Annotated in this window: 124 protein-coding genes, 1 tRNA gene and 2 riboswitches (2 of these 127 cut by a window edge); of the genes, 106 read left to right on the forward strand and 19 right to left on the reverse strand. The window is 38.2% G+C overall.

Going from position 1 to position 115,343, the window contains the following annotated elements; all coding sequences use genetic code 11:
- The 24 genes from BW727_RS00250 to BW727_RS00360 all read left to right on the forward strand — a co-directional run.
- On the forward strand, positions 1–183 hold the 3' portion of the coding sequence (locus BW727_RS00250; RefSeq protein WP_062471425.1) for a branched-chain amino acid ABC transporter permease. The gene continues 696 nt to the left of window position 1, outside the view; only the last 183 of its 879 coding nucleotides appear in the window; its start codon lies off the left edge, out of view; it ends in the stop codon at positions 181–183.
- A 9-nt stretch (positions 184–192) separates the two neighbouring features.
- Positions 193–1,161, forward strand: coding sequence for a branched-chain amino acid ABC transporter permease (locus BW727_RS00255; RefSeq protein WP_062471466.1), 969 nt, complete (start codon positions 193–195; stop codon positions 1,159–1,161).
- Complete coding sequence (locus BW727_RS00260; protein WP_062471428.1) at positions 1,158–1,931, forward strand: ABC transporter ATP-binding protein; 774 nt, start codon at positions 1,158–1,160, stop codon at positions 1,929–1,931. Before BW727_RS00255 ends, BW727_RS00260 begins: the two co-directional genes overlap by 4 nt.
- Positions 1,932–1,933: 2 nt before the next feature.
- Positions 1,934–2,638, forward strand: a complete 705-nt coding sequence (locus BW727_RS00265) for an ABC transporter ATP-binding protein (protein WP_062471431.1) — start codon at positions 1,934–1,936, stop codon at positions 2,636–2,638.
- A gap of 3 nt (positions 2,639–2,641) precedes the next feature.
- A complete protein-coding gene (locus tag BW727_RS00270; protein ID WP_062471434.1) occupies positions 2,642–3,301 on the forward strand; it encodes a CBS and ACT domain-containing protein in 660 nt (219 codons plus the stop codon).
- 123 nt (positions 3,302–3,424) lie between these two features.
- Positions 3,425–3,961, forward strand: a complete 537-nt coding sequence (locus tag BW727_RS00275) for a hypothetical protein (protein WP_062471437.1) — start codon at positions 3,425–3,427, stop codon at positions 3,959–3,961.
- 33 nt (positions 3,962–3,994) lie between these two features.
- Entirely contained in the window at positions 3,995–4,801 is an 807-nt protein-coding gene (locus tag BW727_RS00280) for a M15 family metallopeptidase (RefSeq protein WP_062471440.1), read from the forward strand.
- Between the two features lie 18 nt (positions 4,802–4,819).
- On the forward strand, positions 4,820–5,458 hold the full coding sequence (locus tag BW727_RS00285; RefSeq protein ID WP_062471443.1) for a glycoside hydrolase family 73 protein: 639 nt from the start codon (positions 4,820–4,822) through the stop codon (positions 5,456–5,458).
- Positions 5,459–5,496: 38 nt separating this feature from the next.
- Positions 5,497–6,513 carry an ATP-grasp domain-containing protein gene (locus BW727_RS00290; protein WP_062471446.1) on the forward strand — a complete coding sequence of 339 codons (1,017 nt, stop codon included), beginning with the start codon at positions 5,497–5,499 and terminating at the stop codon, positions 6,511–6,513.
- Positions 6,514–6,799: 286 nt separating this feature from the next.
- Positions 6,800–9,067 carry a DNA helicase PcrA gene (pcrA, locus tag BW727_RS00295; RefSeq protein WP_062471449.1) on the forward strand — a complete coding sequence of 756 codons (2,268 nt, stop codon included), beginning with the start codon at positions 6,800–6,802 and terminating at the stop codon, positions 9,065–9,067.
- A gap of 15 nt (positions 9,068–9,082) precedes the next feature.
- A complete protein-coding gene (gene ligA / locus BW727_RS00300; protein ID WP_062471452.1) occupies positions 9,083–11,119 on the forward strand; it encodes an NAD-dependent DNA ligase LigA in 2,037 nt (678 codons plus the stop codon).
- A complete protein-coding gene (locus tag BW727_RS00305; RefSeq protein WP_062471455.1) occupies positions 11,106–12,248 on the forward strand; it encodes a CamS family sex pheromone protein in 1,143 nt (380 codons plus the stop codon). The genes ligA and BW727_RS00305 overlap by 14 nt, the downstream gene beginning before the upstream one ends.
- Positions 12,249–12,314: 66 nt before the next feature.
- Positions 12,315–12,623, forward strand: coding sequence for an Asp-tRNA(Asn)/Glu-tRNA(Gln) amidotransferase subunit GatC (gene gatC, locus BW727_RS00310; protein ID WP_062471458.1), 309 nt, complete (start codon positions 12,315–12,317; stop codon positions 12,621–12,623).
- Positions 12,620–14,074 carry an Asp-tRNA(Asn)/Glu-tRNA(Gln) amidotransferase subunit GatA gene (gene gatA / locus BW727_RS00315; protein WP_062471461.1) on the forward strand — a complete coding sequence of 485 codons (1,455 nt, stop codon included), beginning with the start codon at positions 12,620–12,622 and terminating at the stop codon, positions 14,072–14,074. The genes gatC and gatA overlap by 4 nt, the downstream gene beginning before the upstream one ends.
- Positions 14,075–14,086: 12 nt before the next feature.
- Positions 14,087–15,517: an Asp-tRNA(Asn)/Glu-tRNA(Gln) amidotransferase subunit GatB gene (gatB, locus tag BW727_RS00320; protein ID WP_062471463.1), complete on the forward strand. Its 1,431-nt coding sequence runs from the start codon at positions 14,087–14,089 to the stop codon at positions 15,515–15,517.
- 198 nt (positions 15,518–15,715) lie between these two features.
- The gene (locus BW727_RS00325; protein ID WP_062532880.1) at positions 15,716–17,041 is read left to right on the forward strand and encodes an IS3 family transposase; all 1,326 of its coding nucleotides are present in this window, start codon (positions 15,716–15,718) and stop codon (positions 17,039–17,041) included.
- 137 nt (positions 17,042–17,178) lie between these two features.
- A complete protein-coding gene (locus BW727_RS00330) occupies positions 17,179–18,159 on the forward strand; it encodes a diacylglycerol kinase family lipid kinase (protein WP_062470678.1) in 981 nt (326 codons plus the stop codon).
- A gap of 165 nt (positions 18,160–18,324) precedes the next feature.
- Positions 18,325–18,837, forward strand: coding sequence for a CarD family transcriptional regulator (locus BW727_RS00335; RefSeq protein WP_062470675.1), 513 nt, complete (start codon positions 18,325–18,327; stop codon positions 18,835–18,837).
- 102 nt (positions 18,838–18,939) lie between these two features.
- A complete protein-coding gene (locus BW727_RS10510; RefSeq protein ID WP_062470672.1) occupies positions 18,940–19,365 on the forward strand; it encodes a TFIIB-type zinc ribbon-containing protein in 426 nt (141 codons plus the stop codon).
- Positions 19,362–19,826, forward strand: coding sequence for a ribonuclease domain-containing protein (locus BW727_RS00340; RefSeq protein ID WP_227807194.1), 465 nt, complete (start codon positions 19,362–19,364; stop codon positions 19,824–19,826). Before BW727_RS10510 ends, BW727_RS00340 begins: the two co-directional genes overlap by 4 nt.
- A gap of 2 nt (positions 19,827–19,828) precedes the next feature.
- The gene (locus BW727_RS00345; protein ID WP_062470666.1) at positions 19,829–20,116 is read left to right on the forward strand and encodes a barstar family protein; all 288 of its coding nucleotides are present in this window, start codon (positions 19,829–19,831) and stop codon (positions 20,114–20,116) included.
- A gap of 169 nt (positions 20,117–20,285) precedes the next feature.
- Positions 20,286–21,977: an arginine--tRNA ligase gene (argS, locus tag BW727_RS00350; protein WP_062470664.1), complete on the forward strand. Its 1,692-nt coding sequence runs from the start codon at positions 20,286–20,288 to the stop codon at positions 21,975–21,977.
- Positions 21,978–22,052: 75 nt separating this feature from the next.
- Positions 22,053–23,102 carry a D-alanyl-D-alanine carboxypeptidase family protein gene (locus tag BW727_RS00355; protein WP_062470661.1) on the forward strand — a complete coding sequence of 350 codons (1,050 nt, stop codon included), beginning with the start codon at positions 22,053–22,055 and terminating at the stop codon, positions 23,100–23,102.
- Entirely contained in the window at positions 23,086–23,316 is a 231-nt protein-coding gene (locus BW727_RS00360; RefSeq protein ID WP_062470658.1) for a helix-turn-helix domain-containing protein, read from the forward strand. The genes BW727_RS00355 and BW727_RS00360 overlap by 17 nt, the downstream gene beginning before the upstream one ends.
- 8 nt (positions 23,317–23,324) lie before the next feature.
- On the opposite strand, the gene BW727_RS00365 is transcribed toward BW727_RS00360, so the two are convergent.
- Positions 23,325–23,918 carry a CAP domain-containing protein gene (locus BW727_RS00365; RefSeq protein ID WP_062470655.1) on the reverse strand — a complete coding sequence of 198 codons (594 nt, stop codon included), beginning with the start codon at positions 23,916–23,918 and terminating at the stop codon, positions 23,325–23,327.
- A 104-nt stretch (positions 23,919–24,022) separates the two neighbouring features.
- On the opposite strand from BW727_RS00365, the gene BW727_RS00370 reads away from it, so the two are divergent.
- The 8 genes from BW727_RS00370 to BW727_RS00405 all read left to right on the forward strand — a co-directional run bounded on the left by BW727_RS00370 (position 24,023) and on the right by BW727_RS00405 (position 31,892).
- On the forward strand, positions 24,023–24,505 hold the full coding sequence (locus BW727_RS00370; RefSeq protein WP_062470653.1) for a GyrI-like domain-containing protein: 483 nt from the start codon (positions 24,023–24,025) through the stop codon (positions 24,503–24,505).
- On the forward strand, positions 24,489–25,850 hold the full coding sequence (locus BW727_RS00375) for an MATE family efflux transporter (RefSeq protein WP_062470649.1): 1,362 nt from the start codon (positions 24,489–24,491) through the stop codon (positions 25,848–25,850). Before BW727_RS00370 ends, BW727_RS00375 begins: the two co-directional genes overlap by 17 nt.
- Before the next feature lie 109 nt (positions 25,851–25,959).
- Positions 25,960–26,634, forward strand: a complete 675-nt coding sequence (locus BW727_RS00380; protein WP_062470647.1) for a hypothetical protein — start codon at positions 25,960–25,962, stop codon at positions 26,632–26,634.
- A gap of 45 nt (positions 26,635–26,679) precedes the next feature.
- A riboswitch (Lysine riboswitch) is annotated at positions 26,680–26,826 on the forward strand.
- Positions 26,827–26,911: 85 nt separating this feature from the next.
- Complete coding sequence (locus BW727_RS00385; RefSeq protein WP_062470644.1) at positions 26,912–28,300, forward strand: YfcC family protein; 1,389 nt, start codon at positions 26,912–26,914, stop codon at positions 28,298–28,300.
- Positions 28,301–28,422: 122 nt separating this feature from the next.
- Positions 28,423–28,635, forward strand: coding sequence for a YdbC family protein (locus BW727_RS00390; RefSeq protein WP_062470641.1), 213 nt, complete (start codon positions 28,423–28,425; stop codon positions 28,633–28,635).
- A gap of 19 nt (positions 28,636–28,654) precedes the next feature.
- Complete coding sequence (locus BW727_RS00395) at positions 28,655–29,029, forward strand: zinc-ribbon domain-containing protein (protein ID WP_062470638.1); 375 nt, start codon at positions 28,655–28,657, stop codon at positions 29,027–29,029.
- Between the two features lie 21 nt (positions 29,030–29,050).
- Positions 29,051–29,806, forward strand: coding sequence for a DUF975 family protein (locus BW727_RS00400; RefSeq protein ID WP_062470634.1), 756 nt, complete (start codon positions 29,051–29,053; stop codon positions 29,804–29,806).
- A gap of 112 nt (positions 29,807–29,918) precedes the next feature.
- The gene (locus tag BW727_RS00405; RefSeq protein ID WP_062470631.1) at positions 29,919–31,892 is read left to right on the forward strand and encodes an HIRAN domain-containing protein; all 1,974 of its coding nucleotides are present in this window, start codon (positions 29,919–29,921) and stop codon (positions 31,890–31,892) included.
- 51 nt (positions 31,893–31,943) lie between these two features.
- On the opposite strand, the gene BW727_RS00410 is transcribed toward BW727_RS00405, so the two are convergent.
- The 3 genes from BW727_RS00410 to BW727_RS00420 all read right to left on the reverse strand — a co-directional run bounded on the left by BW727_RS00410 (position 31,944) and on the right by BW727_RS00420 (position 37,270).
- Positions 31,944–32,789, reverse strand: coding sequence for a DegV family protein (locus BW727_RS00410; protein ID WP_062470628.1), 846 nt, complete (start codon positions 32,787–32,789; stop codon positions 31,944–31,946).
- Between the two features lie 24 nt (positions 32,790–32,813).
- Positions 32,814–34,586 carry an excinuclease ABC subunit UvrC gene (gene uvrC / locus BW727_RS00415; protein ID WP_062470625.1) on the reverse strand — a complete coding sequence of 591 codons (1,773 nt, stop codon included), beginning with the start codon at positions 34,584–34,586 and terminating at the stop codon, positions 32,814–32,816.
- A gap of 110 nt (positions 34,587–34,696) precedes the next feature.
- Positions 34,697–37,270: a vitamin B12-dependent ribonucleotide reductase gene (locus BW727_RS00420; protein ID WP_062470624.1), complete on the reverse strand. Its 2,574-nt coding sequence runs from the start codon at positions 37,268–37,270 to the stop codon at positions 34,697–34,699.
- Positions 37,271–37,484: 214 nt separating this feature from the next.
- On the opposite strand from BW727_RS00420, the gene BW727_RS00425 reads away from it, so the two are divergent.
- From BW727_RS00425 to BW727_RS00435, 3 genes are all read left to right on the forward strand, one after another.
- Complete coding sequence (locus BW727_RS00425) at positions 37,485–38,468, forward strand: diacylglycerol kinase (protein WP_062470621.1); 984 nt, start codon at positions 37,485–37,487, stop codon at positions 38,466–38,468.
- 196 nt (positions 38,469–38,664) lie between these two features.
- The gene (gene rlmD, locus BW727_RS00430) at positions 38,665–40,053 is read left to right on the forward strand and encodes a 23S rRNA (uracil(1939)-C(5))-methyltransferase RlmD (RefSeq protein WP_062470618.1); all 1,389 of its coding nucleotides are present in this window, start codon (positions 38,665–38,667) and stop codon (positions 40,051–40,053) included.
- Between the two features lie 155 nt (positions 40,054–40,208).
- Positions 40,209–40,895 carry a site-specific DNA-methyltransferase gene (locus tag BW727_RS00435; protein WP_227807196.1) on the forward strand — a complete coding sequence of 229 codons (687 nt, stop codon included), beginning with the start codon at positions 40,209–40,211 and terminating at the stop codon, positions 40,893–40,895.
- On the opposite strand, the gene BW727_RS00440 is transcribed toward BW727_RS00435, so the two are convergent.
- Positions 40,887–41,846, reverse strand: coding sequence for an IS30 family transposase (locus tag BW727_RS00440; RefSeq protein ID WP_077795676.1), 960 nt, complete (start codon positions 41,844–41,846; stop codon positions 40,887–40,889). The two genes, BW727_RS00435 and BW727_RS00440, sit on opposite strands and share 9 nt — an antisense overlap.
- A gap of 44 nt (positions 41,847–41,890) precedes the next feature.
- On the opposite strand from BW727_RS00440, the gene BW727_RS00445 reads away from it, so the two are divergent.
- From BW727_RS00445 to BW727_RS00540, 22 genes are all read left to right on the forward strand, one after another.
- Positions 41,891–43,228, forward strand: coding sequence for a site-specific DNA-methyltransferase (locus BW727_RS00445; RefSeq protein ID WP_077795677.1), 1,338 nt, complete (start codon positions 41,891–41,893; stop codon positions 43,226–43,228).
- A complete protein-coding gene (locus tag BW727_RS00450; protein ID WP_062467867.1) occupies positions 43,209–45,929 on the forward strand; it encodes a DEAD/DEAH box helicase family protein in 2,721 nt (906 codons plus the stop codon). The genes BW727_RS00445 and BW727_RS00450 overlap by 20 nt, the downstream gene beginning before the upstream one ends.
- Before the next feature lie 145 nt (positions 45,930–46,074).
- Entirely contained in the window at positions 46,075–46,446 is a 372-nt protein-coding gene (locus tag BW727_RS00455) for a helix-turn-helix domain-containing protein (RefSeq protein WP_062467868.1), read from the forward strand.
- A 3-nt stretch (positions 46,447–46,449) separates the two neighbouring features.
- Positions 46,450–47,226: an ImmA/IrrE family metallo-endopeptidase gene (locus BW727_RS00460; RefSeq protein WP_062467869.1), complete on the forward strand. Its 777-nt coding sequence runs from the start codon at positions 46,450–46,452 to the stop codon at positions 47,224–47,226.
- Positions 47,227–47,426: 200 nt separating this feature from the next.
- On the forward strand, positions 47,427–48,224 hold the full coding sequence (locus BW727_RS00465; protein WP_062467870.1) for a helix-turn-helix domain-containing protein: 798 nt from the start codon (positions 47,427–47,429) through the stop codon (positions 48,222–48,224).
- Positions 48,225–48,234: 10 nt separating this feature from the next.
- On the forward strand, positions 48,235–48,417 hold the full coding sequence (locus tag BW727_RS00470) for a hypothetical protein (protein ID WP_062467871.1): 183 nt from the start codon (positions 48,235–48,237) through the stop codon (positions 48,415–48,417).
- Between the two features lie 110 nt (positions 48,418–48,527).
- Positions 48,528–48,668 (forward strand): hypothetical protein, encoded by a 141-nt coding sequence (locus tag BW727_RS10565; RefSeq protein WP_156179544.1) that lies wholly within the window; start codon positions 48,528–48,530, stop codon positions 48,666–48,668.
- 142 nt (positions 48,669–48,810) lie between these two features.
- Complete coding sequence (locus BW727_RS00475; RefSeq protein ID WP_062467872.1) at positions 48,811–49,308, forward strand: sigma-70 RNA polymerase sigma factor region 4 domain-containing protein; 498 nt, start codon at positions 48,811–48,813, stop codon at positions 49,306–49,308.
- A gap of 64 nt (positions 49,309–49,372) precedes the next feature.
- Entirely contained in the window at positions 49,373–49,588 is a 216-nt protein-coding gene (locus tag BW727_RS00480) for a hypothetical protein (protein WP_062467873.1), read from the forward strand.
- The gene (locus BW727_RS00485) at positions 49,557–49,874 is read left to right on the forward strand and encodes a hypothetical protein (protein ID WP_062467874.1); all 318 of its coding nucleotides are present in this window, start codon (positions 49,557–49,559) and stop codon (positions 49,872–49,874) included. The genes BW727_RS00480 and BW727_RS00485 overlap by 32 nt, the downstream gene beginning before the upstream one ends.
- Positions 49,867–50,997 carry a DUF2800 domain-containing protein gene (locus BW727_RS00490; RefSeq protein ID WP_062467875.1) on the forward strand — a complete coding sequence of 377 codons (1,131 nt, stop codon included), beginning with the start codon at positions 49,867–49,869 and terminating at the stop codon, positions 50,995–50,997. The genes BW727_RS00485 and BW727_RS00490 overlap by 8 nt, the downstream gene beginning before the upstream one ends.
- A gap of 16 nt (positions 50,998–51,013) precedes the next feature.
- A complete protein-coding gene (locus tag BW727_RS00495; protein ID WP_077795679.1) occupies positions 51,014–51,568 on the forward strand; it encodes a DUF2815 family protein in 555 nt (184 codons plus the stop codon).
- A 10-nt stretch (positions 51,569–51,578) separates the two neighbouring features.
- A complete protein-coding gene (locus tag BW727_RS10570) occupies positions 51,579–51,731 on the forward strand; it encodes a hypothetical protein (RefSeq protein ID WP_156179545.1) in 153 nt (50 codons plus the stop codon).
- Positions 51,712–53,655: a DNA polymerase gene (locus BW727_RS00500; RefSeq protein WP_062467876.1), complete on the forward strand. Its 1,944-nt coding sequence runs from the start codon at positions 51,712–51,714 to the stop codon at positions 53,653–53,655. The genes BW727_RS10570 and BW727_RS00500 overlap by 20 nt, the downstream gene beginning before the upstream one ends.
- Positions 53,656–53,668: 13 nt before the next feature.
- The gene (locus BW727_RS00505) at positions 53,669–55,903 is read left to right on the forward strand and encodes a phage/plasmid primase, P4 family (RefSeq protein WP_062467877.1); all 2,235 of its coding nucleotides are present in this window, start codon (positions 53,669–53,671) and stop codon (positions 55,901–55,903) included.
- 151 nt (positions 55,904–56,054) lie between these two features.
- Positions 56,055–56,342 carry a VRR-NUC domain-containing protein gene (locus tag BW727_RS00510; protein WP_062467878.1) on the forward strand — a complete coding sequence of 96 codons (288 nt, stop codon included), beginning with the start codon at positions 56,055–56,057 and terminating at the stop codon, positions 56,340–56,342.
- Positions 56,332–57,681 carry a DEAD/DEAH box helicase gene (locus tag BW727_RS00515; protein ID WP_062467879.1) on the forward strand — a complete coding sequence of 450 codons (1,350 nt, stop codon included), beginning with the start codon at positions 56,332–56,334 and terminating at the stop codon, positions 57,679–57,681. The genes BW727_RS00510 and BW727_RS00515 overlap by 11 nt, the downstream gene beginning before the upstream one ends.
- Position 57,682: 1 nt before the next feature.
- Complete coding sequence (locus BW727_RS00520) at positions 57,683–58,096, forward strand: hypothetical protein (RefSeq protein WP_062467880.1); 414 nt, start codon at positions 57,683–57,685, stop codon at positions 58,094–58,096.
- A 124-nt stretch (positions 58,097–58,220) separates the two neighbouring features.
- Positions 58,221–58,595: an HNH endonuclease gene (locus BW727_RS00525; protein WP_062467881.1), complete on the forward strand. Its 375-nt coding sequence runs from the start codon at positions 58,221–58,223 to the stop codon at positions 58,593–58,595.
- A gap of 183 nt (positions 58,596–58,778) precedes the next feature.
- Positions 58,779–59,312: a P27 family phage terminase small subunit gene (locus BW727_RS00530; RefSeq protein ID WP_062467882.1), complete on the forward strand. Its 534-nt coding sequence runs from the start codon at positions 58,779–58,781 to the stop codon at positions 59,310–59,312.
- Positions 59,313–59,326: 14 nt separating this feature from the next.
- On the forward strand, positions 59,327–60,496 hold the full coding sequence (gene metK / locus BW727_RS00535) for a methionine adenosyltransferase (protein ID WP_062467883.1): 1,170 nt from the start codon (positions 59,327–59,329) through the stop codon (positions 60,494–60,496).
- Positions 60,471–61,709: a site-specific DNA-methyltransferase gene (locus BW727_RS00540; RefSeq protein ID WP_062467884.1), complete on the forward strand. Its 1,239-nt coding sequence runs from the start codon at positions 60,471–60,473 to the stop codon at positions 61,707–61,709. Before metK ends, BW727_RS00540 begins: the two co-directional genes overlap by 26 nt.
- Here the strand turns inward: BW727_RS00540 and BW727_RS00545 are convergent.
- On the reverse strand, positions 61,692–62,225 hold the full coding sequence (locus BW727_RS00545; protein WP_062467885.1) for a hypothetical protein: 534 nt from the start codon (positions 62,223–62,225) through the stop codon (positions 61,692–61,694). The two genes, BW727_RS00540 and BW727_RS00545, sit on opposite strands and share 18 nt — an antisense overlap.
- A gap of 125 nt (positions 62,226–62,350) precedes the next feature.
- Between BW727_RS00545 and BW727_RS00550 the strand changes: the two genes are divergently transcribed.
- The 20 genes from BW727_RS00550 (at position 62,351) to BW727_RS00645 (ending at position 80,770) form a co-directional block, all read left to right on the forward strand.
- Positions 62,351–62,932 (forward strand): hypothetical protein, encoded by a 582-nt coding sequence (locus BW727_RS00550; RefSeq protein ID WP_062467886.1) that lies wholly within the window; start codon positions 62,351–62,353, stop codon positions 62,930–62,932.
- Between the two features lie 47 nt (positions 62,933–62,979).
- Positions 62,980–63,192 carry a DUF4314 domain-containing protein gene (locus BW727_RS00555; RefSeq protein WP_062467887.1) on the forward strand — a complete coding sequence of 71 codons (213 nt, stop codon included), beginning with the start codon at positions 62,980–62,982 and terminating at the stop codon, positions 63,190–63,192.
- A 311-nt stretch (positions 63,193–63,503) separates the two neighbouring features.
- Complete coding sequence (locus BW727_RS00565; protein WP_062467889.1) at positions 63,504–65,102, forward strand: terminase large subunit; 1,599 nt, start codon at positions 63,504–63,506, stop codon at positions 65,100–65,102.
- A 19-nt stretch (positions 65,103–65,121) separates the two neighbouring features.
- Positions 65,122–66,390, forward strand: coding sequence for a phage portal protein (locus BW727_RS00570; RefSeq protein WP_077795865.1), 1,269 nt, complete (start codon positions 65,122–65,124; stop codon positions 66,388–66,390).
- Positions 66,356–67,027 carry a head maturation protease, ClpP-related gene (locus tag BW727_RS00575; protein ID WP_062467890.1) on the forward strand — a complete coding sequence of 224 codons (672 nt, stop codon included), beginning with the start codon at positions 66,356–66,358 and terminating at the stop codon, positions 67,025–67,027. Before BW727_RS00570 ends, BW727_RS00575 begins: the two co-directional genes overlap by 35 nt.
- A 12-nt stretch (positions 67,028–67,039) precedes the next feature.
- Positions 67,040–68,236, forward strand: coding sequence for a phage major capsid protein (locus BW727_RS00580; RefSeq protein WP_062467891.1), 1,197 nt, complete (start codon positions 67,040–67,042; stop codon positions 68,234–68,236).
- Positions 68,237–68,255: 19 nt separating this feature from the next.
- Positions 68,256–68,531, forward strand: a complete 276-nt coding sequence (locus BW727_RS00585; RefSeq protein WP_062467892.1) for a head-tail connector protein — start codon at positions 68,256–68,258, stop codon at positions 68,529–68,531.
- A complete protein-coding gene (locus BW727_RS00590) occupies positions 68,531–68,860 on the forward strand; it encodes a phage head closure protein (protein ID WP_062467893.1) in 330 nt (109 codons plus the stop codon). Before BW727_RS00585 ends, BW727_RS00590 begins: the two co-directional genes overlap by 1 nt.
- Before the next feature lie 6 nt (positions 68,861–68,866).
- A complete protein-coding gene (locus tag BW727_RS00595; RefSeq protein WP_077795680.1) occupies positions 68,867–69,292 on the forward strand; it encodes a phage holin family protein in 426 nt (141 codons plus the stop codon).
- Positions 69,293–69,300: 8 nt separating this feature from the next.
- Entirely contained in the window at positions 69,301–70,743 is a 1,443-nt protein-coding gene (locus BW727_RS00600) for a glucosaminidase domain-containing protein (protein WP_062467894.1), read from the forward strand.
- A 161-nt stretch (positions 70,744–70,904) separates the two neighbouring features.
- Entirely contained in the window at positions 70,905–71,078 is a 174-nt protein-coding gene (locus BW727_RS10645; RefSeq protein ID WP_169749220.1) for an SHOCT domain-containing protein, read from the forward strand.
- A 57-nt stretch (positions 71,079–71,135) separates the two neighbouring features.
- The gene (locus BW727_RS00605; protein WP_062467895.1) at positions 71,136–72,683 is read left to right on the forward strand and encodes a recombinase family protein; all 1,548 of its coding nucleotides are present in this window, start codon (positions 71,136–71,138) and stop codon (positions 72,681–72,683) included.
- Entirely contained in the window at positions 72,680–73,087 is a 408-nt protein-coding gene (locus BW727_RS00610) for a recombinase family protein (protein WP_062467896.1), read from the forward strand. The genes BW727_RS00605 and BW727_RS00610 overlap by 4 nt, the downstream gene beginning before the upstream one ends.
- On the forward strand, positions 73,084–73,581 hold the full coding sequence (locus BW727_RS00615) for a recombinase family protein (protein WP_062467897.1): 498 nt from the start codon (positions 73,084–73,086) through the stop codon (positions 73,579–73,581). Before BW727_RS00610 ends, BW727_RS00615 begins: the two co-directional genes overlap by 4 nt.
- A gap of 197 nt (positions 73,582–73,778) precedes the next feature.
- Complete coding sequence (locus BW727_RS00620; RefSeq protein WP_062467898.1) at positions 73,779–73,982, forward strand: helix-turn-helix domain-containing protein; 204 nt, start codon at positions 73,779–73,781, stop codon at positions 73,980–73,982.
- A gap of 34 nt (positions 73,983–74,016) precedes the next feature.
- Positions 74,017–76,392: an EcoAI/FtnUII family type I restriction enzme subunit R gene (hsdR, locus tag BW727_RS00625; RefSeq protein ID WP_062467899.1), complete on the forward strand. Its 2,376-nt coding sequence runs from the start codon at positions 74,017–74,019 to the stop codon at positions 76,390–76,392.
- A 22-nt stretch (positions 76,393–76,414) separates the two neighbouring features.
- Positions 76,415–77,884 (forward strand): class I SAM-dependent DNA methyltransferase, encoded by a 1,470-nt coding sequence (locus tag BW727_RS00630; protein WP_062467900.1) that lies wholly within the window; start codon positions 76,415–76,417, stop codon positions 77,882–77,884.
- Entirely contained in the window at positions 77,885–79,366 is a 1,482-nt protein-coding gene (locus tag BW727_RS00635) for a restriction endonuclease subunit S (RefSeq protein WP_062467901.1), read from the forward strand. It begins immediately after the preceding gene.
- 326 nt (positions 79,367–79,692) lie between these two features.
- Positions 79,693–80,004 carry a hypothetical protein gene (locus BW727_RS00640; RefSeq protein WP_062467902.1) on the forward strand — a complete coding sequence of 104 codons (312 nt, stop codon included), beginning with the start codon at positions 79,693–79,695 and terminating at the stop codon, positions 80,002–80,004.
- Positions 80,005–80,107: 103 nt separating this feature from the next.
- Entirely contained in the window at positions 80,108–80,770 is a 663-nt protein-coding gene (locus tag BW727_RS00645; protein ID WP_062467903.1) for a hypothetical protein, read from the forward strand.
- 129 nt (positions 80,771–80,899) lie between these two features.
- Here the strand turns inward: BW727_RS00645 and BW727_RS00650 are convergent, their stop codons facing one another.
- The 6 genes from BW727_RS00650 to BW727_RS00670 form a co-directional block, all read right to left on the reverse strand.
- The gene (locus tag BW727_RS00650; RefSeq protein WP_062467904.1) at positions 80,900–81,808 is read right to left on the reverse strand and encodes a phage major capsid protein; all 909 of its coding nucleotides are present in this window, start codon (positions 81,806–81,808) and stop codon (positions 80,900–80,902) included.
- 19 nt (positions 81,809–81,827) lie between these two features.
- Positions 81,828–82,064: a hypothetical protein gene (locus BW727_RS00655; RefSeq protein ID WP_062467905.1), complete on the reverse strand. Its 237-nt coding sequence runs from the start codon at positions 82,062–82,064 to the stop codon at positions 81,828–81,830.
- Positions 82,065–82,398: 334 nt separating this feature from the next.
- Positions 82,399–84,672 (reverse strand): phage/plasmid primase, P4 family, encoded by a 2,274-nt coding sequence (locus tag BW727_RS00660; RefSeq protein WP_062467906.1) that lies wholly within the window; start codon positions 84,670–84,672, stop codon positions 82,399–82,401.
- An 18-nt stretch (positions 84,673–84,690) separates the two neighbouring features.
- The gene (locus BW727_RS10575; protein ID WP_156179546.1) at positions 84,691–84,849 is read right to left on the reverse strand and encodes a hypothetical protein; all 159 of its coding nucleotides are present in this window, start codon (positions 84,847–84,849) and stop codon (positions 84,691–84,693) included.
- On the reverse strand, positions 84,827–85,057 hold the full coding sequence (locus tag BW727_RS10580; RefSeq protein WP_021150162.1) for a hypothetical protein: 231 nt from the start codon (positions 85,055–85,057) through the stop codon (positions 84,827–84,829). Before BW727_RS10580 ends, BW727_RS10575 begins: the two co-directional genes overlap by 23 nt.
- Positions 85,008–85,211: a hypothetical protein gene (locus BW727_RS00670; RefSeq protein ID WP_021150161.1), complete on the reverse strand. Its 204-nt coding sequence runs from the start codon at positions 85,209–85,211 to the stop codon at positions 85,008–85,010. Before BW727_RS00670 ends, BW727_RS10580 begins: the two co-directional genes overlap by 50 nt.
- 163 nt (positions 85,212–85,374) lie before the next feature.
- Between BW727_RS00670 and BW727_RS00675 the strand changes: the two genes are divergently transcribed.
- From BW727_RS00675 to BW727_RS00690, 4 genes are all read left to right on the forward strand, one after another.
- Positions 85,375–85,953: a helix-turn-helix domain-containing protein gene (locus BW727_RS00675; RefSeq protein WP_217994402.1), complete on the forward strand. Its 579-nt coding sequence runs from the start codon at positions 85,375–85,377 to the stop codon at positions 85,951–85,953.
- A 112-nt stretch (positions 85,954–86,065) separates the two neighbouring features.
- Positions 86,066–87,475, forward strand: a complete 1,410-nt coding sequence (locus BW727_RS00680; RefSeq protein ID WP_062467908.1) for a site-specific integrase — start codon at positions 86,066–86,068, stop codon at positions 87,473–87,475.
- Between the two features lie 74 nt (positions 87,476–87,549).
- Positions 87,550–87,891 (forward strand): hypothetical protein, encoded by a 342-nt coding sequence (locus tag BW727_RS00685; RefSeq protein WP_062467909.1) that lies wholly within the window; start codon positions 87,550–87,552, stop codon positions 87,889–87,891.
- A 297-nt stretch (positions 87,892–88,188) separates the two neighbouring features.
- Positions 88,189–89,304 (forward strand): recombinase family protein, encoded by a 1,116-nt coding sequence (locus BW727_RS00690; protein ID WP_077795867.1) that lies wholly within the window; start codon positions 88,189–88,191, stop codon positions 89,302–89,304.
- Between the two features lie 65 nt (positions 89,305–89,369).
- On the opposite strand, the gene BW727_RS00695 is transcribed toward BW727_RS00690, so the two are convergent.
- The 3 genes from BW727_RS00695 to BW727_RS10655 form a co-directional block, all read right to left on the reverse strand.
- The gene (locus BW727_RS00695; protein WP_062467911.1) at positions 89,370–89,687 is read right to left on the reverse strand and encodes a hypothetical protein; all 318 of its coding nucleotides are present in this window, start codon (positions 89,685–89,687) and stop codon (positions 89,370–89,372) included.
- A 71-nt stretch (positions 89,688–89,758) separates the two neighbouring features.
- A riboswitch (SAM riboswitch) is annotated at positions 89,759–89,857 on the reverse strand.
- A 402-nt stretch (positions 89,858–90,259) separates the two neighbouring features.
- On the reverse strand, positions 90,260–90,409 hold the full coding sequence (locus BW727_RS10650) for a hypothetical protein (protein ID WP_169749222.1): 150 nt from the start codon (positions 90,407–90,409) through the stop codon (positions 90,260–90,262).
- 182 nt (positions 90,410–90,591) lie between these two features.
- Positions 90,592–90,768 carry a hypothetical protein gene (locus BW727_RS10655; RefSeq protein WP_169749223.1) on the reverse strand — a complete coding sequence of 59 codons (177 nt, stop codon included), beginning with the start codon at positions 90,766–90,768 and terminating at the stop codon, positions 90,592–90,594.
- 182 nt (positions 90,769–90,950) lie between these two features.
- Between BW727_RS10655 and BW727_RS10585 the strand changes: the two genes are divergently transcribed.
- From BW727_RS10585 to BW727_RS10685, 4 genes are all read left to right on the forward strand, one after another.
- Positions 90,951–91,109, forward strand: coding sequence for a hypothetical protein (locus tag BW727_RS10585; RefSeq protein ID WP_156179547.1), 159 nt, complete (start codon positions 90,951–90,953; stop codon positions 91,107–91,109).
- Between the two features lie 363 nt (positions 91,110–91,472).
- Entirely contained in the window at positions 91,473–92,885 is a 1,413-nt protein-coding gene (rlmD, locus tag BW727_RS00700; protein WP_062467912.1) for a 23S rRNA (uracil(1939)-C(5))-methyltransferase RlmD, read from the forward strand.
- 105 nt (positions 92,886–92,990) lie between these two features.
- Entirely contained in the window at positions 92,991–93,206 is a 216-nt protein-coding gene (locus BW727_RS10680) for a TMEM175 family protein (protein ID WP_227807198.1), read from the forward strand.
- A 72-nt stretch (positions 93,207–93,278) separates the two neighbouring features.
- The gene (locus BW727_RS10685; protein WP_227807200.1) at positions 93,279–93,560 is read left to right on the forward strand and encodes a hypothetical protein; all 282 of its coding nucleotides are present in this window, start codon (positions 93,279–93,281) and stop codon (positions 93,558–93,560) included.
- A 56-nt stretch (positions 93,561–93,616) separates the two neighbouring features.
- Here the strand turns inward: BW727_RS10685 and BW727_RS00710 are convergent, their stop codons facing one another.
- A complete protein-coding gene (locus BW727_RS00710; RefSeq protein ID WP_062467913.1) occupies positions 93,617–94,492 on the reverse strand; it encodes a DMT family transporter in 876 nt (291 codons plus the stop codon).
- Between the two features lie 127 nt (positions 94,493–94,619).
- On the opposite strand from BW727_RS00710, the gene BW727_RS00715 reads away from it, so the two are divergent.
- From BW727_RS00715 to BW727_RS00745, 7 genes are all read left to right on the forward strand, one after another.
- Positions 94,620–94,940 carry a hypothetical protein gene (locus BW727_RS00715; protein WP_062467914.1) on the forward strand — a complete coding sequence of 107 codons (321 nt, stop codon included), beginning with the start codon at positions 94,620–94,622 and terminating at the stop codon, positions 94,938–94,940.
- A 60-nt stretch (positions 94,941–95,000) separates the two neighbouring features.
- A complete protein-coding gene (locus tag BW727_RS00720) occupies positions 95,001–96,596 on the forward strand; it encodes a sensor domain-containing diguanylate cyclase (RefSeq protein WP_062467915.1) in 1,596 nt (531 codons plus the stop codon).
- Between the two features lie 128 nt (positions 96,597–96,724).
- Positions 96,725–96,937: a YwbE family protein gene (locus tag BW727_RS00725; RefSeq protein WP_062467916.1), complete on the forward strand. Its 213-nt coding sequence runs from the start codon at positions 96,725–96,727 to the stop codon at positions 96,935–96,937.
- Positions 96,934–97,761: an exodeoxyribonuclease III gene (locus tag BW727_RS00730; RefSeq protein WP_062467917.1), complete on the forward strand. Its 828-nt coding sequence runs from the start codon at positions 96,934–96,936 to the stop codon at positions 97,759–97,761. Before BW727_RS00725 ends, BW727_RS00730 begins: the two co-directional genes overlap by 4 nt.
- 54 nt (positions 97,762–97,815) lie before the next feature.
- Complete coding sequence (locus BW727_RS00735; RefSeq protein ID WP_227807202.1) at positions 97,816–98,313, forward strand: cyclase family protein; 498 nt, start codon at positions 97,816–97,818, stop codon at positions 98,311–98,313.
- A gap of 27 nt (positions 98,314–98,340) precedes the next feature.
- Complete coding sequence (locus BW727_RS00740) at positions 98,341–98,823, forward strand: GNAT family N-acetyltransferase (protein ID WP_062467919.1); 483 nt, start codon at positions 98,341–98,343, stop codon at positions 98,821–98,823.
- A gap of 51 nt (positions 98,824–98,874) precedes the next feature.
- Positions 98,875–99,465: a uracil-DNA glycosylase family protein gene (locus tag BW727_RS00745; RefSeq protein WP_062467920.1), complete on the forward strand. Its 591-nt coding sequence runs from the start codon at positions 98,875–98,877 to the stop codon at positions 99,463–99,465.
- A 183-nt stretch (positions 99,466–99,648) separates the two neighbouring features.
- On the opposite strand, the gene BW727_RS00750 is transcribed toward BW727_RS00745, so the two are convergent.
- Positions 99,649–100,524 carry a LysR family transcriptional regulator gene (locus BW727_RS00750; protein ID WP_062467921.1) on the reverse strand — a complete coding sequence of 292 codons (876 nt, stop codon included), beginning with the start codon at positions 100,522–100,524 and terminating at the stop codon, positions 99,649–99,651.
- Positions 100,525–100,815: 291 nt separating this feature from the next.
- Between BW727_RS00750 and BW727_RS00755 the strand changes: the two genes are divergently transcribed.
- The 6 genes from BW727_RS00755 (at position 100,816) to BW727_RS00780 (ending at position 107,051) form a co-directional block, all read left to right on the forward strand.
- Positions 100,816–102,129 (forward strand): YeeE/YedE family protein, encoded by a 1,314-nt coding sequence (locus BW727_RS00755; protein ID WP_217994403.1) that lies wholly within the window; start codon positions 100,816–100,818, stop codon positions 102,127–102,129.
- Positions 102,130–102,161: 32 nt separating this feature from the next.
- The gene (locus BW727_RS00760; protein ID WP_062467922.1) at positions 102,162–103,862 is read left to right on the forward strand and encodes an FAD-dependent oxidoreductase; all 1,701 of its coding nucleotides are present in this window, start codon (positions 102,162–102,164) and stop codon (positions 103,860–103,862) included.
- 127 nt (positions 103,863–103,989) lie between these two features.
- On the forward strand, positions 103,990–104,775 hold the full coding sequence (locus BW727_RS00765; protein WP_062467923.1) for an ABC transporter permease: 786 nt from the start codon (positions 103,990–103,992) through the stop codon (positions 104,773–104,775).
- A gap of 1 nt (position 104,776) precedes the next feature.
- Positions 104,777–105,814, forward strand: a complete 1,038-nt coding sequence (locus tag BW727_RS00770) for a taurine ABC transporter substrate-binding protein (protein WP_062467924.1) — start codon at positions 104,777–104,779, stop codon at positions 105,812–105,814.
- Between the two features lie 7 nt (positions 105,815–105,821).
- Positions 105,822–106,628, forward strand: coding sequence for an ABC transporter ATP-binding protein (locus tag BW727_RS00775; RefSeq protein WP_062467925.1), 807 nt, complete (start codon positions 105,822–105,824; stop codon positions 106,626–106,628).
- A gap of 81 nt (positions 106,629–106,709) precedes the next feature.
- Positions 106,710–107,051, forward strand: coding sequence for a hypothetical protein (locus BW727_RS00780; RefSeq protein WP_062467926.1), 342 nt, complete (start codon positions 106,710–106,712; stop codon positions 107,049–107,051).
- A 181-nt stretch (positions 107,052–107,232) separates the two neighbouring features.
- Here BW727_RS00780 and BW727_RS00785 read toward each other — a convergent pair whose 3' ends face one another.
- Positions 107,233–107,976, reverse strand: a complete 744-nt coding sequence (locus BW727_RS00785; protein ID WP_062467927.1) for an alpha/beta fold hydrolase — start codon at positions 107,974–107,976, stop codon at positions 107,233–107,235.
- A gap of 232 nt (positions 107,977–108,208) precedes the next feature.
- Here BW727_RS00785 and BW727_RS00790 point away from each other — a divergent pair, with 232 nt between their 5' ends.
- Together BW727_RS00790 and BW727_RS00795 are read left to right on the forward strand one after the other, a co-directional pair.
- The gene (locus tag BW727_RS00790; RefSeq protein WP_062467928.1) at positions 108,209–108,730 is read left to right on the forward strand and encodes a DUF4256 domain-containing protein; all 522 of its coding nucleotides are present in this window, start codon (positions 108,209–108,211) and stop codon (positions 108,728–108,730) included.
- 24 nt (positions 108,731–108,754) lie between these two features.
- Positions 108,755–109,933: a cation:proton antiporter gene (locus BW727_RS00795; RefSeq protein ID WP_062467929.1), complete on the forward strand. Its 1,179-nt coding sequence runs from the start codon at positions 108,755–108,757 to the stop codon at positions 109,931–109,933.
- A 44-nt stretch (positions 109,934–109,977) separates the two neighbouring features.
- Here the strand turns inward: BW727_RS00795 and BW727_RS00800 are convergent, their stop codons facing one another.
- Complete coding sequence (locus BW727_RS00800) at positions 109,978–110,934, reverse strand: glutathione S-transferase family protein (RefSeq protein WP_062467931.1); 957 nt, start codon at positions 110,932–110,934, stop codon at positions 109,978–109,980.
- Positions 110,935–111,182: 248 nt separating this feature from the next.
- On the opposite strand from BW727_RS00800, the gene BW727_RS00805 reads away from it, so the two are divergent.
- From BW727_RS00805 to BW727_RS00830, 6 genes are all read left to right on the forward strand, one after another.
- A tRNA-Ser gene (locus BW727_RS00805) sits at positions 111,183–111,270 on the forward strand.
- Between the two features lie 142 nt (positions 111,271–111,412).
- Complete coding sequence (locus BW727_RS00810; RefSeq protein WP_062467932.1) at positions 111,413–112,396, forward strand: acyltransferase family protein; 984 nt, start codon at positions 111,413–111,415, stop codon at positions 112,394–112,396.
- Between the two features lie 123 nt (positions 112,397–112,519).
- Positions 112,520–112,969, forward strand: coding sequence for a hypothetical protein (locus BW727_RS00815; RefSeq protein WP_062467935.1), 450 nt, complete (start codon positions 112,520–112,522; stop codon positions 112,967–112,969).
- A 175-nt stretch (positions 112,970–113,144) separates the two neighbouring features.
- Positions 113,145–113,345, forward strand: coding sequence for a cold-shock protein (locus BW727_RS00820; protein WP_062467937.1), 201 nt, complete (start codon positions 113,145–113,147; stop codon positions 113,343–113,345).
- Positions 113,346–113,463: 118 nt separating this feature from the next.
- On the forward strand, positions 113,464–115,164 hold the full coding sequence (locus BW727_RS00825) for a M3 family oligoendopeptidase (protein ID WP_062467939.1): 1,701 nt from the start codon (positions 113,464–113,466) through the stop codon (positions 115,162–115,164).
- A 128-nt stretch (positions 115,165–115,292) separates the two neighbouring features.
- Positions 115,293–115,343, forward strand: partial view of an MATE family efflux transporter gene (locus BW727_RS00830; RefSeq protein WP_062467940.1) — the start only. It continues 1,329 nt past the right edge of the window; the window shows 51 of its 1,380 coding nt (coding positions 1–51); it begins with the start codon at positions 115,293–115,295; its stop codon lies off the right edge, out of view.

Raw genomic sequence — 115,343 nt, forward strand, 5'->3', positions numbered from 1 at the left:
GGTGGAATTGGGATTATCCCAGGAGCTATGATCGGAGGCTATATTATTGGTATTATCGAAACACTCGTGAGTGCCTATGGGGGTTCGATGTTCAAGGATGCGGTCGTTTATCTAATTTTAATTATTATTTTGATTGTGAAACCGTCGGGAATATTAGGGAAAAACGTTAAAGAGAAAGTGTAGGTGAAACAGATGAAACAGTTTAATAAAGCGAATTTGGGCTGGCTCATACTGATTGCCCTTGCAGGAATTTCTCTGTATGTTGGCGTTACGACGGGCTTGGTTTCTATTTTCCAACAAATTACTTTGATTACCATTTTAATTAATATCATGTTAGCAGTAGGGTTAAACTTGGTTATCGGATTTTCCGGCCAATTTTCATTGGGGCATGCTGGGTTTATGGCAATTGGAGCTTATAGTGGTGCTATTATTGGCAACAGGGTTGAAGGTCTGTTCGGGTTTTTCTTAGGAATTCTAATAGGTGCGATTCTTGCTATGCTGGTGGCTTTACTAGTTGGTATTCCAACCTTACGTTTAAAAGGGGATTACTTAGCAATCGCAACACTTGGTGTTTCGGAAATTATTCGGATTGCTATTATTAATATGCCAGATTTAACGAATGGAGCACGTGGTATTAGTGGCATTTCATTTCCATTTGATTCGAACGACTCTTTCATTATGGTTACCTTTGCTTTTTTATTGGTTACCACGATTGTAACAGTCAATTATATTAAAAGTAGCCCGGGTCGTGCCACAATTTCGATTCGCGAAGATGAGATTGCTGCTGAATCAATGGGAATTAATACAACCAGATACAAAGTTATTGCCTTTATGATAGGAGCAGCAACGGCTAGTGTAGCGGGAAGTTTATATGCTACTTTCTTTAGTGTTATTAATCCGGCTGATTTTACCTTCCAAAAATCAATCGATATTTTAATTATTGTGGTATTTGGCGGTATTGGCAGTATCACGGGAACCTTTGTAGCAGCTGTTGTCCTAGGAATTTTAAATACGGTTCTTCAATCAGCGGGACAGTTACGAATGATTTTTTATGGTCTTGCTTTAATTGGGATTATGGTCTTTCGTCCAGGTGGTTTATTGGGAACAAAAGAATTTACCATGTCCGCTTTGATGAATCGTAAGAAGGAGGCAGGAAAATGAGCCTATTAGAAGTGACTGATTTGACGAAAAACTTCGGCGGACTAGCTGCGCTTTCAAACGTTAATTTCTACCTTAATGAAAATGAACTGGTTGGCTTGATTGGTCCCAACGGTGCCGGTAAAACGACCTTTTTTAATTTAATGACGGGTGTTTATGTTCCTTCTGAAGGAGACATCCTTTTAGCTTCTGATGGGAAGCAAATAAAGCTTAATGGCAAAAAGCCATATGATATTACCGACTTAGGGTTAGCGCGTACCTTTCAAAATATTCGTCTCTTTAAAGACCTTTCTGTTATTGATAATGTGATGATTGCCTTACATAGTAAAAAAGGCGTCGGTACTTTCCATAGCATACTGCGGACACCAAAGTTTTATCAGAATGATAAAACTTTGCGTGAAGATGCAGTAGAACTACTGAAAATATTTAATCTGGAAGAGCAAACGGAAAGCTATGCACGCAATTTGGCTTATGGGGAGCAACGGCGTTTAGAAATTGTTCGGGCGCTCGCAACCCAACCGAAAATCCTTTTTTTAGATGAACCAGCAGCAGGTATGAATCCTCAAGAAACTGCCGAACTAACAGACTTAATTCGGAAAATTCAAAAACAGTTTAAAATTACTGTTGTTTTAATTGAACATGATATGTCACTGGTTATGAACGTCTGTGAACGGATCTACTGTTTAGAATATGGACGCTTAATCGCAGAAGGAACACCAGAAGAAATCAAAAATAATCCAGAAGTTATTAAAGCATATTTGGGGGGCGATTAACGATGCTGAAAGTTACCGATCTTTCTGTTAACTATGATATGATTCAAGCGGTTAAAAATATTTCCTTTGAAGTAAATGAAGGAGAAATCGTTACGCTGATTGGTGCAAATGGCGCCGGGAAATCTACCATTTTAAGAACAATATCTGGATTAGTTCGCTCAGGTTCAGGTGACATGACTTATAGAGGTAAGGATATTACTAAAGCGGCCCCTCAAAAAATTGTCGAACAAGGTCTAATCCAAGTGCCGGAAGGACGACACGTCTTTAAAGGTTTAACGGTCCAAGAAAACCTTGACTTAGGAAGTTTTACACGTAAAGATAAAGAGAATGTTAATGCTGATTTAGACCATGTGTTTGAACGCTTCCCCATTTTAGCGGAAAGAAAAAAACAAGATGCAGCAACGTTATCGGGTGGCGAACAACAGATGCTAGCAATGGGTCGCGCGCTGATGTCTAAGCCCAAACTCTTACTTTTAGATGAACCTTCAATGGGACTAGCACCTATTTTTATAAAAGAAATTTTTAGAATTATTGAAGATATTAACAAACAGGGAACAACCATTTTATTAATCGAACAAAATGCTAATGTCGCTTTACAAGTTGCTGATCGTGGCTATGTTCTGGAAACTGGGAAAATTGTGCTTACAGATACTGGAAAAAATTTACTTAAGAGCGATGCCGTTCAAAAGGCATATTTAGGAGGATAAAGCATGGATGTCAATAGTTACATGTCTACAGACTTAATTACCATCGGACCCCAAACAAAAATTCTCGATGCATTAGACTTAATGAAAAAACATCAGATTCATCGTTTACCAGTTGTAAAAGGCGATCAGTTGATTGGTTTATTAACAGACGGCGTGATTAGTCGGAATACTCCTTCGACCATGACGAGCCTAGATATGCATGAAGTGAACTATTTATTAAATAAAACCAATGCGGAAGATATTATGGTAAAAAAAGTTATCACGATTCATAAGGATGCTTTGTTAGAGGAAGCAGCTGTTTTAATGCGTCAAAATAGTATTGGAGTCTTACCTGTCGTGACCGGAGAGGGACATTTAGTAGGAATTATTACCGACAAAGACATTATTGATGCTTTTGTAGATGTTTTAGGCTTTTATAAACCAGGTGTCAGAGTTGTGGTTAATGTTTTACAAGACCGTAAAGGTGTTCTAGAAGAGTTAACAGATATTTTTTCTGAATTAGAAATAAGCATCCAACAAATTGCTGTTTATCGTAAACAAACGCCTATTCAAGTCGTTATTCAAGTTGAAAGTGATGATGTGACAAGTATTAAAAAAGAACTTGAAGCCAATGGGTTTGAAGTTGGATCGATTATGTTCAAAGAAGTAGCACCGCCTAAATAACAATAAATCCGAATGCCACTGGTATTCGGATTTACTTATTGGGTCATCTTCGTATAAAAGATTGAAGGCGCTCACGTATTAGGTGTATAATAAATCTAATCACAGATTGAGGGGGAATTTCTCATGAATCAAGCACTTATAACAATTGTATTACATGCAATTAAAGAACAGTATGTGAGTGAAAAAGCATTTTATTCAGGCCAGTTAGATATATCATCTCAAAGCTGGGATCGATGGAAAAAAGGTGAACACGGACTAAAACCCGACAATATGAGTATCGTTTCACGATTATTTACTGATTATGAGTGGATGCTCGTTCAAAAGGTTTCCCGTAATGCTGAAATATTCCCTGAGGTAGCAAATGAACCGGTTCGAGAATATCATTTCCTCAAGTATCAAGTGGCAAAAAAATGGTTAGAAACAGGCGTAGCCAAGATTAGTTGGAAGAGTAGCGAAAAGACAACTCAAGTAATAGAGCACCGTAAACCAGCAACGACCACACTTCGTTTAGTAGTCAACTATGAATTTTGGTCTTACGAAGATATTATTGATTTACGCTTACCGAGCGTGATTCGTTACCAAATCGAATCTCAAAAAGTAGATTTATTAGAATGGCTATCTGAAAACGATCCTGATACAATTCAAACCATGCAAAAATAGATAATTTTAAAAATTAGTGAGGGATAGTCCAGAATGAAAAATAGTAAAGCAATGTTAGTGATTTTAAGTTTATTATTTGTAACAGCTTGTACGAATGAAGTGGAAAATGTATCAGAAGCAACTTCATTATCCAAAGTAGAGTCTGTTGAAGAAGTAGAGTCACAGTTAAGTGAAAGAGAAAAATTAGAAGAGCAATTAATCGCTACACCAGATGCGCATTCGAGTGATTGGAACTTAATTCTTGTTAATAACGATCATATCCTAACAGAAGATTTAGATTTCGAAAAGTTTCAATCTGCTAGTGGCGAAGTAATGGATGCCAGGATTGCAGAGGATTTTTCTCGCATGATAAGTGACGGCGAAGCGCAAGGGTTATCCTTTATTCTGGAGTCGGGTTACCGTTCGTTTGGGTACCAACAAGACATTTATAACTCTGTTTATAATAAAAACTTACAAGACAGTAGTACGAGCGAAGAAGCGATTCAAAAAACAGAAGCTTATATTGCGATTCCAGGTTCAAGTGAACATATGACCGGGTTAGCTCTTGATATTACTGAGCCTAGTTTGCACCATATTGAAAACGGCTTAATCGAAGAATTCGAAGATACCACAGAAGGACAATGGCTACATAGCCATGCACCGGAGTATGGATTCGTGTTACGTTATCCACGCGATAAGGAAGACGATATCGATGTAAACTATGAATCTTGGCACTTTCGTTATGTAGGGGTTGAAAATGCAAAATATATGCAAGAGAATGACTTAGTTTTAGAAGAGTATATTGAGCAATTGCAGCATAATGAAAGCATCCGGCAAGCAATTGCCGACCTAGAGGAGTAGTCGAGATGGGAGAAATACATGGCAAGAAAGAAAAAGAGAAGAGTTTTCAAACGTCGTAAGCGTGGGAATGGCTCTCAAGTGACGAGTGTTTTATTCGCAATTACCGTTCTTTTGATGGCAAGCTATACCATTCGCGAGGGCTACTTAAACTCACTATCTGAAGACGAAGAAGTAGTGGTCTTTCAAGGTCCCAAAGAAGAATTTATTGCGTCGCTTTTACCCGTGTCGCAAAAAATGTATGAAGAATATGGTGTGCGTCCAAGTGTTGCGATTGCTCAAGCCATCTTAGAATCTGACTGGGGAAAAAGTGAGTTAGCCGCTGACTATAATAATTTATATGGAAGAAAAAGTTCTGATTCACAACATTCAATTGCTATGCAAACCAGTGAGTTTACCAACGGGAAGTGGATTACAATAGAAGATACTTTTAAGATTTATGAAAATGTTGAAGCATCCCTTGAAGATCATGCTAGTCTGATGGTAAACGGGACCGATTGGGACCCAACCCTTTATCACCCGGTTATTGCAGCCACTACTTATCAAGAAGCCGCGAAAGCTTTGGGAAAAGCAGGCTATGCAACCGATCCTACTTATCCAGAAAAATTAATTGAAATCATTGAATCATACCAACTGTATCAATTTGATACGACTAGTTAAATAAATGAAAAATGTGTAAGAGTTGAGGTGGAACCAAAGTGGCAAATTACAATTTACCAGGCCAAACATTAGGAATTATTGGTAACACGGGGATAACGAACGAACTAGCACGTGCAGCTAAAAAAAGTGGTTATAAGGTTCGGGTTTATCCAAATCAAGCAAGTTTAATGGAACTAGCAGAAAAATCTGATTTGCTATTATTTGAATCAGCTCTCGTTGATACTGATTTACTCAAAAAAATTAAAAATTATATTGAAATTCCACAATTAGCAGATGTTTTAACCGTTGCGCAAGACCGATATATTCAAAAGGCTTTTTTAGAAAATCTAAACATAAACGTCCTTCCTTATACGACAATTACCTCTATTGCAGATATCGAACAATCAATCGCAGGTATTGGATTTCCATGTATTTTAAAAACAATTCGATTAGAAGAAGTCGGTTTAGACAATGTTATTCTTTATAGCAGAGAGGATTATCCAAAAGCTCAAAAATTATTAGAGACAGGTGCTTGTATTTTAGAAAGCTGGATTACTCTTGATAAAGAATTAGCAGTATCTTTTGTAATCGGTAAAAACGGTCAGATAGAAGCATTCCCGGTTACAGAAACTTTTTATCAATCGCAACATCTACGTGGTGTTTCAGCTCCTGCTAAAATAGATAAAGAAATAGAACAAGCAGTTTTAGAAATGGGTCATTCAATTGCAAAGGCTATGGCGACAACCGGGTTATTAACGATAGAATTTTTCCTCACCGCTATTGGCAATCTGTATGTAAAACAAGTAATAGTTGGACCGCATCGATTACTAGATTACACATTAAATGCGACTAATATAAGCCAATATGATGCTTTTGTTAAAGCTGTTTGCGGATTGCCTTTACCAAAAGTTATCATCACGCAAGCAATGACTAATTATTCTTTCAAAGCAGATCAAAAAGCAGAACTTTTCTACCAGTTGAAGGTTCAACCAAATTGGTATCTCCATATGAATGATGATCACTGTTTTATCAATACAAGTGATCAAGACTGGCAAGCGCTAAACGAATTATTATAACTGATAAGCGACAAACACTCCTTACCAAACCCGGTAAGGAGTGTTTGTCATCATAAGCAGTGTAAATATGAGAAGTTATGATTAAAAAATGGTATTTTTCATCATTAAACCGAGAAATAAGGTTTCTAGTGATGGTTTTTCTTATTTATTCATCACTAGAGATAAGCTTCAGGTTTCTAGTGATGAAATACATCTTTTACCCATAGAAAAACTTTAGTGTTTCATTGAAGCTGAGGGTTTAAAATGATAGACTAGAGCATGATGCTTAAGAAGCAAAATAGAAAGGATGGCAGATGTGCAAGAACATAAATTAATTAAACATATGAATCCCAAACAAAAAGAAGCTGTTCTGGCAACAGAGGGGCCGCTCTTAATTATGGCAGGTGCCGGAAGCGGTAAAACGCGTGTATTAACACATCGCATGGCCTATTTATTAGAAGAAAAAAATGTCAACCCTTGGAATATTCTCGCCATTACTTTTACAAATAAAGCTGCTAAAGAAATGAAGAATCGTGTGACTCGACTTGTGGGGAGCCCAGGAAATGATATGTGGGTCTCAACCTTTCACTCCATGTGCGTGCGAATTTTGCGTCGCGAAGCAGAGCAGATGGGCTATTCTCGTAACTTTACAATCTGTGACCAAAGCGAAACCGAAACCTTAATGAAACGAATTGTTAAAGAAAAAAACTTAGATAGTAAAAAGTTTGAGCCTCGTATGATCTTAGGGAAAATATCTAATGCTAAAAATGAGCTCTTATCACCTCAAGATTACGCCAATTCAACAGGAAATTACTTCGATAATATTGTCGCTGAGTGTTACGACATGTACCAAAGACACTTAAAGAATGCGCAGTCAATGGATTTTGATGATCTGATTATGCAAACCGTTCGCTTATTCGAAGCGCATCCAGAAACGCTCGCTTACTATCAAAATAAATTTCATTATATCCACGTAGATGAATATCAAGATACAAACTACGCCCAGTATAAATTAGTCCAATTGTTGGCCGAGAAATTTCAGAACATCTGTGTTGTCGGTGATGCGGACCAAAGTATTTACGGCTGGCGTGGTGCTGATATGGCGAATATTATGAATTTTGAAAAAGATTACCCTAAAGCTAAAGTAGTTTTATTAGAACAAAACTATCGCTCTACACAAATGATTCTAAAAGCTGCAAATGCTGTTATTAAAAATAACAATAATCGTAAAGATAAAAGGTTGTGGACAGATAACACGGAAGGAGAACAAATCACTTACTACCGCGCCCAATCCGAGCACGACGAAGCACGTTTCATTGTTGGAACCATGCAAGAACAAGTACGCGAAAAAAACCGCAAGTACGGAAATTTTGCTATTTTGTACCGAACCAACGCCCAATCTCGTGTGATTGAGGATACCTTAATAAAATCTAATATTCGTTATAAAATGGTAGGTGGTCATAAGTTCTACGACCGTAAAGAAATTAAAGATATTATGGCTTATTTACGCTTGATTGCAAACCCAGCTGATGATCTGAGCTTTAACCGTATTATCAACGTTCCTAAAAGAGGCATTGGTGGTGTCAGTGTAGATAGACTGTATCGCTTTGCTGAAGAATATGATTATTCCTATTTGGATGCCGCAAAAAATGTGAGTTTATCTGGGTTAAAAGGAAAAGCAGCTACTGAAACAGCTAAGTTCGCTAAAATGATGACGGATTTGCAGAAGATGGCGGAATTTGTTTCTGTGACGGAAATAGTAGAAGAAATGTTGAAACAAACCGGTTATATTGAAAGCTTAAAACAAGAAAACACGCTTGAATCAGAAACGCGTATTGACAATATCAATGAATTTTTATCTGTTACGAAAGAATTTGAAAAACAAGCAGAAGAAGATGTTGATTTAACAACCTTCCTAAGTGATTTAGCACTGGTATCGGATTTGGATCAAGTCGAGGAAGAACCCGAAGCAGAAGTAACATTAATGACTTTACACGCTGCAAAAGGCTTAGAATTTCCCGTGGTTTTTATTATTGGCGTTGAAGAAGGAATCTTTCCATCCTATCGTTCCTTAATGGAAGAAGAGGAGATGGAAGAGGAACGCCGTTTGGCTTATGTTGGCATTACACGTGCTGAGGAAGAGTTATTTTTAACAAATGCCTATAGCCGTATGTTATACGGACGGACGCAAAACAACCCGCCTTCACGTTTCTTAGAAGAAATGGATCAAGACGTATTAAATTATGCTAATCAAGCAAGTCAACCATTCACAAAACCAAGTGCAGCTCCAACTACTTATCGCCAGCGTTGGAAAAAAGATCGCTATAACCATGCAGTCTCTCAAACACATCAAAGTAAAACAGATGTGGAACCCCAATCAGTTACCCAAACAGGAAATAGTGGTGCTGATAAAGTAGGCTGGAACGTCGGTGACAAAGCACGCCATAAAAAATGGGGAACAGGTGTGGTTGTTCAAATAAGTGGCGAAGGAGACGGCCTGCAGTTAGATATTGCTTTTAAAGAAATAGGCATTAAACGTTTGTTAGCTTCTTTTGCACCCATTGAAAAACAATAGGAAGGTAGCCTAAACATGACTAAATTAACATTATTAGAGTCACAAGCACGTGTTGATGCGCTTCGTGAACAATTAAATAAGCACAGTTACGCCTATTATGTTTTAGATGCGCCCACGATTTCTGACCAAGAGTATGACAAACTTTATCATGAGTTAGAAGAAATTGAACGCGTATACCCGGAATTAGTTGTTCCTGAATCACCTACCCAACGTGTGGGTGGGAAAATTTTACCTGGATTTGAAAAAGTTGAACACGACGTTCCTATGCTGAGTCTGGGAAATGCATTTAATCGAGAAGATTTGGAAGAATTTGATCAGCGCATTCGCAAACTAACAGATCAACCCATCCGTTATGTCTGTGAATTGAAAATTGACGGTCTGGCGGTTTCAATCAAATATGAAAAGGGCCGTTATGTAGCGGCGGCAACGCGAGGAGACGGCTCTGTTGGTGAGAATGTAACGCAAAATCTGCGGACGGTTAAAGCGATTCCGCTACGCTTACAAGAAGATCTTTCTTTTGAAGTTCGTGGAGAATGTTACATGCCCAAGCAATCTTTTGCTCAGTTAAATGAAGAACGCGACGAAAAAGGGCTGGATATTTTTGCTAATCCGCGAAACGCAGCCGCTGGTTCCATCCGTCAATTGGATTCAAAAGTGACAGCTAGTCGTAATTTAAATATTTTTCTTTATTCAGCAGCTAACTTAGAACAACTAAATGTTTCTTCACAATCGGAATTATTAAAGAAGCTTGCTTCTATTGGTTTAAGAACCAATCCACTCTTTCGTGTTTATGATTCCATTTCCCAAGTATGGGAATTTATTGAAGAGATGCAAACCAAAAGACAAGACTTACCTTATGAAATTGATGGTATTGTCATTAAGGTTGATGGCTTCGCTAGCCAAAAAGATATCGGTTATACCATTCGCGCGCCACGTTGGGCAATTGCATACAAATTTCCAGCTGAAATCAAAGAAACGGTTGTACGTGATATTGAATGGACAGTCGGGCGAACTGGCGTTGTCACACCGACTGCTGTCATGGATCCCGTTTCAATTGCCGGTTCAACGGTTCAACGTGCTAGTCTTCATAATGTCGACTTAGTAAAGGAAAAGGATGTCCGCATTGGCGATACTGTTTTTATTCATAAGGCAGGCGATATTATCCCAGAAATTATTTCGGTTAATTTAGAGATGAGAAAGGCTGATAGCACTGCCTATTCAATCCCTGAAACGTGTCCAGCTTGTGGAAGCCAGTTGGTGCATTTAGAAGAGGAAGTCGCCTTAAGGTGCCTCAACCCTAAATGTCCAGCTCAAATAAAGGAAGGACTCTCTCATTTTGTTTCACGGAATGCTATGAACATATCTGGTTTAGGAGTCCGAGTGGTCAGCCAAATGTTTGAGAAAGGGCTCGTTAAAGATGTAGCGGGGCTTTATAGCTTAACTGTGGATGATCTTTTGAAATTAGACAAAGTAAAAGATAAATCAGCACATAATTTTCTAGAAGCTATTGATAAGAGTCGTGATAATTCCTTAGAACGTCTCATTTTTGGTTTAGGAATTCAGCATGTCGGTGCGAAAGCAGCCAAAATGCTAGCAGAAACTTTTGAAACAATGGCAGGCGTCATGCAAGCTACCTATGAAGAAATTGTTGCGATTGAAGGTTTCGGCCAAGCAATAGCCAATAGTGTTATCCTTTATTTTTCTTTACCAGAAGTAAAAGAATTAATTGAAGAATTAGCCAAACAAGGTGTCAATATGCGTTATAAAGGTCCTAGAAAAGCCGCAGTAGCGACCACGGAATCAATTTGGCAAGGCAAAACAGTTGTTTTAACTGGTAAGCTCTACACCTATACACGTCCCGAAGCTACTGAAATGATTGAACGCTTAGGTGGAAAGGTCACTGGAAGTGTCTCCAAAAATACCGATTGGTTGATCGCAGGCGAAGCGGCCGGGAGTAAACTTAAAAAAGCCCAGTCGCTCAATATTCCGGTTTGGACCGAAGCTGAAATGGTTGCCCATCTAGAAAGAAGTGAAATAAGTGAAAATCAATAAAAAAAGCTGGTATCTTGGAATCTGTTTGTTAGCCATGAGTACGTTAATAGCGTGTACGGATATGCAAGAGGCTAACGATCAAAAAAACCAACCCCAAACAAACGTGAATGCAATTCCCGTTGAGACGACCTCCAATCAATTATCAAACGATTTCTATCGGGCGATGATTGTGGACGGTGAGTATGAAACCAGTTCAAATCGTGGTGTTAGCTTAGATCTCAACTCAGCTATCAATATGAAAGACTTTGAATCTGGACTTTTAGAAGTATCAAGGAATGTGTTTGCAACCGATAAATACTATTTTCAAGAAGGTCAGATGATTAGTGAAAATCAAGCCAGAAAATGGCTAGGAAGAAAATCAGAGGAGAATCCAGAAGGGTTAAATCCGGCTGGAAATGGCTCCGATGATCCGAGCTCACGCGTTCCCAATTATTTATCTCAAATACTAGAGCAAGATTTTATGATTCAAACCGATAAAGGGTTTGAGTTAGGTGGGATTGCAATCGGACTAGCGATGAATCAGATTGATTATTACACGACTAAAGATGAACAGAGTCGTATCTATACCTATCAGCAGGAACTTGATTTAGAAACAGTTGAAAAATATGCGCAACAATACGGAAATGAAATTGTTGCCCGTTTACGTGCAGAAAATGAGATTGAATCAATCCCCATTGTTGTTGGTATTTTCATTCAGTCTCCACAAGATAGTTTAGCAGGTGGCGTGTATACTTATGACGGACTCTCAACAAGCGGCAACAGTGTTTCAGAATGGGTCCCACGTAAAGAAAAGAAAGTCCTTTTCCCAGTCGATGAGAATTCTGAAGACGCTTCTCATTTTGCGAATTTTAAAAATGAAATACAAAGCTTTTTCCCGAATCTAAGTGGCGTTAACGGTGTGGGGCATTATCGAGACGAACAACTGCAAAATTTAAAAATAGATATTATGACGCAATTTTATGGCGAAACAGAAATTATCGCCTTTACTCAGCATGTTACCGATGCTGCTAGCCGGTATTTACCAGAAAGTACCCGGGTAGAAATTAAAATTGAATCGATTGGCGGAATCGAATCCTTTGTGGCACGAGAGAGCCAATCGCAAACATTTACCTATCACATCTTTGATTAGTTGATTTGAGAATAGTGAGAGTTGTGCTAAAATTGATAAGTGAGAAAATGGAAAGAAGGTATAGAGATGGCAGTGAGTGAAGAAGAAGTTCGCCATGTTGCAAAACTGGCTAAACTTGAATTAGAAGCAGATGAAATTACAACCTTTACAAAAAGAATGGGCGAACTCCTTGATTTAGCCGACCAATTAAGTACGGTCGATACGATAGGTATTCCCGTTACAACCCATGGTTATCCATTAAAAAATGTGATGCGACCAGATGTGCCCGAGCCAGGAACGGATCGGGAGTTATTATTCAAGAATGTGAAAGCTGAGATTAAAGATGGTATGATTCGAGTACCTGCAATCTTAGATAACGAGGTGGAAGGTGCATGAGTAAATACAACGAAACACTGAAGTCCTTACACGAAGGGTTAGCCAATAAGGAATTCTCTTCTGTTGAATTGACAAAGGAAGCTTTCAAACGTATTGATCAAACCGACTCTAAAGTTGGGGCTTTTTTAGCGCTAAACGAAGCAGAAGCAATCAAACAAGCAGAAGCAGCAGATGCGCGGGGCTACCAAGATAGCAATGTGTTAAACGGAATCCCTCTAGGAATTAAAGATAATATTATCACGGACGGGTTAACAACAACGGCAGCAAGTCGGATGTTAGAAGATTTCGTACCGATTTATGATGCAACCGTTGTTTCAAAACTAAAAGAAGCCGGTGCAGTGAATGTTGGAAAATTAAACATGGATGAATTTGCCATGGGCGGAACAACTGAGACTTCTTATTTCAAAGAAACAAAAAACCCTTGGGATTTAAATAAAGTACCGGGTGGCTCATCAGGTGGCTCAGCAGCAGCCGTTGCATCGGGACAAATTTTAGCTTCCCTTGGTACCGATACAGGTGGCTCGATTCGCCAACCGGCTGCTTTTAATGGCATCGTTGGGATGAAACCTACATACGGGAGAGTTTCTCGTTACGGACTGATTGCCTTTGCATCAAGTCTCGATCAAATCGGACCTTTTACACGGACTGTCACAGATAATGCTTTGATGCTAGAAGCAATCAGTGGACACGACAAGAGAGACTCCACTAGTGCAAAATTAGAAGTACCACAATTTAGTGCCAACCTAACCGGTCAAATAGCTGGAATGAAAGTGGCGCTTCCTAAGGAATATTTCCAAGCGGGGGTAAGTCAAGAAATTCAAACAGCTGTGCGCAAAGCTGCTCAGCAATTTGAAGAAATGGGTGCCATTGTTGAAGAGGTAAACTTACCAACGCTATCCTATGGTATTCCTGCTTATTATATTATTGCGTCGTCGGAAGCATCATCAAACCTACAACGTTTTGATGGTATTCGTTATGGGTACCGTGCTGAAGGTGTAAATAGTTTAGATGAACTATATATTCGTACCCGTTCAGAAGGCTTTGGTATGGAAGTAAAACGTCGTATCATGCTAGGAACCTTTTCTTTAAGTTCTGGTTTTTATGATGCTTATTTCAAAAAAGCCAGCCAAGTGCGGACATTGATTAAACGCGATTTTGAACGAATTTTTAATGATTATGATTTCATACTGGGACCAACTACAACAACGACCGCTTATAACTTAGGAACTAAGGTTGAAGATCCGATTCAAATGTACGTGTCTGATCTATTGACTGTAACAATTAACTTAGCAGGTGTACCAGCTATCACAGTTCCAGGTGGTTTTTCATCAGAAGGTCTCCCAATCGGTATTCAATTGATTGGAAATTATTTTGAAGAAGCAAAACTATATCAAGCAGCATTTGCCTTTGAACAAGCAAATGACTACCATACCAAACACCCAAACTTGTAGGAGGCGAAAGAGATGAATTACGAAACAGTTATCGGATTAGAAGTCCACGTAGAATTAAAAACTGAATCAAAAGTGTTCTCCCCATCTCCAGCACATTTTGGGGCAGAGCCGAATACGAATACAAATGTGATTGACTGGGGCTACCCAGGCGTTTTACCTGTCATTAATGAAGGGGCAGTTGAATTTGCAATGAAAGCAGCACTCGCTTTAAATTGCCAAATCAATCGCGAAACATATTTTGACCGTAAAAATTATTTTTATCCAGATAATCCAAAAGCTTACCAAATATCACAACTAGATAAACCGATTGGGTATGATGGATGGATTGAAATTGAAGTAGAAGGTAAAAAGAAAAAAATTCGGATTGAACGTGTCCATTTAGAAGAAGATGCGGGTAAAAATACCCATGGATCCGACGGCTATTCCTATGTCGATTTAAACCGTCAAGGAACACCTTTAATAGAAATTGTTTCTGAAGCAGATATGCGTTCACCAGAAGAAGCATATGCATATCTAGAAGCAATCCGCGAAATTGTTATGTATACAGGTGTATCAGATGTAAAGATGGAAGAAGGCTCTATGCGTTGTGATGCCAATATTTCTATCCGTCCATACGGACAAGAAGAATTTGGTACTAAAGCAGAGATAAAGAACTTGAACTCATTTAACTATGTGCGACGTGGACTCCTTCACGAAGAAAAACGTCAAGCACGTGTTTTAAATTCAGGTGGCGAAATTCAACAAGAAACCCGCCGTATTGATGAAACAACGGGCGAAACAATCTTGATGCGTGTAAAAGAAGGAGAAAGTGACTACCGCTATTTCCCTGAACCAGACTTACCAGAATTTGAAATTTCGCAAGAATGGATTGACCGGGTTCAAGCTAGTCTACCCGCTCTTCCGAAAGAACGCCGTTTAAAATATATTAAAGACTATGACTTACCAGAATACGATGCAATGGTATTAACCTTATCTAAAGAGATGTCAGATTTCTTTGAAGATACAATTGCAGCAGGAGGCGATCCGAAACAGGCTTCTAACTGGTTAATGGGTGAAGTTTCGGCTTATTTAAATAGTGAAAAACTAGAATTAGCTGATACAAAATTAACACCAGAAAACTTAGCAGGCATGATTATGCTAATTGCTGACGGTACCATTAGTTCTAAAATGGCGAAAAAAGTTTTCCGTCTCCTTGCCACTAAAGGTGGGGTAGCCAGAGAAGTAGTTGAAAAAGAAGGATTAATCCAACTTTCTGATCCAAGTCAATTGCTACCAATTATCAACAGTATTTTAGATGCAAATCAACAATCCATAGATGATTTCAAAGCAGGGAAAGACCGTGCTAAAGGATTCTTAGTCGGACAAATTATGAAACAAACCAAGGGTCAAGCTAACCCAGGTGTTGTTAATAAATTATTATCAGAAGAACTAGCTAAAAGATAATTCAAAAAGAAGCACTGACTAGGTTAAACTGGACCCTATAAAGTAGACTCTTTAAAAAAGAGACCCTTTATAGGGTCTTTTTATGTCTTGTACGAGAATTAGTCTCCCTTTCCTGATAAACTGGAGGAAAGGAACGGGAACCGCGACCGCTCCCCCAAGAGAGCCTTACAAAAAATACATTTTTAAGAGGAGGAACCCATGTCAAAACGAACATTCACGGACGAGCAGGTTACAGACCTATCCCACAACCCCTATGTTCAGAACGTCTCCCCCAAAGCCATCACCTACTCGGACGAGTTCAAGGTCCACTTCCTTGCGGAGTGGAAAAAGGGAAAGACTGCCCGACAGATTTTCATGGAGGCGAGTCTCCCAGTGGAGGTCCTAGGCGAGCGGCGAATCCACACCGCTGCCAACCGCTGGAAGAAGGCCTATCAGGAGAGCGGGATCACGGGCGTACGAGATCAGCGCAAGGGCGCATCGGGGCGCCCCCGCCTCACGGAGCTTTCGACCGAAGAGCAGCTCCGCCGGGCCAAGCAGGAGAATGTCCTCCTCAGACAGGAGAATGAGCTGTTAAAAAAAATCGACTTCGCAGAAAGGAGGGGAAATGAGTTAAGCAAGCAGGAGCGGTTCGCCCTCATCCAACAGGTGACGAGTCGCCCCGGCTCGCTCTCCGTCAGGAGAGCTTGTCTGATTCTGGAAGTATCCAATTCCGGCTACTACGCGCATTTCTCCCCCGAGAACCAATGCAAAAGGCAGGAGAAGGAAGAGGAGGACCAGAGGTGGCGCGACCGTGTTCTGGAAGCAATGGCCTATAAACGGGTGGCGAAAGGTTCCCGTGCCATTGTCATGTACTTCCTCAACACGAAGAAAACTGTAGTGAACCGCAAGAAAGTCCAGCGGATCATGCGAAAGTATGGACTCCAGTGTCCTATCCGCCGTGCGAACCCGTACCGAAAAATCGCAAAAGCCACACAAGAACATCGCACCGTTCCGAACCGGCTCCAGCGGCAGTTTGATCAGTCAGCGCCGAAGAAGGTGCTCCTGACTGATATTACCTATCTCCGGGGAAAAGACGGCTTCCTAGGCTACCTCTCTACCATCTTGGATGGCGCCACAAAGGAGGTTTTAGCCTACGCCGTCGCCGACCGAATCACCTTGGACATAGCTCTCGATACGGTGAAAGATCTAGTGGCAAAACATGGAGAGGACCTCCCTGCGCAAGCCCTCCTCCATTCCGACCAAGGGTCGCACTACACTAGCCCCATCTTCCAGAAATTGGTGCAGAAGAATGGCCTAACCCAATCTATGTCCCGCCGTGGGAACTGCTGGGACAACGCCCCACAGGAGAGCTACTTCGGCCACCTAAAGGACGAAATTCCTTACGAGGAGTGTCATTCACTGAAGGAGTTACAGTCTGTCATTATCAACTATATGGACTACTACAACCACGAGCGCGGCCAATGGAAACTGAAAAAGCTGACCCCGGTTTCCTACCGGGATCAGCTCTTGAAACAAGTAGCCTAGATTCTCTCTTTTTTAAACTGTCCTTGACTTGGGATCCAGATTAGGTCGTGCTTCTTTTTTATATTACACGCATTTCTATCTGTGTTATAATAGCTTCCGAAACCAAATGGAAGTTTTGAAAGTAGAGGCACGAATTTATGAGAGCAAGGGTTATTTATAATCCGTCATCCGGGCGGGAACAACTAAAGAAGAATATGCTAGACATTTTAGCGGTTTTAGAAGAAGCCGGCTATGAAGCCAGTGCTTTCGCAACAAAAGCTGAACCCAATTCCGCAGCAAACGAAGCTAGAAGAGCAGCGAAAAATGGCTTTGATCTGATTGTTGCAGCTGGTGGAGACGGAACTGTGAACGATGTTGTTAATGGAATTGCCAATTTAAAAAAACGTCCGACGATAGGGATTATTCCGGCCGGTACAACCAATGACTATGCCAGAGCGTTAAAAATCCCACGAACAAATTTAGTGGAAGCAGCCAAAGTGGTTGCTGAAGGACAGGTTGTCCCTATGGATATCGGTCAGTCTAATGAACAATACTTTGTTAACATTGCAGCAGGTGGTTATTTAACCGATTTGACCTATCAAGTGCCGCCTAAATTAAAGACGGCTTTTGGCTATTTAGCTTATTTGGCTAAAGGGGCAGAAAAATTGCCAGGTATCAGACCGATGCACATGAATATTAAATATGATGGCGGAGAATTTAATGGCTTAGCATCGATGTTTTTTATTGTAATGACGAATTCAACCGGCGGCTTTGAAATGCTGGATCCTAATATTAAATTAGGAGATGGTAAATTCTCACTATTTGTTCTCAAAACAGCGAATGTATTTGAAATCTTGCAAATTATCGGCGCTGTTTTAAATGGCGGCAAGCACTTGAATCATCCACAGGTTCTTTATGCTAAAACAAACTTTGTGAAAGTGAGTTCGCGGGATCAACAACCCTTGATGCTAAATTTGGACGGTGAATATGGTGGCGATGCGCCAGCTACTTTCGTGAACCATCAACAACATATTAACTTTATAGGTAATCACACGGAAGTCTATGAAGAGATAGATGCTGAAGCAAAACGAGAAGCTTTCATGCAGAGTATCGAACAATTAGGACAAGACTCTCCATAGTAAACAGGACTGAAAGCTTTGGCTTTCAGTCCTGTTTTGCTTAACGAAACAGATAGCCCTTACAAAAAAGCAATATTTTTGGTATAATATATATACAAGTGCATTTTCAAAAACAAGTACAGGTTTCTTTTGTACGCGGCACCGATTTTATAAGGGGGAATTCCATTGTATCAAGTTGAAGATTACATTATTTATGGTAATGAGGGTGTCTGTCAAATAGAAGCAATTGAGATGTTGGATTTATTAAAATCTGGCAAAGAAAAAGCTTACTATGTCCTTCAGCCCGTCTATCGCAATGGTACGGTTTATACGCCTGTTGATACTAAGGTCTTTATGCGTCATGTCATTACAGAAGAAGCTGCAAACGATTTGATTGATCAAATGCCATCAATCCGCGCAGAAGCAAGTGGTCCAACGAATGCATCTATCTTAAAAAATAAGTATACCGCAGCAATCCAAGAGAATAATGCGACTGACCTCATTCAATTAATCAAGAGCATTTACAAGAAAGCTGCCATCGCTCAAGAAAAGAACAAGAAAATGGGGCAAACTGATAAGTTTTTCTTACGAAAATCGGAGGATTTACTATATGGTGAGTTGGCAGTTGCTTTAGATATGCCTCGTAATCGCGTTAGAGATCATGTTGAACAGCGTTTGGCAGATTTAGCAAGAAAATAAAAGATTCAAAAAACCTGGATATCACATTCCAGGTTTTTTTTATCGAAAGGTCTTTAAAATTTGCTATAATAGATAAGAAAATAGAAGGTAGGAGATAAAATTATGAGTAAGCTCGTCAGTTGGGTACAAAATATTATGCGACAAGCCAATGGTTTTGATGATTTATCACGATTCTTATTGAAAACAGGTGCCATAACTGGCATTATCGGGATGTTATTTAGGGTCAATCTCTTTCTTTGGCTGGGATTTATTTTAATTCTATTCATGTATATCCGAACTTTTTCAAAAGACAGGCAAAAATACTATCAACAAAACCGTTTCTATCATAAACAACGAAATAAAATAATTAATTTTTTTAATGGACAAAAAAATCTTGTTTCAAAAAAGCAAGACCAATTTAAACAGCATAAAACGTACCGCTTTTATAAGTGTCCAAACTGTGGACAAAAGGTACGCGTTCCGAAAGGAAAGGGTAAGATCGCAATTACGTGCCCCGCATGTTCAGAAAAGTTTGTGAAGAAAAGTTGAAAAAATTTAAGAGACTTTTATTCTTACTTTTCATTTTATTTTCCGTATCTGCTTGCACGTATAGTGATATTCTAGAAGGTTCAACAAACAATCAACCAGATTTAAATACAGTCCAATATGGAAATGCGTATTCAGATAAAGAAGAAGTAGCCGATTACTTGCATCAATTTGAAGAATTGCCGCCTAATTTTCTAACGAAAAGTGAAGCACGGGCATTAGGGTGGGATAATGCAAAAGGGAACTTGTGGGAAGTAGCGGAAGGGATGTCTATTGGTGGTGATTATTTTGGGAATAGAGAAGGCTTGCTGCCAGAAGAAAGAGACCGTGATTATTTCGAAGCAGATATCAACTATCAAGGTGGTTATCGCAATAGCGAACGGATGATTTTTTCGAACGATGGCTTGATTTTCTATACAGAAGATCACTATCAGTCTTTTGAAACTTTGTATGGGGAGGAATAGTCATGGAAAAAATACTATTAGATGGCGCTGACTTTACTAGCCGTGAGATTCTCCATACCATTCTACAAGAAAAATTACACCTTCCAGACTACTATGGTCGTAATTTAGATGCTCTTTGGGACCTATTAACGACCGACTTTTCCAAAAAAATGATTGTAGTTCGTAATCCACAATCCATTAAAGACAATTTGGGTGGCTACGGAGAAACACTATTAGGTGTTTTTAGGGAGTTGGCTATTAAAAACCGAAATATTACCTTTGTTTATTCTTATCCATTTCCCTTGGAATAATTTTAACAAAGCATGGACAAAGAGGGGTATTCTTGCTATATTAATGTAGATATGGACTTAAATTTAACGAACGATTAAATCCGAAGGGGTGCCATGAAACGTTTTGAAGCAGACAACAGTAGTTGCCAAGCGCAGATGGCTCTTATAAACAAGAAAAGGGAGACAAATAATGGATTATAAAAAATTAGTTGCTGATGAATTACACAAACACGTTGCTGAGTATATGAGTCAAGAAGAAGTATTAAACTTACTGGAAAAACCTAGACACGATGAACATGGAGATGTTGCATTCCCAGCGTTTTCACTTGCTAAAGTCTTACGTAAAGCACCGCCTGTAATCGCTAAAGAGTTAGAAGGAAAGATTGATCATCCAGCAATTGAAAAGGTAGAGACAGTCGGACCTTACTTAAACTTTTTCTTAAATAAAGAACTTATTTCTGCAGAAATACTAAAAGAAGTGATGACACAAGAAGCTGATTTTGGTAGTTCTGATTTGGGACAAGGTCGAATGGTTCCGATTGATATGTCTTCACCTAATATTGCCAAACCTATTTCTATGGGACACCTGCGTTCAACCGTTATTGGGAATGCTTTAGCGAACATTGTTGAAAAAGTTGGCTATAAACCATTCAAAATCAATCACTTAGGTGACTGGGGAACGCAATTTGGTAAGTTAATTGTAGCTTACAAAAAATGGGGGAACGAGGAAGCAGTTTTAGCTGACCCTATTGCAGAATTACTTAAACTTTATGTGAAGTTCCATGAAGTTGCGGCAGAAGAAACTGAATTAGAAGACGAAGCCCGTGCTTGGTTTAGAAAACTAGAAGATGGCGATGAAGAAGCAAAAGGTTTATGGACTTGGTTCCGTTCTGAATCCTTAAAAGAATTTATGAAAATCTATGATATGTTAGATATTACCTTTGATTCCTTCCATGGTGAAGCTTTTTATAATGACAAAATGGATGAAGTTATTTCATTGTTAGAAGAAAAGAATCTTTTAAAACAAGATCGTGGCGCTTCTGTAGTAGAACTAGAAAAATATAATTTAAATCCGGCTTTAATTAAAAAGTCAGATGGTGCAACACTTTATATTACCCGTGACTTGGCAGCGGCTATTTACCGTAAACGTACGTATGATTTTGCTTTATCACTGTACGCAGTTGGAAACGAACAATCTCACCACTTCAAACAACTAAAAGGTGTTTTAAAAGAAATGGGCTATGATTGGGCCGATGACATGTACCACATTCCATTTGGTTTAATTACCCAAGGTGGTAAAAAATTATCAACACGTCAAGGTAAAGTTGTCCTATTAGAAGAGGTTCTAAACGAAGCACGCTCATTGGCGCTGGAACAAATTAACGAGAAAAACCCAACTTTAGAAGATAAAGAGGGCGTTGCCGACCAAGTAGGTATTGGCGCTGTTGTTTTCCACGATTTGAAGAATGAACGCCTTAACAACTTTGACTTTGTACTAGAAGAAGTGGTGCAATTTGAAGGTGAAACAGGTCCTTACGTTCAGTACACAAATGCACGTGCATTAAGTATCTTGCGTAAAGCAGATCAACCAATTGAACTAGATGCGCCACTAACAGTGGGCGATGACTACGCATGGGACGTCTTGAAATTGATTAATAGTTTCCCAGATGTTGTCATGAATGCTTTCAACCGATTCGAACCGTCCGTCATTGCGAAATATGCTTTACAATTATCGCAAGCTTTCAACCGTTATTATGGAACCACTAAAATACTAGTGGATAATGAAGACCGTAATGCTCGTTTGGTTTTAGTGAAAGCAACCAGTCTGATTCTGCAAGAGAGTCTTCGCTTACTAGGCGTTAAATCACCAGAAAGAATGTAAAAAAATAGATAAACAGCTAGAGGTTGGAGATAAATCCAGCCTCTTAGCTATTGGTAAAATGAAGGGAGGTTCCGGATGCGTAACCATAAAGTAAAGAAAAAAAGCAAATGGTTTTTGAGAAATACATTCTTGGTGCTAATCGTTTTGTTTGGTACTTCTTTGGTTCAAGACCAAAAAAACAGTGAATTAACCGATTCAACAGCAGTGATTGAAACAGTCTCATCTCCTAAAACAGTAGAAGCACTAACTTTAAAACCAAACGTGATAGAAGAAAATAAAGAGTTAGAAAAATTAATTCCAGATACCATCAAAAGTCCCAACGTTATCTTGTTTGACTATGAGACGCAAGAAATTATAGCCGAAAAAGCGAGCCACGAAACGGTTTACCCGGCTTCTCTAACGAAACTAATGACGGTTCTAATTGCTTTAGATTATATACCTGACCTTAATAAAGAAATTGTTATGGAGGAAGAGTATTTTGAAGGCCTCTTTGAGCAATTGGCTTCGATCAGTGGTTTTATCGAGGGAGAAAAAGTTCAGATGCGCGATTTACTTTATGGCGCCATGTTACCTTCTGGTGCGGATGCTTGCTTAGCTTTGGCACATTTAATCGCTGGTTCAGAAGAAGCCTTTGTTGATTTAATGAATCAAAAAGCAGAAGAGCTTGGGCTTCAACAAACCCATTATGCAAACTCAACTGGGCTCCACCACCGAACCAATGTTTCAAGTGTAGCTGATATTTCAAAAATCGTGATGGCAGGCTTAGAAAACCCTATATTTTACGAAGTTTTTACAACGCTACAATATCAAGTGCCTCCAACTAATATAAATGAAGAAGGCTTTGTTATGAAGAGTACTGTATTTAAGAACTTACTAAAATCGCCGGGTTTAATGGGAACAATTATCGGTGGTAAAACAGGATTTACCGAACAAGCGGGACTATGTATGGCTTCTTTGGCTGTAATTGATGGGCATCGGTATCTTTTAGTAACGGCTGGAGCAGATGCGATACCCGATTTCCCAGTTGGACAAGATCGTATTGTTGCACAACCTTACCATATGCAAGATGCCACAGCTATTTACCGCCGTTTAACAAAGGAGCAATCCAATGTATTTAACCATTGATCAAACTGCTGAATATTTGAATTTACCGGTACACGAGATACAGCGTCTAATTAGAGAAAATCAGATTCGGATTGTGACAGTTGATGATGAAATACTTATTTATCAAGAACAATTTAACTTGTTTCTTAAAGAAATGGAGAAAAAGAAACGGGAACGCGATGAATTTTTATCAACACCAATTCCAGAAGATCCTGATATAAAAGATGAAGACTAAATAAAAAATTAGCGTGGCGTACCAAAAATTTGTACGAGATATAGGTTTTCACCATCATAATGAACGCCAATTCCTAATTCTTTATAATCCGGTTCAACCATATTTTCGTAATGGCCAGGACTTTCAACCCAGCCCTCAAATAAAAAATCTGCCATTTCAACTTCTGATAGGTGATAGGTTCCCATTGCCAGGTTTTCTCCTGCTAACTGGTAATCGTAACGGTCATCTAACACAGTGTGAAATGGCTCTTCGTTTGGTCGCGTATGTGAAAAGCGCTCTTCTGTTTCGTAAGCGCGAATAGTTGCTACTTCAATGAGAACCGTGTTATTCTCTAAGGATGAAAGGCCTTGTTGCACTCTTAATTCATTTGTACGTTCAAAAATCCGGTTTCGGATTTTTTCTTGGTCAATTTCTTCAGGCTTTGTTTGGTTTTGAGTAATTATAAAAGACTGACGAATGGGCTCTTCTGATGAGTTAGTCTCGACGAGAACCGTTTCAAGTTCAGATTCGATACGCGAATAGATGGTTTCAAAGTTGACGGCGATTCCTATAATCGCTATAATGATTAATCCTGTGAATAGACGTTTTATCAATCGTAACATAGTAGGTAACCCCTCTCTGTTGGTCTATTATAACAAAAATAAATGTCAGAGCCTTATTTGTAGAATAGCATTTTTTAAGTTAATCGTGAAAGGAGATGATAGCCATGCCACGAATAAGTGACTGGCAAATCGTTAAACGTCCCAGTGTTCCTAGTTTATCAATCACATCCACTGTTGCCTTAAAAGATTTAAATAAGGAAATAAGAAATCAAAAGGAAAAATTAAGTCAGTATTTAAATGCGCAGCATATTTATCCTGCAGATCATTTTTATGTTCGCTATCACTCTTTTAGCAAAACGAGTGTCGATTTAGAAGCTGGTTTCCCACTGTTTCAAGCGGTTGAAGGGCAGGCTTTGATTGAGTCAAAAGAAAAAGAAGCGGGGTTATACTTAACCTGTCTCTTTCAAGGACCCCACAAAAAGATTCCGCCCGTCTACCGCGAAATGGAAGACTGGCTAGTTGAAAACCATTACCAAACGAATGGACAATCAGAAGAAATTTATTTAAATGAAAAAGTTTTGGACGAGTTACTTGTAACACAGATACTCATACCAATCTCGGAGGTAGTAAATGGAAAAAGAAAATAAAATGGGTGTCATGCCTATTAATCGTTTGCTGATTAATATGTCTGTACCTATGATGATATCAATGTTGGTACAGTCATTGTATAACATTGTGGATAGTATCTTTGTAGCAAGAATCAGTGAGGAAGCTTTGACAAGTGTCAGTTTAGCTTTTCCGATTCAAAATTTAATGATTGCTCTATCAGTTGGTGTAGGGGTAGGGGTAAACGCATTAGTATCACGTCGGATCGGTCAAAAGCGTTATGATGATGCTAACCTGACTGCTGAAAATGGTGTGTTTCTTAATATTTTGCACTCCTTTTTCTTTGTCATTATTGGAGCCTTCTTAGTGCCACTATTCTTTTCATCACAAACATCAAATGCTGATATTATTTACCATGGAACAAATTATTTAAGAATTATTACTTTTTTTAGTCTAGGAAGTTTTCTTCAAATAACCTTTGAACGCTTATTGCAATCAACTGGATTAACCTTTTACGCAATGATATCGCAAGTAGTCGGGGCTGTAACGAATATTATCTTAGACCCTATCTTTATTTTTGGTTGGTTCGGCCTTCCAGCAATGGGAACGATGGGTGCAGCATGGGCAACCGTTACGGGTCAGGTGTTAGCTGCTTCTTTAGGGATTTATTTCAACTTCCGCCATAATAAAGAGTTAACCCTCTCTGTTAGAGCTTTCCGACCTAAGTTAAATATTATTAAAGAAATATATGCTATTGGTTTACCTTCTATTATTATGATGGCAATTGGTTCAGTTTTAAACTTAGCCATGAACAATATTCTGATTGCTTTTAGTACGACTGCAACAGCCGTGTATGGCGTTTACTTCAGATTGCAAGGATTTGTCTTTATGCCTGTTTTTGGGATGAATAATGGTTTAATCCCTATTATCGGCTACAATTATGGTGCTCGCTATCCAGATCGTATTCGTGAAACAATCAAGCTATCGGTTCGTTATGCAACAGTCATTATGACGGTTGGTTTAATAGGATTCCAAATTTTCCCAAGCTTCCTATTGTCTCTCTTCAATCCCTCACCTGAAATGTATAAAATTGGGATTACCGCTTTGCGGATTTTGAGTTTGCATTTTGTACCGGCGGGAGCAAGTATCGTTTTGAGTTCAGTCTTCCAAGCATTTGGACTTGGAAAATACAGTTTAGCTATTTCGATGATTCGCCAAGTTGTGTTACTATTACCGATTGCTTACCTGATGTCTTTGACCGGTAATATTAACAATATCTGGTGGGCGTTTCTTATTTCAGAAACCGTATCTTTACTACTCTGCCTTTACTTTATGAAAATAATCAACAAAAATCATATTGTTCCTTTATACAAATTAGCAATTTAAGAAAAAGTTGGGATCAAACTCCCAACTTTTTTTCTTAATAGGTGGTATTATATTAGCTAATCTTATCCATATCGCATAGAATACAGATATAGTAAATGGGGTGAAGGGTATGGATAAAAAAGGAGTGGTCGAAACGCTTCAAAAAATGAGTGGACTTGTTGGATTAGTTGATCGTGAGACCACATTAATTGCTTACTATGAAGGTTCTATTGAACCACCAATCATGTCTACGGAAATTATCTGGCGAGATATCAGTGAAGTCAAACAGAGCATAAACGCTTGTTTAGTTGGAAATATTGACTATCAAGAGCATGTGGCTTCTTCATTCAGTCCAAAACAAGTTGTTTATGCAGGTGAAATTCAAACAGGTTTTGTCGTATGGGAAGCAGCCAATAAGCCACTTTTGCGTTTAAAAAAAGAATTGTCTCTTTTTCCACAAGAAATGAAAGAGGGTCTTCTAAACTATTATCGTGAGCAAGTAACTCTGGAATTAAAACCAGCTCAGCAAGCTGCTCTTAAAGGAGACAGTCATGCTCTAGTTGGAAATTTTTTTAAAATCGTTAGCTATTGGAACCATTTACTGTTTACTTTAAATGACCGTTATTTGCTAGATCAATTAGGAGCCGTTAAACAAATAGCTAGCTTCAGTTTAAAGCCGGTTTATTATCTCGTTCGCGTTGAACAAGCTTATCAGTATTTTGCTTCTCACAACACTAAGCTTGGTTTTGAAGAGTATAATGCCATTCAAGAAGAAATCAATCACTTATTAAAAGAAAACAGTTGAAATCATCCGACATTCACGTTACGATAAGACACAATAAAGACAGTCAATTTTGAAAGAGGCTGCGTTAATCATAAGTAGGAAGCGAAAGGGATTAACGCCGAAGTATTAGAAATAATGCTGGGGTACGTTTAAATAAGACGTTCACTGCTAGGTAAGCAAGCCCATTGCTTATACTGGAGTACTTTCATAATTGCGGGCAGAAGGACCTCTCGTTAGCCTTTTGCTAACCAGAGGTCTTTTTGTTTGTAGGACTGACATATAGAAAAGGGGAGTCGTTTTGGAAAAAAAGAAGTTTAACTTTAAAATTCCACATACGTACGTATTATTAATTAGTGTCATGTTAATCATGGCTGCTTTAACTTGGATTATCCCAGCAGGGCAATTTGATCGAATCGAGCAAGCGGGTCGAACGATTGCAGTGCCAGGTTCTTGGCATTCAGTAGACGCCAATCCACAAGGTTTTTTTGCGATTATCAATTCTATTCCACGTGGGTTATTGGAATCAGCTGAAATTTCATTCTTTATCTTCTTAATCGGTGGTGCCTTTACTGTTATTAATGAAACCGGAACAGTAGAAGCACTTATCTATAAGCTGTCACAAAAAATGGCTGGTCGCGAAATTCTGGTTATTCCGATTTTCTTATTTATATTTGGGATTGCTGGTGCGACTTTAGGCTTTTCTGAAGAAACGATTGTTTTTATTCCTATGGGAATTTCACTCGCGCTTGCTCTTGGCTATGATTCGATTGTTGGAATGAGTATTATCGCATCTGGTGCAGCAATTGGATTTAGTGCTGGATTTTTGAATCCTTTTGCAGTTGGGGTTGCCCAAGGGATAGCTGAATTACCAACCTTCTCTGGGATGGGCCTCCGAATTATATTATTTATTGTTCTTTGGATTGTTACTTCTATTTATATTATGCGTTACGCAACGATGATTAAAAAAGACCACACGAAGAGTTTGGTTTACGATGGTATTCCTAAAAATAAAGATACTAGTGATGAATTCATAAAAATGAATAAACGTCACATCATTGTTGGACTGATTTTCTTAGGAGGTATCTTAACGATTGCCTTTGGAGTTATCCAATATGGATGGTACATTCAAGAAATTGGTGCTATTTTTATGATAACAGGGATAATAGCAGGCTTTTCATATGGCTACGGACCTAGCAAAGTAGCGGATTTATTCGTTCTAGGGGCAAAAGAGATGATTTTTGCAGCCTTAATTGTTGGGGTTGCCCGTTCAATCGTAATTGTAATGGAAGATGGACTCATTATTGATACTATTGTAAACGGATTAGCTGGAACGGTAGAAGGCGTACCAGGCGCTTTCTCAGCTATCGCGATGTATATGATTCAAATCTTAATTAACTTTGTTATTCCGTCAGGAACAGGACAAGCAGCAGCAACCATGCCGATTATGGTTCCGTTAGCAGATGCAGTAGGGCTTACCAGACAAACTGCCGTTATGGCGTATCAATTAGGAGCTGGGTTTATGGACTCTATCATGCTAACTTCTGGCGTCTTGATGGCACAACTGTCAATTGCTAAAATACCATACAATAAATGGGTACGTTACTTAGGACCTTTAATGATCATTTGGTTATTGATTGGGGTCGTTTTCCTAGTCATTGCTTATTACACAAATTATGGACCCTTTTAAAGTTAAAAACCAGACAAAATTTGTCTGGTTTTTTGGTACGCTAAAAAAGAACAATTTTCATTTCGCTTAATCTATTAAATGTGCTATATTTTTATAGAGAGCTAGAAAAAGGAGTGAATAAAATGGCTGATATAAAATTTGAAATAGTTGCACACATTGGGATTTTAAGCACCTCAGCTAAAGGTTGGACAAAGGAGCTAAATGTGGTGCGCTGGAATGACGGTCAGGAGAAATACGATATCCGTGACTGGAGTCCTGACCATAACAAGATGAGTAAGGGCATTACCCTGACAGAGGAAGAACTGGGACAACTCAGATTGTTCCTAACAAAATAAAGGAAATGAGTGTACCGACATGTTTATATTTTTAGATGTTCATCCTTTTGAAAAGAAATTGGACTACTATCAAACTATAACGTGCGACCAATGTGGACATTTTGGACGCTACGAAGTTTTTCAACTGTCAAATCGAATGCGCTTATTTTTCATTCCTGTTTTTACTTTTGGAAAGCAGTTCATTGTCCGAACGACATGTTGTGGTACGGTATATCAACTAGCTGATGAAGTTGGAAAAGCGATTACTAAAGGTGAATCAGTCACTATCGAGCTAGAGGATTTAACACGAATCGAATCAGGAGTTGCTCATAAAGTCGAAGAGGTTTGTCCTCATTGCGGCTATCATTATGCGCATGGTGCGAACTATTGTCCTAATTGTGGGCAAAAATTATAAAGAAAAGAAAGAAGGTAGATTATGGATAATCGTGAAATACGATTAAATGGAAAAAGGAGTTTAAAAGGTAATTATCTGGTGGCGATTGCTAATTTAGTTGTGATTACCATTATCAGTTATGCGTTTCAAATGCTCTTTACAGGTTCAACCGTTGATGTCCAAAATTTTAATACAGTATCGACTATTTCAGGCGGAACCTTACTCTTAAATTTTTTAATTAGTATTGTGAGTATGCTGGTGATGTCACTACTCAACTTAGGTTATAATTGGGGGTTTTTAAATATTCAAGAAGGAAAACAAATGACAGTGAGTTATCTATTTGCACCCTTTAAGTACCAAGCTCAAAAAGCGATTGCTTTTGTATTTAGAAGAGATTTATTGATTCTTCTATGGTCCCTCCTATTAATTATTCCAGGTATTATCAAATCTTTTGCCTGGGCGCTGACAGATTTTATCTATCATGATGAACCAGACTTATCTAACCGTGAAATTTTAGAGAAAAGTGAGCAAATGATGCAAGGAAATAAGTGGAAACTATTTCGTTTGGAATTTTATTATGTCCTCTTCTACCTTATTCCAATAATTATTTGGATGATTAGCGCTTTGTTTATAGCAAATAACAACACAAATATGAACGATCAAGTAACGGGTGCGCTGTTCTTAGGATTGTTTGCTGGGTTTATGCTAGTCATTGGGGTCTCCGTTCTGCTTACCTTTGTCATTGAGCCCAAAAAACGTGCTGCACGGGCTGCTTTTTATAAAAGTCTATTGTATTAAAAGGAAAATCGCTATCTTATTTTTGATAGCGATTTTTTTATTTCTAACCGCTTATATAGTGTTCAGTATGGTATTATCAAGATAAGAGTAATAGATAAAGGGGGTCTTGTTTTTGGACAAGCACGTAAGTATATATGATCAAATATTAGAAAAACGCGAAGACCAGCCAAGCTTACCCTATCTTTTCCAAAATATAGAGATAGCTGGAAGGGAAGATACACTTTACAGTCTCTTAACGGAGGGCCTCCCTTATAGTAAAAAGCAAGATTTAGCTGATTTATGTTGTAAAAAAATTCGCGAGGCTGTTGACCATAATCAAGAAAATTTATTAGAGGAATTTCTAGTAAAACAACCTTTACACCAATTTTTTATGGAACTACGTGAGCGTATTCGCGTTCTAATCGAAGTGGAATATTTCACTCAAAAAGAGTTACATAAATTAGGCATGAACTTAACGAGAACGAGCGCTCATCCCGAGATGGTTAAATTAGGAATTATTTTACTTGGCTTTTACCCTCACGACTTAACTCTGAAAATATTTAAACTCCTAGGTTATCACAGTGAATTTACAATGTATGTGTCTGAGAGCATTCAACATGGACATTTTCGTCAAAATGAAATTTTATTCGACTTAGTCCAACATACATCTGGTTATGGACGTTTAGCAGCTCTGTTCTCTTTAAAGCCTGTCACCCGTGAGCAACAAAAATGGGTACTTAAATATGCAATCAAAAGTCATTATTTATCAAGTATTTATGTTAATGTGAGTCTTCAAAAAGTAGACATCCGCAACTACCTTTTTAGTAGTGAGCTTGATGAAATGAACTATCACGACTTTATGTATGTTGTTTCCTATCAAGAATTAGTGGATGTAACGGCCTTGTCTGAACAAGCGCTCACCTTTATGGAGAAACTAGTCGATAAAAAAATACTCGCTGACCGGTTTATTGACCTAGCCGGACTAGTGACCATGTGGTTAAAAATAATTGATAGTTGGGAAGAAGATTATCAGTATGTCGATCGCCATCTACAAGCATCTAATAAACTAGATGACGAATGGGATAAACGTTTTAACCGGTATGAAAAAATAACGCAAACAATTGAGGAGTTTTTAAGTAATTCTAAGTGGCAACACTTAGTAGTAAAAGAAATGCTGAATCCAACTGAAACAGACATTTTAATCGTAAATGTGTTGCAATTTTTAGAAATAAAACCGGATTTTCAAGCGTTTACTCCGCTCTTGAAGCGAAACCCATTAGGGTTGAACTTGTTGGAATTCTTTTTAGGGCAAGAAGCGGAAACATACTTTCACGCAACAAGTGATTATTTATTTAATTTGTTGAGTGAACAACTCTTTCAATTCCCACTTCAGTTTGAACAGAAAACAGAAAATGGAGAGAGCTATTTAGCTAAAGTAAATGTTTGGTTAGAAGCACTATTGGAAAATATGTTGAGAAGAGATTTTCTTGATCTTGAATGGTGTATCAAACTGTTGTCATACTATAATCCTTACCTCAGACAATTAGCCTTGCAAGTATTAAAAAAAAATAAAGATGAGTGGGAAGATGATGATACAGTTTTAACTGCTTTGGAAAGGTTACGTGACCGAGAAGAGAATCGTAAAAATAAGCGTTTAGTATTTGATTTATTAGATATGAATAATCACCCTTTAAAAATAAGAAAGTACTTAGTCGTGGAACATTTAGTCCAATACTCTCTAGCGACTGATAAAAAATTATTAGAAACCAATTTGGTAGGAATGGAATATTATGACTACCCAATTCCAGAAACGCCTCTTAAAAAGGGTAAACTGTTCCAGTTGGCAAGGGAAAAAGACAATGAATACGATAAAAATGCTATTGGAGTTACGCTAGAAAATGGCTGTCTCTTAGGCTATATTCCACGGATGGATAACCGTATACTAGCGACTTTAATCGATAATGGGGAAACACTTTTTGCTCGTTTAGAAAGTGAAGACATGGATGAAGAAGAAATACTTCTGCAAGTATTTCTTCGCCAGAAAAATGGACCGATATCTGTACCTGATTCAAAAACAGACAATATTGTACCTTTTCCACAAAAATAAACAATAAATAGCAGATCAGGTGGAAACAACGACCTGATCTGCTATTTATTTTTATTGGTCCATAAAGAAAACTCCAATGGTACCCATACCTGTGTGAGCGGAAATGACAGCTCCAATTGGGTAGGCAATTACTTCTTTTGGATGGAAGGTTTCTTGAATATGGTCCTTTATTTCGGCAACTAGTTCGGTCTCATTTGTATGAACGATAAGAATTGTTTGTTCGGTAACCTTGCTGGCTTCATTAGCCATACGTTCATAAATCTTATTTAAAACTTTTTTACGACCACGGAAGCGATCAATGGCTTGTAAGCGCCCATCAATAACCTCTAGGAGGGGGTGAATATTTAGTAAACTTCCTAAGAAAGCGCCTGATTTAGAAAGTCGTCCACCTTGGGCTAAATAATTCAGATCTTCCACAGTAAAGAGTGAAACAAGGTGCTCCACCATAAAGTGAAGGTGATTTACAATTTGGTCTTTTGAGGTATTGGCTTCGTTCATTTGAACCGCTTCTCTGGCTAAGAGTCCAATTCCTAAAGAAGCAGCACGAGAGTCGATAATCTCTAAATCAAAATCCGGATAGTCTTCTACTACTTGTGCTTTTGCTAAGAGGGCAGCTTGAAAACAGCCCGATAGTTCAGAAGAGAGGGCAAGGTAAATGGCACTTTCCTCTGCTTGTGCAAGACGTTGAAAAGTCTCTACATATTTACTTAAAGGAACTTGACTAGTTTGCGGGCGTTTCCCTTCATTAATAAAAGCATAGATTTGCTCATTAGAAATTTCATACATATCCACATACTCGGTTTGGTCGACAATCACTCTTAAAGGTAAAACAACTACGTCATGCTCTTCTAGATAAGACAGGGGTAAATCACAGGAACTATCTACAATTATTTTCATTTCTTGCTGACTCCTTTTTATATCTTACTTATCAGTAAAATTTTCCTTAATTCGTTCTGCTACCTTGACAGGAACACCTATCTTCTTAAATTCTTCTAAATCCGCATCGCGAATTTTTTTCAAAGTTTTAAATTGCTTTAAAACTTTATTACGCGTTTTGGGACCTACGCCTTCAATTTGATCTAATTGTGAAGAGAAACTGTTTTTACCTCGTACCTGTCGATGAAAGGTAATGGCAAAACGGTGAACTTCATCTTGAATACGTTGAACTAAATGAAAAGCTTGGCTTCGTGGATCTAGCTCAACAAGTTCGTTGTTAAATAATAAAGAAGATGTGCGGTGTTTATTATCCTTCACCATACCAGCAACTGGGATGTCTAAGCCTAATTCATCTTCTAAAACCTCTTTTGCAGCTCGTACTTGAATTTTTCCACCATCCATCAAGATAAGGTCTGGCAGACGTGCCCCTTCTCGTAAGAGCCGAGTATAACGGCGACGAATCACTTCTTGCGTTGTCGCAAATTCATGACTCCCTTCAACGGTCTTAATTTTAAATTTACGATAGAGTTTTCGATCCGGTTTTCCATCTCTATAAACAACCATAGCGGAGACGGGATTTGTTCCTTGAATATTTGAATGGTCAAATGCTTCAATCATTTCAATATAATCAATGCCCAGAGCCTCTGATAATTCTCCGATGGCCCCAACCGTTTTATGTTTAGAGCGCTCAATCATCATGAATTTTTCAGTCAATGCGAGTTCACTATTGGTTGTTGCAAGGTCAAGAATACTTTTTTTGTTTCCACGCTTGGGAACACGAACTGCAGTGTTTAATGTTTCTGCTAATAGAGCAGTATCAATACCTTCTGGAACGAGTATTTCTTTAGGCAAAATATGATTCTGTTGTTCGTAAAATTGTACAATAAAAGAGAGTAATTCGTCTTCAGCCGTTCCGTAGCAAGGGAAAAGGGCTGCTTCACGTTTAATAACTGTAGATTGCCGTAGCAAGAAGACTTGAATGGATAACCATCCTTTATCTAAATGATAAGCGAAGACATCTCGATTCGTAAAGTCTCGCGACATAATGGTTTGTTTTTCAACCGTTTCTTCAATATAGCGAATTTGATCGCGATATTCAGCTGCTAATTCAAAATCCATTTTTTCTGCTGCACTGTGCATTTTTTCGACTAACTTTTGTTTGATTTCTTTTACTTCACCATTTAAAAAACGTGAAATTTTATTTATTTGTGCGGCGTACTCTTCTTTTGAAATGTCATGGTCGCAACAACCGATGCACTGACCCATAGAATAATAAAGGCAGGCACGTTTGGCATTTTTTGCGCATTTACGTAAAGGGTATACTTTTTGAATAAACTGTTGAGTTTCTGTAGCCGCATACACGTGTGGATAAGGACCGAAATAAATACCCCCATCCTTTTCGACGGTGGAGGTAATAACTAATTGAGGATCCTTTTCGTTGGTTATTTTCAAGTAAGGATACATGGTCCCTTGTTTTAGTTTGATATTGTATTTCGGTTGGTACTGCTTAATTAAACTGATTTCTAGTATTAAAGCTTCTTTATCTGTTTTGGTTACAATAAATTCAAAGTGATCAATATCAGCCACTAACAAAGCTGTCTTGCCTTCATGTTTTTGCTGGAAATAGGATTTAACACGATTTCTTAAGTTTTTGGCTTTACCAATGTAGATAATCTCATTATCTATATTCCGCATGATATAACAGCCAGGTAAGTCAGGAAGTAGGGCTAATTTATTTTTGATTTCTTCTGGTGTCATTTATCCCAATCCTTTTCTGTCTAATACTTATAGTATACCATGATTTATAGTTCTTATTAAAAAAAATGAATGACCTCTGTCTCAAAGAGACGAGGTCATTCTAGTTTAGATTATAAACCGCATTTTAATTGCGCTGCACAGTTGTTGCAAGTGTTACAGCCGCCTAAATCTTCAACCGTCCCAATTCGACAAATCGGGCAAGTATCGCCAATTTCATTACCAATTGTGACATCGGTTGATTCTAAATTAACAATTGATTCTACTAAAAAGGTTTTATCTTTATTTACTTTGGCAGCTTCTTTAGCATGATCTTGGTATTGATCATCCATTAAGTTTTCTTCTGCTTTTAAAGTTAAGACTTGAGAATCACGACTGCCATCAACGTAAACCGTCCCACCTTTAGCACCACCATCATAGAGACGTTCGTAAATCTTTTGAACCTGGTCAACGGTATATCCTTTAGGAGCGTTGACGGTTTTAGAAATCGAACTATCTACCCAACGTTGAATGGTTGTTTGAACATCAACGTGTTCTTCAGGAGAAAGGGTCATCGCAGTTGTAAAGAAGTCTGGTAAGTTATCTGGATCTGCATCTGGATGACGTTCTAAGTATTCTTGAACAATCTCTGCCTTCACCTCAATAAATTTACCTAAACGGCCAGAGCGGAAATATGAGAAACTGAAATATGGTTCCAGCCCAGTTGAAACACCCGCCATGGTACCCGTTGAACCAGTTGGAGCAACAGTCAAGAGATGAGAGTTACGTATCCCGTATTTTAAAACGCCTTGACGAACATGTTCTGGCATACCACGCATAAATCCAGAATTGACAAATTTTTCGCGCAGTTGTTGGGTTTCACGACCGGTTTCACCAACTAGGAATGGGAAACTACCACGTTCTTTAGCTAATTCAATACTTTCTTCATAAGCTGTTACAGCGATCGTTTTGAAAACTTGATCAATTAATTGATTTCCTTCTTCAGAACCATAGCGAACACCACAGTAGATAAGCATATCTGCTAATCCCATAATTCCCAGACCAACACGACGTTCGCCAAGCGCTTGAATGCGATTTTCTTCTAAGAAGTAAGGTGTGGAATCAATAACGTTGTCTTGCATATGAACACCCATGCAGACAGTTTTTTCTAATTTTGAAAAATCAACCATTTGTAAATCTTTATTGACCATTTCAGCCAAGTTAACTGCAGCCAAGTTACATACCGAGTAAGGAGCCAAAGGTTGTTCACCACAAGGGTTCGTTGCGACAACTTTTTGACCGTAAGCTTGTGCGTTCGTCATGTTGTTAGCATTATCAATAAAGAAGATACCTGGTTCCGCAGCGTAAGTTGCACAAACATTAATTAGTTTCCACAGTTCACGTGCTTTGATTGTGCGGTAGACACGAACGGCATGACCAGCTTTTTCCCAATCACGCACATCCCCAACGTTACCCCATTCTGCATCATAATAAGCCATTTCTTCTTTACTATAGTTTTCCACATCTGGAAAACGTAAGTCATATTCAGCATCAGCTTTTACCGCATCCATGAAATCATCGGTAATACAAACAGAAATATTTGCACCCGTTAGGAAGTCAGGGTCGTTAACGGTATAAGTCCCACCATCGCGCAGCTTCATTTCAGCTTCACGGATAACTGATTCATCAAAGCCACCAAATCCAGGACTATTTTTGTAATTGACAATCCCAGTATACATATTGATTTCTTTTGCAGTAAAGGGTGTGAACTTCAATTTATTATGTGCTAACGTACGAATTTGCTCATCTTCAAAGTTTTCAATGATATAACGCAAAATACGTGGATTTTGCATTTTTGAAATAATAAATTCAGCAATGTCAGGATGCCAATCAGTTAACATAATCATTTGCGCACCACGACGGGAGCCACCTTGTTCAACTAAATGCGTTAGTTTAGCAATGTCATCGAGCCACGAAACAGAACCAGAAGAACGGCCGTTTACACCACGCGCTAAAGCATGACGCGGACGTAGCGTGGAACCATTGGAGCCAACACCGCCACCACGACTCATGATTTCCATCACTTTCTTACGGTGGTCCGAAATACCCCCGCGAGAGTCAGGGACCATTGGCATAACGTAACAGTTAAAGTATGTAACATCCGTTCCAGAACCCGCTCCGTATAGGACGCGACCTGCTGGGATAAAGTTTTTATTTTTTTGTTCTTCATAAAATTCAAGAAAAGCATCCGCACGTTTTTCTGGAGAAATTTCTACTTGAGCAAGACCGTGCGCATTTCGCATGGCAATTTGTTCATAAAAAAGTTCGAGTGGTTTGTCTAAGGTAATAATATCACGTTTGACAATCCCGTCTTCAGAGTCACTAAAGGCATCAATACTTAGAAGATATTCATCAGAAACTTGGATAGTAGCTGTTCCTTTTTCCCAATCTAGTGATTGAATAGTACCCGTACCGCGTGCTGGATATTTAGGATCTTCTTTGATTGTTAAAAGGACAAAGTCACCAACCTTTAGGGAATCCTTTTTGGTATCTTTAAAAGAATAGCGGTCAAGCATCACTAAACGGGCTACACCGGAATAAGTAATATGCATATCCTCAGTTATAGGAAAAACAGCATCAAATTGCTCAATGTCTTTATTTATTTGTTCGAAACCTTGTTTCAAAGTGGAATTAATTTCAGTAGCCACTTGCTTCACTCCTTTTCTATCTGTAAACACAACATATTGTGTTAGCGACAATGAAATCTACTACATATGTTAAAACAACTGGATGATAAAAGCCACCATTTAATTTTTTGAAAATATATAAAAACAGGTGACAAAGCTGTTTATAAGTAAAATTAACCAATATATAGACCAAGTGTAGTACAATAGATGTAGAAAAAAGTTGAGGAGGGATCAGATGCGAGCGAGAGTCATTTACAATCCATCTGCTGGTCGCGAGCAATTAACCAGACACATGCTAGCTATTTTAGAAATTTTAGAAAATGCTGGGTATGAAACAAGTACCTTTCAAACGAAGCCAGAACCTCAATCAGCTGCTCATGAAGCAAAACGTGCTGCCTTAGCAGGCTTTGATTTGATTGTTGCAGCGGGTGGTGACGGAACAGTTAGCGAGGTCATTAATGGAGTGAGTGGGTTAGAAAAACGCCCCCTTATTGGTATCATACCGGCTGGAACCACTAATGATTTAGCACGTGCTCTTAAAATTCCACGTGCTGATTTACTTGAAGCAGCTCATGTGATTGCTCGAGGATGGACGATTCCAATGGATGTTGGAAAAGTTAATGATTCCTATTTTATTAATATAGCAGCAGGTGGATATTTATCGGATGTGACTTATGAAGTTCCGGTCCGCTTAAAAACAATTTTCGGTTATTTAGCCTACCTCATTAAAGGTGCCGAAAAATTACCACAAATCAAACCAATTTCGATGCGCATTACTTATGATGGTGGTGTTTTTGAAGGAGAAGCATCGATGTATTTTGTAGCACTGACTGAATCAGTTGGGGGTATTCAAAATATTGATCCACATATGCTAATGGGAGATGGTAAATTTACTTTACTTATTATCAAAACAGCAAATCTATTTGAGTTAGTGCAAATACTTTCCCAACTCATCCGAAACGGCACGCACATAAATCATCCCAAAGTCACTTACTGCCACACCTCTTCTGTAAAGGTAGAAAATTTAGATGAACATCCTTTACTTTTAAATTTAGACGGTGAATATGGTGGAGAAGGTTCCGTGGAATTCACGAATTTACAACAACACATTCAAATTATAGGCAATACGAGCGATTATGCTACGCCTCTACCATCTGAAATAACTGAAAGCACTAGCAAATTGTTAGAAGAAATTGACAGTTTAGACTTGGAAGAATAAAAAGTGGGCATTATCCTCAGATAATGACTAGATTTGCCATTCATAATTCGCAGAAGTAGGCATTAATTAAGCATAATACCCACAATTCACTTTTTAATAGGATTAAAGTGGTAATTAAGGATGGGATTTGACTCTTGTCGTGTTATAATGCAAACTTATGGTAATCGGAAATCTAGGCACCTAACAAGGAGAAAACATGAAAACAAATTATGAAGCAGCACCCGTAACAAAAAATGAAAAATTAACCGTCTCATTTGAAGACTTAACGTCAGAAGGTATGGGCGTTGCTAAAGTCGATGGCTACCCGCTATTTGTCGTTGATGGTTTACCAGGTGAGTCAGCAATTGTCAAAGTCACAAAAGTCGGCAAATCATATGGATTTGCTCGTATGGAAGAACGTCTAACTTCTTCTCAAGATCGTGTTCCAGCAATTGATGTTTTGGGAACTCGCGTTGGTACCATGCCACTACAACATTTACGTTACAGCGCTCAATTAGATTTTAAACAAGATTTAGTGAAACGTGATTTAAACCGCATTGCTAAACTACCTGAGATTAAGGTTCTTCCTACTATTGGGATGAGCAATCCTTGGGGATATCGTAACAAAGCCCAAATTCCTGTTCGAGCAGACAAAAATGGCAAATTGGTAACAGGATTTTTCCGCAAAGGAACCCATGAGTTGGTTCCAATGGAAAATTTCCATATTCAAGATCCTAAAATCGATGAAGCAATCGTTAAAGTACGTGATATTCTTCAAGAGTATGGCGTTAAAGGCTACGATGAAAAAAGAAATACGGGAAATATTCGCCACATCATGATTCGCCGTGGTTATCATACTGGTGAAATGATGGTAGTCCTAGTGACGCGTACTGCTAAGCTATTTCCAATGAGTAAAATTATTCCAGATATTCGTGAAGCACTACCAGAAGTCGTCAGTATTGTTCAAAACGTCAATCCAAAACGGACGAATGTTATTTTGGGCGACGAAAATATTGTCCTTTATGGTGAAGATGTTTATCACGATACCTTATTAGGTCATACTTTTGCGATTAGCTCAAAATCTTTCTATCAAATCAATCCAGTTCAAACCGAGCGTCTCTACCAAATTGCACTGGATGCTGCAAAATTAACCGGTAAAGAAACAGTTATTGATGCTTTCTGTGGTATTGGGACGCTCTCAATTTCCTTAGCTGAAAAAGCACAACACGTTTTTGGTTTAGAAATTGTTCCGGATGCGATTGAAATGGCTGAACGGAATGCAAAAGAAAACAATATCACCAATATTACCTTTGAAGTCGGCGCAGCAGAAGAACTATTGCCAAAATGGGTTGAAAATGGTCGTAAAGCGGATGTTATTCTAGTTGACCCACCACGTAAAGGATTAGAAGCAGCCTTTATTGATGCAGCGGTTGAAATGAGTCCAGAACGCATCGTTTATGTAAGCTGCAACCCATCAACACTAGCGCGTGACCTAGCCCTTTTTGATGAAAAAGGTTATCAAGCTAGAGAAGTACAACCTGTCGATATGTTCCCGCAAACATTACATGTTGAGTGTATAGTATTGATGGAAAAGGTAGCTGACTAAAAGCTTGTTCCAACAAGGTTCTTAATGAAACTAGCATTTGGGTATGGTAATATTAAAAGGAGTAAACTTGATTTTTAGATTAAGTGACTCCTTTTTATTATGCTAAAAGGAGTAGGTCTGTGGAAACAGATCAAAGAGAGTAAGGGGATGTTAAGTTGGAAACGAAGATTATGAAGACGTTAAAGGATATATTATCATCGTTCGGAGATAAGTATTTTATCGGCAATGAATTAAATAAAGCAAAAGTCATTCAGGATATTGACCGTTATGATGAAGAACTTATTCTAGCTTTATTAAGCAATGAGTTAGTGAAGAAACATTATGCCAAACAAATTGGGGAGTATACGCTTATAGAAACAAATAAGCTCATCGAAAGCTTTGAAATGGATGACTATTGGATGGACTCCTATACAAAGTATTCTAAGAAAATTGGTTTAACTGTAAATGGCAGATTCTTAGATGAATCCACAGAGGCGGTCTTAGATTTTCCATATAAAGATACAGTATTGAAGGCAGGGATGTCTAAAGAAGATGTTGAGAAAGAGGACTTGTTACCAAATGAACCATTCTACAATGAGGTGGTTGCGGCAGAAGAGATAGATACATTATTGGATAAAAAGATTTTGGTGAATGCAAAGAGATATACGGCGGAGGGTGTTGAGGATACCGCTGAGTTTTCTGAAGAAGATAATTTAATTCTGAAAGGGAATAACTTGTTAGCATTACATAGTTTAAAAGAAAAATATTCAGGAAAAGTGAAGATGATTTACATAGACGTACCTTATTATTTTATTACAAACAAAGAATACGATGCTTTTAAATATTTTGATTTGTCAATTTAAGCTAGACAAAGTAGATTCATTTATGTAACTCAAAAATACTTCCAGCGGCGTCTGGTATGCCAAGGATTTTCGTGGGATATTATTTCGCTTGTTCGCAACCGATGAGACAAATGTTTGGTCCACTTGATTGAAGTCCATTTCTTTTGGCAACCCATCTTTTCGCAGCAATCCGTTGGAGTTTTCATTTAATGCGCGCTGTGATGGCGTTCCAGGATCGGCAAAATAGATGGCGATATCATGTTGGTTGCTTAGGTTTTTCCAATTGGAGAATTCTTTTCCACAATCAAAGGTGATGGACTTAAATAGATGTCTAGGAATCGATTCAAACCACTGATTCAGTGTATTCTCGATATCGTTTGCCTTTCGCCCATGGGGCTTCAAGGTGATAATGACTTTGGAAAGTCGTTCTACCAAGGTGATGACGGCACTTTTGTGATGGACACCAACAATAGTATCACCTTCGATATGACCAAATTCTTCCTTGAATACCGGATAATCCTTTTCCCTTTCAACGATATTCCTCTTGAAAGCCTGTTTTCCCCGACGTTCTTGATGGCCGTTTGGTTTCCGCTTTCCCTTCATGGGTAAAGTTGTTTCATCGAATATCTTTTCTTTGAAGCGACGATAGAGCGTCCGCATGGAACATGCGATTGGCATTTCTTGGCGACCAATGATGACATCTGGCGTCCATCCCTGTGCAATTTTTTTATTGATGTACACTTGTTGTTCCTCGGGCAGGATTATCTTGTGCCGTCCACAACGCGCCTTGTTTTTCTTATATTGTCGGTAATAATCCAAGGCCGTATGGCCTTTCTTCAGGAAGTTGATGACGTTGTAGATGGTCATTCTAGAACGTTTTAACTGAGCCGATATTTTTGTTACAGCGATATTTTGGTGGTAGTAAGCCTCTATCATCACTAGTTCATCCATGGTAAGATGGGTGTAGGTCATTCGTGATCACTCCTTTGTATTCTTTGGTAGGAATTACAATTTGAGTGTACCACGAATGGCTTATTTATTTGTCTAGCTTAATTTTACAATCGGCGTATAATTCGAATTTCAAATTATCAACATGGTTATTATTTTTAAAAAATCGACTTGAAATAGCAAGTGAATTAATTACAAATGATGGCACGATTTGGATTCATGTTGGAGAAGATGGTATGCACTATTTAAAGGTTTTAGCAGATTCAGTTTTCGGCCAAAATAATTTTGTAGGAACATTACCACGGAAGACTAGGGAAGGCAAAAATGATGTACCCTTTAATTTTAGTCAAGATTTTGATTTTATTTTAATATATAGTAAAGCTGATAGAAAAGATTCTGTAATTCAACGGAAAATATATAGAAGTTATATAGAAACAGATGATTTTCCTAATAGACCATGGAGAAGGGGCGACATAAAGCAACAAAAGAATTATAAAGAAAGACCTAACTCATATTTTGACATGGTTAATCCAAAAACTGGAAAGGTCTATGAAGTAGATAAAAATGCAGTATGGCGAGTTACTAAAGATACTTTTCAGAACTGGTATAATAATGGGTATATAGGATTTCCTGATGATTATGACTTTATGAATGGGGAAGTACCTTTTAGAAGATCATTTAAAGATGAAGATGATATAAAAGATAAAGAAAAAGGACCTGCTGTATTTTCCGATTATTTATTAAAAGATTTTACCAAGCAATTAATGGGGAAAGGCAGAACTGCGAAGAATGATATTATCGAAGATGGCGAGTTTAATTATGCAAAGCCCGAAAGCTTAATGCAGCAAATTATTGAGGTAGGAACATTTGAAAAAGACATCGTCCTCGATTTCTTCATGGGATCCGCCACCACACAAGCAGTAGCCATGAAGATGAATCGCCGTTTTATTGGCATCGAACAAATGGACTATATCAATACCGTTTCTGTGCCTCGTCTACAAAAAGTGATGGAAGGCGAACAAGGTGGTATTTCTAAAGATGTTAATTGGCAAGGTGGAGGATCATTCGTCTATGTCGAGCTTATGGAAAAATCTAAAGGTTATTTAGAATCTGTATTAGAAGCCAAGGATACAGACAGCTTGAAACAAATTTATCAATTAATGTTAGATAATGTTGACTTGGATTTCCGTGCGGATTCAGAACAAGTTCAGGAGATGCTGATTGATGCCATTTCATTGGCAGATAAGAAGCGTTTGTTAGTAAAGGTAATCGATAAAAATCAACTCTATTATAACTACTCTGAGATTGATGATGCTAACGTGCGAGACTTAATTAGCGATACTGATTATGCTTTTAATCAGTCATTCTACAAGGAGGAAGAATACCATGGCCAAGAAGACCAGTAATAAGACTTTGCCACTTCCTTTATACGATGAATTACTAAAACTTGACCAGGATGTCTTTGTCAGTGCGACCGCTTATGATCATCCTACTTATTTGACAGACAATATGGTTCATACCTTTCGTTATTATCAAGAAGACGCCTTAAGATTCTTCCATAATTCGCAGACCCTAGATCAATTTCAATACCGTCATCCCAACCATGTGTTATTCAATATGGCAACGGGGTCAGGAAAAACAGATTTAATGGCTGGTTTGATGCTTTATCTTTTTCATGAACATGGTTATCAGAATTTTTTGTTTGTGGTGAACACCAATTCGGTTTTGAACAAAACCATCGACAACTTAACCAATCCTCAGTCAGATAAGTATCTCTTTCAACAATCTATCGAGATTGAAGGAGAGCGAATCAGAATAGAAAAAGTCAGTCAATATCCACGTCAACCTCAAGAAAATGTTATTTATTTGAAGTTAGCGTCTATTCAATCAGTCTTTAATGACTTATTTACTCAACGGGAGAATACAATGGGTTTAACGGATTATTCCCGTCATAAAGTCGCAGTTTTAGGAGATGAAGCCCATCACTACTCTGCCTCAACCAAGAAAGAGAAAGAGGAAGAAAAATCATGGGAACGAGCGATTGATTTAATTCTAGCAGCCCACCCTGATAACCGTTTATTGGAATTTACTGCTACGATTGATCTGGATAATAAAAATGTCTATGCCAAGTATAAGGATAAGATTATTTATCGCTACACCCTAGACCGGTATATTAGTGATCGCTTTTCAAAAAATGTCAAGCGAATCCAGTCGAGTAATACCGATTTAGACAATATGATGAATGTCGTCCTCTTAAGTGAATTTCGTCGGCGCTTTGCTTTAGAGTATCATGGCAGTCAAATTAAACCGGTGATTTTATTTAAATCTCCTAAAATTGTTGATTCTAATGAAGCAGAAGTTAAATTTAAAGAGTTAATTATTCAGCTCTCTGCGGAAAAGGTGGAAGACTTTATCCGTTTCCGTTCTCGTATCAGCGATGATGAACAAAGCGAAACCTTAAGTCGAGCTTATCAGTATTATTTAGCTAATGAAGACGACCTCCCTCAAATCGTTCGCGAAATGAAGCGTCAGTTTTCTCCGAGCCGGATCATTAATGCCAATGACAGCGACCGCGGCGCAGGTATGTTAGAGAAAGGACAGTATGAAGCCTTAAATAGTTTGGAAAGTCCCTCTAATCTCTATCGGGTTGTATTCGCCGTAGCAAAACTGACAGAAGGTTGGGATGTACTCAATCTCTATGATATTGTCCGTATTTCTGATACTGAAAATGCTAAAGGAACCAAAACATCTACCATGGCAGAGGCTCAGCTGATAGGGCGAGGGGCTCGGTATAATCCCTTTGAACTTGAAGGGGAAATTAGTTATCAACGACGGTTTGAAGATGATGGTCGAGACAGCTTGTTATTAGAAACCCTTCACTACCATACAGTCAATGAACCCCAATACTTGAAGAACTTAGTCGCTGCTCTTAACGAGATGAACTTGCCGACAGGAGAAGATAAGAAAAACCCGTTATTAGAGGTTAAAATAAAACCATCCTTTAAACGCACCAAACTGTGGAAAGAGGGTGCAATCTACTATAATGAGAAGGTTGAAGTAGATGACACCTATTATGATAACTTAGCCAAGTACGGTATTGACAATCAATCGGATATCACCCTCAACTGGAAATTTACTGCGAAAGAAGTGACATATCGATCCAATCAAGTATATGAAGACTACAGAGACACCCATGTGGTCGCGGTTGAATTGGACAAACGATATTTTGTGAAAGCAATGAATCGTCTAACGTTTTATCATTTTAGTAATCTCAAAAAGTATCTGCCTCAACTTGAATCTCGTGAAGCCTTTTTAGGCGAGCAATGGCTGAATATCTCTAACAGAACGCTCTATGCGGTAGTGCCGGCTATGTTTTCTAGAAAAGATTTCAAAGCAGAAGAAAAACTTGAAATATTAGAGCAGTATCTAATGGAAGTCGCTAAGAAAATTCAAACGGGGTATCAAAAAGCGATTGGAACCAATAAATTTATCGGTTATCCTATCAGAGAATATGTGGCTGATTACCGCAAACGCATACCCAATTATGATACCAGTTCGATGCGATTACTTGATAAACCTGATCCTCAACAAGTAAGCCGTCATATTATAAAAGAAGATTTCTTTGTTTATGATTCTACGATTGTTAATCTAACTGAAAAGCAGTTGATTGATCGTATTGCAGAAAGAGTGAGTGAGCTTAAAGAAGAATATGAGCATGTATACTTAATTCGTATGGATGAGAATATGCATCGGGAGTCTGTGAAAAGCGATGCTTTAAAGCTTTATCAATTTGGTGAAAAAGTTCGAGAGCGTCGTTTTGAAGCTTTTCAACCTGACTTTATTCTTTTGTTGGAGAATACTGACCAGTATCTGCAGATTTTCATTGAACCAAAAGGCATCAATTTATTAGAAAAGGAACAATGGAAAGAAGATTTATTAATGTACATCAATAGCCATCAAGCTGATTTAGTATTTGAAGATCAAGTAGATGGATTAGCAATAAAAGGACTAAGATTCTATACCATGAATGATGGCAGGTCGACAATGAATCAATTGAGTAAAATGACATTAGGTAAGTCATTTAAAAGTCTTTCTTTAGAAAATTAATAAAATTGCTCTTTTCTATTCAAGTAATAGAAGAGAGTTTTTTTTGTATACGCCCTTGAAATTAAATATAAAGTAATGTACAATAAAAATAAGCTAATTAGCTAATTTGTATTAAGGGGAGGTGCCCATCGAAAGGTGGGAAGTCATGGATAATTTCGGAGACTATTTGTCAAAACTACGAAAGGATAAAAAAATTACATTAAAATCAATGGCTGGATTGCTAGGAATCACATCACCATATCTCAGCGATGTTGAGAAAGGACGTAGAGATTCATTTGATATTGATAAACTTAACCAAATTGTTGATATTTTAAGCTTAACAGAAGATGAGGCGAATAAATTAATGAATCTTGCAGGTGACCAAAGGCATAATATAGCACCAGATCTTCCTGAGTATGTTGCAGGTAAAGACTATATTAATGCTGCTTTGAGAAGAGCAAAAGATATGGGGGCTGGAGAGGCTGAGTGGTTCGAATTTATTAAAAGTTTAGAAAATAAAAGCAATAAGGATGTTTGATTTATGTTAGACAAAATTGGATATGTTTTTCCTCATAAGAAAGATAATGTACCGGTACTGAGCTTAAGTAATATCGAGGACCTTACTAGTATGATTGTTGCTGATTACAATTCTGAATTATTAGAAACCCCTACTCCATTTGATGTAGATGATTTCATTGAATTCTATTTAGAATATAATATTGAAGAAGTTCATTTGTCCAAGAATCAGTGTTACTTAGGTAGGTGTGTTTTTAACGATAGCGACGTTATACCGATATATTTACCTGAGAAAGATGATGTTACTTGGTTAACCAATAGATCTAAAACGATTTTATTGGATGCCCGTTTATCTGAACAACCAAATATGAATCATTTACGAAGATTTACTTTAATGCATGAAGCTGGTCACGCAGTGCAGCATCAAAAATACTACTCTGATACACAGAACCAGCTTGCTCTTTTTGATGTTGATGATTATACATCTGAAAAATTAAATAAAAACGCATCATCAAGACCAGAGAATGTTTTAACTTTCGGTGAAAGAAGGAGACTAGTTACAGAAGAAGATTGGTTAGAGTATCAAGCGAATACTTTTGCTTCATATATGTTAATGAATAAAAGAAGTTTTTCAAAGTTTTTAGAGAACCAGTCGTACTCAAAATCGTGTTCACGACTCCAAAGACTATTAATAATTCAAGAAATTTCATCGGTTTATCAGGTATCGAATGATGCTGCTGCCATTAGACTCTCTATACATGATAAGCAATTGGAAAATGAACAACAAGTGAGCTTGTTTTAAAATATGCAAGTTCATATTTTTTTAAACTAAAAGTTAGCAAAAAAGCTTATTTGACTTAGTTGGTAAGGCTTATATTTTGTTAGTTTTACACAAGTGTCAATAAAGTAAAATCATTTTACGTTAAAGTCAATTAAAATATATGTTTGACATCTGAGTAAAGTTTTTATATAATGTATTCGAAAGGGTAAAGAGGTGGTTTAATGGACACAAGATTTAATTCAAAAATGTTTTTTGACAATATCTATTTTTTAATTAAAAAGCGTAACGAAAAAATTGGTGATCTAGAGTCTACTGCAGGCGTCAGTACAGGATATATTTCCAGAACCAGTAAGGAGAGTGGTGCCAAGCCAGGTATTGATTTTATCATTAGTGTCGCTAGTTACTTAAAAATAAGTATAGACACTCTATTGACAGTCGATTTATCTTCATTGACTCCTACTGAATTGTATCTTGTTTCTTTCTTTGAAAAGCTTAAAAGTGACACGGTAAATGATAAGTTAGGTTGGGAGAAAAATTCCTCTGATTCTTTAAATTACGAAGAGCCTGACTTGAATGGCGTATTATCACACCCATTGATGAATTATGAGACTTTTTATGATTTATCAGAATCTGAATATCCAGAAGAAGTTACACGTAACGTTATGGTTTCTAATGCTTTTGGTCATCATACCGTCATAGCTGGGGATTGTTTTAGCTTGAATATGGCTAATAATACGACGCTACATCTTATGAATATTTGTAAGACAATCCATAAAGTGAATGATCCAAATGCCAGAGCAGTAGAAGTTTGGATGACTAATAACTCAGGAAGTCAAGTGTATATTGGAAGTAATATGGAGGGGATGAATCTCAAATATATAATTGATGATTTGTATCAAACAATCGTTGAAAATTTAAAGTATCCCAAATTAAATGATTCAATTCGTTTTGCTATTGAATCTTATATGGAAAAGGGTATACAACCAAATGACATTGATTATAGTGATTTACCATTTTAGGAGGGAGTAAATGATTAAACAGCCAATTAGAAATTTAAGTAGTAGTAAAACTGTACCAGAAAGATTGTTTGATGCTATTGTCCATGAAGATGGGAAAGTGGAAATTGAAATTAAACAGAAGAATAATCTATTAAAAGTCCCATGGGAAGACATCCTTTATCAAATCGACAAAGCAGTAAAACATAATAAGTAAGAAGTTATCTTAAAAATACCCCCACATTGGTGGAGTATAAAAAAGAAGCTATCTATTGACCGATTAGGGTTCAATGGATAGCTTTTTTTATTTTTCTAAGGAGAATGTAAATGGATGAAATTAGAAATAAGAACGGCAAGAAAGTATGCGCTATTGATAAGAAAGCAAAAACCATTGAAATTGTAAAAGGTAAAGCAATTACAATCATTCAAATTTTAGCAAATGGTGAATTTAAAGTCTTAAATAAATAATTTAATAATCCGCAGAACCGCTAGACGGGCAGGATTCAATATCAAAGCAAGTTAGAGCTTTGTTATTGAATTGTGCCCGTCTTTTTCGTTCTACGGATTAAGGCGTCCTCTGCGGATTAAACATCCAAGGAGGAGCAAAAAAGTGAAACAGTATAAACCGTTAACAGTGAAGTATATAGGGAAAAGTGGCAAAGAAATTGAGTTAATGATTGAGGAGTTCCCAGATGACCAGGAATTAATAATAGCTGTGAGTGATTCGAACTATCAGGCTGAGTGGAAAACAGAGCTACTAGATTTTTATTATGAAGAAAAGCTGAATGATAGGAAACAATCCAGAAGTGATCGACATAGGTCTTATGAAGATATAAGTCGTGAGGATTATAAAAATCGTAAATTACAAAAAAGAGTTATTGAATCGAATATTGATGTGGAGTCCCAGGTATTAAGCAGAATATGGATGAATGAGTTAACGAGTATCTTATCTGACCGGCAGATATATTTGATACAAAGATGCCTAATTGATGGAGAAAGTTACTCAAGTATCGCACGAGAAGAAGGCAAAGATGAATCTGCGATACGAAAAGCAGTCAATAGAGCAAAAATCAAATTAAAAAAATATTTTCAGGACCGTCCGAATTAGGTCACCCAGGTGGCTAATAGTGAAGGGAAAGAAAAGAGATTCCCTCAGAGAGGAGGAAACCCAAATGTCGAACCAGTTAAATATCAAGACACTACGTTCACCAACGGATCATGCGGTGCAAGTAAAAAAGGCGACCTTTCGTCAACGCTTATTAAAGAAGCTACTGGGAGATAGTCAGCGAGTCACGATTATTGTTCCTGGTGATCAAGTATCCAATATAACAATTGAAGAAACGGAGGAAAACAAACATGGCGATGATGAAACAGCTTTACCAGTTTAATGAGGAATTTCAAAATTTATACGATTCTTGGCAACACTTTTATAACCAGATGCAAACAGATAACCCAGATCAAATGACACTCGATGATTATTCAATTCCTGATGAGCAAGAAGTGGTTAGTCCTATTAGCTTTGATGCCATTCAGGGACATTTAGTAGAGAAAGCACGAGATGGATTTGGTTCAGAAATTCGAGACCTAATTGTAGCCCATGGCGCAAACAAGTTGAGTGATATCCCTGCTAAAGACTATCCAAAATTATGGCAGGAGGTTGATGCACTTGGGTAGTAAGAAACACGCGCTACTCTCTGCATCAAGCTCCCAGAAGTGGTTAAACAATCCAAAGATTGCACGGCTTGAAGAAATTGCAACTGAGGAATATAGGGTGGATGATTCTAATGTCTACGCTGAAAAAGGAACAATTGCTCATGCCCTTGCAGAGGCAAAGCTACAAAGCGCATTAGGGAAACAGGTGTCTACTCCCAAATCTTCTTATATTGATGAGGACATGGAGATGTATACAGATGACTATGTTCAATTCGTTCAGGAACGGATCTATCAATTTAAGCATAAACCGCTCGTGCTTATCGAACAGCGTCTCGACTTCACTGAGTATGCGCCTGAAGGATTTGGTACTGTCGACTGTGTATTAGTGGGAGATGGAACTATTCAAGTCATCGACTTTAAGTACGGAAAAGGCTACGTGAAGACCGAAAATAATACTCAAATGATGTTATATGCCTTAGGAGCTATCCAAATGTTCGATGGTATCTATGACATTCAAGAGATTTACATGACCATCTATCAACCTCGAATTGGAAACATCGATACTTGGGTGATTGATAAAGAGGCTCTTCTTGATTGGGCTAATGGTGAGTTAAAAGAAAAAGCACAATTAGCCTATGAAGGAAAGGGTGATTTTGAACCTGGACCATGGCTTCGCTTAACGAAATTGAGAGCTATTTCTAAAGATCGAGCAATTCAACTATTAATGCTTCAAAAGTACGAATTGAAGAAAGCTCATCTATTGACCGATGCAGAGATTACAGAGATTCTGCCAAAGTTAGATGATTTGATTGATTGGGCTAAGTCATTAAAAGAGTACGCTGAACAACAAGCCATCGACCATCAAAAGCAATGGCCTGGTTTTAAGTTAGTGGAAGGCCGAACCACTCGAAAATATATGGATGTAGCTTTAGTGGAGCAACGAGCAAATGAAAAAGGTATTCAAGATATTCATGAAGTGAAATTAAAGGCTCTAACTAAATTAGAGAAACAAATCGGTAACAAGAAATTTAATGAAATATTTGGTGATTTGATAATGCGCTCAGCAGGTAAAATACAGTTAGTCCCAGATAGTGATGGACGACCAGCCATTGTCAGACACGATGTTAAAGAAGACTTTAAATAGAAAAGGAGAAAAATTTATGTCAAATATGAATTCAACGAAAGTCGTTACAGGTGAAGTGAGATTAAGCTATGCAAACGTCTGGGAACCACGTGCTGCCATGAATGGCGGAAAAGAAAAATATTCTGCATCATTAATTATTCCAAAGTCAGATACCAAAACTATTGAGGCTATTGAACGAGCCATTGATGCCGCGATTGAACAAGGAATTGGAAAGTTTGGAGGCAAGAAGCCTAATAAAGCAGCTTTAAAATTACCATTACGCGATGGGGATATCGAGAAAGAGGATGTAGCATATCAAGAAGCTTACTTTGTGAATGCCAATGCTGTACGTGCACCACAAATTGTTGATGAGTTGGTGAATCCAATCCTGGATCGTTCAGAAGTTTATTCTGGTGTTTATGCGCGAGTGTCTATCCATTTTTATGCTTATAACGTGAACGGCAATCGTGGTGTAGCCTGCGGTCTAGGGAATATCCAGAAAATTCGTGACGGAGAACCATTAGGTGGTGGATCCTCTGCGAGTTCAGATTTTAAACCACTTTCTGATGCAACGGATGATTTCTTAGCATAGGAGGGAATAAATGGGTGAATTGATTTTTTGGGTAATTATCGGAGTAATTTGGTTAACCATTATTTTAGATATGGGAACGGACATAATAATCTCAATTCTTAGACGTTGGAATGAATACAAACTAGAAGTAAAGAGGATGAAAAATGAGGACAATCAGTATTGATATAGAAACATATTCGTCTGTAAATTTATCGAAATGTGGAGTTTATAAATATGCCGAGAGTCAGGACTTTGAGGTCCTGCTCTTTGGCTATTCGATTGATAGTGGACCGGTTGAGGTGTTGGACATAGCTTTAGGCGAAGTAATACCAGACCATGTACTTAATGCTTTATTAGATGAGACTGTGGAAAAGTGGGCATTTAATGCAAATTTCGAACGTATCTGTTTAAGTCGATTCTTGGGATACCCACCGGGACGATATTTGGAACCAAGTGGATGGTATTGCTCTATGGTGTGGTCGGCTTCTCTAGGTTTACCTCTGTCATTAGAGAAAGTTGGTGAGGTACTAGGACTAGAACATAAAAAGATGCAGGAAGGTAAGCGGCTGATTCGATACTTTTGCACACCCTGTAAACCCACGAAAGTGAATAAATGCCGAACAAGGAATCTCCCAGGTCATTCTCCACAAGATTGGAAATCTTTCAAAGAATATAACTTCAGAGATGTTGAAGTGGAATTAGCAATCCAGCGTCGTCTGTCTAAATTTCCTGTCTCAAGTGAGGAATGGAACTACTATCACCAAGACCAGAAAATTAATGATTTAGGTATTGAGGTTGATATGGATTTGGTAGAAGGAGCAATTTATTGCGGCAGACAAACGAGAGAGCATCATCTTCAAGAAGCTAAAGATTTAACAGGCTTAGAGAACCCAAACTCACCCCTTCAATTAAAAGAGTGGCTCAATCAACAAGGGTGTCCCATCGAATCTATGGCAAAAAAAGCAGTGAAAGAGGCTTTAGAAACTTCAAAGGGAAAGAACAAGCAAGTGCTCGAACTCCGGCAAGAACTTTCGAAGTCGAGTGTGAAGAAATATGATGCGATGCTATCAGTGACGGGATTGGATTCCAGAGCACGAGGACTTATCCAGTTTTACGGAGCCAATCGAACCGGGCGTTATGCTGGCCGCCTGATTCAAGTACAAAATCTCCCGCGTAACTACCTAACTAATCTAAAGGAAGCTCGTAATTTAGTAAAAATGAAAGATACCAAAAGTTTGGAACTATTATTTGGTTCAGTATCTAATACCTTATCGGAATTGATCCGAACAGCTTTTATTCCCAAGAAGGGTCATCGATTTATCGTAGATGACTTTTCTTCCATCGAAGCACGAATCTTAGCATGGCTATCCAAGGAACAATGGCGACAACAAGCTTTTAAAGCAGGGAAGGATATTTACTGTGAGTCTGCTTCCCAGATGTTTGGTGTTCCCGTTGAAAAGCATGGAGTGAATAGCCATCTCCGTCAAAAAGGGAAAATTGCTGAATTAGCTCTCGGTTATGGGGGTTCTGTCGGCGCACTTAAAGCCATGGGAGCCATTGAGATGGGGATAGAAGAAGGAGACCTAAAACCACTAGTTGATGCCTGGCGTCAAGCGAGTCCCAACATAGTCGATTTCTGGTGGTCAGTGGATCGCTGCACAAAAGAAACAGTGAAAGGACGGATGCTAACTGAAACGCATGGGCTTCGTTTTATCTATGAATCGGGAATTTTATTTATTGAGTTACCTTCCGGACGTCGGTTAGCTTACTGCAAGCCTCGCATCGGAACCAATCGTTTTGGAGGAGAATCAGTTATTTATGCGGGAATAGGGACTGGCAATAACTGGCAAGAAATTGAATCCTATGGAGCTAAGTTTGTCGAGAATATCGTACAAGGCATTGCACGAGATATTTTAGCTGAATCCATGTATCGACTAAAAGATTATCGCATCGTAATGCACGTCCATGATGAAATTGTCTTGGAAGTTCCAGAAGACCAATCTAGTATTGAAGAAATATCAACCATCATGAGTAAACAGCCAGAATGGGCTCAAGGTTTAGAACTTGGAGCCGATGGTTTTGAATGTCACTTTTATCAAAAAGATTAACAGGAGGGAAAAGATGAATTTATATTGTTCAGTCACGATTGGAAATCATCGGGCTACCGTATTTCCACATCAAGTCAGTGTCGATTCAAAAGAAAAATTAGAACAAGCAGCAGCTTATGATCATGTTGCTGCTGCCTATGAAAATAACTATCGATCGGTGGGAAATTTTAAGGTGTCAAATGTTGTTGTACTAGATTTAGATAATGATCACTCTGATAACTCAGAGGATTGGATTGAGATGAGTGACTTTATTACCTACTTTCCTGATGTCAAATGTTATTTAGTAACGAGTCGAAACCATCAAAAGAAGAAAGGTAGTTTATCAGCTCGGCCTCGCTTTCATGTGTATTTTCCGATTGAGGAAGTTTATGATGCGCAAGATTATAAACAGTTAAAAGAATCCATTGTCGATTACTTTCCCTACTTTGATCGCAATGCTTTAGATAGCGCGCGTATGACATTTGGGGTGGCCAATCCTGAAATAGTCCACTGCGCCGGCAATCAAAAGGTCTGCAGCTTTATCCGACTATTTCCTTCATTTGAGTCATGGGCTCATGACCAGACTTCGATACCAGAAGGGTCTCGGAATAGTACGATGAGCCATTATGCTGGACGACTTTTAATTCGCTTAGGAAATACCAAGGAAGCACGAGAGCAGTTTGAACAAAAAGCATTAGATTGTTCACCACCTTTATCGGAAGAAGAATTGAATAAGATTTGGCAGTCTGCTTTGAATTTTGGAGAGCGTGTGTCTCAGGATCCTAATTACATTCCACCGGACCAATTTAATGTGACCTATCAATATAAACCCACAGACTATTCAGATGTGGGCCAAGCTTCTGTATTGGCAGAACACTTTTCTCATCAGCTTTGCTATTCTCCTTCAACGGACTTTCTAGTGTATAACGGGAGTTATTGGGACGAGTCAAAGTCTCAAGCTGTTGGGGTTGTAAAAGAACTGACGAATAAACAACTTGAAGAAGCAGGAAATAAAATCAATGAATACAGACAGCTTCTTGAAAATAACGGCGGAATGCAATTGCTTGCTTCCATGAGTAAGAAAAAAGCCCAAGAAGCCATGACGAAAGAGCAGGCTGTTATCATGCGAAATCTCGAAGGAGCTTTAGCGTATGAAGATTTTGTGCTCAAACGACGTGATAATCGATACATTCAATCCGCATTAAATGTGGTACGTCATCTTGTAGAAATTGAACAAGGTGAATTAGACCAGGGTGAGTTTTTACTTAATACACCTTCTTATACGATTGATTTAAAAACAGGAGAGCTGTTAGCGCACCGGCCAGAAGACTTTATTACCAAACAAACTTTAGTGGACGTATCGGACAAAGGAGAGAAATATTGGTTGGATGCTTTAGATACTTTTTTCCAAGAGGATCAAGAATTGATCGATTATGTTCAGAAAATTGTCGGACTGGCGGCGAATGGCAAGGTATACGTGGAAGCCCTTATAATTGCCTATGGAGATGGCCGCAATGGGAAGTCTACCTTTTGGAATGTGATTGCCAAAGTCCTAGGTAGCTATTCTGGGAATCTATCGGCGGATTCATTGACGATGAAGCAACAAGGTAATGTGAAATACGAACTGGCAGAAGCAAAAGGAAAACGCCTCTTAATCTCTGCCGAACTTCAAGAAGGGATGCGACTCAACACGTCTGTCGTCAAAAAGTTATGCTCCACTGATGAGATTTTCGCGGAGAAAAAGTTTAAGGATCCCTTTTCTTATACGCCGAGTCATACATTGGTCCTTTACACCAATCACCTTCCAAAAGTAGGCGCCTTGGATGAAGGAACATGGCGACGATTAATTGTTATTCCCTTTGAGGCAAAGATTGAAGGAAACAGTGATATTAAAAACTACGCGGATTTTCTTTATCAAGAAGCCGGCGAAGCTATCTTAGCTTGGGTAGTTGAAGGGGCACAGAAGGTCATTGCTGAAGATTATAAAATTTCGCAGCCTCAAAAGGTAAAAGATGCGGTTGCTTTTTATAAGGAAACGAATGACTGGTTCCATCATTTCATAATGGATTGCTGTGATGTTAAAGAAGGGCTCATAGAAAAATCAGGAAGAGTCTACGAGGAATATAGAGCCTATTGTCACCGTTCTGGAGAATTCCCTAGAAGCACGACTGATTTTTATACAGCTCTTGCCTCAGCGGGATTTGAACGGAAGAAGACCAATCGTGGTACTTTCATCCATGGATTGAAATTACAAAGTGAATTTTTATAAAGCTTGATACAAAGGGAAAGTGACACCCAGTGACGGCTATTTCTATACCTATTTTATATAGAGCAAAAATTAAAATTATATATAAATAAGAATAGATACAGCCATCACTCACCGTCACTTTATTGATTTATCAAACTATTGAGGGGGTAACATGAGAGAAAAGGAAATTGAACAGCAATTAATTAGAGCAGTCAGATGTCTTGGAGGATGGTGTTTAAAGTGGACGAGTCCAAGTTTAACTGGGATTCCTGACCGAATAGTATTGCTTCCAGGAGGTAAGCTGGCTTTTGTTGAAGTGAAAGCACCCGGTCATAAACCTCGTAAACTTCAACAGAAACGGATTAACCAACTTCAATCCTTAGATTTTAAATGCTTTGTACTAGATAGCACAGAAGATATATCAAGAATACTTGAGGAGGTGATTCGTGATGGAGTTTAAACCACATGGTTATCAACAACAGATGATTGAATACATTGATACTCATCCTGTCGCGGCTCTGTTTTTAGATATGGGACTTGGAAAGACAGTCATTACTTTGACAGCAATTAAGAATTTGATGTACGACTCTTTTGAAGTAAAGAAAGTCTTGGTGATAGCTCCGTTGAGGGTAGCAAGAGATACCTGGCCCAATGAAATAGAAAAGTGGAACCATCTACAGGATCTTCGTTATTCTGCCGTAGTTGGTAATCAAATAGAAAGACAGTCAGCCCTTAAACAAGAGGTCGAAATATATATCATTAATCGTGAGAATGTCACATGGTTGATCGAAAAGAGTGGTTATCAATTTGATTTTGATATGGTCATCATTGATGAACTCTCTAGTTTTAAGTCACATGCCGCAAAACGTTTTAAATCATTGCTAAAAGTTAGACCTTTTATCAAACGAATTGTCGGACTAACTGGGACGCCATCGAGTAATGGTTTAATGGATTTATGGGCACAATTTCGAATCTTAGATAAGGGAGAGCGTCTTGGACGGTTTATCACTCACTACCGCCAGCGTTACTTTGACCCCGATCAACGGAATGGTATGGTCATTTATTCTTATAAACCTAAGCCTGAAGCAGAAGAAGCAATCTACAATCAAATTGAAGACATTACAGTTTCCATGAAGGCAGAGGACTATTTAGATTTGCCAGACTTTATAACCAATGAAGTAGTTGTTAGGCTATCAGATAAGGAACGCAAAGTTTATGACGAGATGCGAAAAGAAATGATTGTGGAGGTAAAAGACAAAGAAATTGATGCGATTAATGCCGCCAGTCTTTCCAATAAGTTACTCCAAATGGCCAGTGGATCCGTTTACGATGAGCAAAAAGAGAGTGTCTGGCTTCATGACCGTAAGTTAGATGCCCTAGAAGATCTTGTCGAGGCTGCGAATGGAAAACCACTTCTGGTAGTCTATTGGTTCAAACATGACTTAACTCGTATCACCCAACGATTTGATGTGAAGGTATTAAAGACGCAACAAGACTTTCAAGATTGGAATAAAGGATTAATTCCAATCGCTTTGATTCATCCAGCTAGTGCTGGTCATGGTTTAAACTTACAAGCAGGAGGCTCTACTTTAGTTTGGTTTTCATTAACTTGGTCCTTAGAACTTTACCAACAAACCAACGCGCGGCTCTATCGGCAAGGACAAAAGGAGTCAGTTGTAGTCCATCACATTATCACTGAGGATACGATTGATGAGGATGTTATGAAAGCATTAAGGTTAAAAGATAAATTTCAAAATCAATTAATGGAAGCTGTCAAAGCGGAATTGGAGGTAAGTTAGATTGAATGCTAAAGAATATTTACAACAAGCTTTTTACTTAGATCAACTTATTAATTCAAAACTAGAACAAGTCGACCAATTAAGACTTTTAGCGACTAAAGCAACGTCTACTTTATCAGACATGCCAAAGCATCCTCATTCCAAGCAGTCTAGCTTAGAAGAAACTGTTATCAAAATAATGAGCCTCCAAGAAGAAATCAATATCGATATCGATAAGCTAGTGGACTTGAAACGAGATATCATGGTGAAGATAAAGATAGTAAAAGATTCAGAAGAACAAATGGTACTAGAGAAACGTTATCTATGCTTTCTCCCTTTTGAACAAATTGCTATCGACTTAAATTATAATATCCGCCATATCTATCGGTTACATAATAAAGGATTAGATGATGTGACTAAACAATTTAAATCTTAGCAGTAAATGTCATTGAATGTCAGTTAACTCTTTTGTTAATGTTAAGCTAGGAAAAAAAGATAAGACACGAGCCTATGCAAGCTGAAAACTTGTATGGGCTTTTTCTATGTGGAGGTGAAAGACTGTGCCAAGACAACCCAAGAAACCTTGTTCTTATCCAGGGTGTCCAGAGTTAGTAGATGGACGGTACTGTGAGGCGCATCGAAAGGAAAGCCATCAAACTTACAATCGATATCAGAGAGACCCTGAAAGTAACAAACGCTATGGAAGACAGTGGCGAAGGATACGACAATTGTATCTGCATCAGAATCCTTTGTGTGAGCAGTGTCAAGCAGAGGGAAGACTGACTGCTGGTCAGGAAGTGCATCACATCTTACCGCTGGGACGAGGTGGAACGAATGACTTTACTAACCTCCAAACATTATGCAAACCCTGCCACTCCAAGCAATCGATATTAGATGGGGATCGATTTCCAAAGGGTGTTGAGTATAAATACTAGAAATAGGTTTTAGTGACGTCGATATGGTGGAAATATATAAGGGGAGGGGGAGGTCGAATCTCTCTGAAGGTAAGGCGTTCAGCGGGCGGGGACCCTCGCGTAAATTTTTTTGAATTCAAACAGGGTATTACCCCCTTCCTATTTGCCTGACAGTGGGGTTAGTTGAGATGAGGTGAAAGGTGGTTGGCAAAAGATGGTACTAGGCGCGGTGGCGCACGTATTGGTGCAGGACGAAAGAAGAATGCTTTAGTGGACAAGATAAATGATGACCGGTTGAAGGATACTTATGTTCTACCCACACCAGAAGGTTTGGAAGCGACCGATATGCCACCCATTAATGATTATTTAAAACAAGAACAAAAAAACGGTGAAAAGTTTTATGTGGAAGAAATTTATGAGGAGATGTGGAATTGGCTCAAAATGCACGAATGCGAAGCCTTTGTGAATCAGCAACTCATTGAACAGTATGCAATGACGGTTTCCAGATGGATTCAGTGCGAACAAGCTATTTCAGAATTTGGCTTTCTGGCTAAACACCCGACGACGGGGAATGCAATTGCTTCTCCCTATGTTTCTATGTCGAAAGACTACATGAAACAAATTAATACACTGTGGTATCAGATTTATCAAATTGTCCGAGAGAATGCGAGTGTGTCCTATGATGGGCCAATACCTAAAGATGATTTGATGGAAAAACTACTTAGAAAAAAATCTTAATTGGAGGATAGACAATGACAATAATTAAAACAGCAGAGAGTGTTTGTGAGGGGCACCCTGATAAACTCTGTGATCAAATATCGGATGCTATTTTAGATGAAGCACTATCGCTAGATAATCAATCGCGGGTGGCCTGTGAAGTAATGATTACGAAAGGTCATGTATTTATAGCTGGGGAAATAACTTGTAATACAAAAATAGGTATCCGCCAAGTTATTAGACGCGTATTGGAGTCATGTGGGTATGACGCGCGAAAATTAAAAATCCACGTGCATATTCAAAAACAAAGTAAAGACATTCAAGATGGTGTTGATATAGCTCTGGAAGTTCGAGAAGGAAGTCAACATGACGAGTTGGGTGCCGGAGACCAAGGGACAGTCTATGGTTATGCGACGAATGAAACCTATGACCGCTTACCCATGCCATTATCTTATGCCCATCAATTATGTCAGCGATTAGATTCAGCAAGATGGTTAGGAACGATTGAAGGAATCCACTCAGATGGCAAGTCCCAGGTCAGTGTAGAATACAAAGATGGAAAGCCGAAAAGGATTGCTGCGATTGTCATTTCGATTCAACATGATGAGGCTAAAAATATCGACCAATTAAAACAAGAAGTTAAATCTCATGTTATTCTACCAGTTGTCCGTCAAGACTTACTGGATGAAGATACATTGATATTAATTAATCCGTCTGGTCGGTTTGTTATTGGAGGGCCTGACGCAGATACCGGACTAACAGGTCGTAAAATTATGGTGGATACATATGGTGGTTTAGGTGCTCATGGTGGAGGAGCCTTTTCAGGAAAGGACCCCACAAAAGTTGACCGGTCGGGTGCTTATATGGCAAGACATATCGCAAGACAAGTGATTGATGAGAACTTAGCAGAAAAATGTGAAATCGCCATATCCTATGCGATAGGTAAAGCAGAGCCAGTTGCCATTTCAGTAAATACGTTTGGAACCGGTAAATTATCGGACGACAAACTAAAAGAGATTATTTTAGTATCATACGATTTAAGTCCGAAGGGAATTATCGACTATTTAAATTTAAGGTATGTTAAATATCAGCGAACAGCTTGCTATGGCCACTTTAATTCGAGTCGGTTTACCTGGGAACAAACAGCTCATAAGAAATTAACGAAGGAGGGGATTATCAATGGAGATGAGGCAATTATCTCTTAAAGAATTAACTCCTGCTGAGTATAATCCGCGAAAAAATTTACAGCCAGGTGATGCAGAATATGAAAAATTGAAACGTTCGTTAGGAACATTCGGTTACGTTGATCCAATTATTTGGAATCAAAGAACGGAACGGGTAGTAGGTGGGCACCAGCGACTCAAGGTTTTAGAAGACTTAGGTTACGAAACGATCGATTGTGTGGTGGTTGATTTAGATGAGGACAAGGAGAAAGCTCTCAATGTAGCCTTAAATAAAATCAGTGGTGATTGGGATAAAGATAAATTGGTCATTCTCATTTCAGATTTAGAGGCTACTGACTTTGATGTATCACTCACCGGATTTGATCCAGAAGAACTCGACGACTTATTTAAAGATGATTTGAAGGATGGGATAGAAGATGATGATTTTGATGTGGATGAAGTCCTAAAAGAGCCCACCATGACACAGCAAGGAGATATTTGGCAATTAGGTCGTCATCGTTTAGTCTGTGGCGACAGTACCAAAATCTCAACCTTTGAAGCCTTAATGGAAGGGCGACTAGCGAATTTGATTGTGACAGACCCTCCTTATAATGTGAACTATGAAGGTAAAGCAGGAAAAATTCAAAATGATAATCAAAGTGATGTCGACTTTTATCAGTTTTTATTAGATGTGTTTCAATTGTCTCATGATGTACTAGCTGACGATGGTTCTATCTATATGTTTCATGCGGATACTGAAGGTCTGAACTTTAGAAGAGCATTTAAAGAGGCGGGTTTCTATCTGTCAGGGACTTGTATTTGGAAGAAACAATCCCTGGTCTTAGGTCGTTCTCCTTATCAATGGCAACACGAACCGATTCTATTTGGATGGAAGAAAAAAGGGAAGCACCTATGGTATAACGGACGAAAAGAGTCAACAATTTGGGAATTTGATAAACCCAAGAAAAATGGCGACCATCCAACGATGAAACCCGTACCTTTAATTGCATATCCAATTCTAAATTCTTCATTAACCAATGGGATTGTACTGGACCCCTTTGGAGGATCCGGGTCAACGCTTATAGCTTGTGAACAAACGGATCGAGTTTGTTACACGATTGAACTAGATGAGAAATACTGCGATGTGATTGTCAAACGGTACATTAAACAAGTTGAAAACAGTACCGAAGTAACATTAATACGTAAAGGGAAAAAATATACTTATTCTGATTTACTATCAAGTGTTTCTGAATAGTTCCTCAAGAGTTAAACGTTTAGGTAAGGAGACAGGATGAAGCTTCTCTTTACCAAAAAAAACTAAAGAAATATTAGCCTGCGTTTCGTCAAGCAACTCTGGTATTTCATTTTCAAAGTCATATCTTACCCAAAATCGATCACAACCTAGCGGTGGAATTGTTATTGGAAAGTCAGTAATATATGTAGCTTCTTTAAATCCTTTTGCTACCTCTTGGGTTTTCATAATCTGACGAGCGTCATATAAACTGCCAAAATGTTCGTTTTGAATAGAAATTTTAGTTCGTTGGAGTACAGTTTGTTTTCTGGAATGATTGGTAATAGCTAATTCTAGAAAAAGAATGTTTGATGCTAACCGATAAGTGTTTTTAACTTCAACGGTTACATGAGTCCGATTATCTAACCACTTTGAGATTAAGTTCCAAATTGACAAGAAAAATCCTATGATTGCAATCCATAAAGTAATCGAATCTTTGCTATTGATAAACCAGGTATTGAAAGTTGTTAACCATTGCATAAAATCAGCTCCTTTATTCCTAGTATATCCTATCATGTGTAATAAAAGCTATCTAATCACTGATATGACTGGACTTCCACTCCGTTTAGAGTGATATATGTACATGAAGAAAAGGAGGGGAAATCATGCAGATAATGTATGAGTTAGAAGGTCGTAAACGTAAAGCGTTGTGCAAAGTCATATCAAGGGAAACTGGTGAGGCGATAAAATATCTTGGCACCCCCACATATGCTTATCAAATTGGGGAAATAAAGGTTGAACGAGATGCGACAGTCATTGGTTTAAACGAAAAAGTCCATCAAGCGATTCTGGAAGCCGGATTTAGTGTGATGAATCAAAAAAATGAAACAGGCTTTAGTATTTCAGTGCCATTAATTGAAGCCACAGAATTGGTAAAATTAGAAAAGCTATTAACTGCCAAAAGGGTGCTAATTGAAAAAGCCTTAAATGCAAACAGGGTTTGTTTTGAAGTGAAGAGCGATCATTTAGAATTTCCTTGGTTTGATGAACAACCGGATCAAGAAGTCATACAAGCCACAGTCATATTCATTGAAAAAACCATTCAGTACGTAAAAGAACGGAAATTTATTTCAGCAAAAGAAACGCAAACGGATAATGACAAATATACTTTTAGAACGTTTTTACTGGCAATTGGCAATTGGGATGATAGGACCGGACTACAAAGACGTAAGAAATATCTTACTTAAAGAGTTATCCGGAAATAGTGCTTTTAGATTTCCAAAGGAGGCTCAAAATGGATAAGCGAATTTTAGAAACTATCAAAAAACAATACCCTATTGGCAGTCGGGTTGAATTAGTTCAAATGGATGATGTTCAAGCACCTCCTGTAGGCACATTAGGAACCGTTGTAGGAGTCGATGATATTGGTTCCATTATGGTTTCTTGGGATAACGGTTCTTCATTAAACGTACTATATCAAAAGGATAAAGTTAAGAATATATATTAACTTCTATTTTCATATAAGATATAATATATATAACAAAAAATCATATATTTCTAGGAGGTTAATATGAATTGTGCAAATTGTGGTAATGATGATCAAGAATGGCTTTGTGATGAAGGAGACACAGTGTACTGTCAAAAATGTTATCATAGGACGCTTCTATCGACCGGTGAGTTGGATGAAATCGAGTGTAAATATTGTCATAATATGAGAGATAGAACAGCCTATTATTGTCGACATTGTAATATGGATCAATAATTTCTAAAACCAGAGGACTCATAAAGAGTTTTCTGGTTTTTTGGGGAGGGAGACGATTGAGAAAACTTAAAAAGTATGTACCTACACAATTCAAGGAAAAGACATCAGTATATGATAAAGAAAAAGCGGATTACGCAGTAGATTTTATTGAATGTTTAACGCACACCAAAGGTCAATGGGCAGGCAAACCATTTGAATTAATTGATTGGCAAGAACAAATTGTTAGAGACTTATTTGGAACCATCAAGCCTAATGGATATCGCCAATTTAACACAGCTTATGTTGAGATACCTAAAAAACAAGGGAAGTCAGAACTTGCAGCAGCGTTAGCGCTATTACTCACTTGTGGGGATGGGGAAGAACGAGCCGAAGTATACGGTTGTGCAGCAGACAGACAACAAGCTTCAATTGTTTTTGAAGTGGCCGCTGATATGGTGCGGATGTGTCCTGCCTTAAATAAACGCGTAAAAATTCTTGCCTCACAAAAAAGAATCATTTTTCATCCCACTAATAGTTTTTACCAAGTTTTATCGGCAGAAGCCTACTCGAAACATGGGTTTAATATTAGTGGGGTTATTTTTGATGAACTCCATACACAACCTAATCGTAAATTATTTGATGTTATGACGAAAGGTTCAGGGGACGCGAGGACACAGCCTTTATATTTTTTAATTACAACAGCAGGTAACGATACTCAAAGCATTGGTTATGAGGTTCATCAAAAAGCGGAGGATATTATAGAAGGTCGCAAAACGGATCCTACTTTTTATCCAGTCATTTATGGAGCGAAGGAAGATGAGGATTGGACCGATCCAGAGGTTTGGAAAAAAGCGAATCCCTCCTTAGATATTACTGTAGCTATGGAAAAAGTCGAAGCAGCCTTTGAAAGTGCCAGACAGAATCCGGCGGAGGAAAATTCATTTAGACAGCTTAGATTGAACCAATGGGTGAAACAAGCGGTGCGATGGATGCCAATGGATAAATGGTCCGCCTGTGATTTTCCAGTAGACCCTGAGCGCCTGAGAGGCAAGGTATGTTATGGCGGATTAGATTTATCTTCTACGACAGACTTATCGGCATTTGTCTTAGTCTTTCCTCCAGAAGATGAAGAAGATAAATATGCAGTGCTACCTCACTTTTGGATGCCGGAAGATAATGTGGCACTTAGAGTAAGTCGAGACCATGTACATTATGATCAATGGATACAAAGTGGAGATTTATTAACGACTGAAGGTAATGTCGTTCATTATGGGTATATTGAAAAGTTTATAGAAGAACTCGGAACGCAATTTAATATTCAGGAAATAGCCTTTGACCGTTGGGGAGCAATTCAAATGTCGCAAAACTTGGAAGGAATGGGTTTTACTGTGGTTCCATTTGGGCAAGGATTTAAAGACATGAGTCCTCCGACCAAAGAATTAATGAAACTGGTTCTTGAAGAAAAAATTGCTCATGGTGGTCATCCAGTTTTACATTGGATGGCGGATAACATCTTTATTAAGAATGATCCAGCTGGAAATATTAAACCAGATAAGGAAAAATCATCTGAAAAAATTGATGGGATAGTCGCAACGATTATGGCATTAGATCGAGCCATTCGAAATGCTGGGAAACATGGTTCGGTGTATGAAGACCGAGGTATTTTACTGTTATAAATGAGGTGATAAATTGAAAATGTTTGAACAATTAAAAATGTTATTTCGATCGAGAGATAAGCCGACCAATTTTACAAATAGTCGCTTATCTTTTTTATTTGGCTCAACCCCTTCTGGCCAAAAGGTTAATGAAAGGACGGCCATGCAGTCAACAGGAGTGTATGCCTGCGTTCGTATTCTGTCCGAGTCTGTTGCGAGCTTACCTTTGCATTTATATCGTTATGAAGACAATGGCAGCAAAGTTAAAGCACGAGAGCACCCTCTCTACTTTCTATTACATGATGAGCCCAATGAAGAAATGACGAGTTTTACTTTCAGAGAAACGATGATGTCACATCTGCTCCTATACGGAAATGCCTATGCTCAAGTGATTCGCAACGGCAGAGGTGATGTGTTAGGAATGTACCCATTGATGCCTAATCAAGTAGAAGTTCAAAGAGCGAAGAATAATGAATTGATTTATGTTTACACCAAAACCTCTGATGGCTCAGGTAGAGAAGAAAAAATATCACTAACTAGATCAGAAGTGCTTCATATTCCGGGTTTGGGCTTTGATGGGTTGATGGGGTACAGCCCCATTGCGATGGCTAAAAACGCGATTGGTATGGCGTTGGCTACAGAAGATTATGGGGCTAGGTTTTTCGCGAATGGTGCAACACCCGGAGGCGTTTTAGAGCATCCAGGGATTGTCAAGGATCCAGAACGGTTAAGAGAAACGTGGCAAGCACAATTTTCTAAAGGGAATGTTCATCGTGTCGCAGTATTGGAGGAAGGAATGAAATTCCATCAATTAACGATTCCACCTGATCAAGCCCAGTTTTTAGAAACAAGAAAATTTCAGTTGAATGAAATTGCGCGAATATTTCGAGTGCCGCCACATATGATTGGAGATTTAGACCGCTCTAGCTTCAATAATATCGAGCAACAATCCATGGAATTTGTGAAATACACACTAAATCCTTGGCTCGTTCGTATTGAACAAGCAATTCACCAATCACTGTTTTTTAAAGATGAGAAAGATACCTACTTTGTAAAGTTTAATGTAAGTGGACTTTTACGAGGTGATTATGAGACGCGAATGAATGGTTATGCTGTAGGACGTCAAAACGGTTGGCTTTCAGCAAATGACATTCGAGAGTTAGAAGACATGAACCATATCAGTGATAAAGAGGGTGGCAATCAATATTTAGTGAATGGCAACATGCTTCCACTGGATCAAGCGGGGGCTTTTTATAAAGAGAGGATAGATGCAGATGACCGTATTTTGGAATTGGAAGAAGACAAATAATGAAAGTGTAAGGGAGTTGGTCATGGATGGAGTCATTGCAGAGAATTCCTGGTTAGACGATGAGGTTACACCTCAACTATTTAAAAATCAATTAGATGAAGGAGATGGGCCTATTATTATCTGGTTGAATTCTCCCGGTGGTGACTGTATTGCAGCCAGTCAAATTTATACGATGTTAATGAATTATCCCAATGAGGTAACAGTTCGAGTAGATGGGCTTGCTGCTTCTGCTGCCAGTGTGATTGCAATGGCCGGAACAACTGTGGAGATGGCACCAACCTCTCTCATGATGATTCATAATCCATTAACAGCGGTGATGGGAAGCAGTAAAGAAATGAGTCGAGCGATTGTTATGTTAGAGGAAGTGAAAGAATCAATTATTAATGCCTATGAACTAAAAACTGATTTATCAAGAGAAGAATTGTCTAAGATGATGGATGCTGAAACTTGGATGAATGCGAATAAAGCCAAAGAACTCGGCTTCTGCGATGTGATTTATCAAGGTGATAAAGAGCTTGCGTTATCAAATTATTCTTTTTCAACGAAGCAATTAGCTCTTGAATTTGTCGCGAAGTTAGAAACTAAATACACACCGATTCAATCATTTTATGATCGCTTAGAGCGATTGAAATATTAGGAGGAAAATTTAATGAATAAATTACAAGAATTAAGACAAAAACGTGCTAAAGCCTGGGATCAAACCAAGGCTTTTTTAGATGATTGCTATAAAGTGTCAGATGTCTTATCAGCAGAAGATACGCAGCGCTATGAAGCGATGGAGGAAGAAGTTATTTCTTTAGGTCATGAAATTGAACGTTTAGAAAAACAACTAGAAATGGATAAAGTGATGAACCAAGCTACTTCACAAGGTATTGTCACATCACCGCAGAGTACAAAAGAAATTGCGTCAGGGAAAGCCAGCCCAGAATATGAACAAGCATTTTGGAATGTAATGCGCGGTAAGAATAGCGGTGTTATACAGAATGCACTGCAGGTTGGAACGGATTCAGAAGGTGGGTATTTAGTCCCAGATGAATTTGAACGACAATTAATAGAAGGATTAGAGTCAGAAAATATCTTCCGCCGCATTGCGAAAGTCATTCAAACGAGTAGCGGTGAACGAAAAATTCCAGTGGTCGCTTCAAAAGGAGATGCTTCTTGGATGGATGAAGAAGGGTCCTATGTTGAGAGTGATTTGAATTTCAATCAAGTTTTATTAGGAGCTCATAAATTGGGGACTTTAGTAAAAGTATCAGAGGAATTATTAAACGATTCTGCGTTTAATTTACCAAGTTATATTGCGCGTGAGTTTGCTCGCCGATTAGGATCTAAGGAAGAAGAGGCCTTCTTAGTAGGGGATGGGGTTGGAAAACCATTAGGGCTCCTTTCTGATAATTCTGTGGAGGTAGGAATTACTACTACTTCTGATAAGGCAATCACTTTCGATAATCTTATTGATTTATATTATTCCGTTAAAGAACCTTACCGTAAAAATTCAGTATTCATTATGAATGACCAAACGGTCAAAGCCATTCGTCAGCTAAAGGATGCTAATGGCCAATATATCTGGCAGCCATCTTTAGTGGCCGGTACACCAGATAAAATTTTAAACTGTCCTGTCCTAACCTCTCCTTATGTTCCGGAAATTGCAGCTGGAGCAACCACTGTGATTTTTGGTGATTTCAGTTACTACTGGATTGCGGATCGAGAAGGACGCAGCTTTAAACGATTAAATGAATTATATGCGACGACAGGTCAGGTTGGTTTTTTAGGGTCACAAAGAGTGGACGGAAAGCTGATCTTACCAGAAGCTGTTAAGTTATTGAAACAAAAAGCGGGTGCTTAATAGTTAGTAGGTGAATGTAATGGTAGTTAGTTTAGAAGAAGCAAAGCTATTTTTAAGGGTAGAGAATGAAGTTGAAGATAGTCTGATTACTCAACTCATTCAATCCTCCCAGCAAACTGTAGAAAATACATTAAGACACACATTGACAGAATATGATGAAGTCCCAGCAGATATTATCATGGCTATCCTTTATGGGGTAGCCTATTTATATGAAAATCGAGAAACTGCAGATTTTAATTCCATGATTCAGTTAATGAGGGCGATTCTGTTTCCTTATCGAAATGAGGTTTTTTAATGAATATTACGATCAATGATTTAAACCAAAGAATTAGTTTTGCAGAGGAACGCACATTAGTGGATGAATATGGGACGCCATATGGGAAAGAGTATGTTGAATTTGGATCCGCATGGGCTCATGTATCAAATCTTCATGGCGACGAATATTATTCGGCTTTAGGATTATCATTAGAAAAGGAATTAAAATTTACAATCCGGTATCGAGACGACATTTCTGAAGATACTGCGATAACGTTTAGAGACAATGTTTATAACATTACCTTTATCGATAATATCCGCTATCGCAATCGATTTATGGAATTACGTGCATCTTTGAGAGGTGGGTGAGGATGATTGAAAACACTATTAAATTCAAATGTGGTAAATAATACTAGCGCGATTTTCGGAGGCATATTGGGGTGGTATCTAGGGCCAATAGACGGTCTACTAACAATCCTTCTTACTTTAGTTATATCGGATTACGTTACTGGGTTATTAAGAGCTTATCATGATCATGAATTGTCGAGCCGAGTAGGGCGTAAAGGTATTACAAAGAAATTTATGATTTTTGTCATTGTAGGTTTAGCTAACTTATTAGATGTTCATATTTTTGGTGGAGAGTCTGCAGTGTTGAGAACAGCTGCAATAAGTTTTTATGCCTCAAATGAAGGATTATCTATTGTGGAAAATGCAATTCAAATAGGTTTGCCAGTGCCACCCAAAATCAAAGAAGCACTCAAACAAATTAATCATTCTGAAGATAAAGATGCGGAAAGTTAGGAGAAGTTATGGAATTAAACTATCAAGGTGCTACCTTAGCACCAGAGGTAATTCAGCTCATATTAGACAAAGCAAACACTTACTTAATTTTATCTTCCCTATTAATTACACAACTACATGTTGAAAGTATATGGGGCAAGAGTCCGGTTGCGATTCAAAATAATAACTTATCGGGTATGAGTATGCCTTTTAGTGAAGAAAGTTTAGATGTTGTAGTGAGACCATCTGGAATTACTGTGACCAAAGGAAGTAAACGACCGGATAGAGAAGGTGGATATTATTATCGATACCAGTCGTTAGCGGACTTTGTTGAGGATTGGGCCTACTTACTACGTCCTGGAGGAATTTACAATGTGAGTGGCCAAATTGAGTTTGAAGTAGCCGTTAAAGGTTTATTTAAGGTGGGCGGTGCAAAATATGATTATGCAGCCACTGGCTATCAGAATTATTTGAAACTAATGATAGATAAAAGAAAAGCCATTAATGCGGCAAATTCAGGTGCGTTGGATGTGTTAGATGAAGGAGGAATGCAGATGCCTGTAAGTGCAAAAAATATAATACAAGTAGCAAAAAATTACCTTGGTATGACTAAACAATCAACTAGCCATAAAAATTTAATTGACCGTTATAATCAGGTGAAGCCATTACCAGTGGGCTATCATGTAAAATATACCGATGATTGGTGTGATGCCTTTATTACGGTTATATCCGATGAATCAGGGGCAACAGACTTAATTGGGCGGGAGTGTGGGGTCGAACGTCATAAAAATATCTTTAAACAAAAAGGGATCTGGTATCAACTTAAATCTTCTGAGAATACATACTTACCTTTGCCAGGTGATATCGTTATTTTTAGATGGGACCATCTACGAACTGGCTGGGCACAACACATTGGGCTGGTAGAATCGGTATCTGGAAATAACATCAATACAATAGAGGGGAATGCGATTATTAATGGTGTTTCGCAAGTAGCCAGAAGAAGCTATCATAAGTATTCTAGTACCATTCAGGGCTATGCAAGACCGCGTTATGGTTTTGTGACATCCAACAGAGGACTTCCTATTCAAGAAGTAGCACGTGAAGTGATTCAAGGAAAATGGGGAAATGGAAATGCTCGGACACAACGATTAGAACAAGCCGGCTATGATGCGGTAAAAGTTCAAAAAGAAGTGAACCGTCAAATCCAACCCATTACAAAGGAGCAGTTAGTTGGTGAAATTATTTCCGGAAAGCATGGCGACGGTCAAGAGAGAATTCAAAGCATTCGTTCACTGGGGCATGATCCAGAACTGATACAAAAAGCAGTAAATGAGAAGTTAAAAAATGATAAAGACCTAATTACATTGTCTTCTGAACAAGCCGCAGGTGGTGAGCAGCCTCAACCAAGAAAAGGAGAAGGTGAAGTCGAAGTAGATGGCGTAATATATTTAGTAACCATGAAAGAGAAATAATAAGATGACCTACTAGCATTCTGTGCTGGTAGGTCTATTTTTTTGCCTAAATTTTTTAGACCGTCCGAATTCATTCATTCTCCTGGCTAATAGTAAGAGGGAGACTAACTTACAAAAGAACTCACCTCTATTTTGGCGATAAAGCAATAAGGAGGAGAACGATGAAAGACAAAATAACAACATCACAATTTTATGATGAAATAGATTATTTTCTGGCTGAACAAGCCTTAAATGAATTAAAGGAAGTCGGTCTAATCACTGAGGAGGAAAAGGCGGAAATACATCAATTAAACTTAGAAAAATTCAATCCATACTTAAAGGATTTACTGGTCTAAAACGTTGATAGCATAGGGTTTTAGAGGTAATATGTGACTGCCGAAGGAGGTGAGATTATGAAGAAAGTAACAAAAATAGAAGCGGTGCAGCAACCGTTAAATAATAATCGAACTCGTGTAGCAGCTTACTGTAGAGTGTCAACGGATAGCGAAGAACAATTAGGTTCTTTAGAAAGTCAAGTGGCGCATTATGATCAACTCATTGATTCTCATCCAGAATGGGAAAAAATAGGGATCTATTCGGATGATGGTATTACTGGAACGAATATGGATAAACGGCCAGGTCTACAATCTCTAATTGATGATTGCAAGCAATTAAAGATTGACCTTGTGTTGATAAAATCCATTTCAAGATTTTCAAGAAACATCTTGGAATGTTTAACCGTAGTCAGAGAATTAAGTGCGTTAAAAATAGCTGTTCATTTCGATAAAGAAAACTTGAATACACAACAGATGGATGGTGAATTATTACTATCCTCAATGAGTATCTTAGCGGAGAATGAATCACGAACAATATCCGAAAATATCAAGTGGTCACTGAGAAAGCGCGTTGAGAATAATTCCTATCGACACATTAGTGCACCATATGGTTATAAAGTTATAAATAATAATCTAGAAATAGATGAAAAGGAAGCAAGGATTATCCAAGATATTTTTGAAAGCTATCTGGCTGGGGAAGGGACTTATCGCTTTGCCAATAAGCTCAACTCTAAAGATATAACTCCGCCTAGGAAAGAGATATGGCGAGATAGTACGATTTTGTATATTTTGACAAATGAACGTTATGTTGGAGATTTTTTGTATCAAAAAACATACACTGACTCGGAATTTCAGCGTCATGTTAACGACGGTGATGTTGATATGTTATACATTCCAGATAATCATGAGGCTATTATTTCAAGAGAAGACTTTGAAAAAGTTAAGGATTTACTCAGTAATCGAAGTGAAACCAAAGTAAGTCGAGGCAATACTGTCTACCCCTTAACGAAGAAAATAATATGCGGTCATTGTGGAAGTAATTATAAAAGGAGAATTCACTATTCCACTAATCAAAGCAATTACATAGCTTGGTGCTGTCCTACGCATATCAGTAACAAGGAACAGTGCCCGATGAAATTTATAAAAGAAACTGACATTCAAGCGGCATTCATGACCATGATAAACAAGCTAATATTTGCTAGAGAAGAACTTATTGAAGAAACGATTAACGCTTTTAGTGAAACATCTTTTGTCACTCAAAACCGATTGAATATTGTAGAGGAAAAAATTATGGATTGTCAGAATAACATCCAAACACTTACGGAACTTAATAGTAGTGGGTTGATAGATGTTGAATTTTATCATCAGTACTTGAACCGAATAGAACAAGAAAAGAAGAATCTGTTGAACGAAAAACGAACTGTTCTTGAGGAAGATGAAAATAAATTAATTCGATTTCAAGAATTGAAGAAACTGAATCAATTATTGAAACGAAGGAATCCATTTAATGAGCATGAGGATAATGTATTAAGTGAATTCTTAGAAAGGGTAAAAGTAGAGAATCGAGAAACCTTTCATTTTTATCTAAAATGTGGTTTAAGATTTACGGAAAGGAGTAGTCAATGAAAACCTATTACGGATATCAGATAAAACATGGTGAAATAACAGTCGATGAAAACGAAGCGAGAATAATTAGGGATTTATTTGAAATATACTTAACTGGAAAGTCTTTGGTTAAAGTGGGTGAAGAAGCGGGCCTCAATAAAACCCATGGATTTATTGGTAGGGTTCTGGCAAATCCAATATATATGGGGACCGATTTTTATCCGGCAATTGTTTCAATAGAACTATATGAAAAAGTTCAAATGGAACGTGAGAGGCGAAAAAATAAGCTAGGACGAAACTTTGAGTGTAAGCCCCTTAAAATGTCTATCTCCACTAAGTTTCAATGGAAGAATAAAGTCAAATTACCACGAGACCCCCTACGAAAGGCATCAGTGCTGTATGAAAGCATAGAGGTGGAAGTATGAAAGATAAAAGAGTTATGGTAATTCCAGCTCGTAAAAAAATACAAGAGGGTGCATTAGATAAAGAACATCCAAAATTGAGAGTCGCTGCTTACTGTCGAGTATCTACAGAAAGTGAAGAACAAACTGGAAGTTTCGAGACCCAGGTTAGTCACTATACGAATTATATTAACAAAAATCCTGACTGGCGATTAGTTGATATTTATGCGGATGAAGGTATTTCAGGGACTAATACTAAGAATCGCAAAGAGTTTAATCGAATGATTGATGAGTGTATGGACGGTAGTATTGATTTGATTATTACAAAGTCTATTTCACGATTTGCGAGAAATACTGTGGATTGTTTGAATTACATTCGTCAATTAAAAGAGCAAAAGGTTGCGGTGTATTTTGAAAACATAAACACTGATACCCCACGATGCCCGAAAACAGCGGACTTCTGTGGGGTTTCATTCATTTTTGGTGTTTGTTTGGTGTTTAAAGATAGTCAACGATAGTGAATATTACCATACGAAATGGCTTAAACACAGTATTTGAGCAGTGTATCAATGCACTTCTTTTTAGTGTTTATTTTTAAAATTATCATGCATTCACATGAAAATCTTGCGATGATGTAAGGTTTTCTTTCTATTTCGTTTAGTAATGTGTTATACTATTCTTAACTATATTTTACATCCTTGGAGGTGTGCGATTCATGGTGATTAGCTATGATAATCTGTGGAAACTATTGATCGACAAGAAGATGAATAAAACTGATTTAAAGGATCAAGCTGGCATTACCTATAATATCATCGCCCGCCTTGGTAAAGGAGAATCGGTGAGCATGGAGAGTCTATACAAAATTTGTAAATGCCTCCAATGTAATATCGGTGACATCATGGAGTTTAAATTCGATTGACATCGTTTAAATAAAATGAAAGGGGCGAAAGTTCATGGGGAAAAGCCATTTGTCTGAAGAAGATATCAAATTAAGATATATCACGCCTGCTATACAGAATGCGGGATGGGATAACAAGCAAATACGGATGGAGTACGCTTTTACTGCAGGGCGTATTATTTTGCGTGGAAATATTACGGCAAGAGGAAGAAAGAAAAGTGCTGACTACCTCCTGTCCTATAAAAACAACTTCCCTCTAGCCATTGTGGAAGCAAAGGATAATACAAAGCCTGTAGGTGCTGGACTTCAGCAAGCCATTGACTATGCCAAGTCATTGGATGTGCCTTATGTCTATGCTTCAAATGGAGATGGCTTTGTGGAGCAGAACCTCATCACAGGTGAAGTGAAGGAACTGAAGCTTGAAGAGTTCCCATCACCAGAAGCGTTGTACCAAAGATATAGAATTGATAAGGGGTTTGACGAGGCTGAAGAAAAAGTCATGCTAGAGCCTTATTATTACATACCGAATTATAAAACCCCTCGATACTATCAGCGTGTGGCAATTAATAGAACCGTTGATGCAGTTGCCAAGGGGCGAAATCGAGTCCTTGTGGTCAGCGCCACAGGTACCGGTAAAACCTTTATGACCTTTCAGATTATCTATCGTTTGTGGAAGTCTGGCTTGAAGAAGAAGATTCTCTTTTTGGCAGACCGTAATGTCCTTGTGGATCAGACCATTACCGGTGATTTTAAACCCTTTAGTGGAAAGATGACCAAGGTGCAAAATAGAAACCTTGATAGCTCATATGAAATCTACATGGCGCTGTATCAGCAACTTGCCGGAGATGATGGAGAAGAAGCCTTTCGTCAGTTCCAACCAAACTTCTTTGACCTTATTGTCATAGATGAGTGCCATAGAGGAAGTGCCAAAGAAGAATCAGCATGGAGAAAGATTTTAGATTATTTTTCTGAAGCTACTCATGTTGGATGTACCGCTACTCCGATTGAAACCAAGGAAGCCTCCAGCTTCAGCTATTTTGGAGAGCCAATATATGAGTATTCCTTAAAGCAGGGGATCGATGATGGTTTCCTTGCGCCTTATAAAGTGATTCGTATTGGTCTGGATAAAGACCTTGAAGGCTATCGCCCAGAAGCTGGCAAAGTGGATAAATACGGTTATGAAATTGAAGATCGAGAGTACAATGCTAAAGACTTTGACCGAAACCTGGTTATTGATGACAGAACAAGAGTGGTTGCATCCAAAATCACAGAGTTCTTAAAAAAGACCGATCGGTTCAGCAAGACCATTGTTTTCTGTGTGGATATTGAACACGCTGAGCGAATGCGTCAAGCTCTGATTAATGAGAACAAAGATCTCTATGCTGAAAATGACCGCTACATCATGCGCATTACCGGTGACAATGATATAGGCAAAGCACAGCTTGAGAACTTCATTGATGAAGAAAGTACCTATCCGGTTATTGCAGTGACCAGTAAACTCATGACCACAGGTGTGGATGCCAAGATGTGTAAACTTATTGTGCTGGAGAACAACATCAACAGCATGACTGAGTTCAAGCAGATTATCGGTCGAGGAACACGCCTTCTTGAAGATTACGGCAAGACCTACTTTACCATTATGGACTTTAGAAATGCCAGTAGACTTTTTGCAGATCCTGATTTCGATGGTAAACCAGAAGTGGTTATTGACCTTGATGGAGATGATCCAGTGGATGAACCAGATACGCCAACAGATGAAGGTGAAGAGGGTACTGGAGAAGATACAGGTACTGATGGTGTTAAAGAAGATGGTGGTGAGTATGGAACAAGTGACACTCCGCCTTTCGATGAGGAAGGTGAAGATAAGCCCAGAAAGTATTATGTGGGTGATGTGACCGTTCGAGTTCTTTCAGAAAGAGTTCAGTACGTGGATAAGGATGGAAAGCTCATAACAGAAAGTCTTATTGACTACACCAAGAAGAATATTCTTCAGCAGTATTCAAGGCTTGATGAGTTCCTCCGCACCTGGACAGAAGCCGAGAAGAAACAAGCCATCATTGATGAGTTGCAGGACGATGGAGTGCTACTTGAAGCAGTTCGTGAAGAACTGGGTAAAACGGAGCTGGATGACTTTGACCTCATTTGCCACATAGCCTATGACAAAGCGCCACTGACCAAGAAGGAACGGGCAGAGAATGTGAAGAAAAGACATTATCTGTACAAATACTCTGACACCGCCAAAGAGGTTATTGAAGCCCTGCTTGATAAGTACGCCAATGATGGCATCAAGGAAATCGAAGATACAAAGGTGCTTCAATTGAAGGAGTTCCAGAAAATAGGTAGCCCCATGAAAATAGTAAAAGCCTTTGGCGGCAAAGAAGCTTACCAAAAGGCAGTGCAGGAATTGGAAAACGAAATATATTACGCATAAATAGAGAAGGCAGGTAGATAAAATGGCGATTAGTAACTTTGTGAAACGAATCCAAGATGTGATGCGCAATGACTCTGGTGTTAATGGTGATGCTCAGAGAATCGAACAAATCGTGTGGATTCTGTTCCTAAAAATATATGATGCAAAAGAAGAAGCCTGGGAGCTTTATGATGACAATTATACTTCCATCATTCCAGAAGGTCTTAAGTGGAGAGATTGGGCAGTGGACAGAAAAGATGGAGAGGCACTCACAGGAGATGGGCTTCTTGACTTTGTCAACAACACATTGTTCCCAACTCTTAAGAATTTGGAAATTGATGAAACTACACCTATGAGCCAAGTCATTGTCCGTTATGCCTTTGAAGATGCCAACAACTATCAGAAAGATGGTGTACTTCTAAGACAAGTGGTCAATATCATTGACGAGATTGATTTTACGGAATACAAGGAGCGCCATGAGTTTGGTGCCATTTATGAATCATTCCTAAAAGACCTTCAAAGTGCCGGTAATGCCGGGGAGTTCTACACACCAAGAGCAGTGACAGACTTTATGGTTAAAGTGGTGAAGCCTGTTCTGGGTGATAAAATAGGAGACTTTGCCTGTGGAACCGGTGGCTTCTTGACCTCTGCACTCAATGAACTAGATAAACAGGTAGGTAACTCATTGGAAAATAGAGAAATCTACAATAAATCCGTTTATGGTATTGAGAAGAAGGCACTTCCACATATGCTTTGTGTCACCAATATGCTTATCCATGATATTGATGATCCAAATATCCTTCATGGCAATGCACTGGAGATGGATTACAAAGATATGCGGAAGATGGAACCTTTCGATGTGATCTTAATGAATCCTCCTTATGGTGGAAGTGAGAAAGACAGCGTGAAGTCTAACTTCCCAACAGAACTTAGAAGTTCTGAAACAGCAGATTTATTTATGAATGTGATTATGTACAGGCTTAAGAAAAATGGTAGATGTGCTGTAATCATTCCAGACGGGTTCCTTTTTGGTACAGATAACGGGAAGTTCAATATCAAGAAAAAGCTGTTCAGTGAATTCAATCTTCACACAGTTGTAAGAATGCCACACAGCGTTTTTGCACCTTACACATCCATTAGAACCAACATTTTATTCTTTGATAATACAGAGCCAACCAAGGAAACTTGGTTCTATCGTGTAGATATGCCTGAAGGGTATAAGAATTTTTCAAAGACAAGACCGATGAAGCTAGACCATTTCAATGATGCCCTTAACTGGTGGGAGAACCGGGAAGAAATCGAAGTGGATGGATTCCCAAAAGCGAAGAGATATACCATCGATGAAATCATAGAAAGAAGCTACAACATTGATCTTTGTGGATTCCCTCATGAAGAAGAAGTGATCCTTGAGCCGATGGACTTGATTCAAGAATACCAGGAGAAACGAGCATCCCTTAATGCAGAAATCGATCATGTATTAGAACAGATTACTTCTATGCTTGGAGGTAATTAAATGAATGCACAGGACTTGAAGAACAGTATTCTCCAACTCGCTATACAGGGAAAGCTTGTAGAACAGCGAGAAGAGGAAGGTACTGCAAAAGAATTATTAGAAAAAATTGAAGTAGAGAAGAAAAGACTAATTAAAGAAGGCAAGATAAAAAAGGAGAAAAAACAACTCAAAATCAGTGAAGATGAAGTGTTATTTGATATACCAGAGTCTTGGGAATGGACTCGCATGTCAAATATTGCTGATATGTATACAGGAAACAGTATTCCTAAAACCATAAAGGAAAACAAGTATTCTAAAGTCGAAAATGGATATGACTATATCGGAACAAAAGATGTAGGCTTTGATTACACAATAAATTATGATAATGGAATAAAAATACCTTTTGAAGAAGACAAGTTTAGAAATTCTTTTAAGGATTCAATACTAATGTGTATTGAAGGTGGTAGTGCAGGTAGAAAAATAGGGATATTAGATAAGACAGTGTGTTTTGGAAATAAATTATGCTCATTTAATCTAATTTATGGGGAACCTAGATTTTTATATTATTACTTACAAAGCCCGTTATTTTTTCAAGCATTCAGAGATGAAATGACAGGGATTATTGGAGGAGTAAGTATAACCAAATTAAAAGGTATCATTGTCCCCCTCCCTCCACTAGAAGAACAAAAGCGCATCGTAGCAAAGATTGAAGAACTGATGCCTTATGTAGATAAATACGATGGTGCCTATTCTGAAGTGGAGGAGCTGAATAAAAAGTTCCCGGAAGATATGCAAAAGTCTATTCTGCAATATGCAATCCAAGGAAATCTGGTAGAGCAGCGAGAAGAAGATGGAACGGCAGAAGACCTTTATAAGCAGGTTCAAGAAGAGAAGAAAAAGCTGATTAAGGAAGGCAAGATTAAAAAGACAAAGACACTTCCTGAGATTACTGAAGATGAGATACCATTTGATATTCCAGAGAATTGGAAATGGGTTAGGTTGGGAAATATTGTTTCTGTTTTGGGTGATGGAATTCATGGGACACCAGTATATGATGATAGAGGAAGTTATTACTTTATTAATGGAAACAACTTAAATAATGGAGTAATTGAGATAAAAGACAATACTAAAAAAGTTGACGAAGAACAATTTTTAAAGCATAAAAGAGAATTGAATGACAACACTGTGCTTGTGTCAATTAATGGAACAATTGGTAATGTAGCTTTCTATGCTGGAGAAAAAGTAATCCTCGGTAAAAGTGCTTGTTATTTTAACCTTATGAATGAAGATTTTAAGTACTATTTATATTGGGTTATTAAGACAAAGTACTTTTTAGATTATGCAATTAAGAAAGCAACTGGAACAACAATAAAGAATGTATCATTAGCAACGATGAAAGAGTTTGTTGTACCTCTCCCTCCACTCGCAGAACAAAAACGTATTGTGGAGAAGATAGAAGAAATGTTACCATACACAAAACAACTGGTAAAGAAGGTAGACTAAATCCCCCAGGGGCGGTCTAATCTCTACAAGATCTCAAAATGGTGACCGCGCCAGGGTCTTGCGTGAAAAATCGCATAATTCGATAGGGGGGATACCCCCAATAACATCAAATAAGTGCCACATAGCCTTGTAACCCTTGATAATAAAGGGTTTATGGGTTATGTGGCTATTTTTGTTTCGTTTGATAGTATCCGATTTTGCTGAATTTTGGGCGTTTAAAACGTTGATTTAAGCCCATTTTTCAGCCCTAAAATGTACGATTTGTCTTGCTATCATGGGCGAGTTGAGTGATATATGTAGTAACAAAACTACAGGAGGTGTTTTAAATGAAGGCTTTGTTTGGTCGAAAGTTTTATAACATTGAGGAGCTGCGAGAAGCAACGGAAGAAGCAAAGAGAAAAGGTGTTGTGGGTTCAGACTATACCATTATCCGGGAAGTAAAACTCACAGATGAACAGTTCAAGAAATTCACCAGTGACTTTTTGGCAGATCAGCCATGGATTGAAAAAGGCGATGGCGGTCATAACAAGAATGGCGAGCTTCGCTGCATCAGAGTCATCAATCTTGAAACGGGAGAAAAGATATTGACGAATCCGGAAGGCTTTGAATATCCCCGGTACATATCAATAGAAGAATGATTTGGCGGGTCTTAGGACTCGCTATTTTCATACAGAAATGACTTGCTATTGTGTGGATTTAGAGTGATATATAGTGTAACCAAATAAGGAAAGGATGATGAACATGGAATTTAAAATCACATATGAAATCAAAGGGCAACGCAGAAAGGAACTGGTGCAGGCAATCAGCGACTATCTCAACACCATCCCCAAATACCTCAGCGTCCCCACCTGTGCCTATGAGATTGGCGAACTGACCATTGACCGGGAAGGGGCTGTGATCATCAAGGACACCATGACACCAGCTGAGGTGGACAACATGGTACGTGACCTAGAAGCACAAGGATTTCTACCGACAAACTACGGGGAGAATGCTTTTGATGGCATTGAGGTATCCATGCCAAGAGAGATGTTTACCGACAAGGCAATCGAGAACCTCCACAAGATTGTCCTCGCCAAAGGAGAACTCATCGCCAAGTCTATTGGCTCTATGGATTTAAGGATTATCGAAAATGAGGTGAAGGTGCGGTTCCCATGGTTTCCAAAAACAGAAGATGACGAGGAAATCAAACACTACACCCAGTTTATAGAAGCCTTATGCAAGATGGCAATCGACCGCAACAGGGTAGCCTCCACACCGAAGAAAAGCGAAAATGAAAAATACGATTTCAGGTGTTTCCTTTTAAGACTTGGCTTCATTGGAGATGAGTACAAAGCCATTAGAAAATTTCTGCTTGAAAACCTAACCGGCAATGCTGCTTTCAAGCATGGCAAACCAAAAAACTGACAAAGGAAAGAGGAAGGTAGCCAACTTTCAGCTATCTTCCTCTCTTAATACCCTGTTTGAATCTGCGTTTTTATGCGTGAAGCCCTCTGCCCGTTGTCCGGGATAAAGGCTGTGGAGATTGCTATCCCCCTATGCCAGCTGTAGAACCTTTACTGCTTCTGGCACAATCAGCTTGGCATCCAGTCTTTCATAGGATGCGTAGCCAATCTGACCTTCAAGAATATACTTTTCCTTCAAGACTTTAACCGATAGGCTCTGACGGTCAACAATCCAGAAGAAGCTGAAATCTCCAAAGGCGATTGCCTTATTGCCACTCTCCATGCCTGGCATATAGTTGGAATACTCCACTGGCTTTCCGAGGATGGTGTTATCAGAATGATTCCACAGGTAGTTTCCGCTTGAATCTTTTAGGGTTCTCAGATACAGTGCGGTTTCATCATTGATGATCCATACAGCGTTTCTACGGTAGTGCTTACCCAGTGAGAAGTAGAGCTTGATCACTTCGTCATAGGTAATGGCATCAGTTCCTGCAGCGGTGACACCCACCTCTGCGCCCTCTGTGGGGTGCAGAATGCCTGTAGGGGCATCAACACCATCGCCATTGAGGAAGGCGTTCTCTTCCTCTCTGCCGAACCTGCGGGCAAATTCATTCTTCAGATACTTCTCAATATCGAACTTATTATCTGTGACAAAGGTGTGCTTCAGCCTTGTAAGGCTCGCCAACTTGTAGGAATTCAGTGTGAACTGGTTGATGGTATCATTGCTTTCCGGGATGGCAACGCCTTCACTGAGCCATTCAGCTTTTCCAGTGGAAGTGGATGCAAAGATCTTTCCTTCCGGTGATGTGGTTTTCACTACAGTGCCGATTCTTCTAAAGACATTTTCCTTTTCAAGAGCCGGTGTGTAGCTGTGCATGAATTCGTAGGGTGCAGGGTAACTTCCGGTGCTGTCTTTCATATTACTCATTTCTGAGTAAATCTCCTGCTGGGTTCTCATGGTGTTCCAGAATGCTTTGTTGTACATACTTTGATTTGACATAATCGTTTCCTCCTTAAAATTAAGATGCTTTGATCCAGTTACGCTTGATTAGGTAATCTGTAACTTCTTTTAGTGTCTGGAAATAGTAGCCGGAGCCTCGGTGCTGAATGCACCAGTGTCCTTTACTGTCGGCTCGTTTGTCTCGCATCACCACCACAGGATGCAGATCACCCAGTGAGATGATGCGGATGACCTCGAAGTTCTTGAGATCCTGACTTTTCTTTAAATGTTTTGGTAATTGCTTTTCTTTTCCCATGTCCTCACCTCCAATTCTTCTATTTTGGTGACAGTTCTCTTGATTTGGTGAATGTAGTGACACTTGAATTTGAGAACTGTACTCTGTATAAGTCCAGCAATATCAAGGGCTTTAGAGTTTTTAGTTACAAAAGTGACAGTTTAGTCAACTCTATCTTCACACTTCTATATCTACTGTTTTACAGATTCTATACTTTTCATTTATCTCCATAGAAGTTAAAAGAAGTGTCACTTGTGTCACCATTTTGCTAGAACCCTTGATATTACAGGGGTTATGATTAGAAAGCTGTGGAAATACTGTCACCAGCACTGTACCCCAGCTTTCACTAGTGTCACTAACTGGATGAGAGAAGCGGAAACTCATCATAGCCATAGGCTTGCTGATAGGTAGCTTTTGCTTCATCCGTTAGGGTATAGCCGCTGTAGAAAGTGCCACCCTTACCCCGGCGAACGGTCATATCCGAGAAGGTAGTTCCCAGATAATCCGCCAGCTCATTACGGAAATCTTTAGCGGTTTTCGCATAGCCTTGATTGTTATCCATGCACCATGCCTTATACACTTTATAGACTCGACCAGTGGTGCAGCTGTCTTTGATTTTGCCCAGGGGTCTGATCTGCATACACTCATTGAAGAAGGCAATCACTGTATTGTTGTCTGCCATGTAGATGGCTCTGGCATTTTCCACACTTTGTGGTTCTGTAAAGTTGTAACCATTTTGAATGACTTGCTTTAGTGCCATAATCGCCTTATAGACAATGCCATCACGCTCGGCATACATTTTATCCAGTAGGAACTTATCCTGCTTGTCCTTGGGAACTATATGATTACAGTTGACCTGCATGATGCGGTCATACACCCACTGACCATCATCGCCACCGAACTTCGGTAAGCGGTTCATGCAGAACCAGAACAGCCCTTTGTAGGTGTACTCAAACCCATTTAGTCCTTTGAATTCTGCGAAGATGCTATCTCCACCGGTACACTGTTTGAAGATGCGAAGTTCATGAACAGTTAGAAAACTCATATCAGAACTTCCTGCAAGGCGCTTATTGTATAGATTACCGGTGCCGAATCGGGACTCGATTTCTTTGAGATCCATACCGATGAAGTTGCCACTGCCCAGAAGTTTTTCTGTAAGGCTCTTTAACTGGGATTTACCTGTATCGCCTTTACCCACCATGAAAAGGGACTTCTTCAGCCTGTGTCCTTTGACATTGGATAAGGCAGCTCCCATAAACTCTAGCAGGAGATTTTGAACTTCTTTGTCACCGCTAGTAAGATCATTCATAAACTTGTCAAAGACCGGTGTGGCTTTATCTTCCCCCAACCAATCACAGGGAATCTGGATGGTACTCATGATTTCGGGGCTATGGGGAAGAAGCTTCATATCGGAAAGACGAAGGATGCCATTTTGGAAATTGATGATGTCCTCATCGGCATTTAGCTCCTCATTGGTTTTAAACTTCAGATCGGTGGTGATGTTGCCAAAGACTTCATTGACATCCTTCATCTGCAGGATGCTTTCATCAAAGGCGGTAATGTAGTTTTTAATAATTCCTTTGAGCATTTCATCCGCATACAGCCGATAGCATCCATCCTCGTAGACATAACGTAAGACACCGCCTCTTGCACTATCACGCACGAAGATGTAATGGAGATTCTCCCGGATGTGACGTGCCAGTAGCGGACAGTTGACTCTCATCTTTTTTGCCTTGTCATCGTAGTAGATGTAAGCGGGTCTGTTCTTACCGCCCATATAGAACTTGCCATGACAGCCCTTAATGGCATTTTCAATGGTAGAAGTTCTGTAATTTTCACGATCCCATTTATCCCGGTAGAGCTTGGATTGTCTGAATAGGCTATCCATCTGATCCATATCACCGCCAGTGTAGAAGGCGAGAATATTGCATAATGCCTGGTCTGCCTCAGAGGGACTTCCATAACCGGAAATATCACCCTTGTCAAAGAGGGCGATGAACTTCTCACCGTTTTTGGCTTTTCTGGCAGTGACGATGATATCGAAGGCGTCAGACCCATTATCTGTTTTGCTGAACAGTTCCTTCTTCATATAGGTGTCGAGGAAGGTTAAGACCTCATCGGTTCGATCCATAAGAGGGAGATCACTGATGACGTTGCCGGTAAAGGTAAGGTAGCGGTTTGTCAGACCACCGATGTAGATTTCCAGATTATTGTGTGGGTTCTTGCTGTAGTAATCACTGGATAGCTTTTTCTCTGATTTACTATTTATCGAAACAGGAATCTTATCGACATCCACCATAAATAGGTGATGGATGCCTTCGCCACTTGGGGAGAGTTCCTCGTAAGTGTTCATCAGTATTCTTACATCATTTGCTAGGGTGCTGTCTGCAGCTTTATGGTCAATATCAATGCCACCAATACCGGGAACAAGGATAAGACCAATGCCATCAAAGCCATGAGCTTTTACAGCTTCAATAGCTTCATCATAAGTTGCCCACTGGGATTGATATTCCAAAGAAGTACCGGTTTGATAGCCTTTGGTGTTGTATAAGACTTTGGTAAGGCGGCTGTTTTGATCATAGCGCCAGCATACCCAAATCTGTTGTTGTTTTAATTTCTGTAGTTCCATAGCCGCCTACCTCCTTTCTTAGAAATCGTCATCCAGCAGTTCGTCTGCACAATCCTGGCAGAAAAACCCGGCATAGACAGAATCGTTGTCGCAGGTATCAATCAGCACTCTGATCATTTCATCCAGATTGGCTAATCGCACCTGTCCGCAGTTTTTACATTCCATTTGGATATCCATATACATCATCTCCTTCCGGTTTTTCTGAGCCATCGAGCTGGCTTAACTGTTCACACAGTTTTTCATAATTGATATAGGCTTTCTTACCAACAAAGATTGCCGGCAGTTTGCCTGCTTTAAGCAGAAGCCTTAGTGCGTGTTCCGGGAGGATGCCTGTCTTAGCTGTCTCCCTTATTGTCAGCATGGTTGGTTTCTTGTTTGGTATCATGGGCTTTTTCCTCCTTCAGTAGTTTTGCTTTGGCTTTTTTCTCCCAGTAGTTCTTGTTGTGTTGTTTCACCTTATCAGGATTCTTCTTTCGCCACTCCCGGAAGTATCTCAAGCGTTCTTCTTTAGCCAGTGCTTCAAGCGATTTCTTATCCATTTGATCCACCTCCTTGAAAAAGTTCTGTTTCGCTTACTTTTCGCTTGCTTGATTGCGTTTTATCTGATATAGTTATTGTAACGCAGATAAAACGAAAGAACAAGCAAAAACGAACTAATACAACAAAGTTCATATGAATCGTATTTTAGGAGGAGTGGAAAGGATGGAAAAACTATTTAATGGATATGAAAATCCTCTAGCACAAACCATGCGGCTGATAATGGATGAACATCCCCATACAGGAGAAAAGACAACGCAGAAGGCTTTATCAAAGGCGATAGGAATAAGACCACAGACAATAAGCTTATATATGGATGGAAAGACTCAGCCCACAGCAGAGAACCTATTTAGAATTGCAGAATACTTTGATGTGTCAACCGATTATCTATTGACTGGTGTAAGTTCTGAGAATAAGGAGCTTCACAAGCAGCTGGGACTGTCAGAAGGGGCAGTGAATCTGATTAAGAGAGCGCATAAGGATGATCAAGTGGGATCAGCTTCACCGGTGATACCCATGCTGGATGAATTGTTATCAAGTGTGGACTTTTTTCAGTTTCTCGAGGATTTGTCGCTCAAAATTGAGCAATTAAAAAAACTCGCCCAGTTGTCACCAGACGAATTAGAAAAGATGATGCCAGGACTCAATGTGAAGGGCTATTGGGAATGGGACTTAAACAATTATGTTCAGGAATTTATCAAGAAGGAACTGGAGAAACAGGGGCTGCACCTATCGGATAAATAGTTCCACACTTGGGGTTTATTCACTTGACTATTCACCCCCGTAGAGTGATAGATACTATAGGAGAATGAGTTCTCCATAAACCCTACATTATTTAAGGAAGGAGGAAGGCACAATGCCAAGTATAGAAAAACGGGGAAACACTTACAGAATTATGGTTTCTCTTGGCTACAACATGGAGGGTAAACAAATCAGAAAGACTACTACCTTCAAGCCACCGAGAAATGTCAGTGAGAACAAGGCTGAAAAACTGGCTACATCCTTTGCTTATGAATTTGAAAAGAAGTGCATGGGCATGACCAACTTTGATGAGAATATGCGATTTTCAGAACTTGTAGAGTGGTACTTTGAACAGATCGCACCCCATAAGCTGAAAGAAAGAACCTTACTCACCAACATCTTTCTTATGAACAATTATGTACTTCCCTACATCGGACATTTAAAACTGAAGGACATCACCACAGCAAGGATCGATGAGATGCTGAATCATCTGCACAAAAGAGGAAAGACCAGCAAGTACTATATAATGAAAGACCCTAGTCTTTTAGAAGATGGAACGAGAAGACCTGCATCTAGAAAAGCTGGTGTTGAATTAAACACGATTAAGAGAGCTGCAAGAGGGGGGCACATTAGAAAGTCAACTGCTGAAAAAATAGCCAGTGCCTTTGGTAAAAAGCTAAACGACCTATTTGTAGAAGAAGTAAGAGAGGAATCGGAACAGGGAATCGAATCCACATCCATTGCTAGAATCAGAACTGCTACCTCAGCTATTTTCAACACAGCTTTAAAGAAGGATATCATCTGGAAGAACCCAGTGGTTCATGCCACATCCCCAAGGGGCAAACAGAAAGAACGAGACTTCCTGGATGCGGACCAATGTAAACAGCTCCTTGGCTATTTGGATGAACTACAAAACCCCAATGCCAGAGTAGGATTAGCCACGCTGATTTACACCGGAATGCGATCGGGAGAATTGTGTGGTCTTCACTGGAAGGATGTAGACTTGGAGAAAGGAACAATCTTTGTCCGCTATACCCTTTACCGGGCAGATGGGCAGTATAAGCTCTCTACCCCCAAAACCAAATCCAGTTTAAGAGTCATTGCCATTCCTGCAGAACTGAAAGCCATCTTGAAGGAGCATAAGGCATGGCAGGAGAAACGCAGTGAGGAGCTAGGGTCAAAGTGGAAAGACCGAGGTGCTGTTGTCACCGGCATGGAGGGTGAATACATGAGTGGAGGGTATTTGAACATTACGCTGAAAAAACTACTGAAGAAACATGACCTGCCAGACATTCATGTTCATGACCTTCGCCACGCCAATGCATCCCTACTGATAAACGCAGGAGTACCGGTGAAGTTCATTTCAGAGCATCTTGGACATTCCAATACCAAGACCACTGAAGACATCTATGCTCACGTTTATAACTCCACTGCCGAGAAGGTAGCAAGTGCCATCAGCGATGCTTTGGATGGGGGTGATATAAAAAGTGCTTTTATCAGAATTGTTAGACAAAACATGGTATAATATTAGCAAAAGATTTGAACGGAAATGCAAGCAGTACACAACTTGGTATGTAAATTAAAGAAAGGAGAAATTTCATGGATCAAAAAGAGAAAAAAGAAAAGAAGAATCTAATTAGTAAACACTTGGATACTAGCAACAGTCGTTTAAAAGATGAAGAAGTGGATTTCCTTCATGATTTCGTAATTAACTATGATGACGAATATAAGGGTAAGTCAAAAACGAAAAAAAGTAGTTATGATGGATGGAGTTCAGACGGGAAATATACTCGTTGGGAAGAAGAAACATCTACTTTTACTGAAGATATCGGGATACGTGAGGAATATAAATATCATGATGATGATGGTCAAAGTGGAGGGAATACTAAAGAAATTAAAGATGCCAGAGGTATTATTAACTGGTTTAAAAAACAAAAATAAAAGTGTACCGAAATCGGGTACACTGGGCATTTCAGAATGTGTTGTAAGGAGACTAAAAGCCTTACAGCACATTTATTTTTTAGAAGTGTGCATATGGTGAGAATCTTGGTGTTTACTTGGTGTTTTAAGAAACAATAAACCCCAAAACGAAAATGAACAATACATAATCTCATTTCAACAAAGCCCGACAATAAGCGGTGTATAGCACTTTACTAAACGATACGAAATGCCTTTTGACGGTTTGAAAAAGAAAACATTAATACGTTGGATTCTACGGGCGAGGTCTTAATTACCATTATGGCATCTCTTGCACAGCAAGAAAGTGAGTCCATTAGTAAGAACGTGACAATGGGACTTAGGTATAGATACCAAGAGGGACAAGTATTTATCAACCATAAAAAATTCTTAGGGTACACAGTTGATGAGGAAGGCAAATTAATTATTAATCCTAAACAGTCATGGATTATCAAACGGATATTTAAAGAATACCTAGAAGGCAAAGGAACGGGCATCATTGCAAGAGGGTTGACGGAAGATAAGGTCCCGACTGCTACAGGTCTATTGAAATGGACAAGTAACGATATAAATCGGATAATCGTTAATGAGAAATACATGGGGGATGCCTTGTTGCAAAAAACCTATACTGTTGATTGTTTAACTAAGAAAAGGGTGACTAATGATGGCAGTGTCCCTCAATATTATATCGAAGATAATCATGAACCGATTGTCTCTAAAGAGATTTATAACTTAGCCCAAAAGGAAAAAGCGAGAAGAAGCAATCTCTATTCAGGTAAGAAGAGAAAACGACGTCTCTATCAAGGGAAATATGCATTATCAGGAATTACCAAATGTGGTAAATGCACCGATATTTTTAGACGAATCACCTGGACATATAAAGGCAAGAAGACTTATGTATGGAGATGCGCGACAAGAGTAAATAAGTTGTGTGATTGTGAATCAAGAACGATAAATGAAGAAGACCTGCACAGAATAATTGTAGAAGCGATTAATCAGTATATGGCAGATAAGAGTCAAGCCATACAAAATATTGAATTAATCATTCGAGATGTATTAGATAAGAAATATGATGAACCCATCGAGGATATTGAGGAGGAGTTGCATCACCTACAGAAAATGTTATTAGGAACTCATAGTGATGAGGGACATGATCGCATCGTTGATAAACTCGAAGCCCTGCGAAAAGTGAAGCAAGACGTTTTAGTAAAAAATGCAAGCCGCGAAGAAAAGCGGAAACGATTATCAGACATTAAAGCATTTTTAAAATCAGCACACACTGACATTGAAGAATACGAGGAAAGATTAGTAACTCGGCTAATTAACAGTGTAGTCATTCACGAGGAGAAAGTAGAAGTTGAACTCAAAACAGGAGATACAATGGAAATAGAGCAGTAAAGAGGGTCTAGGCACTATGCAAGTGAGGCATGGTGCTGTGACTCTCTTTATTTTGTGATTAAGAATTACTTGTTAATTGCTTTGTATTTTACGTCAGTATAAGTGAAGTTAAACAAAAGGTTCAAGATAGCGTCATAATGTTCCGTGCTCATACTGTCTTTAAAGCCTTCATAGTCATTAATACTAGCGTTCCCAATGCAGCAAAGGCATACTCTCCCTATATGCGCACCTTCGTTAGGCTCTTGCGTACAAACTAAAAAAATCAAATCATGTTCATCTGGATTTCCAGATTGGCTCCTACGAAGTCTCAAGTGAGGGATAACTTGTAATTCACTCAGCCCCCGCATAAACTCCTCTAAACTAATATTCTTTTCTGGCAACAATCCAACCACTCCTAGTTATTTATTCAATTAAAAAAGCACAACGAGAATCGTCATGCCTAATAACTGGGTTAGACTCATCTATCTCTTTCGAGTTGGATTTAGCACCTTGCCAAACGGTAGGTTGCTGAAGCTTCATCGGGCCAATTCCCTCTGCTTTCTCTGTATAAGTTGTGATTTAAAATTGTGTATACGTTAATAACATAAAGACACATCGTTCAAAAGAAGTATAAAGTTAGAAAGATGAGGTAATTTTATATGAGTTCATTATGGAGTAATTCATGCTAGTCAAAAAAATAATTATGCCATACAAAATAGTAGCGATAAAAACGATGAAACCATAGAAGCTAAAGTGTTAGAATTGATTTTTATCATCCGCTTTTGGTAAAAATAAAAGATCTAATACTTTATATCCTAAATTATTCACTTAAATATATATACATCGCAAGGGATTAATTGATTGGGACCTACTATTACAATGCAACAAAAAAAGCCTTTGAATCTCGATATAATCTGAAAGTCATTGGCTATTTCAAATTTAAGTGAAAAATATATATATCTGTATTATTCTCTAATTATTTTCTTGGCTTTCCAGCGTCAGACCTTTTTTTACCCCAACTCCCGTCTTTATTTCTAGAACGGTTTTGTCCTGCAGTAGGACCTGTTTTTACAACTGGACCTCCAGTTTCACGTGGTGATTTTCTATGATCCTTTTTTTCACTCATGTATTGCAACTCCTTTATAATTTAGTATTTAAAAATTTCTTACTAAGAATACTCTTATTAATTATCAAATATGATATACTGACTGCTATTACATTAACAACAATCTTTGTATATAGTCGTAAATACAGCCATATTTGCTTTTGTTTATACAAAGAATTACTATCTAATATAAACATTTCATGTTAATTTTTGTCCATTTCCTTAGCTTTAGCTTCTGCCTTTCTAACTGTTTCATAATAACTTCTGGCATTATTATAGTGGTGACCGCCCTCATCATTTTTTGCTTTAGCCCATTCTCTATCAGCTTTCTCTTTGAATGTTTTAGCAACATTTTCATAAGTTTCCTTTGACTTTGCCATATAATCCTCCTTTCTAAGGAAAATACTTATTATAAAAAAACAATTTAAGATTCCTAATGTCAGAAAACGCTTTCCTGCTAATTTAATTGTAGCGAAGAAAGATTCTTTTATCAAGATATATATTGTTTTGATGATTAGATTAATATATAATTATAATAACTATTAATAAAGGAGTTGTACAAATGTCTGAAAAAGAAGTATGTTGGAATTGTAGCGGAAAAGGGAAAGAAGAATGCCCAGCTTGTCTAGAACCGTATGGGGAAATAGAATGGGATTGTGATTATTGTGGTGGTAGTGGGTATTTTATATGTGGTTCATGTGGCGGTTCAGGGGAAAATTAACTAACTCTTTAATAAAAATATTCCATTTTTTCTTTCTAAAAGCGATATATTATGTTATCGCTTTTTTGATTCTATATTAAATAATGCATAAGATTCTTATTCTAAACGTTCTATATACCCTTCTGAAATGTTCAAAGACACTAAAATTACAACTAAATTTACAGTAAAACACCACAGTCTACATTAAATTTTACATCAATATATTAATAACCACACATGTGGAGAGCGTTGTCGCACTAGAAAAAATATAAGCAATTAAGAAGTTTTTCTACTAGAATAACAATCTAGTAGAGAAGCTTTTTTTTAGTATAATGAGTAGTATAGGAAACGAGAACATGAATACGGAAAATTTGAGGTGATGAGATGACAGACAATAGATATCCAACTGAAACGTTAGACGTAACCATTCTCAATATTGATGAGAAAGGGTATGGCTATGCAAAACACGTTCATCCACCAGACAGAGGATCAAATGGAAGGACGCTTCATATATATGTAACCAACGTGGTGCCCGGTGATGTGGTAAGAGTAACCATTCCAGATGCTAAAGGAAGACGGAAAGCGATTGTTACTTACGATGAGCTATTAAAACCAGGACCAACACGTAATCTAGAAATTCCGACTGATGTGGCTATTTCTGGCGGGACCCCTTTGCAATATATGAACTATGAGGCGCAATTAGAATATAAAATGGCGCTGGTAAAAAACTTTTTAGCTGAACAAGGATTTGATTCGTCACTTGTCCAACCAATTATTGGCATGGATGAGCCAACTCGTTACCGAAACAAAATGGAGTTAACCTTTGGGGGAAATGGCGAATTAGGGATGCATCAACAAGGCAACTTTCGTAAAGTAATTGATTTAGAAGATTCTATTCTGGCTCCCCACATCATGGTTACTGTAAAAAAAATCGTCAGCACATGGCAAAAAGACTATCACTTACCAGGTTATGACAAAACAAACAAAACTGGTTTATTACGAAACTTGTTATTGCGTTATTCCTTTGCGACAAAGGAATTAATGGTTGTCTTGTATGCAACCGAAGGGCCAGCTGCCTACCAAACAGCTGCAGAAGATCTGACGCAAAGATTGACCAGTCAATTTGATAATCTTATTAGCTTACAATGGATGAAACATGCTTCTAGTGGTGAGCGGATTCAAGCGGATGAAACCTTTATTTTGCATGGCCGTGATTACCTGAATGACGAATTAAACGGGTTCAAATACCGTATTTGGCCGGATACCTTTTTTCAGGCGAATCCTATCCAAGCCGAAAAACTAGTCAACTTAGCCCTAGAAATGGCAGATGTAAATAAGGACATGCATGTTTTGGACTTGTTTTGTGGTGTCGGGACCTTCAGTTTGCCACTAGCGCAAAAAAGTAAGGCCTTAGCGGGTATTGAAATAGTTGAAAACTCAATTATTTCGGCAAAACGGAATGCAAAAGATAATGGCTTAAATAATACCTATTTCATGACAGCCGATGCACGCCAAGGATTAATTGATTTAAAAGAGGCATGGGGACATCCTGATTTACTAGTTTTAGATCCACCTAGAAGTGGTGCCGGTGGAAAAGTCATGCGCAGTATCGGACGCTTTGGAACAGATAAGGTTGTTTATGTTTCTTGTAGTCCGAAAAGCTTGACAGATGACCTCGTCTGGCTAAGAAACTTTGGATATGAGCTTGTAACCGTTCAGCCGGTTGACCAGTTTCCGCATACGACGCACGTCGAAAGCGTGGCACTACTAAAACGCGTAAATAGTAAAATGCAATAAAAAATTATATAACAAGATTTTCAATAGCTCAGATTTATTCTAAGCAAGTGAAAATCTTATTTTTTATTCATTAAAAAGGTGAATAATATAAGGAGAGTTTAGACGATGAGAACAAATCGTATAGAGGCGTTTAGTGATGGCGTTCTCGCTATTATTATCACGATTATGGTATTGGAACTGAAGCCACCAGAAACAGTCGATCGAGAAGCAATCAGAATATTGATTCCCACCTTAGTAAGTTACCTATTGAGTTTTATCTATGTAGGTATTTACTGGAACAATCACCACCACTTACTCTATAAATTAAAGCGTTTGGATTGAAAAGTTCTTTGGAGTAACCTACATTGGTTATTCTGGATGTCACCCATTCCATTTTCCACAGCTTGGGTGGGGATGAGCCCTTTAGAAACTGTGCCCGCTATCGTTTATGGAGTCATCCTATTTTTTTGTGCCGTTTCCTATTTATTTTTACAAAAAAAAGTAGTGGAATGTGAGGGTAGCAATTCTGACTTAGCAAAAGAGATTGGTTTTGACTGGAAAGGAAAAACGTCGCTCGTTATGTATGCTACTGGAATTGCTTTTGCCTTTTGGTTGCCAATTATTTCTTATGTGATGTACTTTGTTGTGGCAATTGGCTGGTTTATACCTGATTCTCGTATTGAGAAAAAAATTTAGGAATCGTTATTGGAAGTAGGATATGGCTATAGAAATACCGCTTTAAGTCCGTTGACTTAAAGCGGTATTTTTCTTTGTGATTTTTGATGGTCCATAGAAATAAAAATAACCGTTGAGAGAATAATGGTTCCACCAATAGCGGTATTAACCGTCAATGCCTCACCTAATACAAAATAAGCAAGGATGATGGCGTACAAGGGTTCTAACATGGTGATGATACTCGCCATGTAAGCCGAAACGTGTTTAAGTCCATTAATAAAAAGGGTGTGGGCGATACCTGTAAACACCGTTCCTAAAAGAAGCAGCATAAATAAATCGTAAGATGTTACAGAAGGTTTTATTATAAAAACACTTGGTAATAAAACAACGGTTGCGACTGCCTGTTCATAGAAAGCAATCACTTTCCCATTGTAATGTTTAACCAACTTCTCATTGAGAATGGTAAAAATAGCATAGACTAAACCTGAAAATACCCCAATCATACTTCCTGCCATCGTATCACTGAAAACATCTTTTAAAGGGACAATAAATAAAATTCCTAAAATCGTAATGAACCCAAAGAAAACTTCTTTTTTTGATAATGCCTCTCGATTAATTAAAGGCCGAAATAGACTTACAAATACTGGGAAAGTAGAAAAAGTTAAAAGACCAATCGCAACATTTGATAACTGAATAGCAGCAAAAAATGTTGTCCAATGAACAGCTAAAAGGATTCCCATTAAAACCATTTTCTGGTAGTCTTTTTTATGGTGCAGTTTTAAAGATTCTTTACTGATCACGAGCCATATCAATATAAAAACAGCAGCAACAAAAACACGACCAAAAACAATAACAAAAGGATTTAAATTAACTAGCTTGGCAAATAATCCCGTTAAACCGAAAAGAAAAACAGCCAAATGAACGTTTAAATAACTTTTTTTAGGTGTAGACATTATACTCTCCCTCATTATCGTTTTTTAAAAGTAGATAAACTACATAATAGCACGAATTTGGTAATTAAATGAAAAAATGTAAGAAATAATCTTGTCTTATGATAGAATAAACAAAGGAGTGATAAATATGGCTTTAGGAGTTTTATGGATATTATTTATAGCATTGGCTGTAATTGCAATTATATTACAGTTTTTATTATATAAACAGGACGGTACCAGACAAAATACTATTTTTATAGGTAACGCGATATTAGGATTTATATTATCCTATATGACTTATACATCATTACCGATGAATGTCACTGGCCAAAGAAACGTGGCGATTGGTTTAGCGGTGGTAATTGTAGTAGCTCTTTTATTAAAATTTGTGATAAACAGATATGAGAACGCCAGCAAATTACTGCTTTCCCTAGCGATTGTCGGTAGTTTTATACAACTATTTCTATAAAAAGAGTGAAAATAGGAAAGAGCTCTCTTTGAGATCCTATTTTGAAGGGAATGTAACAGCATGTTGGCGACGCTATCAAAAAACAAAAAAATGTTTATAAACTATGTCATGATTATATTTTTATTACTAAGTTTTGTGGTATTGTTTTCTTCAGTTTTTTTACAGTATAAATCAAACGAAGTTGAGAAAAGTAGTGTCATTAGTAACGAGCAAAATTTACTTAAAATAGAAAATAATGTTGTTTCCAATCGGATTAATAAGATATCCAGTGACTTGCTCTATTTGCTAGATAGTTTTCAACTGGAAGATCAAGGGGATGGCAATTATTCTAAACAGGAACAGCAGTTTTTAGCCTTTTCTAGTCGGAAAAAAATTTATAATCAAATTCGTTTCATTGACGTAGAAGGAAATGAAGTCATCCGAGTGAATTATAAAGATAACCGTGCAACGCTTGTTGAACAAAACGAGCTACAAAATAAACAGGGCCGTGACTATTTTCAAGAAACAATTCGTTTGGAGCAAGACCAGATTTATATTTCTAGACTAGAATTAAATATTGAAAATAAAAAAATAATAGAGGAAGATAACCCGGTTATTCGTATCTCAGCACCTCACTATTTAGACGGAGAGCTACAAGGAATGATTATTTTAAATTATTCTGCAAACGATATTTTTAATCAAATTCGGCAAGTAGCTTCAATTAGCCATGGCCAAATATTTATGTTAGATTCCCAAGCATATTGGCTATACAACAGTCATAATCGCGATAAAGAGTGGGGATTTATGTATGAAAATCGGACTAACCATAAATTTTCTAAAGAGTTTCCTACTGAATGGGAGAAAATGCATACCGATGAGAGTGGATATCAAGTCAGTAAAGCAGGGCTCTTTATTTACACGAGTGTGGCACCTAGCCGTTTGTTCAGACAAACCAATACCACACATACCTATGTTTCAAGTTTAGAGGACTGGTTACTGGTTTCTTATGTTCCTGCCCAATCCCAGAAAGGAATGTTATTTAGCCAGGATATTTGGTTGTTATCACTCAACTCATTGAAAAAGAATTACTATTTCTACATTATAATTTTACTGATAGCTATTGCTATTGCAGCTTTAATAGTCACAAATAAAAGTAAAATCGAAGAGATTAAATATTTTTCCGAATATGACGTGATGACAGGTGTCTATAACAGGCGAGCTGGCTTTCATAAACTCGCCCAACTTTATAAAAAATCTGCCGATAAACCCGTTCACCATAGCCTATGCTTCATTGACATTAATGGGTTAAAAGAAGTCAATGATGCATTGGGACATGAAACGGGCGATGAATTAATTCGCAGTGTTGTTGAAGGAATCAAAAAAAATATCCGCACAAATGACTTTATTTCTCGTCTGGGCGGCGATGAATTCTTGATTTTATTCGAAAATTTAAATGCTTATGAAGCCGAAAAGGTATGGCAACGTATTGTTAAGTATTACGAATCTATCAATAAAAATGAAGGACGTCCCTACCTCATCGGTGTCAGCCATGGGATTGAATCATTTAAGTTCGATGCCAATCAATATATCGATGCTATCATCAATAGCGCCGACGAAAAAATGTACCACGAAAAACGAGTAGTCAAAAAAGAAATGCAAGTCTTAAGAGAGAATTAATGAAGAGAAGAGCCCGAACTTGTTTATAACCAGTTCAGGCTCTTCTTTTTACTGTATTAAGGAAATAACAGTAGGGTTTTGTTATTATATAATAAGAGAAATTAAATCAGCAAAAAGGAGTGATCGATATGGACGGTAAAAAAAGAGCAAATATACAAGTTGGTAAAAAAGTAAAAGTAGTTCAAAAAGCCGATCAACGTACTGGGAAGCTAACCGAAGGGGTAGTGGCACGTTTATTAACAAAATCTGCCACACATCTACATGGGATTAAAGTTATGCTTGAAAATGGCGTTGTTGGTAGAGTACAAGAAGTTATAACAACAGAGGTGGGAAAAGAGTGAAGTTTATTTCATGGAATATTGATTCATTAAATGCCGCATTAACCAGTGATTCTAACCGTGCTTTTTTGACGCAAGAAACACTTGAAAACATTATTGCACATGATCCGGATGTTATTGCGATTCAAGAAACAAAATTACCGAGTAAAGGACCAACTAAAAAACATATTGAAATTTTGTCAGAAAAATTCCCTGATTATGAATTTGTTTGGAATAGTTCCGTAGAACCAGCGCGTAAAGGCTATGCTGGGACTATATTTTTATATAAAAATCATTTAAATCCTACGGTCACTTATCCAATTATAGGTGCACCATCTACAATGGATTTGGAAGGCCGACTTATTACGTTAGAGTTTGATGATTTTTATTTAACACAAACCTATACACCAAATGCAGGTAGTGGGTTAAGTCGTTTAGAAGAGCGCCAAAAATGGGATGAAAAATATGCAGACTATTTGGTTTCTTTAGATCAGGAAAAACCGGTTATTGCGACGGGTGACTTTAACGTGGCTCATAAAGAGATTGACCTTGCTAACCCGGAAAGTAACCGAATGTCCGCCGGCTTTACCGACGAAGAGCGCCAAGGTTTCACCAATCTTTTAGCAAAAGGGTTTACCGATACCTTCCGCCATCTTCACGGAGATGTGACCGGTGTTTATACGTGGTGGGCACAGCGCGCTAAAACAAGTAAAATCAATAATTCCGGCTGGAGAATTGATTACTGGTTAGTCAGTGATCATTTAGCCGATAAAGTAATAAAGTCAGAAATGATTGATTCAGGTACTAGACAGGACCATACACCGTTGTTATTTGAAATTGATTTATAAGAGCTTTAAGACTTAAGTGGGGAGGAAAGTAACATAGAAGTAGTCGATTTAACCATGCCTATAGAGTCTGGTATGCCTGTTTTTCCAGGCGATCCGCCAGTAAAAATTGATCGTATCCATACTTATCGAGAAAATGGTTGGGAACTGAGATCTTTACAGTTCGGTTCTCATACCGGCACACATGTGGATGCTTTTTCACATATGCATCAAGGAGCCGAAAATCTGGATCAGATTCCTTTGGAACAATTCTTTGGCCCCGCCTATTTGGTTGAAAAGGGAGCAGCTTTGCCTCGAAATAGCGGTTTGATTTTTCAAGAGGCAGTCGATGAAACCCAACTTAAAGCCATATTAGACGTACAGCCAAAGTTTGTGGGCGGAAATATCAGTGAATCTTTAGAACGTGCTTTACTCAAGCACCGTATTCTTACTTACACAAATCTCGTTCACTTGGAAAAATTACCTAAAGGGAAACCTTTTATGTTTTACGGCTTTCCTTTAAAAATTAAAGCTGGCGATGGCTCACCTGTCAGAGCCATTGCAATTATTGAATAAATTAAACATTTCATAAGGAGAATAAACATGTACATACGTTTTGCCAAACCAGAAGACATCACTGCTATTACCCAAATTGAATGGGATTCATTTGGACGAGGTGTCGCTACTAAAAGAGAAACATATGAAGAAAAGTTTGTGAGACAAGCCGAGCACTTTTTAATAGCTGAAGAAAGTAATCAAATTATCGGCTTTATCGAAGGGTTAGCTTCTAATCAAAGAACCATTGAAGATGAGATGTTTCGTAATGCTGAAACCCACAATCCAGATGGTGAGTGGGAAATGATTATTAGTCTTGCAGTTTCCGAAGATGCTCAAGGGAAAGGCGTTGGCAAACAACTTTTAAAAAAGCTTATTGAACAAGCCCGTCAACGCAAACAAAAAGGTGTGGTTTTAACTTGTAAAGAAAGCCTTATTCCTTATTATCAAGCGTTTGGTTTTGTTGATGAAGGTGTTTCAGATTCCGTTCTAGGTGGCGTCAAATGGTACGATATGCGTCTTGAATTCTAATAGTTGAGGCCATCCTTCTTTTTATAGTAAAGTAGAAGAAGAGGTGATAAGATGGATTCCTTTTATGAAGAAATAAAAGAAAAAATAATGCGCGACCCTGAGAATGCTTTTTATACTGAAAAAGGTATCGAGCCGCTTTTTTCAGCACCGAAAGCAGCTAAAATTGCGGTAGTCGGTCAAGCACCAGGGATTCGTGCGCAAACATCTATGAAATACTGGAATGATCCAAGTGGCGTTCGTTTAAGAAAGTGGATGGGTGTTACTGATCAAGAATTCTATGAAACTGACTATTTCACTGTTTTACCGATGGATTTTTACTACCCTGGAAAAGCTAAAACAGGCGACTTACCACCGCGGAAAGATTTTGCGGCTAAATGGCATCCTTTGATCCTAGCTGGTCTCCCTAACGTAGAGTTAATTATTTTAGTCGGTAGCTATGCCCAAAATTATTATCTTAAAGGAGTAAAAGGACGTAATTTAACAGAGACGGTCGAGAATTATCAGGCCTTTCTGCCCGATTACTTTCCGATTGTACATCCCTCCCCATTAAATGGACGCTGGCTCAAGGTCAATCCTTGGTTTCAAGAAGAAGTAGTTCCAGTTTTACAAAATAAAGTAGATACAATCATCAGAAGTAACTAGAAATCAGTAGCTAATGATGAAATATGACCAAAAATCATCATTAGAATAAAATTAATAGTAGCTAGTGATGAAATATAGGGAAATATAATCACCAGAAACCCAATTTGAATGAATTGTGATGATTCTTCGTTTAAAAAAAGAGATTGCAAAGTTCCTAAGCATGAAGGAGCTTTGCAATCTCTTTTATTTAACGTTAGGAATAGATAGGAGTTTAAGAATATGACTTTTGTCTGGAAAATCATTACGAATGACAAGATAAAACTCTTGTGTCATGGTCATTTCTTTCAAAGGGATTGTTTGAAGGTTCCCGCTTTTAAGCTCTTCTTCTATAGATATCTTATAAAGGAAACCAGTTCCTTCATTATTAAGGAGATAGCTTTTTAGAAGATTAATGTTCCCAATACGTGACTTCTCTTTTAAACATTTAATGATTTCTGGATAAGGCTGGAAATATTGAGTCAAACAGTCCGTTACTCCAGCTCCTTCTTCTCTTAATAAAATATTATCAACACATAGAGCATGAACCGGTATTTCTACTCCGGCCATGGGGTGATTTGGTGAACAAGCCAGAACAAGCTCGTCCTCATAAAAAGGATGAATCTCGAAGTCCGGACGAAAAACAGGTCCAGAAATAAGAGCAAAATCAATCCGTTTCTGGTCTAAGAGTTTGAGCAATTCCGTCGTATTCTCAACAAGAATATCATAATTTCCATTTTGATCATTGGGGGGGAAGTATTCGTATTTAGGTAAAAAGAACTCACCAATTGTTCGGCTAACACCAATAACATAAGATTTTTTTGCATCTGTTTTTACTAAATCCTTTTTTAGCTCTTCAATATCATGAGAAACGAGAGAAAGTCTTTTTTTTAATAGAACACCTTTATCAGTTAAAGAAAGGCTACGTCCTTTATAAGTAAAAAGCTTTACTTGCAGATTTTCTTCTAGATATTGGATGTGTTTTGTAACCGTTGACTGTGACATTAAAAGAATTTCTGCTGTTCGTGTGTAATTCAATTGTTCAGCTAATACTAAAAATGTGTTGTAACGGTAGTCCAACATAACAAACCCTCCTTTAAAAAAATAAATAATCCGTATATTAAGTCTTTCTATTGTAACACTTAATAGGCTTTTTAACATAAAAACTCTTTCGAAAAGAATTAAAAAATGTTGAATAGATTGTGAAGTTATTATCTTATGGAATACATCTATTCTAAAACGGTATTTCAAAATAGAAAATAAATGGACTATAATTAACAGGCGAAAGGGGTTAAGGCGTTTACGGTTATTTAAATAGGCTTATAGTAATAAGTGAAATAGTGAGCTTAAAAAGAACATTAAAGGAGATTAGTTATGGACGAGTCAGTTTCAGAGTTAACATTTAAAGATAAAACAGCAATGCAGCCTCTTATCGGTTTCGCAATTATTATTGCATTAGTTGCATTTGGTTTTTATCTCTCTACTTTGAAAGACATTTTACCGCTTCATTTATTTGCAGGGATTTTACTTGGTTATATTTTAACACGGGCACGGTTTGGGTTTGCCGGTGGGATTAAGCGGATTTACATGCGTGGTGAAGGAAGTTTATCAAAAGCTCTGTTGTTATTACTACTTGTGACATCTATTGTCATTATGGGAATTCAATGGGCAGCTGCTTCTAATGGTGCTATCCCAGCTTATCTGGCTACTAATGGCCAAGCTGTTATCCCAGGTACAACAAACGTTTACTTTACAAATATCGCAACAGTGTTCGGTGGCTTTATATTCGGTGTTGGAATGATGCTTGCTGGTGGATGTGGTTCAGGAACCTTAGCCGACTTTGGTGAAGGATCAGGAAGAGCAATGATTGCTTTTGTTTTCTTTGTTATCGGTGCAGCACCGGGGCACTATGCACGCCAAGTGATTGATAAAACAGCTGTTGGGAAAATTGGTTTTCAAATTCACTTACCACAAATAATGGGTTATTTCGGTGCTTTGCTCTTAACGGCGGTTCTGTTAGGATTCCTATATTGGGGTGTCCTTGCTTATGAAAACATGCGGAAGCAACAAGGTACTTATCTGGATCCAAAAGGGGACTATGAAGATTTTGAGTTACCTTTGAAAGATGTGAAAGAACCAGGATTCTTTAACTCTAAAGTTTATCATAAACTATTTATTGAAAGATGGAGTTTTACTTTTGGAGCGTTAGCACTTGCAATAATGGCAATATTTGTGCTTGTTACCACAGGTAAAAACTGGGGTGTTTCCACCGCTCTAGTGACTTGGCATGTGGCTTTTCTAGATATGTTAGGCATTCAATTACCTGCTGAGTACTTTCAATCACATATTGATAAAGTTCAAGCTGGCTTGTTAAATGACGGTGGAACAATCCGTAATATCGGATTAATCGTTGGTAGCGCACTGAGTTTCTTACTAGCAAAACGTTTCGCATTTGATTTCAAGATGTCAAAAAAAGATATGTTTTACTTTGCACTAGGTGGACTGTTGCTTGGTTTCGGTTCACGTGTCGGGCTTGGATGTAACATTGGTGCGATGTATGCAGCTATCTCAAGTTTTTCTGCTTCTGGCTGGGTATTTTTACTATCCATGTCATTAGGTGGGATAGTAGGTATGAAACTATTTGTAGGACAAGTTTCAATTTTACCTGTTCCTATTCATAAAAAATAATAAAACGAAACGATTATAGGAGGAAAATAATAATGAGTAAAAAAGTAGTTATTGTTGGCGGTGTTGCTGGAGGTGCTTCAGTAGCAGCACGTGTGAGAAGATTAGATGAAAAAGCAGAAATCGTTATGTTCGAAAAAGGACCTTATGTTTCTTTTTCAAACTGCTGTCTACCATTCCATATCAGCGGAGATGTTGAAAATTCGCAAGACCTCGTATTAATGAATCCAGACCAGTTCGATAAACAATATAACATTGATGCACGTGTTTATAATGAAGTGGTTGCTATAAACCGAGAAGCAAAATCAGTTACTGTTAAAAACATTCAAACTGGTGAAACATATGAAGAAGCATATGATATTTTATTCTTATCACCAGGTGCAAGAGCGCTACGTCCACTAAGTATTCCTGGTATTATGTCTCCCCATGTTTTCGTAATGAAAACTGTTCCCGATGTTGAAAATTTGATGACATATATTGAAAAAGAAGGCGTAAAAGATACAGTTGTGGTTGGTGGTGGCTACATTGGTCTTGAAGTTGCTGAGAACTTAAAATATGTTGGTTACAACGTGACCTTAGTTGAAGCACAAGACCAAGTAATGGCAACTCTTGATTACGATATGGTCCAAATGGTCAATAGAGAAATGCTAGAAAAAGGACTGAATTTAGTTCTGAATGACAGTGTGAAAGAAATTAAAGAAGACCGTGTCATACTTGCTTCAGGCAAAGAAATACCAGCACAAGCAGTTGTTATGGCAATCGGTGTTTCACCAGAGAACGAATTAGCTAAACAAGCTGGTTTAGAAGTTGCAGAGCAAACAGGGGCGATTAAGGTGAACCATCATTATTTAACAAACGATCCTTATATTTACGCAGTTGGAGATGCTATTGAAACAACTTGTTTCTTTACTGGTAAGAAAACGCAATTAACCCTTGCAGGCCCAGCGCAACGTCAAGCACGTGCTGCAGCAGACCATGCTTATGGTAGAACATACCGGAATACAGGCGTTATCGGTTCATCAAGTGTTAAAATATTTGATTTAAATGCTGCGAATACAGGATTTAATGAAAGACAATGCCAAGCTCATGGAATCGATTATGACTTTGCCTATATCATTCCTAAAGATAAAGTAGGTCTAATGCCAGACTCTGAAAACCTATTTTTCAAACTAATTTTTGCAGTTCCGTCTGGACAAATTTTAGGAGCACAAGCAGTTGGTAAAGGAAATGTTGATAAGCGTATTGACGTGGTTGCAACAGCCATCATGATGAATGCAAACCTAGAAGACTTAAAAGAACTTGAATTGACGTATTCCCCACACTTCTCAACAGCAAAAGACGTTGTCAACCATGCAGCACTTGTTGCTTTGAATATTTTGAATGGCGATTTTAAAAAAGTTCCCGTTACAAAAGTACGTGAGTTAGTTGAAAATAATGAAATGATTATTGATGCACGTGAAGAAAACGAATATGCAACAAGTCACATTAAGGGTGCAGTTAATATTCCATTGAGCCAATTCCGTGACCGTTTATCAGAAATTCCTAAAGATCGTCCGGTTTACATTCACTGCCGTTCAAGCCAAAGAAGTTACAATATGGTTCGTGCTCTAGGCCAACTTGGGTATGATCATGTATACAATATGGATGGTTCATTCCTAGGTGTATCCGAATACGAATACTTTAACGATGTCAGATTAGATCGTGATCCAATAGTAACAGACTATAACTTTAACTAAGAGATGGACTGTTCGTGGTAATTAAATAGTTTTAAACAACCCGAATTTACTTACTTCCCCTCGTATGAATTTTATAGAGAGAAAGTACAAGTAACGTTCGGGTATGCTTTGTTATTGGAGGAAAAAAATGAAATTGAAACAGAAAGAGAAGCGAGCCAATCGGATGCTTTCGATTGGTACTTGGATTGCGATATTGGCAGGGTGGTATTTGTATACAGCCACAATAGGCAGTAATTCTTTTATGCTCCCTTCGCCAGCTGAAGTAATGGCCGCTTTTGGAACGATTATTAAAGACGGTTATAATGGTATTAGTCTATCTCGACATCTCATCGATAGTTTTAGAAGACTTTTTATAGCAGTCACTCTAGCAGCTGTTACAGCAGTGCCACTCGGTCTTTTAAGTGGCTATTTACCAAAAATAAGGGCAGTGGTTGATTCAATTGTTCAATTTTATCGTCCCATTCCTCCATTGGCTTATTATGCATTATTAATTATTTGGTTGGGGATTGAAGATGAATCTAAAATCAGTCTATTATTTTTAGCAGCATTTGCACCTATTTACATCGCTTGTGTATCAGCAGTTAGTGGTATAAATGAAGACTATATTCTAAGCGCTGCATCACTCGGGGCATCACAGAAAGATGTCTTTTTCAAGATTATTTTACCGGCAAGTTTGCCCGATATTTTGACGAGTTTACGAACTGCTTTAGGATTCGCTTATACAACGCTCGTTGCAGCTGAAATGACAGCAGCAACCTCGGGGATAGGGTGGATGGTAATTGATGCTTCTCGCTATTTAAAATCAGATGTCATGTTTGTAGGCATCATAATTATGGGACTAACCGGCGTCTTAATGGATAGCGGGTTGCAATATATAGAAACGAAAGTTGTTTATTGGAAAGGAAAAGATTAACATGCAAATAAAAAAGAAAAAGCTAATAGTAACTTTTCTGATGAGTTTTCTTATTGTACTAACAGCCTGTTCATCAGGAGAAACAAATGCTACGCTACCAGAAAAAGTGAATATTGGTTACCTTCGTGTACCTAATGACGAAATGATTGCGAAAAGCCAAGCGTATTTTGAAAAGTATTATGAAGATAAAGGAATTGAAACGAATTTTATTGTTTTTGATTCTGGTGTAGAAGCCAACCAAGCCTTTGCTTCAGGGAGTGTTGATTTTGCTTCGATGGGTCATACCAATGGTGTCGTAGCATTGTCGCGCGGTATCCCGGTAGAGTTGATTTGGTTACACGAAATTCTAGGCGAAACTGAAGGCTTAGCTGTCCGGGAGGGTGCCGGAATTTCTAGCCTACAAGATTTAAAAGGTAAAAAGATTGCAACAACCTTCGCATCCACTTCCCACTATAGTCTTCTTCAAATACTTAAAGAAGAAAGAATAGAAGATCAAGTAGAGCTATTAGATATGCAGACCGTAGACATTGTTGCTGCGTGGGAAAGAGGAGATATTGATGCTGCTTATACTTGGCAGCCATCTTTAGGAGCCTTGTTAGATAAAGGGAATATTTTGATTTCTTCAAAAGAAATTTCCGAAATGGGCCACCAGACAGCCAATATTGTCCTAGCTAGAAAAGCATTTACAGAAGAATATCCAGAATTAACGGTTGATTTTATTGCTGGACTGGTTGAAGGAGGCGACTTCTACCGCGGAAATCCAGAAGAGGCTACGGTCATAAGTGCGGATGCTTTAGGAATTACCCCAGAAGAAGCCACTATCCAAATGGAGGGCTCGCTTTGGTTAACTCCTAAAGAAGAAATTTCATCTGACTATATAGGGACAAGCGAGCAGGTAGGTGGATTCTCTAAAGTGATGAAAGAAAGTTCAGATTTTCTTCAAGGGCAAGGATTAATTCCCAAATCACCTAGCCAAGAGGAGTTCGATACCTTTATCAACCCAGAATTTGTGGAAATGTATTTAGAAAGAGAGGATTGAGTGGAATATGACCCAATCATCTGCACTTTTAGAAATAAAAAATGTTGGAATGGTTTATGAAAGTGAACGCTCCGAAACCATCCCGGCTATCACGGATATCAATTTAAAAATCGAAAAAGGTGAATTTATCTGTATTCTAGGGCCTTCGGGTTGTGGAAAAAGTACACTACTTAAAATTATTGCCGGTTACCAATTCCCATCTAATGGAGAAGTTTTTTATGATGGTGAAAAAGTTACTGGACCGAGTTGGGATCGAGGTGTTGTTTTTCAATCACCAACTTTATACCCCTGGCTATCTGTAAAAGAAAATGTCGGTTTTGGACCCAAAGTGAGAGGCCTAAATAAGGATATAATAGAAAAGACTAGTTTACGTTTGCTTCAAGAAGTTGGTCTAGAAGAGCATCGGGACAAAGCGGTTTTTGAATTATCAGGTGGGATGAAACAACGAGTCGCTTTAGCGCGTGTACTCGCTAACCAGCCACAAATGATTTTAATGGATGAACCATTAGGAGCACTTGATGCGCTGACGCGCTTGAATATGCAAGGTTTGATTCGAGACTTGTGGCAACAAACGAAGAACACCATTATCATGATTACGCATGACGTCGATGAAGCACTTTCGCTAGGAACACGACTCCTAGTTATGTCACCGCAACCGGGCACAATCGAAAAATCTTATGAGATTGATTTTACCTATTCAGCGCAAAGTAAGAATAACCATCGTGTCAAAGTTGATGCAGAATATTTAAGTTTAAAAGACGAAATTCTTGATATTATTAATATAGCTGCTCAAAAAGAATTAAATAAGGCTTAATAAATCCGCTCATATATAAATGAGCGGATTTATTTCTAAAGTTTTGTTATGCTAGCAGAAAATAGAAGGAAGTGAACAGAGATGAACCAGGTAGAACACGATGCATCGGTTCAACGTATTTATATAGAATACCAAGATGAAACCTTGCTCATTGATCGAAAAGAAGGAAGTTTTGAATATGCTAAGCGAAAAGATTCGAAAAAATTTTTCTACCATCTTTATCAAGATAAAGAAAGTGTCGTAAAGCTTCTTGACTATTTCGGTGAGCAAGTTGATTTTAGCAATCAGCTACAAGGTGCATCACGTTACCGCCTAACGATTGATTATTTGAGCCAACCGCAAAAAATAGTAGAATCCCCCTATGGAACCCACCGGGTGGGCTGCTTTTCTATCAGAAATAGAAAAATTTATTTCATTCCATAATGATGGCCAACTGATTCCTGCCGGTTTTGAACGCAATTCATCATCAGAAAAGAAAAAGCGCTAGCCAATGATGAAAAAAGCAAGAAAATCATCATAAGTCGCCCAATAATTGAGCCTTATGATGGTTTATGACAAAATATCATCACTAGACTCTCGAAAAGACAATCTAATGATGAAAAAATTAATTTAAAAGTGCTTTTACAAAGAAATCAGTAACTTTTTCCATAGTAGGGGACTTAACTAAGTGTTCTTCTTTTTCAGAAACAAATTGAATAGATTTTAAATCAGGATTTTCAGCCACAAATGCTGCTGTATCCTCATAAGGCACCACCACATCTTGCCGACCATGCCAAATAAAGAAGGGACGATCCGCTATTTTTTCAGTTTGTAAAGATAAATCGTATTCCGGTATCCAATTGGTGAGCGTCTCATAATCTTTTGGCAGATAACGATCACCGGCTTTCACATTGGCTTGAATGCGATCGCGATAAGCGACTAGTTTAGGAGAGCCCATCACACAAGCGGCCGCCTTAATTTCTGGATGATGAGTGAGCAAGCCACAGGTTGTCATCCCACCCATTGAAAGGCCCCCAACACCAATGACATCACTGACCACTCCCTTTTTACGGAAATGATCCAAAATAAATCCAAACTCGAACAAGTTGGATTGAATACTTTGCCAAAAAGTAAAAGATGGAATCTTCGAAACAGGTTGCTTTCTTTCGCCATGATTCATAGAATCTGGGAGTAAAATTCTAAAACCTTCTCGCGCCAATGAACGAGCTTGAGTCAAATTTAACTCTTTCGATGATTGCCAACCGTGGTAATAAATAATTAGTGGTAATTTTTCATTTCGCATTTCATAAGGGACAACTTCTAAAAGTGGAATAGCCCCTAACATTCTTTTCCGAACAACTATTTTCATAACAAACACCTCTTACCTATCATATCAAATGCGCTTTCCAAAACAAATAAAAGAAGCTTAACTTGTACGAAAAGATAGACATTCGGGTGGATAAGTGGTGTATGATAGGATTATTAAATCCTATACTTTAAGTCAAAGACTTAGTTTTATTGTCTCTCGGGCACTTGTTACGTCGGTGAGATTAAAAGTTATTTGAAGAGGCATTATAAATAATGAAAAAAGGAGCTTTAGTATGAATCAAGAAGAGCTTATAACTGCACTGGAGGACCGTTTTATAAAAAATAAAAATCGTCATGAGCAACTTACTTGGCAAGAAATAAAAGAAAAACTAATAGCGCAACCAGACAAAATTGCCATACTTTTTAAAATGGAAGCAAGTGGTGGAGAGCCGGATATTCTGGGGAATGATTTTATCTTTGTGGATTGTTCACCCGAAACGCCCATTGGACGCCGCAGTATTTGTTATGACCGTCTAGCGTTGGATAGTAGAAAGAAAAACAAACCGGCTAACGATGCCATTACTATGGCGAAGGATATGGGGATCGAGCTATTAACAGAAACGGAATATGCAACTCTTCAATCTTATGGAGAATTTGACACGAAAACTTCTTCCTGGATAAAAACCCCTGATGACATTCGAAATCTTGGTGGTGCGCTATTCTGTGATTGCCGATATGGTAGAGTTTTTACTTATCACAATGGAGCAGACTCTTATTATAGTGCACGCGGTTTTCGTGGAAAATTGATACTCTAAATTGAAAAAGAAAGAGGTATACGCATGCTACTGTCATTCGCACTTATATTTTTAGTAGGGATTACTTTAGGAAGAATTTTTGAAGTGATTAAGCTCCCCAAGTTGATTGGGATGCTTTTAACGGGAGTTTTACTAGGTCCTTACGTTTGGAATTTGATCGATCCGACTGTGTTAGAAATCTCAACAGATCTGAGACAAATTGCTTTAATTATTATTTTAACGCGCGCAGGACTTAATTTGAATATTGATGATTTAAAAAAGGTGGGGCGTCCAGCCATTTTAATGTGTTTTGTCCCAGCAACTCTAGAAATAATTGGGATGATGTTACTAGCGCCACGTTTCTTAGGAGTTACTCTTTTAGAAGCAGCAGTAATGGGTACGGTTGTAGCAGCTGTTTCACCAGCAGTTATTGTACCTAAAATGCTCGTTTTGATGGAAGAAGGGTATGGGACTAAAAAGAGTATCCCACAGATGGTTTTGGCCGGTGCATCAGTTGATGATGTTTATGTGATTGTTCTGTTTACTGCTTTTGTTGAATTATTAAAAGGAGGAACCATCCAAGCACGTGATTTCTTAGCAATTCCAAGTGCCATTATTTTTGGAATCATTGGTGGTGTGATTGTTGGACTAGAGCTTATTTATTTATTCAAACGTGTCTCTATGCGTGATACGACTAAAGTGGCGGTTATTTTATCGGTTTCGTTTATTCTCGTAGCCTTAGAGCAAGCACTCAACGGTATTATGGGATTTTCAGGTTTGTTGGCAATAATGGCGTTAGGAGTGACCATTCATCAAAATAATGTCGATACGGCCCAACGCTTATCCAATAAATTTTCTAAATTATGGGTTGGAGCAGAAGTGTTTTTATTTGTTTTAGTAGGCGCAACGGTTAATATCTCTTATGCTTTCAAAGCAGGAACAGCTGCTATTCTTTTAATTTTAGCTGTTTTAATATTTAGAACGGTCGGTGTCTTTATAAGTTTAATTGGCACAAATCTTAATAAAAAAGAGCGGGTCTTTACAGCTTTTTCTTATATGCCTAAAGCAACGGTTCAAGCTGCAATTGGTGGGTTACCCTTAGCAATGGGATTAGCAAGCGGCGAATTAATTTTAACCGTAGCCGTTGTAGCTATTATGGTAACCGCCCCCTTAGGAGCAATTTTAGTTGATAGCACATATAAGAAATTTCTTAAACAAGAATAAACAAAGAGCTATGCCGCAGCATAGCTCTTTTTGATTGCCTAAAATTAAAGACTGAAATCAAGTATCGGTCCCAAAGGAACAATGCCATTGGGGTTAATCGTTTTGTGGCTACGGTAATAATGTTCTTTGATGTGGTCAAAATCCACGGTTTCCATAACACCCGGGTAATGGTAGAGTTCACGCGTATAGCGCCACAAGTGTGGATATTCAGTTAAATGGCGCAGGTTACATTTAAAGTGCCCATAATAAACAGAGTCAAACCGGATGAGCGTCGTAAAGAGGCGCCAGTCTGCTTCAGTGATCTGGTTCCCCATTAGATAAGGCCCATCTGTTAACCTTACTTCTAACGTATTCAAAGCTTCAAAAAGATTAGTAACTTCTTCTTCATACACGCTCTGCTTCGTTGAAAAGCCAACTTTATACACGCCATTATTAACCGCATGATAAACCAGATCATTCACACGATCAATCTCCTCTTGTAGCTCTTCAGGATAATAATCACCTTCACTGGCTCCTAAATGATCAAAAGCCGAATTCAGTATGCGCATTATTTCAGAAGATTCATTACTCACAATTTTATTTGTCTTTTTATCATAAAGAATCGGAACCGTTACACGTCCACTATAGTTGGGATCCGCATGGATATAAATTTGGTACAAATAATCAGCCCCAATAATCGGATCCGCGACAACACCCGGTCCCGTCTCAAAAGACCAACCATTAGCTAGCATCAAGGGGTTTACAATCGAAACGGAAATCATATCCTTTAGCCCTTTGATGCTACGCATAATCATGACCCGACTTGCCCAGGGACAAGCCAACGATATATAAAGATGATAGCGATTTTCTTCGGCTTTGAATCCTGATTCGCCAGTTGGCCCTGCACTCCCATCAGCAGTAACCCAATTGCGAAACTGTGAATCTTGCCGAATAAAATGACCATCTGCGTCTTCAGCAAGGTTCCAATCCACTCGCCATTTCCCATTAACCAATAATCCCATTTTATTTCTTCCTTTCGCCTTCATATTTCTTTCATTATAACAAAGGCTTGTGCCATTCATCAAAGTAAAACCAAATCTAACCGCTAGTGATGAAAAAATGCCTTATTTAATCACAACCAATGCAAATAAATAAGCTAGTGATGAAATAGTCGGTTTTTTCATCATTAGAAGAGATTTAAGCTAGGCTGGTGATGAAAATGTTGAAAAAACTCTTAATTTTTCTAAGAATTAATGTTAAAATAATAAACGGAGATTTACTCAAGAGGCTGAAGAGGACGCACTCGAAATGCGTTAGGCGTCGTCAGGCGTGCAGGGGTTCAAATCCCCTAATCTCCGTCTATTCTAATAAACAAGTCTTAAGGTGTTATTCATTTAACGCGTTAAGGCTTATTTTTTTGTTGCGGATGGGAGGGTCTGCTTCGTTAGTTGAAGGCAGCTGTGGTATTATAAGTAAGAATAAAAAAATAGGTGAGGGAATATGAATATACGTAATTATAATATGGATGTCTTAAAAGCATTAGCGATTATATCGGTAATTTTATTGCACAGTTTAACCTTTAAAACGGAACTAAAAATTTTAGCACCTCACCACATTAAGCAAGCTGTACCAGTTTTTATGATACTGACTGGCTATAATACAGCAAAGTCTTATCAAAAAAGAGGATTTAAGACCTTGCCCCAGTTTTACGAGTTTAACTACTTACGGAAACGATTGGAGCGACTCATTTATCCCTTCGTATTTATTTGGTTGTTACAGATGTTGACTCTTTTTTTATTTACAGATAAATTGGATTTAAGTTTGTTTATCCGCTCATTTTTTAGAGGTGGTCGCGGACCGGGGAGTTATTTTGTACCGATTATTGTCCAAACAACTTTACTCTTACCTTTTATTTATTTATTTTTGAAAAAGAATAAAAAACAGCCCGTATTAATAATGTTTCTGGTCAGTTTAGGCTTAGAATTATTTTCGCGACTGACGGATATGGGCGCCGCTTCTTACCGTCTCCTGGTCTTTCGTTATGTATTTGCTCTAACATTAGGTGTTTGGTTGGCTATGAATGATAAAAAAGTTAATTACAAATGGTTAGCGTTTCTATCTATAGTAAGCTTCATTTATATCACAGCAGTGAATTATTTCGATTGGATTTTTATTATGGAAAAATATTGGGAAGGTTCACACGCACCCGCTTACTTTTGGACACTTTTAATTGTTTTCATCGGATTAAAACTTCCGCCAGTTAGAATCGAGAGAAAAGTCAATCGTATTTTTGTAAAAATTGGGCAAGCCTCATATCATATCTTTTTAGCGCAGATGGTTTATTTTTGGCGGTTAAAGGATCTTTTGCCCCCGTTACCACCAGCTGTAAAACTTTCTTTGAACATGGTGCTATGTTTAGTGCTAGGGTTATTGTTTTTTGAACTTGAAAAGTTAGCTTGGAAAAGAGTCGTATCCAAGAATTGAACGGAAATCAATAACGTTTTTTGTGAATTCTATTAGGAACATCATGAACTTATAATAAAGTGCGTCCTTGTGTCATGTTAGAATAAGACTTAGGAACTGTTAAAAAATGGAGGCCAGTGGAGAATGAAGAAAATGATTTTAGCTTTTTTAGTAACCGGTTTTCTAGTAGGCTGTGGAGAACAAACGGAGGTAGAAACAACCGCGCAATCGGAAGTTTCTACTACGCAAGAAGAAAATATTGAGTTTACATCTGGGGTTAATAATTTAGATTTTTCCCTTGCCGATAAAGAAAATAATATCGAAATTTCCGGCCGAAGCTTGGATGGAGAAGACGTTTATGTTGTTCAAGACGGCGAAGTAATTGATAAACTCGAAACAGATGATCAAGGAGCATTTGAATTTAAACAAAAAATCCATATTGATACAGTCTGGTTTATTTTTACAACCGATGAGTTAAACGTCGGTGATACAGGGATTAAAGAAGAAAGTCTAAGTGATTATCGAGAAGTAACCGCTACACCTGATTGGGAATATGTGGATGAAAATCTCCCTAAAGAAGAGTCAGCAGAGTAAATAAAAAGAATTTAGAGATAAACTTGCTATTTATATATTTATAAGGTATACTAATGATAGTGTTTTTGGTTAGGACAACGTTAAAAATAAGTGGGATCGTAATACATATCACTTCGTGTCGTACAAAGATAACTAAATAAATTTGTGCTTATAAGCACGAGGAGGATATTATATTATGGAACAAGGTACAGTAAAATGGTTTAACGCAGAAAAAGGTTTTGGATTTATCGAACGTGACGGACAAGATGATGTATTCGTACACTTCTCAGCAATCCAAGACGAAGGTTTCAAATCTTTAGACGAAGGTCAATCAGTGACTTTTGACGTAGAAGAAGGAAACCGTGGCCTACAAGCTACAAACGTAGTTAAAAACTAATTTTATAACTGATAGAAGGTGAGCTATTTATAGCTCACCTTTTTTGTTGTTTTATTTTTACCACCTTTTTTGGTAACGTGCTATAATTGTTTAAATAAAAAAGAAATGGGTGGCAAAATTGAAATTTTCTGAATACGAATATCACCGACCAAGTTATGAAGACTACAAATTGCAAGCAGAAAAAGCCATTGCTAAATTAAGCCAAGCACAAGTTGCTGACCAAGCACTTGCTGCAGTGACTAAAATGGGTGCTTTACTCAGTGAATTTGATAAACAAGCACAACTTGCTTTGATCCGTCACTCCATTAATACGAAAGATAGTTTTTACCAAGCTGAACAAGATTTTTGGGATCAACACCAACCTCTGTTCGAAGCAATCAACACCGAGTATTATCGAGCGCTTTTAAAATCTCCTTTTCGAGTGGAGTTAGAACAAGTTTTGCCTAAACAATATTTCAAAATGGCAGAATATAAATTAAAGGCCTTTAGTCCACAAGTCATTGAAATGCTCCAAAAAGAAAATGAACTAGCAAGTAGCTATGACAAATTAATTGCCAGTGCCCAAATTGAATTTGACGGTAAGATTTTAAATCTTTCTGCCTTAGGACCGTATCAACAATCAACAAATCCAGCGATTCGTAAGGCAGCTTCTGAAGCTTACTTCCAATTTTTTGAAGAAAACGAAGTGAAAATTGATGATCTTTACGACCAACTCGTCAAATTACGCGACAAAATCGCTAAACAGCTAGGCTTTAAAGACTTTGTCGAGCTGGGTTATATTCGCATGGAACGCTATGATTATGATCGGCAAATGGTTCAAACTTACCGCGAAAACGTTCTAGAAGATGTCGTTCCACTTGCGCAAAAGTTATATGAGCGCCAAGCCAAACGTATTGGTGTTGAAAAAATGCACTACTATGATTTGAATTTAGAGTTTCTAGATGGGAATGCTACTCCTAAAGGGGATCAAGCTTATATTTTGGAAATGGGCAAGAAAATGTATCATGAATTATCAGCTGAAACAGAAACCTTCATCGACTATATGTATGCAGGTGACCTTTTAGATTTAGAAACAAAAGATGGCAAGCAAGGTGGGGGTTATTGTACCTTTATACCTGGCTACGATTCGCCGTTTATTTTTGCTAACTTCAATGGAACCAGTGGTGATATTGATGTGCTTACGCACGAAGCCGGACACGCTTTCCAAGTTTTCCAATCGCGCTGGATTCAGCAACCAGAACTCGTTTTTCCAACGAGTGAGAGTGCAGAAATTCATTCAATGAGTATGGAGTTTTTCACTTATCCATGGATGGAACTATTTTTCAAAGAAGAAACTGAAAAATATAAATTTAGTCATTTAAGCGGTGCCGTTCAGTTCTTACCTTACGGTGTGCTCGTGGATCATTTCCAACATGAAGTGTATGAAAATCCTGAGATGATGACTCCAGCTGAGCGTAAAGCGGTATGGCGTAAACTTGAAAAAATCTACACCCCCCACAAAGATTATTCAGATAATGCCTTTTTAGAAAAAGGAACCCTTTGGTACCGTCAAGGACACATTTTTGATACGCCTTTCTATTACATCGATTATACCTTGGCTCAAGTGTTGGCTCTCCAATTTTGGAAACGTGCTATTATTGATAAAGACCCTACAGCTTGGAAAGACTACCTAGCTATTTGTGAAGTAGGGGGGACAAGTAGTTTCTTGAAATTAGTGGATTTAGCTAATCTAAAATCACCTTTTGAAGAAGGTTCCTTATCAGAAGTGATGCAAGTTATCGATAAACAACTAACTGCTATTGATGATCGTAAGTTATAAATAAAATAGAGTTGCTTCGGCAGCTCTATTTTGCGTATATTCAGTGTTTTTTTTGAAAAAATGCTTAGGTATAGTACAATGTAAAGTATGACTAAAATACAAATAAAGAAGGAAAGTGTAAAGAAAAAATGTTGGAAGGTATAAAGGAACGATTGAGCTTTAAAAACCCCATTAATGCA

It is taken from the genome of Jeotgalibaca dankookensis (genome assembly GCF_002005405.1).
GTDB classification, from domain to species: domain Bacteria; phylum Bacillota; class Bacilli; order Lactobacillales; family Aerococcaceae; genus Jeotgalibaca; species Jeotgalibaca dankookensis.

Excerpts from the sequence above, each read along its gene's own strand:
- uvrC (WP_062470625.1), bottom strand. The coding sequence starts at position 34,586 with ATGACACCAGAAGAAATCAAAAATAAATTAGCCCTACTTCCTGACTTA.
- BW727_RS10650 (WP_169749222.1), bottom strand. The coding sequence starts at position 90,409 with ATGAGTGAAAAAAAGGATCATAGAAAATCACCACGTGAAACTGGAGGT.
- BW727_RS00670 (WP_021150161.1), bottom strand. The coding sequence starts at position 85,211 with ATGGATAAGAAATCGCTTGAAGCACTGGCTAAAGAAGAACGCTTGAGA.
- gatB (WP_062471463.1), top strand. The coding sequence starts at position 14,087 with ATGAATTACGAAACAGTTATCGGATTAGAAGTCCACGTAGAATTAAAA.
- BW727_RS00770 (WP_062467924.1), top strand. The coding sequence starts at position 104,777 with ATGCAAATAAAAAAGAAAAAGCTAATAGTAACTTTTCTGATGAGTTTT.
- BW727_RS00590 (WP_062467893.1), top strand. The coding sequence starts at position 68,531 with ATGAATATTACGATCAATGATTTAAACCAAAGAATTAGTTTTGCAGAG.
- BW727_RS00605 (WP_062467895.1), top strand. The coding sequence starts at position 71,136 with ATGAAGAAAGTAACAAAAATAGAAGCGGTGCAGCAACCGTTAAATAAT.
- BW727_RS00740 (WP_062467919.1), top strand. The coding sequence starts at position 98,341 with ATGTACATACGTTTTGCCAAACCAGAAGACATCACTGCTATTACCCAA.
- BW727_RS00715 (WP_062467914.1), top strand. The coding sequence starts at position 94,620 with ATGGCTTTAGGAGTTTTATGGATATTATTTATAGCATTGGCTGTAATT.
- argS (WP_062470664.1), top strand. The coding sequence starts at position 20,286 with ATGGATTATAAAAAATTAGTTGCTGATGAATTACACAAACACGTTGCT.
- BW727_RS10575 (WP_156179546.1), bottom strand. The coding sequence starts at position 84,849 with ATGGATATCCAAATGGAATGTAAAAACTGCGGACAGGTGCGATTAGCC.
- BW727_RS00515 (WP_062467879.1), top strand. The coding sequence starts at position 56,332 with ATGGAGTTTAAACCACATGGTTATCAACAACAGATGATTGAATACATT.
- BW727_RS00550 (WP_062467886.1), top strand. The coding sequence starts at position 62,351 with ATGCAGATAATGTATGAGTTAGAAGGTCGTAAACGTAAAGCGTTGTGC.
- BW727_RS00455 (WP_062467868.1), top strand. The coding sequence starts at position 46,075 with ATGGATAATTTCGGAGACTATTTGTCAAAACTACGAAAGGATAAAAAA.
- BW727_RS00775 (WP_062467925.1), top strand. The coding sequence starts at position 105,822 with ATGACCCAATCATCTGCACTTTTAGAAATAAAAAATGTTGGAATGGTT.
- ligA (WP_062471452.1), top strand. The coding sequence starts at position 9,083 with ATGACTAAATTAACATTATTAGAGTCACAAGCACGTGTTGATGCGCTT.
- BW727_RS00450 (WP_062467867.1), top strand. The coding sequence starts at position 43,209 with ATGGCCAAGAAGACCAGTAATAAGACTTTGCCACTTCCTTTATACGAT.
- BW727_RS00325 (WP_062532880.1), top strand. The coding sequence starts at position 15,716 with ATGTCAAAACGAACATTCACGGACGAGCAGGTTACAGACCTATCCCAC.
- BW727_RS00510 (WP_062467878.1), top strand. The coding sequence starts at position 56,055 with ATGAGAGAAAAGGAAATTGAACAGCAATTAATTAGAGCAGTCAGATGT.
- BW727_RS10585 (WP_156179547.1), top strand. The coding sequence starts at position 90,951 with ATGTCTGAAAAAGAAGTATGTTGGAATTGTAGCGGAAAAGGGAAAGAA.
- gatC (WP_062471458.1), top strand. The coding sequence starts at position 12,315 with ATGGCAGTGAGTGAAGAAGAAGTTCGCCATGTTGCAAAACTGGCTAAA.
- BW727_RS00265 (WP_062471431.1), top strand. The coding sequence starts at position 1,934 with ATGCTGAAAGTTACCGATCTTTCTGTTAACTATGATATGATTCAAGCG.
- rlmD (WP_062467912.1), top strand. The coding sequence starts at position 91,473 with ATGACAGACAATAGATATCCAACTGAAACGTTAGACGTAACCATTCTC.
- BW727_RS00425 (WP_062470621.1), top strand. The coding sequence starts at position 37,485 with ATGCGAGCGAGAGTCATTTACAATCCATCTGCTGGTCGCGAGCAATTA.
- BW727_RS00555 (WP_062467887.1), top strand. The coding sequence starts at position 62,980 with ATGGATAAGCGAATTTTAGAAACTATCAAAAAACAATACCCTATTGGC.
- BW727_RS00365 (WP_062470655.1), bottom strand. The coding sequence starts at position 23,918 with ATGTTACGATTGATAAAACGTCTATTCACAGGATTAATCATTATAGCG.
- BW727_RS00795 (WP_062467929.1), top strand. The coding sequence starts at position 108,755 with ATGCTACTGTCATTCGCACTTATATTTTTAGTAGGGATTACTTTAGGA.
- BW727_RS00270 (WP_062471434.1), top strand. The coding sequence starts at position 2,642 with ATGGATGTCAATAGTTACATGTCTACAGACTTAATTACCATCGGACCC.
- BW727_RS00495 (WP_077795679.1), top strand. The coding sequence starts at position 51,014 with ATGTCAAATATGAATTCAACGAAAGTCGTTACAGGTGAAGTGAGATTA.
- BW727_RS00505 (WP_062467877.1), top strand. The coding sequence starts at position 53,669 with ATGAATTTATATTGTTCAGTCACGATTGGAAATCATCGGGCTACCGTA.
- BW727_RS00650 (WP_062467904.1), bottom strand. The coding sequence starts at position 81,808 with ATGTCAAATCAAAGTATGTACAACAAAGCATTCTGGAACACCATGAGA.
- BW727_RS00500 (WP_062467876.1), top strand. The coding sequence starts at position 51,712 with ATGAGGACAATCAGTATTGATATAGAAACATATTCGTCTGTAAATTTA.
- BW727_RS10655 (WP_169749223.1), bottom strand. The coding sequence starts at position 90,768 with ATGGCAAAGTCAAAGGAAACTTATGAAAATGTTGCTAAAACATTCAAA.
- BW727_RS00680 (WP_062467908.1), top strand. The coding sequence starts at position 86,066 with ATGCCAAGTATAGAAAAACGGGGAAACACTTACAGAATTATGGTTTCT.
- BW727_RS00790 (WP_062467928.1), top strand. The coding sequence starts at position 108,209 with ATGAATCAAGAAGAGCTTATAACTGCACTGGAGGACCGTTTTATAAAA.
- BW727_RS00255 (WP_062471466.1), top strand. The coding sequence starts at position 193 with ATGAAACAGTTTAATAAAGCGAATTTGGGCTGGCTCATACTGATTGCC.
- BW727_RS00690 (WP_077795867.1), top strand. The coding sequence starts at position 88,189 with ATGGCATCTCTTGCACAGCAAGAAAGTGAGTCCATTAGTAAGAACGTG.
- BW727_RS00765 (WP_062467923.1), top strand. The coding sequence starts at position 103,990 with ATGAAATTGAAACAGAAAGAGAAGCGAGCCAATCGGATGCTTTCGATT.
- BW727_RS00810 (WP_062467932.1), top strand. The coding sequence starts at position 111,413 with ATGAATATACGTAATTATAATATGGATGTCTTAAAAGCATTAGCGATT.
- BW727_RS00390 (WP_062470641.1), top strand. The coding sequence starts at position 28,423 with ATGGCTGATATAAAATTTGAAATAGTTGCACACATTGGGATTTTAAGC.
- BW727_RS00370 (WP_062470653.1), top strand. The coding sequence starts at position 24,023 with ATGCCACGAATAAGTGACTGGCAAATCGTTAAACGTCCCAGTGTTCCT.
- BW727_RS00575 (WP_062467890.1), top strand. The coding sequence starts at position 66,356 with ATGACCGTATTTTGGAATTGGAAGAAGACAAATAATGAAAGTGTAAGG.
- hsdR (WP_062467899.1), top strand. The coding sequence starts at position 74,017 with ATGGGGAAAAGCCATTTGTCTGAAGAAGATATCAAATTAAGATATATC.
- BW727_RS00285 (WP_062471443.1), top strand. The coding sequence starts at position 4,820 with ATGGCAAGAAAGAAAAAGAGAAGAGTTTTCAAACGTCGTAAGCGTGGG.
- BW727_RS00785 (WP_062467927.1), bottom strand. The coding sequence starts at position 107,976 with ATGAAAATAGTTGTTCGGAAAAGAATGTTAGGGGCTATTCCACTTTTA.
- BW727_RS10685 (WP_227807200.1), top strand. The coding sequence starts at position 93,279 with ATGAGCCCTTTAGAAACTGTGCCCGCTATCGTTTATGGAGTCATCCTA.
- BW727_RS00750 (WP_062467921.1), bottom strand. The coding sequence starts at position 100,524 with ATGTTGGACTACCGTTACAACACATTTTTAGTATTAGCTGAACAATTG.
- BW727_RS10680 (WP_227807198.1), top strand. The coding sequence starts at position 92,991 with ATGAGAACAAATCGTATAGAGGCGTTTAGTGATGGCGTTCTCGCTATT.
- BW727_RS10580 (WP_021150162.1), bottom strand. The coding sequence starts at position 85,057 with ATGATACCAAACAAGAAACCAACCATGCTGACAATAAGGGAGACAGCT.
- BW727_RS00380 (WP_062470647.1), top strand. The coding sequence starts at position 25,960 with ATGGATAAAAAAGGAGTGGTCGAAACGCTTCAAAAAATGAGTGGACTT.
- BW727_RS00470 (WP_062467871.1), top strand. The coding sequence starts at position 48,235 with ATGATTAAACAGCCAATTAGAAATTTAAGTAGTAGTAAAACTGTACCA.
- BW727_RS00780 (WP_062467926.1), top strand. The coding sequence starts at position 106,710 with ATGAACCAGGTAGAACACGATGCATCGGTTCAACGTATTTATATAGAA.
- BW727_RS00720 (WP_062467915.1), top strand. The coding sequence starts at position 95,001 with ATGTTGGCGACGCTATCAAAAAACAAAAAAATGTTTATAAACTATGTC.
- BW727_RS00345 (WP_062470666.1), top strand. The coding sequence starts at position 19,829 with ATGGAAAAAATACTATTAGATGGCGCTGACTTTACTAGCCGTGAGATT.
- BW727_RS00260 (WP_062471428.1), top strand. The coding sequence starts at position 1,158 with ATGAGCCTATTAGAAGTGACTGATTTGACGAAAAACTTCGGCGGACTA.
- BW727_RS10645 (WP_169749220.1), top strand. The coding sequence starts at position 70,905 with ATGAAAGACAAAATAACAACATCACAATTTTATGATGAAATAGATTAT.
- BW727_RS10570 (WP_156179545.1), top strand. The coding sequence starts at position 51,579 with ATGGGTGAATTGATTTTTTGGGTAATTATCGGAGTAATTTGGTTAACC.
- BW727_RS00400 (WP_062470634.1), top strand. The coding sequence starts at position 29,051 with ATGGATAATCGTGAAATACGATTAAATGGAAAAAGGAGTTTAAAAGGT.
- BW727_RS00710 (WP_062467913.1), bottom strand. The coding sequence starts at position 94,492 with ATGTCTACACCTAAAAAAAGTTATTTAAACGTTCATTTGGCTGTTTTT.
- BW727_RS00440 (WP_077795676.1), bottom strand. The coding sequence starts at position 41,846 with ATGACCTACACCCATCTTACCATGGATGAACTAGTGATGATAGAGGCT.
- BW727_RS00635 (WP_062467901.1), top strand. The coding sequence starts at position 77,885 with ATGAATGCACAGGACTTGAAGAACAGTATTCTCCAACTCGCTATACAG.
- BW727_RS00540 (WP_062467884.1), top strand. The coding sequence starts at position 60,471 with ATGGAGATGAGGCAATTATCTCTTAAAGAATTAACTCCTGCTGAGTAT.
- BW727_RS00820 (WP_062467937.1), top strand. The coding sequence starts at position 113,145 with ATGGAACAAGGTACAGTAAAATGGTTTAACGCAGAAAAAGGTTTTGGA.
- BW727_RS00570 (WP_077795865.1), top strand. The coding sequence starts at position 65,122 with ATGTTTGAACAATTAAAAATGTTATTTCGATCGAGAGATAAGCCGACC.
- BW727_RS00395 (WP_062470638.1), top strand. The coding sequence starts at position 28,655 with ATGTTTATATTTTTAGATGTTCATCCTTTTGAAAAGAAATTGGACTAC.
- BW727_RS10510 (WP_062470672.1), top strand. The coding sequence starts at position 18,940 with ATGAGTAAGCTCGTCAGTTGGGTACAAAATATTATGCGACAAGCCAAT.
- BW727_RS00580 (WP_062467891.1), top strand. The coding sequence starts at position 67,040 with ATGAATAAATTACAAGAATTAAGACAAAAACGTGCTAAAGCCTGGGAT.
- BW727_RS00615 (WP_062467897.1), top strand. The coding sequence starts at position 73,084 with ATGAAAGATAAAAGAGTTATGGTAATTCCAGCTCGTAAAAAAATACAA.
- metK (WP_062467883.1), top strand. The coding sequence starts at position 59,327 with ATGACAATAATTAAAACAGCAGAGAGTGTTTGTGAGGGGCACCCTGAT.
- BW727_RS00545 (WP_062467885.1), bottom strand. The coding sequence starts at position 62,225 with ATGCAATGGTTAACAACTTTCAATACCTGGTTTATCAATAGCAAAGAT.
- rlmD (WP_062470618.1), top strand. The coding sequence starts at position 38,665 with ATGAAAACAAATTATGAAGCAGCACCCGTAACAAAAAATGAAAAATTA.
- BW727_RS00685 (WP_062467909.1), top strand. The coding sequence starts at position 87,550 with ATGGATCAAAAAGAGAAAAAAGAAAAGAAGAATCTAATTAGTAAACAC.
- BW727_RS00630 (WP_062467900.1), top strand. The coding sequence starts at position 76,415 with ATGGCGATTAGTAACTTTGTGAAACGAATCCAAGATGTGATGCGCAAT.
- BW727_RS00660 (WP_062467906.1), bottom strand. The coding sequence starts at position 84,672 with ATGGAACTACAGAAATTAAAACAACAACAGATTTGGGTATGCTGGCGC.
- BW727_RS00275 (WP_062471437.1), top strand. The coding sequence starts at position 3,425 with ATGAATCAAGCACTTATAACAATTGTATTACATGCAATTAAAGAACAG.
- BW727_RS00600 (WP_062467894.1), top strand. The coding sequence starts at position 69,301 with ATGGAATTAAACTATCAAGGTGCTACCTTAGCACCAGAGGTAATTCAG.
- BW727_RS00355 (WP_062470661.1), top strand. The coding sequence starts at position 22,053 with ATGCGTAACCATAAAGTAAAGAAAAAAAGCAAATGGTTTTTGAGAAAT.
- BW727_RS00725 (WP_062467916.1), top strand. The coding sequence starts at position 96,725 with ATGGACGGTAAAAAAAGAGCAAATATACAAGTTGGTAAAAAAGTAAAA.
- BW727_RS00675 (WP_217994402.1), top strand. The coding sequence starts at position 85,375 with ATGGAAAAACTATTTAATGGATATGAAAATCCTCTAGCACAAACCATG.
- BW727_RS00460 (WP_062467869.1), top strand. The coding sequence starts at position 46,450 with ATGTTAGACAAAATTGGATATGTTTTTCCTCATAAGAAAGATAATGTA.
- BW727_RS10565 (WP_156179544.1), top strand. The coding sequence starts at position 48,528 with ATGGATGAAATTAGAAATAAGAACGGCAAGAAAGTATGCGCTATTGAT.
- BW727_RS00735 (WP_227807202.1), top strand. The coding sequence starts at position 97,816 with ATGCCTATAGAGTCTGGTATGCCTGTTTTTCCAGGCGATCCGCCAGTA.
- BW727_RS00410 (WP_062470628.1), bottom strand. The coding sequence starts at position 32,789 with ATGAAAATAATTGTAGATAGTTCCTGTGATTTACCCCTGTCTTATCTA.
- BW727_RS00480 (WP_062467873.1), top strand. The coding sequence starts at position 49,373 with ATGTCGAACCAGTTAAATATCAAGACACTACGTTCACCAACGGATCAT.
- BW727_RS00800 (WP_062467931.1), bottom strand. The coding sequence starts at position 110,934 with ATGGGATTATTGGTTAATGGGAAATGGCGAGTGGATTGGAACCTTGCT.
- BW727_RS00330 (WP_062470678.1), top strand. The coding sequence starts at position 17,179 with ATGAGAGCAAGGGTTATTTATAATCCGTCATCCGGGCGGGAACAACTA.
- BW727_RS00645 (WP_062467903.1), top strand. The coding sequence starts at position 80,108 with ATGGAATTTAAAATCACATATGAAATCAAAGGGCAACGCAGAAAGGAA.
- BW727_RS00610 (WP_062467896.1), top strand. The coding sequence starts at position 72,680 with ATGAAAACCTATTACGGATATCAGATAAAACATGGTGAAATAACAGTC.
- BW727_RS00465 (WP_062467870.1), top strand. The coding sequence starts at position 47,427 with ATGGACACAAGATTTAATTCAAAAATGTTTTTTGACAATATCTATTTT.
- BW727_RS00620 (WP_062467898.1), top strand. The coding sequence starts at position 73,779 with ATGGTGATTAGCTATGATAATCTGTGGAAACTATTGATCGACAAGAAG.
- BW727_RS00640 (WP_062467902.1), top strand. The coding sequence starts at position 79,693 with ATGAAGGCTTTGTTTGGTCGAAAGTTTTATAACATTGAGGAGCTGCGA.
- BW727_RS00745 (WP_062467920.1), top strand. The coding sequence starts at position 98,875 with ATGGATTCCTTTTATGAAGAAATAAAAGAAAAAATAATGCGCGACCCT.
- BW727_RS00360 (WP_062470658.1), top strand. The coding sequence starts at position 23,086 with ATGTATTTAACCATTGATCAAACTGCTGAATATTTGAATTTACCGGTA.
- BW727_RS00485 (WP_062467874.1), top strand. The coding sequence starts at position 49,557 with ATGGCGATGATGAAACAGCTTTACCAGTTTAATGAGGAATTTCAAAAT.
- BW727_RS00375 (WP_062470649.1), top strand. The coding sequence starts at position 24,489 with ATGGAAAAAGAAAATAAAATGGGTGTCATGCCTATTAATCGTTTGCTG.
- BW727_RS00760 (WP_062467922.1), top strand. The coding sequence starts at position 102,162 with ATGAGTAAAAAAGTAGTTATTGTTGGCGGTGTTGCTGGAGGTGCTTCA.
- pcrA (WP_062471449.1), top strand. The coding sequence starts at position 6,800 with ATGGCAGATGTGCAAGAACATAAATTAATTAAACATATGAATCCCAAA.
- BW727_RS00815 (WP_062467935.1), top strand. The coding sequence starts at position 112,520 with ATGAAGAAAATGATTTTAGCTTTTTTAGTAACCGGTTTTCTAGTAGGC.
- BW727_RS00280 (WP_062471440.1), top strand. The coding sequence starts at position 3,995 with ATGAAAAATAGTAAAGCAATGTTAGTGATTTTAAGTTTATTATTTGTA.
- BW727_RS00655 (WP_062467905.1), bottom strand. The coding sequence starts at position 82,064 with ATGGGAAAAGAAAAGCAATTACCAAAACATTTAAAGAAAAGTCAGGAT.
- gatA (WP_062471461.1), top strand. The coding sequence starts at position 12,620 with ATGAGTAAATACAACGAAACACTGAAGTCCTTACACGAAGGGTTAGCC.
- BW727_RS00585 (WP_062467892.1), top strand. The coding sequence starts at position 68,256 with ATGGTAGTTAGTTTAGAAGAAGCAAAGCTATTTTTAAGGGTAGAGAAT.
- BW727_RS00755 (WP_217994403.1), top strand. The coding sequence starts at position 100,816 with ATGGACGAGTCAGTTTCAGAGTTAACATTTAAAGATAAAACAGCAATG.